This window comes from Flavobacterium sp. N3904, from assembly GCF_025947305.1.
Lineage (GTDB): Bacteria > Bacteroidota > Bacteroidia > Flavobacteriales > Flavobacteriaceae > Flavobacterium.
In genome coordinates, this window is sequence record NZ_CP110009.1 from 2,642,405 (window position 1) to 2,757,747 (window position 115,343).

A 115,343-nucleotide genomic window follows, 5' to 3' on the forward strand; every position below is an offset into this window, starting at 1 on the left:
CTGAGTGATATACGTAGTGATGATGCAGAAAAAGGTAGTAATGATGGAGATTACGGTGCAATGTGGGAAATGTTGGATTTTACGATGACTTCTCAAATTGGTTTTGCAAGCGATTTCTGGATTCATGGTTTTTGGGGTGTTTCGCGCACAAATTATGCACTTGACAATCTTCCAAAAGTAAGTTGGTCTCCTTCGGTTCGTGACCGATTAATTGGTGAAGCTTCATTTATGAGAGCCTATTTTTACTGGTATTTAGTTAGAGCTTATGGTGGAGTGCCTCTTTTTACGAGTGCTGTTAAACCCTCTGATTTTGGAAAAGTTAAACGTGCAACACTAAACGAATGTTATACACAAATAGCAGCCGATTTAACAAAAGCAATTGAATTGTTACCTGAAAAAGGTACGATACCTGTTGCCGAAACTGGTAGAGTAAGCAAAGGTGCCGCAAGAGCTTTATTAGCAAGAATATATATGTATCAGATTGGTACCGATATAGAAAGTAAAATAACATGGCAACAAGTTTACGATCAAACAAGTGCTGTAATAAATTCAGGTGAGTTTGCTTTGCTTCCTAACTATGCAAAATTATGGGAAACTGAAAGTAAAAATAACTCAGAGTCGGTTTTTGAAGTTCAGTTTGCAGTCGGTGCAAGCGATACTGCACCAGGATCTATAGGAACTAATTTCTATAATTTTCAAGGAAATAGGAAAGATGATTCAGGATGGGGATTCAATAATCCAACACCTGACTTAGTTGAAGCTTACAATGTTTCTGTTACAAAAGACCCAAGATTATCTTGTGTTGTTTATGGAGAAAGTTTCAATAATGGAGTTTTGTATGGTGCTAAAAAGAAATACGATCGCAATGAACAAGGATCAGATTGGCTAAATCGTAAAGCTGCTCTTCCTGTTAAACCTGCACTAGCTAAAGCTAGTGACCGCAATATAAAAATCATTCGTTATGCTGATGTATTATTGATGCATGCTGAAGCTAGCTGGCATCTAAATAAATTTGATGAAGCAACGGCAAAAGTAAATATGATTCGAAACAGAGCTCGTAACAGTACGTATTGTATGGGATATGCAGAAGGAAAAATGGATTACAGCGCCGCACCAACATCAGTTAATTTGCCGGATATCAATTCAACAGGAGATCAGCTTTTGCAGGATATCTGGAAAGAACGTCGTTTGGAATTGGCAATGGAACAAATTCGTTTTTATGACCTTGTGCGCACAGGAAGGTATTTTGCAGTAATTGACAATGAAAAAAATCTTCGTCGTGCTCCAGGACAAAATTATGGATTAGGTGTTAAAGCATACAAACAGTTTCCTAACATAAAAACAAATGGTTTGGCTAAATCAATTGATGGACCAAATGGTAATAAAGTACCGTTAATGCCAATACCACAAACTGAAACTCAAGCTTGGAATCTTGAACAAAATCCAGGTTATTAATTAACAAATTCTATGAAACCAAGTATGATGTTTTTTATTTAACAACAAAGAGTTAATCTATAAGTTACATCATACTTATTTCATATAACAACTAAATTAAATATATATGAAAAAGAATATAATTAAATGTGTATTAATAGCCTTTTTTTCAGCACTTTTATATAATTGCGAAGACATAACTTATACTGAAGGCTCTGATATAAACTTACCTGTTTCAACAATTACAGAGATATCAAACGAAACTCCATTTGTAGGAACAGAGATTGCTTTGGAAGGAATAAATATGAATTATGTGACAAGTGTTGCTGTTGGTCCTTATACTTTTAAAATCATCAATAAAAGTGACAATAGTATTACTGTTGAAGTGCCTCGTCAGATTGAAAGTGGCCCTATTACTATTGTAAATAAGTACAAAAGAACCTTTGTATCAACTCAATTTATTAAGCCTCAGTTTTATGCTGCTAAAGTTACAGCGTGGCCTGTTAATATTCAAAAAGGAAAACCATTTTTGTTGACAGGCGAAAATTTAGATCTGATAAAGGAAGTTAAATTGAATGGAATAGTAGTTTCAGCTTTTGGAGCTACAACTTCAAGTAAAGCCTCTTATGTATCAGCAGGAGTTGAAATGGAAATTGGCGAATTTGCTACCATTGAAATAACACCAAAAACTGGAGATAAACAAACTTCTCCAGGTATTCTTGTTGTTAAGCCTACAAATACGTATTTGTCTAAACAAACATTGATGCTTTTTGATTTTGATGCTCCATTTAATCCTGAAAAAGGAGATGCTACAAGTCCATTTACATACGCAACAATTGATGGAGAATATGGAAAAGCCTTAGAGGTTAAAGCCGCATCAGGTAATGGATGGAATGGAATTTATTTGAAAGTAGAAAACAATAATGGAGGTCAGGGTTATGATTTGTCAGCATACAACAAACCGCACATCACATTTTTAGTTAATACTGCTGGCGGCGAGGGTTATGTACAGCCAATTATTACTGCCGGCGGAGGTACAAATGACCGTCACTTTACAGGTGCTTTTGGATATGGTGATGATTATAAAATCAAAACTGCCAATTGGGAATGGCGTTCTTATGATCTCGAAAAAATGGGATTCCCTGTTGTTAAAGGAAAAATTGATAAAATAGGTATTCAATTCCGTGGAGGTAATGTAAATGGAACACCTTTTTACATCGCTGTTGATCAAGTAATGATTACAGATGGTCCTTTGACTCCAACAATTGGATGGGAGTGCGAAACTGCTGCTGGCACTGCATGGAATATTGTTTCTAATGGTTCTGCAGGTTTACAGGGATACAACCAAGGTGCTAAATATGCTAGTCTAACTGGAATATCTCAAGGCTGGGATAGCAAATTAGGTCAAGCCTCGTGGAATGTAAAAGCTCTTGATCCAGTTGCATATGCGAATGGTATTTGGATTAACTTTTTATTGAATACGGGTAATAAAGAAGGATATTTCCAATTCGATTTTGGTCAAGGATGGATGCATTTTACAAAATCTCAAGGATATGGAGATGATTATAAATTTGTGCCAACTGCAAATAAATGGGTATGGAGATCAATAAAACTTGCTCCAGGAGAAGGTGATCTAACAAAATTTGATCCAACAAAAGATTTTACCATGGGTATTCAGCTTTATGGCGGAAATATTGCTAAAGGAACTGCGATAGAAGTAAATGTTGATTCATTTATATTTACGACAGCACCATTAGACCCAAATTTAAAACCTGAGTAGCAGTAAATTTGGTTAGTTAGTATGCAGTGACATTGTTAGTTTCACACTGCATTATTTGCTTTGGTTTTTTAATAAGCCCTTCGGGTTAAACTCTGAAGGGCTTTAATTATCACTTATGAAAAAAAATATTTTTCTTACTTTCTGTTCCTTCTTATCAATAGCATCATTTTCTCAAAAGCCAAAAAATTATTCTGGAAAACCCTATGTAGATTCAATATATACAGTAGGGGCACAGATAATTCCAGGTAGAGTTGAACTTGCTTACTACGATATAGGTGGCGAAGGAATTGCTTATCACGATGTAACTCCTGAAAATGAGGGTTCAAAATTAAACCATGAAAAACATGACTATGGAAGTCATTGGCGTCCGGGTGTAGAAGCCTACACTGCTTTTTTTAGAGAAAATGAAGGAGTAGATATATCATATACAAAAGATTGGGCTGATTTTAATCACCCTAATAAAGTCGATCCTAAGGTAAACCAGCTATATATAGGATGGCAAGAAGACGGTGAATGGACAAATTATACTGTAAAAGTAATAAAGCCCGGAAAATATAGGATTATCACTGTTTATGGGAATAAAGATAATAAATCAGAATTATGGTTAAACGGGAACAAGGCAGCTGTTCTAAAACTTCCGGAAGAGACTGGCAGTTTTCACAACTGGACTCAAGCCACAATAGGTGAAATAATTTTCCCAGTTGCAGGCATTAACCTCCTTACTTTAAAATACAACAAGGGTGCTAACCTTGGTTATCTCGATTTTTTATTGGTCGAGGAACTGTAATTACAATTCAATAAAGAATTTTCACTCTTTTTAAAGATTACATAAAATGAAAAGCAATATTACCACTATTATATTATTTCTGTTTTTTTCTGCGAATTCTTTTTGTGCTGCAAAAACTTTTAAAACTTTTGCTCCTAAGAATGGTATGACTATTACTAATAATACCCCTACACTTGCTTGGGAAAAAATAAAATGCGATCGTTTTGAAATAAGAATAGATAATCGTATAATGGCTGAATTGCCTTCAACATCAAATGCTTATGTGACATTTCCACTTTCGTTTGGTAAACATAGTTGGGCTGTTATTGCCCACATAGGAACAACAAAAATTATTTCTGCAACAAGTACCTTTTTAGTTCAAGATGCACCATTAGCTGAATTGCCAAAATTTGCTCAGCTGTTACGTAATGGCTGGAAAGTAAAATCATCTGTGGAAATTAATATGGATGGTTCTGGAATATCAAAAGTTGGCGTAAATACTAATGGATGGGCAGAAACATCACTTCCTGCTACGGTCCTTACCGCTCTTGTGCGTAATGGTATTTATCCAAATCCTTATATAGGGATGAATAATATGAAAATTCCGGATAGCAATGATGAATACAATAAAGACTATAATTTGCAAAAATTCAGTCACTTAAAAAATAGAAATCCATGGAAAGATCATTACTGGTTTCGTAATCAGTTTGTGGTTGACAAAAATAATACAGGAAAAATAGTCTGGCTTAATTTTAGCGAAATTAATTACAAAGCTCAGGTTTGGCTCAATGGTAAAATAATTGCAGATACAACCGAGATTAAAGGAATGGAACGCAATTTTAGAATAGACATAACAAAAAATATACTGAAAAATGGTGTAAATTGTTTAGCTGTTGCCATATTTCCAGCTGACAATCCAGGAAAACCAGCTATTGAACCATTACTTGCTTTATCCGATCCAGGTCAAAACATGGGAGACGGTAAACTAAGTACTAGTTACACTAAATGGGACACTATGGGTTGGGACTGGCAACCAGCAGTACGCGATCGTGATATGGGGATAACTGAGGATGTTTTTATATCTTTTACTGATGAAATAGAACTTCAAAATCTTTATGTAACCTCTGAAATTGACTTGCCTAAAACAACCGATGCAAAATTAACAGTTTCTTTAGATATAAAAAATTACACTTCTGTTGCACAAACAGGTATTGCACATATTAAAATTTCAAACGGAAATGATACTATTACTTTTGACAAAAACTATCAAATTCAACCCAATGAACTAAAATCATTTGAATGGAATAATAAAAACACTCCTGAACTTGCGCTGAAAAACGCAAAATTATGGTGGCCTGCCGGTTATGGTTCTCCTGACTTATACAATATTGAGATAACAACTAAAACGAAAAATGGTCATGAATCTCTCATCAACGATGTTTTCGGAATTCGAAAGGTAGAAACATATATTGGTAAAAAAGAACGCGTATATAAAATTAACGGAAAAGAAATTTATCTCAAAGGAGGGAACTGGGTCATGGATATGATGTTAAATTGGACATCATCTCGCTATGAAAATGAAATTCTTCTAACTAAAAATGCCAACCTTAATATTTTACGTGTCTGGGGACCTACTGGTGTTCCTCCAAAAGCTTTGTATCGTGCTGCCGATAAATATGGAATACTGATGTGGCAGGATTATTTGAATGATTTTTGGGGAACTTATAAAAACACACCTGGTTACCAGCCTGAAAAAAGCCTTTTTGAAAAAGCGTCAATTAATATTACTCAAAAATTAAGAAATCATCCCTCGCTAATTATTTGGTGTGGGGGTAATGAGGGGGTAAATCCAAGAGAAGATTTATTGGTCAATTCGGTTATTAAGAAATATGATAACCGCGACACACGCCATTATCTAAAACAATCGGATGGTGACGGATTACATGGTGGCGGACCCTATCATACTTTAGAACCAAAAGATTATTTTACTCACCCCAAATTGCAGGGATTCAGCAGTGAAATTGGACCCAGTGGTATTCCTGAATTGCAAAGTATGCAAAAATTTATGCCAGAAATGGGTAAAAATTGGATGTCAGGGCGATTTCCTTTGGATGGTTTTTGGGCGTATCATGATGCTAATGATTGGCCGGGTGAAGATTCCCGCAAGTTTACATCTTATGATACAATGCTGCGTAATTACTACGGAGCGCCGGATACTTTAAACGTTCATAATGGGATTAAAGAATATATTTCAAAAGCTCAATTAGTTAATTATGATGTTTATCGTTCTTCAATAGAATCTATCAATCGTCAGCTTTGGAATAATGCAAGCGGAATCTTATTATGGAAATCAAACTCAAGCTGGCCAAGCATAACTTGGCAAGTGTACGATTGGTATATGCAAGCACATGCGGGATATTATGGTGCAAAAAAAGCGTCTGAATTAGTCCACGTGCAATTTAATAGGGATAATAACTCGGTTTCGTTCCTTAACCTTACAACTGCAAATTTGGATAATAACACTGTTTCAGCAACGCTTTATGATAGTAATGCAAACGTGGTATGGAATAAAAATCAAAAGTTAAATAGGATGGAGGCGAATACTACCATTCCAACAGATATTATTGTGCCTGTTTCTGATAAGACACAATTTTTGAAACTCGAAGTTAAAAATGAAATTGGGACTATTATTTCAGAAAATTTATATTGGGTAAATTCCTCTAATAATTTCAACGACCTAAATCGTCTACCAGCAACTAACCTACAAGTTGAAGCTCATATTTCAGAAGGAGCAGAGGGAAATAAGTACATTGTAAATGTAAAGAATACTGGCAAAGCCATAGCTTTTATGTTTAGTGCGCACATTTCAGGAAAAGAATCGCATCAGGAGCTATTACCTTCTCTTTGGAGTGACAATTATTTCAGTTTATTGCCTGGAGAAAGCAAAACAATTAATGCCGCAATTAAAAAAGAAGATATCACTGAAACGGCTGTTTTCGAATATTCTCTATTTGGAAAAGCAGAACCTATTTTTTTGCCCCTATCAAAATAAAAAATAAACTCATGTCATTTTTTAAAACAAATATATTTTTATTGTTAATGATACCTGTAGTGGCATTCAGTTCGAATGGTATTAGTCTGAATGGCAGTAATTGGCATATACAGCAAGCACAGTTTGTTTATGATACTGGCGAGCGGATATCTCTTCCTGCCTATGATGATACGAATTGGTTAAAAGCAAAAGTTCCGGGCACTGTACTAGAGCCCTACATTAATGCAGGCATTTTCCCAGACCCCTTTTTTGCTGACAACATGAATGCTATTCCTGATTCTTTTTTTTCAGGTAACGACTTTTGGTATCGAAAAAATATTAGTGGATTTACATATAAAAAGAACAAACGATATTTTATTGAATTTAAAGGAATAAACTGGAAGTCAGATGTTTATTTCAACGGAAAATTATTAGGAAGAATAGAGGGCGCTTTTCAACGGGCTAATTTTGAAATTACTGCACTTATAAATGCCGAAGGAAAGAATGCTTTGGCTGTACTTGTACATCATATTGAAAATTGGCAATCAGGAAAAGGAAAAGTAACCCATAAATATTTGGGAGCTCCAACTACAAATGGTGATATTTCAGGTCTGGACAGCCCAGCTTTTCTTGCGGCTTCAGGGTGGAATTGGCTGCCGATTGTGCGTGGACGCAATACAGGTATTTGGAATGATGTAATATTAAATGAATACGAAAATGTGAGCATACACGATTCTTGGATAAGTACCGTACTGTCTTTACCAGACACCACAAAAGCGGCTTTAACGGTGAGAACATCGCTAAAAAACCATACTGACCAAGTTGTAACTGGCGCACTTAAAGTCCAATTTGAAGGGGTTAGTTTGGTTTATCCAATAACACTAAGCCCTAGAGAATTAAAACCTGTTGAAATACTACCCTCTAAATTTAAAGAATTAAATATTCGCAATCCAAAGCTTTGGTGGCCCAACGGCTACGGTGCTCAAAATCTTTATAACGCAAAAATTAGCTTTATTCAAAACAATACTCTCTCAGACCTACAGGAGTTTAATTTCGGAATCAGAAAAATAACTTCCGAAGTAAAAAATAATATTTTGTTTTTGTATTGTAATGGTTTGCGAATTTTGATCAGAGGAGGAAACTGGGGATTACCCGAAGCAATGCTGCGTTGTGACTCCGTTGGTTACAATTTAAGAGTCCGACTTCACAAAGAAGCAAATTTTAATATGATTCGAAATTGGGTGGGACAAACGGGGCATGAAGATTTTTATAAAGCCTGCGACAAATATGGAATTCTGATCTGGGACGATTTCTGGCTTGCCAATCCAGTTGATGGCCCTACTCCGAAAGATACGACTATGTTTATGAACAATGTTCGTGATAAAATTAAATGGGTGCGAAAACATCCATCTGTAGCGCTTTATTGTGGTAGAAACGAAGGACTTCCGCCAGCCGATTTAGACGCAGCAATGAAAGAAGCCACCAAAGCATTTGATGGAACACGTTTATATATCTCTGAATCAGCCGATGGTCTAGTTACTGGTTTAGGACCCTACGATGTGCGTCCTGTAAATTGGTATTTCGAAAATCGTGGCGTAACTCTTCATAGTGAATTGGGAATTATTGCCTTTCCGGAAGTCGAAAGTATGAGGCGAATGCTGCCTGAAGACAAACTATGGCCTATCAATGATATGTGGGCTATACATGATTATCAGTGGGGACGTTCCGAAAAATTTACAAAAATAATAGAGACTCGCTTTGGAGAGCCAGCAAATGTGGATGATTATTCGCGTAGGGCCCAGCTGCTTAATTATGAATCGGCAAGTGCTATGTTTGAATGTTTGCAAAGCAATCAGGGAAGTGGTGTGTTGCTTTGGATGAGTCAAGCTGCCTGGCCTTCTATGATTTGCCAGTTGTATGATCATTATTTTGAATACACAGCTTCTTATTTTGCAGTAAAGAAAGCTTGTCGTCCAATTCATATTCTATACGAGCCTCGAAACAATGAAATTCGTTTAGCAAACAATACCGCAAAAACAGTAAAAGCAGTAAGAGTAAAAGCAATTTTATGTGATATAAATGGAATCAAAATATCGGAGCAAGAAACGACAATTGATATTAAATTAGGTACAGCAATAACTTGCTTTAAGTTGAAACCCTACGAGAACAAGGAAGTTCATTTTTTAAAATTAGAAGCAAAAATAAACAACAATGAAATCGTAGATAATTTTTACTGGCTCGAAAACAACAATGGCAGTTGTCAGGATTTGAATACAATGCCTATGGCTGAAGTAAGTATAAAACATGAAATTGTAAATAAAGGAGAAACTGTATTGGTAAAAGTAAATATTGAGAACAACACACCTTATGTATCGTTATTAAATAAACTTAAAATTAAAAATAACAAAGGTGAGAGTGTGTTGCCCGTTTTTTATAGTGACAATTACTTTTCATTGCTTCCTGGAGAAAAAAAGACAATTAATTTGAGCTTTGAAAACAATAATGATGAACAAACCTATTTACTGGTTGAAGGTTGGAACAATAAACCGATTAGACAAAAATTGTATTAATATTAAATATTTTGAAAAATGAATAAAATCATTATTGCAACTATAGCTGGTATTATTTTAGGAGTTGGTTTTACATACTTTTACCTTGATATCACAAAGGAATTCAAAGCAAAAGATCCTTTACAGTCTAAGATTGTATTTTCTACAGATAACAAGCAAACACCTGGATACTATTTTCCAACACATGATAACCTTTTAGTCATGGACAGATCAAATGCTGAAGATTCGGAAGCATTTATTGTTCAAATTTCTCCAAATAAATTTACCAATCGGCAGATACATGACGATGCGGAACAACTTTTTTATATTCTTTCCGGCAATGGAAAGTTAACCATTGAACGGTTGGGAAAAAAGGAAGTTTTCGATTTATTGCCTACCAATTTTGTACATATTCCCCGTAATTGTTACCACCAAACTTTTAGTCAAGGCAATGATACTTTGAAGTATTTAGCGATTGATTGTTTTCCAGAAGGTTATAATCCGAATGAACCAAGCTGGGACGATCATGCAAGAGCAGTTTGTAAAATTAATAATTGGGACTATAATGAAGCACGAAAAAAGAAAATCTAAAAGATAAATCAACATGAAAGATAATTTTGTACATCAATTTTTTAAGACTATTGAATCGTTAATTCCTGATTATTCCAAAAATCCACTTGATGCATTTGCAAATGGTAATGTAGCCATTTGTGTTATTGACGAAGAGGGTTGTCTTCAAGGTAAAATATGGGGTGATGATAAATTAACGGGTCGGAATTTTTATAAAAATGCTTGGATCAAGGCGAGTCAGGTTTGGATTACAGGTATGAAAACTGGCGAATACGAGGTAAAACTGTATAATCAGGAATTTGACGAAGATTTTTTTGGAATAAGCAAACCCGATCTTATCGGTTGGGAAGGTGGTCAACCTATTACGCTAAAAAACGGATCAAAACTATTTATCGGTTTTAGTGGTTTTAGAGGTGAAAATGATTTAGATATTGTAGCAAAAGCCATTACAATAGTAGAAAATAATTAATTAGAAAATAGAGATATGAACAATAAAAGAAATACAATAAAAACAATCATTATAGTGACCCTATTAGTAATGGGTACAATACCTGCAATAGCTCAAACTAAAGTACAAAATGCCTCTTGGCCAATTATTACTCGGAATGGCGACAAGCTTTATGAAGGTACCAAGGTATTCCGGTTTTTGGGACTTGCTGCTCCTAATATACAACAAAATGAATCCCAAATACGTATTGACCGTACAAACAGATTTCCAGACGAATATGAGATTCGTGATTTACTCGACGGTATTCACCGGTTAGGAGGCCGTGCCACCCGAACATTTTCACTTTCCATATACTCTCCACTCGATAATGGAATGCCAGTTTACATCGAGGGACATCGTAAGTACAATGAAGAAGCTTTTCGTTGCTTAGACCGAGTTATTGCTTTAAGCCATGAATATGATGTGAGGTTGATTATACCCTTTATTGCATCTCAAACCTTTGCCGGTATTCGCGGTGTAGATGAGTTTTCCACAATTGCAGGAAAACCAAAAGGTGCATTCTGGACAGACCAAGAACAGAAAGCAGATTTTAAGCACTTTTTAGATTTTATATTGAACCGTAAAAATACTGTTAACGGAATTCTCTACAAAAATGACCCTGCTATTTTAGCTTGGCAATTGGGTAACGAATTCGGCAGTTATCCTGGAGACAGAGGTTTGAAATACGACGAATGGACACCAAAAATCCTTGATTGGAGTCTTGAAATGGCAGAATACATTAAAAAAGTGGATCCGAATCACCTAATAATGGAGGCTGGAGGTGCCGACCGTGAAAAATTAATTGCCGACCCTAATATTGATATAATTAGTGATCATTTGTATGAGTATTGGAATCGTATGGGAGGAAATCCTTGGCAGTTGGCGCCAATTGCAAAAGAATCCTATTTAAAGACTAAAGGTCGTAAACCACTAATGATTGACGAATTTGGATTGGGTACAACAGAAAATATCCGTGAACTTATGGAAACCATTCGCGAAACCGAAATTGTAGGCGGATTAATGTGGAGCATACGCAGTCATCGCCGAGATGGAGGCTGGTATTACCATAATGAAGGCGGAACACCAGTAAATTCATTTCATGTTCCAGGTTTTTCAGCAGGATTTGTATACGATGAAGTACGATTACTAGATTTACTTCGCAAAGAATCTTATTTGATAAGAGAAATTCCTTTGGCATCTATAGAAAAACCAACACCAGCACCAGTATTATTCAACCAAAAGCATGGTTTTACTTGGCGAGGCAGCACAGGTGCATCTTATTATGTTCTTGAACGTGGGCAGACAGCTACAGGTCCATGGAAAGTAATTGCTACTGGATTAGAAGATTCTGTATTAGCCGATGTTGTAAAATTTGAACCTTCGCCCGAAGCTTCTGAACCGTTGGTTTTGTATGTTGACGAAAATGCCGAAAAAGGTAAAACTTACTTTTATCGAATTAAAGGAGTTAATATCGCAGGTGAATCAAGTTATTCTTCAATTTTAAAAAATGTAAAATAAAATGTATAAAGCAAATTCTGAAAGATACAATGAAATGCAATACCGCAGAAGCGGGCTAAGTGGCCTAAAACTATCTGCTCTTTCCCTTGGTTTATGGCATAATTTTGGAGATGTTGATACCTTTGTCAACTATCAAAAAATTATTCATAAAGCATTTGATTTGGGAATAACACATTTTGATTTAGCAAATAATTATGGTCCCCCAGCGGGTTCAGCCGAAACAAATTTTGGTAGAATTTTGCAGACGGACTTAAAATCATACCGCGATGAATTGATTGTATCAACCAAAGCTGGATACGATATGTGGCCTGGTCCTTATGGCGATTTTGGTTCACGCAAATACATGCTGGCAAGTTTAGACCAAAGCTTGAAACGAATGCAGGTTGATTACGTAGATATTTATTATTCGCATCGTCCTGACCCAGAAACGCCACTTGAAGAAACCATGGGAGCATTGGATTATGCCGTCCGTAGTGGCAAAGCATTGTATGCAGGAATTTCGAATTATCCGGCTGAGACAGCTTCTCGTGCTGCAGATATTCTAGCTAAAATGGGGACACCCTGTTTGATACATCAGCCAAAATATTCCATGTTCGAACGTTGGACAGAAAACGGATTGCTAGAAGTACTTGAAGAAAAAGGAATGGGTTGTATTGCCTTTTCGCCTTTAGCTCAAGGTATGCTCACCAATAAATATTTGAATGGAATTCCAAAAGATTCAAGAGCTGGAAAAGTTACAGGCGCTCTACAATCAGAACAAATCAATGCTGAAATTCTGCAAAAAATTAATGCTCTAAATGAAATTGCAAAAGAACGTAATCAATCATTAGCTCAAATGGCTATTGTTTGGTTGCTGAAAGACGTCAGAATTACATCAGTCCTTATTGGTGCAAGCAGTGTAGAACAATTAGTTGACAATGTTAATTCTTTGAAAAATATGGCTTTTGAAGAAAGTGAAATTGGGAGGATAGAAAAAATTTTAAAATAATTAAGCAATATTGAAATTTTTTTACTAAAAAGTCTATCCGATACCACCTTCGAAGGTTTAAAAATAGTTGATTCAAATAAGCTAAAATTACAGTCAAAGATTAAAAGTAGGAATGAAAAACTGGATTTATTGTGTGAATCAGACATTTTACTTTTAACCTTTTAGTATAGCAGGAATGATTATTCAGAGAGGCACTGTTTCACAAGTCATAAGTTCCTTATCACTGCAAAATAGGATTGGAAAAGGAGAGTTTTTTATGGTTTTAAAGAATAAATGTCTTAATGAAGTTTTAAAATTCATAATAAACTAAAGATTGAAATGTATGACGAATAAAGTATTTGTAAAAAAATATGTTTTTTTTCAATGCTTTATACCGCATAAGGCTCAAGCGGTGTTTCTATAAAATAATACCACCAAGACCAATAAATTGAATAATAATAAATAACTAATCAACATGATAAAACAATCGCATTATATAAAAACATTATTATTTAGCTTCTTGATGCTGTTATCATTTTACGTGAGTGCGCAGCCGTTGGTAAATTCAAACGCCACTCCAGAGGCTAAGAAATTAAAAGCTTTTCTGGACGATAATTATGGTAAAAAAATTATCTCAGGTCAGGCTTTTGAAAGTGTCGGCGAAAATTGGTTAACACGTATCAGCGACGCCAGCCACGGTAAGCAACCCGCCATTTTATCGCTTGATTTTATGAACTCCATGCCTTGGCGCGTAGCAAACGGTGCAAAACCAGACGAAACTACAGAATTAGGAATTGACTGGGTAAAAAACAAAGGAGGTATCTTGGAAATGCATTGGCATTGGGACGCTCCCAAAAACAGCAATTTCAGCACTTGGCAAGCCTTTTATACAAAAAACACTACTTTCGACTTAGAGTATGCCTTAAACAATCCAACTAGCGAAGATTATCAGCTTTTGATTCGCGACATCGATATTGTAGCAGGGAAACTATTGCGTCTGCAAAGCGAGGGTATTGCCGTGATTTGGCGGCCATTGCATGAAGCCGAAGGAAAGTGGTTTTGGTGGGGAGCAAAAACTGGAACAGCATGCACCCAGCTTTACCGTCTTCTATACGATCGTTTAGTAAAACATCACGGAATTAATAATCTAATTTGGGTGTGGAACAGCTATGGGACGACCAAAGAAAACTGGTATCCAGGTGACGATGTAGTGGATATCATTGCGTGGGATTATCCAGATTACAACCAAAGCTCGGGATCATGGAGTCAATATCAGCAGCTTTTCGGATCAAAAGGAAAACTTTTTGCTTTGGCAGAAGATGGAAAACTAATTGATCCAGATATTTTAGCACAACAACCCTGGTTGTATTTTGCTACTTGGGCTTATATGATTAATGACCCAAGTCAGCAAAATGGTAAAAATACAGCTGAATGGATTTATAGAGTGTATAACGACCCACGGGTAATTACCCTTGATGATCTGCAATCAGGTCCTAAGGCATACATTGATGCACCGGCTATTGTCTTCGATAACGATGGTAACGGAAAAGAAGTAGTTGCATTCAGTGCTTCGCGCAGCAATAGTCCTGATAGTCAGATAATTTCGTATTCATGGACTGAAAATGGAGTAGAAAAAGCGACAGGCGTAGAAGCACAAATTGAGTTGGGACTGGGAACACACGAAATATTGCTGACTGTTACTACCAATACTTTACAAATCAAAACGGCTCGATTTACAGTGAATGTCAAACGCAAGAGTTTAAGTTTAAATAAACCATTTACCGTATCATCAACTGAAGCTAATCTGGGAAATACAGCAGCCAATGCGGTTGATGGAAATCTAGCTACCCGCTGGTCTAGCCAATATGCCGACCCACAATGGTATCAAATTGATTTAGGGCAGATTTACAATATAGAACAGGTCGTCCTTGTTTGGGAGGCTGCTTCGGCTAAAAGTTACACTATTGAAGTGTCAGATGATGGATTAAATTGGAGAATGCTTGCAACAAAATCGAATATGCCTGCAGGTGAAAGGACTGATCAACTAAGTGGACTGAGTGGCAGCGGTAAGTACATACGATTTAACGGTATTGAAAGAACTACTACTTGGGGGTATTCTATTTTTGAGTTTGAAGTGTATGGAGCTGCACCTGATGCTTTAAATACAGTTGATTTAAGTAAGCTAAAATTATCATCAACCATAGTTAATAGAAATGAAAGTTTGGAGTTATTCTGCGCATCAGAATTCTTACCATTAACTTACGATGTTTTTAATTCAGCAGGTATGCTTATACAGCGGGGTACTATTTCTGAAGTCAAAAGCTATATTTTATTTCATAATAAGATTGCAAAAGGAGTTTACTTTATAACATTACACAATGAAAATTTTAAAGAGGTCTTAAAATTCATTACAAATTAAAAATTGAAAATGAATACAATATTCTGTTGTTTAAGCTAAAACCAATCCAACCTTATTGAATGATTAAAACAAAAATAATGAAACATAAAATATTTATTACGGCATCTTTAATTTTTACACTATTTCTGAATGCTCAAATACAACATTCGATATTGCTAAATAAGGAAGTAAATCAATATCTAAAAGCCGAATGGAACATCGGCTTAAATGCAACTTTTGAGGATCCATTTAATATGAATGAAATTACCCTTGATATGTTGCTCACCACGCCCTCTGGTAAAAAAATAGTTTTGCCATGTTATTTTGAATCTGGTAGCAGTGGGAAGGAATCACTTTGGAAAGCACGTTTTACACCACGAGAAAGAGGAGCCTACAGTTATCAATTCGAACTCAAGAAAGATTTAAAAATTGTTTTTACAACAACTCCTCTGGTTTTTAGTGCAAAACCATCCAAAGCTCTTGGATTTCTGAGTACAAATAATTTATGGTCTTTTCAATACGATACTGGTCAAATATTTAGAGGCATTGGTATGAATATTTGTTGGGAATCGCGTGATTTGGATGATTCCCGTTACTTCAAGCAATTACACGAGGATAAGCGCTTTAATTATGAATATATGATTAAGAAATTAGCAGCCAATGGAGGTAATTTCTTTAGAACTTGGATGATTTACTGGAATTTGCCTGTCGATTGGAAAAAAGTGCAAAATAACAGCCGCTATCAAAATAGCGAGTCCCATTTTAATGAAAGTGGCTTAAAAAGAATGGATGAGTTGGTAGAGCTCTGCGATTCGTTGGGAATACATTTTATGTTAGCACTAGAAAGCCATGTAGGTTTAATGGGTTCGGGCTGGGAAACAAGTAATTATAACATCAAAAACGGAGGATTTGCCAAAACGCCTTCTGAATTCTTTTCTTTGCCTGCTGCAAGAGCACAATACAAAAACAAATTGAGGATAATGGTCGCTCGATACGGTTACAGCCCATCGATTGCATGTTGGGAATTTTTTAATGAGGTTGATAATGCCATGTATAATGGTGGGTCTGATGAACAGATATCTCCAGAAATCGTTACAGATTGGCACAACGAAATGAGTACTTTTCTTAAAACGATAGATCCTTATAATCATATTATAACTACCAGTATTTCTCATCGAGATATTCCAGGCTTGAATGATTTAAAAAATATTGATGTCAATCAACGGCATATTTATAAAAATGCCACGGGTATTCCTTCAACTTTAATTACGTATACCAAAAACCATAACAAGCCTTATATTATTGGGGAATCAGGTTATGAATGGGACTGGAGTAAAAATTTTAATGAATTTGCCCCAGAGATGGATAATGATTTCCGTCGTTCTTTATGGCTTGGATTATTTAGTCCAACACCAGTTTTACCGATGAGCTGGTGGTGGGAATTTTTTGAGAACCGTGGCATGATCTCCTATTTTGAAATTGTAAAAAAAGTGAATGATCAAATGATTTCAGATGGAAATGGGAAATTCGAAACTGTTGAGGTTAAACCATTACAGAAGGGTATGGAAATTTACGCTGTTCGTTGTGGAGAAACAACTTATGTGTATGTTTATAATTCCTCTTCTGCAGCAATTCCTATTCAATTTCAGAATATTGACACCAATAAAGTAAAGGGTAAGCTGCAACTTCTTGATACTGGTTTAAAAGTTTATCGTACGGAACAATATAGTTTGTCTCCCGAAAAAGTTTTTAGCTTAGACAAAATAAATATTGCTCCAAAACAAGAATTAATACTAAAAATCAAATGATTACAAATAAAAACTTTTTTCTGTTTTTTATGATTTTAGGGTCTTTGTATGCTTTTTCTCAAAAGCAACAATTGATGATTTCCAATTTTGAAAATAAGCCTTCAACTGTGAACTGGTGGCGGGATAATGAAAATGTAAAATTTATTTATGATGAAACGAAATCAAATCAATATTCTGTAAAATCAAAAGTGTCGTTACACGTTCGTTGGAACTTAGTCCCTCAAGACAGGCCATTTGCTTGGTTTACAGATTTAAAAGCCGATACATTAGCGGTGGAGGGTATGGAAAAAACCTGGATGAATTTTAAAGAGAAAACCTGGATGTCCTTTTGGTGTAAAGCTGGCGAAGGTGATACTTTAATGTTGCACTTTCTAGTATTAAACAAAGGGCATAAATCCAAATGGGGTGCAACAAAGATGATTCCGCTTACATCTAAAAAGTGGCAGTTTGTAAAAGTAAAATTTAGTGACCTGGAATATGAAAACTGGGGTGTTATAAAAGGAGATTTTAATTTAAAAGAAGACATAGCAAAATGTTTTGAAGTTGGACTTAGATTGAGTTCTTCTTCTCCTAAAGGTTTTGTTGAGGCTTGGTTTGATGATATTCAATTAACCAATTATGAGCCATTTAGATAGTAGTATTGTTTATAAATTATTCCCAAAACATCTAATGAAACATGAGGAAATTACGAATAGGAATAGTAGGAACTGGATATGTAACTGATTGTCATTATAAAGCCTTTAAGCAAAACAGAAATGCAGTTATTTCAGGGATGTGCCATACTTATAATCTTAGTCATCCCAAATATCGCGAGAAACAAGAGTCGTTAAAGAAAAAATGTAAGGGATTTGATATCAAAGCTTACAATGATTTTAACGAGCTGGTTTCAGACCCAAGTATTGATGCTATAATTATAAGCAGTACCAATTCACTTCATTTTGAACATATTGTAGCTGCCATCAATAATGGTAAACATGTGCTAGCTGATATGCCTGTTGTTACAGATATTAAACAACTTGCAGCTATTGAAAAGCTAAGTGAGGAGAAAGGGATTTCTATTTTTCCTGCACACAATTTTGTTTATAATGAAGCGATGAAAAAAGTGAAAGCGCTAATCGAGGATGGGAGAATTGGCCAGATAATACATGCTTCATTTCTTTCTTCACATTCAATTTCTAATAATCATCTTTTAGGATGGAACCCAAATAGTGAATTAAGCAAAGGGGAAGCAATGTTTGACAGTGGACATCATTTAATTTATCAATGTCTGTATCTATTAGGTAAACCAGTTAAAATATCAAGCTTTAAATCAAAGACTATCTTAAAAAGTATGGATTGCGAAGATACAATGCAACTGAGTATGCAGTTTGTTAATGGGGCAATGGCAGTACTGATGCAATCGTGGTCAAAAGATCATTCAAAGATGATAAATGGTATTCGAATTTTAGGCACATATGGAAGCATCGTTTTAACGGATGCTCTGTATTTTAACGATAAAAAAATAATGAAAATGAATGATTATATGGAATCTTTTGTGCGGCTATCAAAAGCTTTTTCAGATAATATTTTGAAAAAAGTGCCGCCACTTTCTGATTTAAATGCTGTTCACGAAATTTTAGAAATCACGTCAAACTTATACAAAACTGCCGAAATTGAATCACTAAGAATAATATAAATTTTATAAGTATTAAAATATTTAGACTTTTTAAAACACTACTGCTAACACTGTGATCTTTTACCCTATTCCTCAGATGCAGCAAAACGGATGAAACAGTTGGTAATTCAGATAAAACTGCACCTGCTTTAGTTGTAAGCACCCCAGCCAATAACAAGACTAATGTAAATTTTTATACGAGAATTCTTATGTTTTTTTCTGAAAACATAGTTTTGAAATCCAATGCAGTAATGACACTTAACAATCAGCCTGTAGAAGTATCGGCTAACCAAAAAAAACTTCAAATTACAGCCGCATTATAGTATGCAGCAGATTATATTCTTCAAATTCCTGCAAATGCAATAAGCGATGCGGCTTGCAATTTTAGCAAAAGTATAAATATAACTTTCAAAACTGCCTTTGCTGTAGTTCCTGAAGGAAAAATTTTTGAAGCCGAAAACGCTCAATTAACTGATGGAGCAGCTGTTGAAACAAGTATTACTAATTTTTCAGGAACTGGATACGTAAATACAAATGCGGGTAATATTAATTTTAGTATCCCGATTGAAGAAGATGGTTACTATGATGTTGATTTACGATTTGCATCTGTATACAGTAAAAAAAAAACAGCATTTTTGTTGATAATCAAAAATACGCTTCCATACTATTTCCATCTCAGTCCAATTGGGGTAATATTAAAGCTGGTAAATTTTATTCAAAAAAAGGGTTGCACTCCATTTCTATAATTAAAGATTGGGGTTATGTACAGCTTGATTAAATGAAGACATTTGATCAAAAAAAAAAATATTTGTAGCAACGCAAGAATCATAAATTCAAAGAAGAAATAACGCATCAACCAATGGAACGGTATTTATGATCGTTATATTATTCCAATTATTACATCTGACCATATTCCTTTAAATTGGCGTTACGATTTCAATGCAGAAAAAAGCCCTTATTTGCCCGAACGCATTGGTGTCAATGCTACATTGGACGCGGGAGCAATGAAATGTAGTGGTTGTAAGTGTTGAAGGTAATGATAGGAAATCGTATTTTGCAATTGCAGAATGCGAAACAGGTATCGATAATTTTCGTTTTTGGGACGAGCCCGTAACTTTACCTGAAACCGATGATCCTGATATTAATATCTATGACATACGTCTAACAGCACATGAAGATAGTTGGATTGATGGAATATTCTGCAGTGAACGCAAAGACCCTGTTGCACCAGCAGGCGATTTATCTTCTGCTGTAGCATCAGCTGGAATAGAGCGTGTGAAGATGATAACGAGTTGACTGTGGAATGGAGGGTGGCTGCTTTTTCGGCCGACAACCGACAGGAACAGCCGAACGGAACAAAGCGAACGACCGGAGAGAGACCTATTGATTGCCCGTGTTGTTAAACCATACTATATGATTAATATGCCTTTTTACATAAGGTAAAATAACCTAAAAAAATGAAAAAAGCACCTAGGGTAAAGTGCTTTAAAAAATATTGATTTTGATTTCCTTAGCTGATATTTAATTGTTCATTTATTTTACCAGTTGAATGAAAGTAGATTATTTTAAGAGTTTATTGGTCTATCAAAGAACAATTTATTGACAATCTGAACTAGAATTAGTGCCACTGTTTTTACTAAAATTCTATTTTTTAAATCTTCAGATGTTTTAGCATAAATATGTCTGATCATCAATCAGCAAGCAACATAATCAGCCATAGTTGTTTTTTATCTTTAAGACAATAGCTTTTTTAAAAAATAAAAATGCTAAATTTCAGTATCTTGACTAATATCTAATCCGGAATTTTACTTCAAATTAATTTCACCCTAACGAGTTTATATTAATGATTGTTTATAGATTAGTTTGTTTTTGTACCCATGCCTTACCCATTTCCCATACCTTGTCCGTTCCTTTGGTTTTGTTGGAAATGGTTTTGAAACCATTTTGGGGCTTCAATTTGATTATCATAAATGTATGATGCTATTTTTTTTAAATTATTGATTTTGTAATTTAGTTTAGGCATTGGTTTGAATCTATTTACTGCTCCAAACATTAATGCATTTTCTGCTTTAGGATCATTCGTGTAAGCAACAATTGCATTTACAAAGTCCTTTTTGGTATTGTATTGCATCAAGTATCTTTTTTTGCAGCAATCATTGGCGGAGCAATAATTTCAGCATGAGATTTAGATGTTACGCTATGGCATGCATAACAATTCTGTTTCATCAACTTTAAACCTTCTGGGTTATTATTGATTTGTGTAGCACTTGAGAAATCAGTTTCGAGTTTAGTTTAATTTTGTTTGTTGCAGCTTGAAAAGACAAATAGAATTACTGCCGTTTTCATTAATAATGTTTTCATTTGAACTTATTTTATAATTAATAAAGTATATTTTTTAACCCGCATGGGCGAAATTTGTATTTGAATTTTAATGCTATTTATAGGTCTATTAATGATGAAATCATTGATAAACTGAACTGGAGTAATGCAATTATTTTGCCTAAAACTCTAGTGATACTAATAAATCTTATTTGTACCCCAGTACTATTTTTAAAATTAGTACACACAAAAATACAAATAATTATGAACATTTGTTCATAATTATTTGTATTTTTGTGCCACAATAAACTTTTATTAATTATAACAGCAACTGAATAATGCCACGACCGAAGCTAAATAGAACCATTGTAAATCCACCAATAATGGAAGGTTTTAGGCCTTTTGGAATCGCTATGACGGATTTAGAACCTGTTATTTTGTTGTACGAAGAATACGAGTCAATACGACTTTCAGATTACGAGGGATTAACGCAAGAAAAATCCGCCGAACAAATGAACGTTTCAAGACCAACATTTACCCGAATATATGAAAAAGCAAGGAGAGCAATTGCCAAAGCTTTTGTTGAAGGTAAAGCGATTTTTATTGAAGGGGGAAATTACCACACAGACGAATACTGGTACAAGTGCGAAAATTGCTTAAAATTGAACATTAATAAAGAGGAAACTGATTTCTGCAGTTACTGTCAATCTAGTCTTTTACGAAAATTAAATAAAAAAATTGAACCTAATGGAAACAAATGACAGCATCGGATATTGTATCTGTCTGCATTGCAATACACAGATTCCCCACACAGAAGGACAACCATGTCGAGAAAATGATTGTCCGCAATGCAGAAAAAAAATGATTCGGGAAGGAAGTTATCATCATCAACTGTATTTATCAAAAAAAGGAGAAGATAATCAATACCCTCCCATATTCAAATCATGTAATAAAAACGAGTAAAAAACAACCATTATGATAAAATTAGCAGTACCAACAAGCGGAAATGTTGTCGATAATCATTTTGGACATTGTGATGCGTACACTGTATTTACAGTAAACGCAAATAAAAAGATTGAACAAACTGAAATGTTGCCCTCGCCGAAGGGCTGCGGCTGCAAAAGTAATATTGGAGCTATATTAGAAGAAAAAGGCATTAGTGTAATGCTTGCAGGAAATATGGGAGTTGGGGCATTAAATGTGCTGAAAAATCACGGTATCGAAGTTTATCGTGGCTGTTCAGGCGATGTACTTCAACTTGTCGAAAGCTTTTTGGAAGGTAAAATAACTGATTCGGGGGAGGGCTGTCACCATCACAAAGAACATGAAGGAAAACATGTTTGCAATCAAATATAATATTGATAAAAAAAGGAATCATAAATCGCATGACAGCCGTTAGCACGAAATAATGCAAATGTCTGAAAATGTCATGGAGACACAGTATCTAATCAAAAGAAATCAAAAAAATGTGCGTTCTTTAAAAATTAAAAGTGTTACTATTGTTTGTACTTTCATTAGAAACCGAAGCACTCAAAACAATTCATTTCAGTTACAAGGCTTTGGTTTAGCGTTTTGACTCATAAATATCCAGATTTTCAATAAATAAAATATAGAAGCAGGCAGATTAGATTAATTTTAAAGTTTTAATTACAATACAAATGACAAATAATATACTTATTGAAAATCAATATAAAAGAACACGTTTATTTGAAAAAGAAAACATAAGTTATTTGGTTAGGGTTTTAAAGAGATTTAATACCGTACCAAAGATCAACAACATAAACATTATTACTTCAAATAATGAACAAAACCTGTTTAAAATTGTTCCCAACAAATCAATTATAATCGGTTCATCGTTTTTAGACAAACCCGTTTTAGCTTTAATTTATTTACGATATGGAATTGAATGGCAGCTTTGGTACAAAGCTTTAGGGAAAGATAAATCAGACACCCTTTTATGCGATATAGCAGCTCTAAAAGTCACTAAAATATTTTATGAAATATTGCCAAAAGAGGATAAGGAAAAATTAAAAGAACTCAATCATTTTTTAATTGACATGATTAAAAATGAGGAACCTTTGGATATTGAATCTTTAATAAAACACGGAGAACTAGAATCTATACATGGAGTAAATAATTCCAAAAAAGTATTTGAAAAATCTTGGGAACCCATTCTTGAAAATCTAGCTAAACCAACTGAATATTTATTAATGTCAGGCGGGGATCTTAGATTGAATATTGACGAAATTGAATTGTTAAACAAATATGGCTGCCGGCCATTTCCAAGACCAGATGCGTTTACTTTTGCCTCATCAACTGCAACAAGCATCTCTAATTTTGCTTTTGATAAAACAGATAAAGTTAGACGTATTTTAATTCAAAATAGCTTAAAAAAGGGTTTCAAAAATACAACAATGGCATTTTCAGAATTGTTAAAAAACAACCTCAGAAAAACCCTTAAAATAAGTGATGAATGCCAAATAATTTTTTCACCATCGGGGACTGATTCTGCTCTTCAAATAGCGGCCATTACTCAAATTATTACCGATAAAGAAATTACGCATGTTTTAGTGGCTTCTGATGAAACGGGAAGCGGCGTACCTGCAGCATTAAAAGGGTGCCATTTTGAAAACACCACAGCTTTAAATCATCCTGTTACAAAAGGAGATAAAATTGAAGGATTTAGAGATATTAATTTGATTAAAATTCCTTTAAGAGACGAAAACGGCGAATTAAAATCCTCATTCCAATTGGATTCGGAGGTTTTTATGGCAATTTCAAAAACTAATGAATTAGGAAGGCACATTGTATTGCATGTAATGGATCAGTCAAAATTAGGGTATCAATCACCAAGCGAAGAGATAATTAAAAGCTTGAATACCCTTGACAATTTATCCATGCAGATTATTGTAGATGCGTCACAGCTTAGATTAGACCCAAAAGACATACAAAATTATTTAAATAAAGGATATATCATTACAATAACCGGAAGCAAATACTTTACAGGACCTCCTTATTCAGGAGCATTAATCCTGCCTAAAAAAGTTAGTAAAGCTATTAATTCTGTAAGAATTACTATACCAAAAGGATTGGCCAATTATTACAATCATAGCGATTGGCCAGCATCATGGTTTTGTTCCAAAGATTTGTCGGATGGATTTAATTATGGATGCAATATGCGCTGGAATGCTGCTATAGTTGAAATGGATCGATATTATAAAACACCTATTTTGTACAGAAATATGGGAATTGAGATGTTCTGTAATTTTGTTGAAGACTCTATTAAAGATGTCGCTTTTTTAGAACCTCTTTTTGGAGATAAAACAAAAACTAACACTTATGAAAGCAACGAATTTGGATTAAGAAACATCTGTACCATTTTTCCTTTTTTTATTCTTAAAGATGAAAAAGCATTATCTATTGATCAAGTAAAAAAAGTCTACATATTGCTTAATTCAGACATATCCAACAAATTTGAGGATTCACCTGTAGAAATCATTAGGCTTGCTTCTCAAAAATGCCATATTGGGCAACCTGTTAATGTAAAATATGGCAATAATTTTCAAAGTGCAGTTTTGAGAATAAGTTTGGGGGCAAGAGTAATTTCTGAAAGTTGGGTTAATAGGGATATTAGTCTCTTCTTTAGGAACATAGAAACACAAATGAATCAGATTACAATAATTATAAAAAAGATAGAGTTAATCCTAAACAACCCTGAATTGTTGGATTAAATAGTTAGGAAGGAAAGCCCGAATAAGGCAAATCAGAATAAAAAAAATATAAAGCACCTCTACTGTAGTGCTTTATAAACTATATTAAATTTAAATTCCTTAACGGTTATTTTAGTTCTTCAGAAATTATTTCATAATTTATTATTAGAACTTCGGGTTGCAGTATAATCTTAAAATTAATCGAATTGGAGATAGGCAGGCTTTTTCGCTCATTTCCATTACTCTAATTTCTTTGTCTTTTAATTCTTTCTCAATGATGGTCAGAATAGGGAATAGTTTGATTTCAGTGATGCGGTATTTACCTTCCATACGGTCTAAGGTTCCAATGGCATTACATTCAAATTTATTGAAGTTTAATTTAGAATTTTCGGCTACGGCAAGAAGTTTAGTCAGGAAACAACTGTTTAGTGTTTCTATTTTAAGGAAGAAGACAGAGTAGTTTTCATAGAAATGTAGCATAAAAACGGCAAAGAGAATGAAGATCGAGAACGGAGTTTCTCAACAAGCGAAAAACGAGATAATATAAGATACTAAAACCGATAGCAAACAATGGCAATTATTAGCTGTTATAAACCGTTTTCTTGCTGGTATTTTTTATCTTTGTTATATAATTTATTTACTATCTATCGCGAAACAAATCAAATTGCTCTAAAGTTTTAAAAAGAACTGTCATGGTACGAAAGTTTCTAAATTCGTCATTACAGCAGCGTGAATTTCGTTATCGGGGCAAAGAAATATTTCGTATTGAAGGCCTAAGTGATGCTGTTTTTGCTTTTTCTGTCTCGCTTTTGGTCGCTTCGCTAGAAGTTCCACAGACTTTTTATGAGCTAAAAGAAATCACCAAAGGAGCGATTCCCTTTTTCTTAACCGTGGCCCTTGTTTTTCTTTTTTGGTATCGCCAATATATATTTTTTCGAAGATATGGACTTAATGATTTAATTACTATTATATTAAATTTGGCCTATTTGGCAATAGTCATATTCTATCTGTATCCATTAAAATTTCTATTTTCTCTTCTTATTTCATCATGGTTTGGTGTAGATTTATTTGCAAAAGCAAAACATGAAGGCCTTGTAATACTTTCTAATAATGATTTTCCGCAATTAATAATTTTATTCAGTTTAGGCTATTTCATGATTTGGCTTATCATTTTTTTACTGCATCAACACGTACTACAATTAGCTAATCAATTTGGCTTTTCTAAGTTTGAATTACTATTTACACAAAAAGAAGTTAAAGGTGCTTTGTTGAACAGCTTTATTGGATTGTTTGCATTGGCATTTGCCCCTGGGCATTGACTTTGGATTTTCTTAGATAGAAAAGGACTGTTATTCTTGCTTTCATTTTGGTAACCTTTAAATTGATAATTAATGTACTTTAATCGTCAATATAAGTCAAGATGTTCATTACGTGAACAGCTTGTTTTACTGGGGTTGAGCCAAAATTCGGTGCACTTTTTTCCCTCGGTGTCCCTGTGCACCGACTGTGCACCTATTTTTTGAGAAACAATGAATAATTTGGTTATTCGGTGAAAAGCAAAAACCCTTTAAACGTTGAGTTTAAAGGGTTTTGATTCATTTTGAGATTCACTCAGCGGAGAAAGAGGGATTCGAACCCCCGGACCTGTTACAGTCAACAGTTTTCAAGACTGCCGCATTCGACCGCTCTGCCATTTCTCCAGTATGTTGCTATCATTGCTGATTGCGAGTGCAAATATAAGAACCTTTTTTGGTTATGCAAATGTATTTTTAGAAAATTTACATCTAATTTTTAAAGGATTTTTTAATTGTTTCATTTGCTTTGTTTTAGCGAAAAAATAGTTATGAAAAAAATTGAAATGCTTAGTAAATAGATGCTGGTGCGCAGTGAATAATGATTTTTTTCATGCTTTTTAGATTAGCTGCATTCACTAATAAAAAAATCCTCCAAAATTATATTTTCAAGGATTCTGCAATTCACTTTTAACTATTTTCGTTTCACTTTAAAAAAACTAATACTTCACATAATCCTTAATTTCCAAGCCGTATCCTATCATACCAACGCGTTTGGTTTGTTCAGTGTTCGATAACAATCGAATTTTGGAGATGTCAATATCGTGTAAAATTTGAGCTCCTATACCAAAATCTTTATTGTCCATCTTGATTTGCGGTGCTTTAAATTCACCTTTGGCCTGCAAAACTTTCAATTCAGATATGCGGTTGAGTAGGTCTATCGATGCCACTTCTTGATTGATGAACAAAACAGCGCCTTTTCCTTCCTGATTAATCAATTGGAACATGTCGTCCAGTTTTTTGTTGGCATCATTGGTCAACGTTCCTAAAATATCATTGTTTACCGAAGTAGAATTGATGCGCGTCAATATTGGTTCTCCTATATTCCAGGTTCCTTTGGTCAGGGCAATATGTATTTGCTTGTTCGTCGTTTGTTGATAGGCTCTTAATCTAAAAGAACCAAAACGGGTTTCGATATCAAAATCTTCTTTTTTAACAATCAGACTATCGTGTTGCATTCTATAAGCCACCAATGCTTCGATAGAAACTAATTTTAGATCGAATTTCTTAGCAACTTTAGCCAATTGGGGTAGTCGGGCCATAGTACCGTCTTCATTCATGATTTCGACAATTACACCAGCCGATTTAAAACCTGCCAATCGTGCAAAATCAATTGCAGCTTCCGTATGACCTGTTCTTCTCAAAACACCACCTTGTTTGGCGATTAATGGAAATATGTGTCCTGGACGTGCCAAATCATGCGGTTTTGTATTCGAATCTACCAATGAAAGTATTGTTTTGGCTCTGTCAGCAGCAGAGATTCCTGTAGTTACTCCATTGCCTCTTAAATCTACCGAAACTGTAAAAGCAGTCTCCATGGGATCGGTGTTATTGCTTACCATTACGTGTAGTCCGAGTTCTTTGCAACGACTTTCGGTAAGTGGAGCACAGATTAGACCACGGCCGTGTGTTGCCATAAAGTTGATCATTTCCGGTGTTACTTTCTCGGCAGCAGCCAAAAAGTCACCTTCATTTTCACGATCTTCGTCATCAACAACAATGATTATTTTGCCTTGGCGAATGTCTTCAATAGCTTCTTCTATAGTGTTGAGTTGTATTTTTGAGGTTGACATCTTATTCTTTATTTTGAGATGGAATTATTTTTTGAAACAGTTTTTGAAATGCTTTTTGGATTGGTGCCAGTATCACATCTATATTAATTAAGCCAATATCATTGGTAGCACGATAGGTCAAGAGAATCGCCAGTGGCGTTAGAATCATCGATGACATCCATGACCCAAAGAATGGGGGTAATCCATCTTCCTGAGAAATTCTTTTCCCAAAAGTATTGATAAAATGGAAGGATATAAAAATTAAGACAGCAAATACTATCGGCAGTCCAAGTCCTCCTTTTCGGATAATGGCACCCAATGGAGCTCCTATAAAAAACATTAGGAAACAGGCATACACAATAACAAATTTATCATACAATGCCAGTACGTGTCCGTTGATGTTCTTTTTTTTATTGTCCAATTCGGTTCTGGTGACATCAATAGCATAATAAATACTTTCGGTATTGCTATTGGCAATTTTTAATATGTCTGATTTTTCTTTGTTTGTGTACAATGACAATAAATCTTTAACGAAAGGTTTTTTCTTTGGTGACGGTTTAGCATTATTATTGACTAATGCTCCAAGTCTTGCACCACTATTTTCTGAGAATGAGATAATGTCTGCATTTCTGTTTTTATTCAAAGAGTCCAATGTGTAATTCAAATCGCTTACATTAAGCATTGTATTGGTATTGGATATACTTTTTTCATCGGTGTCAATTTTGTTCAAACCGGATAAATCAATATTAATTCGGTATTTCTTAAACGAACTTTTGGCAAAAGGCAGTTTGTCGCGGTCTTCATATTTTTTTGGAATAATATCTTGGTAATAATTTCCGTTGTTCAAAACCAATTGCAAAATACTTGATTTATCACTACTGATGAGTTCTCCATCTTTGGCCCTAATTACTGTTTTGCTGCCATCTCCATTTTGGGCTTTTTGATGAATGGTAATTCCGGTAAGATGGTTTCCATTTTCTCCCGATTTTTTATTGACTTTGATATTGTACAGCCCCACATCACTAAATTGGCCTTCGGTAATGGCAAGTGCAGGTTTTGCCTGAGCAATATTTTTTCTGAAATTGACAAACTTGAATTCGGCATACGGAATGACGTTGTTGGCAAAGAAAAAAGCAACAATACTCAATAAAGTAATGGCAATAGTCAGGCTTCGCATCGCTCTTTGTAACGAAATACCTGAAGATTTCATAGCTGCAAATTCATAATGCTCGGATAAGTTTCCAAAAGACATTATCGAAGCCAATAATATGGAAAGCGGCAAAACCAATGGCACAATTCGAGGCATCGAAAAAGCCAAAAATTTAAGAACCATAACAAAATCAAGATCTTTACCGGCCAATTCTGCTATAAACAACCAAACGGTTTGTAATATGAATATAAAAAATAGAATCACAAATACCGTAGCAAATGTGCCCAAAAATGTTTTTAATAAGTATCTGTCTAGAATTTTCACCTAAATAATTAGTCTAATGTATTGATGTAGTATTTTGGATATTTACTTGCGGTAAAGGTAAATTGATTTTTTGGCAATGACTGGTTTGTTTTAAAAGAATTCACTGTCAAAGTTGTTTTGGTCCCTTTTTTATCCATTTCAATTACATTGTAGATGTTATTGGTTTTGGAATCAATTCCTACCAAAATCTCTTTTCTTTTGTCTTTTGCATTCGTCGGAACCAGTTTTACGTATTGTATCTTTTTACCATTTACATTTTGAACAATATCCATAGTAAACTTGTAACCCGTATTAAAAAAAGTCAGCATTTTTGAAGGAGTGATAGCCGTATCGTCCTTCTCATCCACTTTTGAAACAGTGATTTCTTCATCTTCAGGAACAATAGTATAGTTTTTTTTGCCGTCAAAAATCTTGGTAATTCCCATAAAATTCAACACATATTGATTTCCTTTCATCACCACAGTACCTTTACTGTCCTGATTGATGTTTTCTTTGGTATTGTTCAAAGAATATTTAAAATCGATGGTTATGTTGTCGTAGCTTTTTACTTTGGCCGTTACTTTGTCCAGTAAATCTTTTGCCTTTTTATCTTGCGCCTGAGTCGAAACCCCAATAAAAAAAGCCATCAAAAGTCCCAATACTGTTTTCATTCCTATCCTGTGTTGTACTCTCATTTTTCTGTGTTTTGTTGTATGCTTATTAATGTAATTATTTGGGCGTGCCCCCATTGAGAAAAGTGGCTTAATGATAGATCCGCTTACAAAGCCCCTTTTTTCAATGGGGTCGGGCTATCCGCGCTACTTCGGTAGCTAGCTATTATCCCTCACGCGTATTGGTGTGATTCCTATTTGGTGCAAATGTAAAGCGCAAACAAAATAAAAACCTCTAAAAAAAAGCTAAATTTCTGTAATTACGCTAAAGACTCTATATTCTAACTTCTATATTCTGAAATCTGAAATCTAAAATCTAAAATCTAAAATCTGAAATCTAAATCTAACTTTCATTATTAAAAAACTGATCCAGTCCTGTCATATCCTGTATGTTTACACTTCTGGCTTTACTTCCTTCAAAAGGACCCACAATTCCGGCAGCTTCTAGTTGGTCTATCAATCGTCCGGCTCTGTTGTAACCCAGTTTTAATTTTCGTTGCAATAACGACGCCGATCCCTGTTGCGCATTGACGATGACTTCGGCAGCTTCCCTAAACAAAGTATCTCTTTCAGAAATGTCCATTTCCAAATTAATTCCGCCATCTTCTCCAATAAATTCTGGAAGCAAATAAGCGGTGGCATAGGCTTTTTGCGAACCGATAAACTCAGTAATTTTTTCAACCTCTGGTGTATCGATGAAGGCACATTGTACACGAACGACATCATTTCCATTAGTATATAACATATCCCCGCGTCCTATCAATTGATCGGCACCTTGAGTATCCAAGATGGTTCTGGAATCAATTTTGGATGTTACCCTAAAAGCTATTCTCGCTGGAAAATTGGCTTTAATCAAACCTGTAATAACATTTACCGACGGCCTCTGTGTCGCAATGATCAAGTGAATACCAATAGCACGCGCCAATTGTGCCAAACGCGCAATCGGAACTTCGACCTCTTTACCGGCGGTCATAATCAAATCGGCAAACTCATCGACAACCAATACAATATATGGCAAAAAGCGGTGTCCGTTCTCCGGGTTTAATTTTCTTGCTTTGAATTTATCATTGTATTCCTTGATGTTTCTTACCATCGCGTCTTTCAATAACGAATAGCGATTGTCCATTTCTACACAAAGCGAATTCAATGTTGCGACAACTTTTGCATTATCAGTGATAATGGCATCTTCGGTATCAGGTAATTTGGCTAAATAATGTCTTTCTATTTTATTGAAAAGCGTGAGCTCTACTTTTTTAGGATCGACCAAGACAAATTTTACTTCGGCCGGGTGTTTTTTGTATAAAAGCGAAGTCAATACGGCATTCAATCCTACCGATTTTCCTTGTCCTGTAGCACCCGCCATCAATAAGTGGGGCATTTTGGCCAAATCGACCACAAAGGTTTCATTCGAAATGGTTTTTCCTAGTGCAATAGGCAATTCCATTTCTGCTTCCTGAAATTTGGCCGAACCAATAACACTTTTCATAGAAACCATCGTTGGATTCTTGTTCGGAACTTCGATACCAATAGTTCCTTTTCCGGGAATAGGAGCGATGATACGAATTCCCAATGCTGAAAGTGACAAGGCGATATCATCCTCCAAGCTTTTAATTTTCGAAATTCGAATTCCCGCTTCTGGGACAATTTCGTATAAAGTTACCGACGGTCCAACAGTCGCTTTGATTTGTGCTATTTCTATCTTGTAATTGCGAAGGGTATCTACAATTTTATTTTTGTTTTCTTCCAGTTCTTCCTGATTGATCGTAATACCGCCAGTCGAATATTCTTTTAATAAATCGATGGTTGGGTATTTATAATTGGATAAATCCAAAGTAGGGTCAAACAAACCAAAATCTGACACCAAGCGCGAAGCCAGGTTGTCTTCGATTATGTCTTCTTCAATAGCTTTTTCGATTACAAATGCTTCTTCTTTTATTGGTGCTGCCGTTGGCAAAATATCCATAGGAAGCGGTTTGAGTGTTGGTTCCAAATTAATTTCGGAGGCGTTTGAAATGGTTGGTTTTAAAGCCTCTTTGTTAATTTCGAATTGAGATCCTGAAGTTTTTAAATGAATATCATCCATTTCATTTTCCGGTTCCTCTACTGCAAATTCTTCCAGATTGTAAACGCTGTCGCTTGAAGAAGGCAAAGTGTTTGTTGCCAAATCTTCCTTGATTTCTTTTTTTGTGGTCTCAAAAAACGATTGTACCTTTTCGGGAGACAGTTGCATTTTGAAAATTAAATAAATGATTAACCCGAAAACGAGAACCAAAAGCGTTCCGGTTTTACCAATGTAATCCTGAGAGAATAAATTGAGTTCATATCCGATGGTTCCTCCCAATTCTGGTAATGAAGTGGCAAAAAAACCAAATAATACCGATACTATAATAATGACAAATAGATCCCAAAACCAAATGCCTTTTAGTTTTTTAATAGAAAGATCCAAAACTAAGTACATTCCTGTCAGGAAAAACAAACGTACAAATAAGAAAGAGGCTATTCCAAAACCTTGGTATACAATTAAATCGGCAAGATAGGCGCCAAATTTGCCCAGCCAGTTTTGAACTTCTTCTTTGCGGTCCGACAATTCAGAAACAGCACTCTGATCGATTTGTCCATAAATAAAAAAGGAAACAAATGCAACCAACAATGCTATTGAGAACAATACAAGAAGAAAACCCAGAACAATTTTGTGTTGTTTGGTGAATTTCCATGATCTTATGCCCTTAGACTCCGATTCGTTTTTTTTTTCTAAAGGTGCTGCTTTTGTAGATTTTGCCATTCTTGAATTTAGTTGAGCCTATATAAACTTTGGGATATAAATAATAAGACCAATTGCAATTGCTGTTAATGCTGCAAAAAATACGGCACCAGCTGCAATATCTTTAATAAAACCAATTCTTTCATGATAATTGGGGTGAATAAAATCGGCTATTTTTTCTACAGCTGTATTCAATCCTTCAATACTCATGATTAAACCAATGGCCATGGTTTGAAAAAGCCATTCGGTGGTTGTAATGTGAAAATAAAACCCGGCAATAGTCATAATGATTCCAATTGAAAATTGAACCATGATGCTGTGCTCGGTGGTAATTAATTTTACAGCACCGAGAAAAGCAAATTTCATGCTTTTCAATCGGCCTGTAAATAAAGTGTTGTCTTTTTGAAATTCCATATGGGTTATTAAAGTGCGGCTAAAGCAGCTTCATAATTTGGTTCGTTTGCAATTTCACCTACTTGTTCTGTATGGGTTACTATACCATTTTCATCAACTACAATGATAACACGAGAGTGTAATCCAGCTAGTGGCCCGTCAACAATGTTTAAACCGTTGGTTTTTCCGAAAGTTCCTTCCTGAAAATCAGATAAGTTTACTACATTTTCAAGACCTTCGGCGCCACAAAAACGTTTTTGGGCAAAAGGTAAATCTCTTGAAATACATAAAACTGTTGTGTTTGCCAAATTGCTTGCGCTTTCGTTGAATTTTCTAACTGAGGTTGCGCAAGTTCCTGTATCGATACTTGGAAAAATGTTTAAAACTAATTTTTTACCGGCAAAAGTGCTTAAATCAGCTACTGATAAATCGTTTTGAATTAATTTGAAGTCAGCTAGTTTTGACCCTACTTTTGGCAATTCGCCTGAAGTGTGTATTGGATTTCCTCCTAATGTTATTGATGCCATGATGTTTGTTTTTTTAATGAGGTTCAAAAGTAAGGATTAATATTTGAATCTAAAAGTATTTTTGCGGGTTGTGTGGCTTGAGTTTTGTGTTGTTGAGAATTGCTATGTTGTTTTGAAACGAAAGAGATTCCGCAATATTGTGGTAAAACTTTGGGGTAAGCTTAATTCTTCAATTTTGGATTTTTGTCATTTATTCCTTGACGTTCTTGTTTACCGCGAGAGGGATAGAAATAAGCTACCAAAGTAGCATGGATAGCCCGACAGCATTAGGGAAAGGGGGCGAATATTGCCAAAGAATGTTAGCCCCCTTTCCCTAATGGTGACTCGCCCATACGATCTTTTGCGAACGGACGGAGTAAACGCCTGTTTTTGTGGTATAAAAAAAACGCAGTCCATTTACGGAATGCGTTTGTGTAAGCTTGAGTGGTGATTTTATTTGTCGATCGATCCCAGTACTCTTTTCATAAAAGTATTTAGGGCCTCTTTTTTGTCGGTTCCTTCTTTTATCAATTTATGAACTTCGAGTGCACCATACATGTTCGAAATCAATTCGCCTATTACGTCCAGTTCTTCATCTTTCAATGATGCAATTTCGGTCATGGCTTCCAGTACTTCGATCGTTTCGATGATGTAATCCTGATCGTTTTCTTCAATGAATTGAGTCAGGTGTTTTATTACGGGTAATTTCATTTTTTTGTTAAAGTTTAAGGTTTAAAGTTTTTCGTAGCATTGTGCAGAAGATAAAGCTAATTTTTAAGACAAGCATTAAACTTTTTAGTCCTGTTGCTCAACTTTAAACTTTAAACTATTTCTTGAACCAATTCAATCAAAACTTCTTGTTTGTTCGTTTGGGTTTCGTTTACCAATTTTCCGTTTACGAAAGTGGCAAAAGTGGGCAAGTTGTTTACGTTGGCCAATTTTCTGGATTCTGGAGAATTTTCGGCATCTACCAAAACAAATGTCAAAGCTTCATTTTCTGAAGCCAATTTTTTGAATTTTGGTTTCATTATTCTGCAATTTCCACACCATGAGGCTGAAAATTGAACCACCACTTTTTCGTTTTGTGCAATTAATGCACCTAACGTATCTTCGTTTAATTCGATTAACATATCTTTTTTTTTAGTTTCTAAGTTTCTAAGATTCTAAGTTTAAAATCTCAGAATCTTAGTTGCTTAGTGTCTTTTTTGAATTAGTTTAGACTTAAATATTCAGCAGTACTTTTTCTGTCAGCGCTCATTGCATCTTTACCAGCTTCCCAGTTTGCAGGACAAACTTCTCCTTTTTCCTGAATGTGCGTATATGCATCAACCATACGCAAATATTCGTTTACGTTACGTCCTAGTGGCATATCGTTTACACTTTCGTGAAAGATTTTTCCAGTTTCGTCAATCAAGTAAGTCGCTCTAAAAGTTACGTTTGAACCTTCTATGATAACTGAATCTGTTTCTTCACTGTATTCTGTAGAATCGATATCAAGAATTCCTAAAATGTTCGATAAGTTTCTGTTAGTGTCTGCAAGGATTGGGTAAGTAACGCCTTCGATTCCACCATTGTTTTTTGGAGTATTTAACCAAGCAAAATGCACTTCGTTTGTATCACAAGAAGCACCAATTACGATCGTATTTCTTTTTTCGAATTCCGGTAAAGCGGCTTGAAAAGCGTGTAATTCAGTTGGACATACAAAAGTGAAATCTTTTGGGTACCAAAACAAAAGTACTTTTTTGTTGTTTTTTGTTGCTTCTTCGAAAATGTTGATTTTTAAATTATCGCCCATTTCTGAGATAGCGTCTACTGCAATACTTGGGAATTTTTTACCTACTAATGACATATTTTATAAATTTTAGTTGTTTGATTTTTTACTGCTGCAAATATAAGGCATATAAAAAGGCTATTAGAATAAATTTTTATTATTAATATTTATTTTAAAATAGTTTTTTACTATTAAAAAAGATTAAACTCCTGTTATTGAAACCGGTAAGCTTCCTTTTCCTTTTTTGTCTTCCAATAATTGTTCGGCTGCACTTTCCTGAAACTCTGGAAAATCCTGGTACATTTCTACAATTCCGATTGTAAATTCGAGATTTGGAATCACTTGTAACGCATACGGATTTCCAAAAACATACAAAATACATTTTTTGGTTTGAAATAATTGTCCTAAAAACTCCAAAACAGAATCTTCCAATTCAAATTTATTGTGTGGTTTGGCTTTGGGTATAAATAAAGAAATGAGAACGGTATCAAAAGGTGCCAGATCTTCTTTTAGTGTTGTGTTTAGTAAATCATTGGCATCTTCAATAGCATATTCCGGTGATGGCAAGAACGAAGCCAAAGTATTAAAAAACGGATTGTCGATGGTTTTGTAAACACTCAGCTTCGCCAGACGTTCTCTGTTTTTGGCATCAAAAACGATTATAGAACTGTTGTTGTCTTTGATATCCGTAATACAATAATCGGCTATTTTCCGATTTAACTCAGCAGTGATTTTAAAGTCAAAAGCGCGAGTAATGGTCGGTTCAGTTTCAAAAAGTCCTGCTTTCTGTTTGCATTTCATAATGCGGTTCAAACTGGATTCGATACGTTCTGGTGTTGCATTTTTAAGGATTTCTTGAATGCCTTCGGCTACGTTTTCGGCAAAACAAAGTACATCGTTTCCGGCATTGAAAGCTTCCCATTCCAGTTGACCCTTAACCTCATATAATTTGGAAACACTATGCATATTCAAAGCATCCGAAATAACCAATCCGTTGTAACCTAATTTCTCTCGTAACAATTTTTCTATAATATTTTTGGATAGCGTGGCGGAGGTTTCTTTCCCATCATTCAACTCGGGGACTGCCAAATGTCCAATCATAATAGAATCGACATGGTTTTCGATTCCTTTTATAAACGGAACCAGTTCGTTTTCAAGTAATTCTTCAAGGCTTTCCTGTAGAACGGGTAATCCCAAATGCGAATCGACACTGGTATTGCCATGTCCCGGAAAGTGCTTTAAACAGCCCAAAATTCCCACATCGGACATTCCACGAAGGTATTCCAACGCATATTGAGCTACTTTGTCTTTATTGGAACCGAAAGAGCGGTACCCAATCACGGGATTGTTGGGGTTATTATTGATATCGGCCAAAGGCGCCAAATTATAATGAATTCCTGCCGATTTTAGGTCCAATGCAATTTGTTTTCCCACTTCGTAAACCAAATCTATTTTTCTTTCGGGCAAAGCTCCGAGTGTAATAGCGTATGGATATTGCGGTGTTTTTTCGACGCGCATCGCTAAGCCCCATTCGGCATCAATGCTCATTAATAGGGGAGTGGTGGCACATTTTTGATAACGCACGATTAGATCTTTCAATCGCTGAAAGCTATCATCATTGAATTCCACCTTTTTCTTCGATTCATAGTTGGTAGCCGCACTGGCTCTACTATGAAAAAAAGTCAATCCGCCAATGTTGTGTTCTTTGATTAATCTTTCTGTTTCCAGGATATTCTCCTCGGTATCATTGATAAAAACTGCCGGGAAAAAGAATTGCCCTATTTTTTGTTCTAGTGTCATTTTGAAATGAATATGATTTTAATTTTGAACATATCAGTCATTTAAGTTGAAGTCGCTATTGTTATTAAACTTAAGGATTTTTAAATAGTCTTTATTTTAACGGACTTATATTTTATAAAACGCTAGTGTTTATTTCTCCTCCACTTTCTTACCAAATTCCGCTGGATACTTTAAGAATTGCGATAAAATCAATCCAGGAAGTGTAGCACAAAATACCCAAATAAAGAAATTGCCATAGCCTAAATATTGCTGTATAAAACCACTCGCCATACCAGGAAGCATCATACCCAAAGCCATAAACCCTGTTGCAATGGAATAGTGCGAAGTTTTTGATTCCCCTTCCGCAACGTAAATTAAGTACATCATAAAGGCTGCAAAACCAAAACCGTATCCAAACTGCTCTGCAATAACTGTTGCATAAATATAATAAACCGATGTTGGATGAAAATGTGACAATAGGATAAATCCAATTATTGGTAAATGCATGGCCAAAAACATCGGTAACATCCATTTGCGCAATCCTCCTTTTGAAATGGCTATTCCGCCCAGAATTCCGCCGACAACAAGTGCTGCGACTCCAAATGTTCCGTAAATAATTCCCACATCTTCAGTGGTTAACCCCATACCACCTTTGGCCTTTTCGTCAATCAAAAAGGGAGTCAGCATTTTTAATAATTGTGATTCCCCCAATCGGAACAGCAAAATGAAAGCCAATACAAGACCGATTTGTTTCTTTTGGAAAAATGTAGCAAACACTTCACCGAAGCTTACTTTGTGTGTTGTTTCGGTTTCTGTGCTTTCCTCAACTTTTGGAGTGGTGAAAAAGTTGTAAATGGTCAAAAAAGCCATAATTAATGCCACTACAATCATCGTGTACGACCAGGCTTTGGTTTTGTCCCCAAATTTTTGTTCCAAAAAGCCTCCCAGAATCACAATCAACCCATTGGCGGTAAGCATCGAAAGGCGGTAAAACGTACTTCGAATTCCAAGAAAGAAAGACTGTTGTTCTTTTTCTAACGCTAGCATATAAAAACCATCACTCGCCACATCATTGGACGCCGAGGCAAATGCCGCTACCCAAAAAAGCGCTAAACTCAACATAAAAAAATGATTCATCGGAATCGTTAATCCCACAATCAAAAACGCAATAGCAATAGCCAATTGCATGGCTAGAAACCATTTTCTTTTGGTGGCATACAAATCAATAAACGGACTCCAAAGCGGTTTGATTACCCAAGGCAAATACAATAAACTGGTATAAACCCCGATGTCTTCGTTGGCAATACCCAGATTTTTATACATAATCACCGAAACCGAAATAATAATGGCATACGGAAAACCCGAAGCAAAATTTAAAAACGGAATCCAATACCACGGTTTGTTGTCTTTCATTGTATGAGAAGGTTTAAAAGTTTAAATTGTTTAAGGGTTTAAAGTTTAAAGTTATTTTTAGTTAAAGGTTGATTATAAGTGAAACAATTAAACTTGAAACCTTAAACTTGAAACTTTACTTTGTTTGTGTTTCTACCTGCAAATCGATTATGGTTTCGGGACTTTCATTGGCATAATAATCTACGAAGGTGAAGGCAAAAGCCGTTTTGCCGATCATTTTATAATCGGGTACTTCGATGTTGAATCCTTCATTTTCTTCAGTAACAGCAATTTTATCCAGTATTTGGCTGGCATCATTGGTATTTATTTTAGAAACATCTTTGGCACCATATACCACTATATATCTAACTTTTGCCAATTGTTTTGGTTTCTGAAACGAAATGTAATAACTGGTGGTGTCTTTGGTTATCGAATTGATCAGTAAACTTTCAGTAATTTCCTTTTTAAAATTTGGAACAGGCAAAGGCAATGCTGGATATTTGTATTCATAATCCTTTAGTACCTTAACTACATCCTGGTTTTTGTTCATGAAACATTTGGCACTAAAAAAACCATTTCCCTGTACGTTTTCAAAACTACGGGTGAGGTCGATTTGATTTGTGATTTCAAATTTATTATTCCAATGTTTGTCTGAATCGGCTTTGATTTTATAACTGCTGTTTCCTATGTATAGTGCCGTATTGTTTGGTACATTTTCTGACCACCATTTGATTAATTTGGCATACGAAGCTGTTTTATGGTCAATACTCCAGTACAATTGTGGTACGATGTAATCGATCCAGTTGTTTTGCATCCAGTCAACCGGGTCGGCGTATAAATCATCATAATTGGTTTGACCTGAAGATGTATCTGAGCCTTTTGGGTCAACCGATTTGTTGCGCCAAACCCCAAACGGACTGATGCCAAATTGTACCCAAGGTTTTAGTTTTTTGATTCCAGCAGAAATATTTTTGACAAAAGTAGTGACATTGGAACGTCTCCAATCGCCCAGCGAAAGCCCGTTACCGGATTTTTGATAGGAAGCAGCGTCATTGAATTCGATGCCTTTAATTTTGTACGGATAAAAATAATCATCAAAGTGTATGGCGTCAATATCGTATTTGATTACCACCTCTTCGACCAAAGAACTCAGGTGTTGCTGTACTTCGGGCAGGGCAGGGTTGTAGTAGTATTTTCCACCGTATTCAATCATCCATTCAGGATGTTTGTAGTAATCGTGGTTGGGACTCAATGTTTCGGTTTTTAAGTCGAAAGTGGCGCGATAGGGATTGAGCCAGGCGTGAAATTCGAAACCACGTGCATGGGCTTCGGTAATCATCCATTCGAGTACGTCATAATTGGGGTTGGGTGCTTTACCTTCCTTTCCTGTCAGGTAGCGGGACCAAGGTGCCAATATGGTTGGATAAAAAGCATCGCCTACAGACCGTATTTGCACAATAACGGCATTGAAATTGAGCTTTTGGTAGGTGTCCAGAATCTCGATAAAATCTGTTTTTTGCTTCTCTACCGAGTCTGTACTGTTTTTGGGCCAGTCGATGTTGACCACCGTGGCAATCCAAACGGCCCTGAACTCATTTTTGGGATGCATCTCTCTTTTTTGAGCCTGTCCAATGACAGCAAAAAACAGGAGGTATATAGTTGGGAATAGCAGGGACTTCTTTAGAATCATTTTTACTCTTTTTATGCAGCATTCAAAAGTAGTTTTTTTAGCCAAGTTTTTTAAATTAATTGGCAATAAAATTTGGTCTAGCGTTTTTGTTTTGCATTATTGGTAAAATAATTATTTATGCGCCTGATCCAGCTATCCGCTATAGCCCTCGATTGTAACTCTTTTTTTACTAGCCACTACAGGAGCTTCCTTTAGTCGCTCTGTAGTTGCTGTAAAAAATAGCGTTCCAATTATCTGAGCTATAGCTGCTATCTGGGGCGGGGATTCAGTGCATTTATGAAGCTTTTTAGTTATGATTGGAAAATATTCAATTCTAATAATATTCACATAAAAAGTCAGGAGACTTTTATCGCATTTACGATTTTAAGAACATTTAAAGAAACGCAAAAGTCGGGAGATTTTTATCACATTTACGATTTTTAAGCACTTTTAAAAAAACGCAAAGTCATGAGACTTCGCTGAGCGGGGAGCTGGGGGGTAAAAAATAGCGTACCAATTCTCGCGGCTGCCGCTTTTATCTGGGCCGGGGACTCGCTGCATTGATGGTTTTTAAGGGCCTTAATAGAAGTTCGAAGTCGGAAGACTTCGGAGTAACGACACTTTGGGGAGCTATGTTAAACTCTTGCATAATCGCCTTTCCAGTTTTTAATTTCTTTTTTGATTTCAGTTCCTGAAAGTTTATTAAAAAGTGTTTTTTCGATGAGCTCCTCCAATTCATCATCTGAAGCAAAACGCAATGCAAACAATTGTTCATCCTTTAACCGATATTCAAAATCCTCCAGTCTTTTTCCCGTAAGAGAAAAATAACGGTATCGGAGTTCCAGACGCACAATTCTGTTCTGTAAAGTAAGCGCATAATGTTGACGGAGCATAAAAGCCAGAAAAAACAAAACAATAAAAACAGCACTGATAAAACTCCAAATCAATTGGTTATCGGATGTGAAAATAAAATACACACTAAAAGCAAGCAATATCATTATAATTGGATAATAAATAAAATGATGCGGTGTGTAATATCGAATGTGATTTTTAAAGGATTGTCTTTTCATGCTTCAGTTATTTTATAACATGCTAACCGATTTATTTTACACATGTGCACTCATCAGATTATCAAAAATCCCGAATACTTTGAGTAGCCAGACAATCACAAAGATTACAACAACTATGTTAAAAATATTTTTAATTTTAGAATCCATCGGGATGTAAGTGTTAACAAGCCAAAGAAGGACACCTACAACAATTAATACGAGTAATACAGTAACTAATGGCATATCATGAGGTTTTAGAGTTATATCCAAATGTATTTCATTTTTTATTGAATTACTTTATATAATTATTTAAAACTGTTACATAATTCAAGCCTATGCTTTTATTTTTCCCCCCTGGCGCTCGCATGCTACAAGTGCCAGTGGTAGTCATGAGAATTCGCGGAGTGGGTGTGAGGTATTATTGACGAACTCTTCGTGGAACGGGGTATTTATCAATCTTCGATTTTTAAACCTGAATATTTATATAACATCATACCAGACCATAAGTATTGTTTCTGATATAGACTAATTTGTGTGTTTATTTGAACTGCTTATTGAACAAGTATTGTTATTGTAGAGGAATTGGTCAGAGGCATTATTGCCTAATATGCTATCCGATTATACAACGTAAAACATGTTCCAGCTGAAGGCCAGAATAGCTACAGAATTCCTCTATTGAAATTAACTGATGAGGTTCTTTATTCAAGTTGTCTTTAATTTTATTTAAATACAACCTTGCCTGTCTGTATGTTTTACCGGTAATACGTTGTACATCTTTTGGATAAATACATACCCTGATGTTTCCTGCTATCACATTACTCGTTTTAATACATTATCCATACTTAGGGTACGGCTTTGGGTACCTTCATTGTATGCATCAAAAATACTAAAAATATTTTGTTTCTGATTGACTAAAAGCGGCTATTATAGGCTTTTTAGTACCGTTTTTGACACTGTGCTTTTGAAATGTGCTTGAAATGTTGAAATATTTGCTGAGATCATTCCCGATTTAGTTGCAACGAATATTCAGGATGAAAGAGTAGATCAATCATTTTTTAATTTAAATTTTAAACAATTATGGCAAAACAGAAAGGCATAATTAAATTGAAAGGTACTATCGGAGATATTACTTTTTATAAATCAAAGGATGGGTATATTGCCCGTGAAAAAGGTGGCATTGATGCCAAACGAATTGCCAGCGATCCTGCGTTTCAGCGTACCCGCGAGAACGGGTCGGAATTTGGCAGAGCGGGCAAGGCTGGAAAAACCTTGCGTTTGGCATTGCGTACCTTACTGCTTAATTCCTCAGACAGCAGAATGGTCAGCAGACTTACTCAGCTGATGGTAAAAGTGATTCAGGCCGATGCAACGAATGACCGTGGACTTCGAAACGTTATCGATGGCGAAGCCGAATTGCTTAATGGCTTTGATTTTAATATCACTGGAAAATTGGGGACGACGCTATTTGCTCCTTTTGTGGGAGGAATTGATCGTGTTAGCGGTGAAATCACCGTTGATTTGGAATCGTTTATACCTGCCGATATGATTGCTGCACCAAGTGGTACCACTCATTTTAAAATCATATCGGCTGGTGCTGAAATTGATTTTGAAGCAGAAACATTTGTTACCGCCACGTCTGAAACGGCTATTTTGCCTTGGGATAATACCCCTACAGCGGTCATCACCCATTTAAATGCTGTGACTGCCAATAGCACAAAACCTTTGTTTTTGGCACTGGGACTGGAGTTTTATCAGGCTGTGAACGGTAAAATGTATACGCTGAAAAATGGTGCCTACAATCCATTGTCATTGGTTCAGGTCAGTGGACTGTAGCTGTATATAGTATTTCTAGACTTATTTCCCTGATGGAACTATCTGAAAACTCAAATGTGAGGACAGAATCATTTGTTATACCATTGAATTGCCTTGCCTCAATAATGAGAAAGGGGTTTCCTGTATTCCAGAGGGGGAGTATTTATTGAGACAGCGTTACAGTCGGAAATAGCAACGGCATATGGAGGTATTTGATGAGAAAACAGAAGTTCTATATTGCTTTCTCCTGCCAATAATGCTCCATAAGAATTAATGGCTGTATTGCTCCTATAAAACATAACCTTTTCTAACTGGTTTAGGTCTGCAGTCCAGACGAGCTTTTGCTAAAGTTAAAAATTTGGTTTATCAAGCTTTGGACTGTTCAGAAAAGGTTTCATTAATTGTTTAATCTAATCCTTCGACTCCGCTCAGGACGACAAGGCTAAAAACCAAATAAATAAATTATGAATATAGTAAAAAGGGCGAAAGCCCCAACTCCAAAATTTTTCAAAGTGCTTCGAAATATTGGACTCGCTTTGGCAGCAGTTGGCGGAACTATCGCCGCTGCACCAATAGCTTTACCACTAGTAGTTAGTTCTATCGGAGGTTATCTTGCAGTTGCCGGGGGCATATTGTCGGCGGTTAGTCAGATTACTACCCATAACGAAGGGGGTCTTCAAGAAGTTGAGGATGACTAGCGGTAATCCAACATTAATTGGTACTGCAGGCGGTACTTTTTTGAGTGTAGTCCCGAATTTGCATTCGGAGGATGTTTTAAAAACTGTTTTATTGGCTGCGATTGGAGCGATAGTCAGTTTTATATTGTCCCTTACTCTTAAATTTATCGTCAAGAAGCACAAGAAGAAGTAGTTATTGGTGTTAATTGTTTAACGCTTAACTAAATGAAGCCCAAACCGTAAAGGATTGGGCTTTTTTATTGTTGGATTGTTTGTTTCATGATCCCAGCCGCTTCGCTAGGGGGTAATCTCAACGGCCAACGCTCAAATCCTTACCGTGATTTTCTGGAGTAAAACTGTAAGGAGGGAAGATGAAGATGAAGAAGAACGTGATTTTTGTTATAGAAACTAATTTGTCAATTGTATTACATTACTAATATATTAGTTAAAATATTAATCAATTAGTTTTGCTACTAATTAATTAGTAGTTATATTTGTCAAAATATTTTTGACTATGATAAAATTAGCTAAACGAGAAGAACAGATTATGCAAGTCTTTTGGGATTTGAACAAAGCCTTTATTAGAGATATCATTCCATTGCTGCCAGACCCGAAACCGCATTACAACAGTGTGGCAACAATAGTGAAGATACTGGAAGAAAAAGGGTTCTTGAATCATGAAACAACAGGGAATATGCATTGCTTTTTTCCGGTTATCAGCAGGGAAGAGTATCAGCAGTTTGCGCTGAAGGATGTCGTAAGTCAGTATTTTGATAACTCGTATCCCCGAATGCTTGCTTTTTTTGCCAAAGAGCAAAAGCTTACCGAAAAGGATCTGGATGAAATTGTAAACATCATTAAAAAAGATAAAGTATGATACCATATATTTTGTACACAGCGCTAATTCTTTCTGCTTGCCTTTTGTTTTATAAAATGCTTTTACAGAAAGAAACGTTCTTCCACTTGAACAGATTTGTCTTGCTTGGTTGTATGATTTTGGCTTTTATTTTGCCATTGCTTCCTATTCCGCAGCAATTATCTTTACGAAAAGTTGCAATAGAAAAGCACGTTCCTTTGGCGAAAACGGCTGTTGACAAAAGTAAGGCTATCGTGCTAAAAGCACCGCCAGTGCAGGAAGTGATTGTTGATCAGGCGAAACAGACTTTTGATGTGGACTTGCTACTGCAATGGCTGGTTTATTTGTATTGGTTTGGTGTACTGCTATTTGGTGTTAATTTTTTAATGCAGGCTTGCGTGTTGCTGTACAGAGCGTATTCTTTATCGGCAATTCAGGACGGGAAATTCCGCATTGTCGAAATCACTGGTGACAAAGCTCCTTGTTCATTTGCCAACAGTATTTTTATCAATCCCGAAAAGTACGAGTGGGAAACATACAATCAGATTTTGCTGCATGAAAAAATTCATATTGAGCAAAAACATACTGTTGATTTATTGCTTGCCGAAGCCGTTATTATTTTTCAGTGGTTTAATCCTTTTGCATGGCAATGGCGAAAAGCATTGGAGAGTAATCTTGAATTTTTGACTGACAACGAAATGCTGCAACAAGACACTGTCGAAAAAGAGAGTTATCAGTTTAGCCTGCTCAAAGTGGCGGCGCCCCATTTTCCGTTGAGTCTTACAACTAATTATAATCAATCATTAATCAAAAAACGAATCATTATGATGAATTCAAAAAAATCAAGCGTACACACCACATGGAAATATTTTTTCCTGTTGCCTTTATTGATCTTGTTTGTCTGCCTTTTTAATCAGCCGGTAGCACAAGGTCAAAACCTAAATTTGAATGAAACTCCTAAAACGCAGTCAAACATTCAAAACGGAATGGATACCGAAGGCAGCTGGTTTGCTGTTATCAAAGGCACTACAGTAAATATTCAGTTTAGGAATGATGATGGTGATAATTTGTCAACTACTTTTCCGTTGAGTGAATTGACAGGACTGACAAAGGACATGAAAGGCGAGTTTACGTTGACGCGCGAAGCGGGAACCATGAATTTTGAAGGAAAATTTGACGGGAACAATGGAATGGGAACTTATACATTTACTGCCAATAAAAATTTCAGCACAGCAATGGCACAAGAAGGAGTTGCAGTTGCAGCTGAAAGTGACCTTATGGCTTTCTTTATGGTAAATGTGAAAATTTCGTATGTAAAAATGTTGAAGAAAAACGGATACAAGACTATTGACAAAGATCAATTGATTCCGTTGGCTGCATTAGGTGCTGATGAGGCATATGTTACTTCTATCAAAGAAGCTGGAATTCCTGATTTTGATTTGGAAGATTTGATTCCTTTTAAATCAATGGGTATCGATAAAGCTTTTATTGACGAAATACGCCAAGCTGGTTATAAAAATATCACTGCCGATAATATTATTGCCTTAAAATCTCAAGGTATTAACGGTAAATTTATTACTGATTTTCATAATTCAACCAACGGTAATGGCGATGATGAAAATGGGGATAATATCATTGCATTTAAATCTTTAAATATCGATGCCGCATTTATTGATTCTTTTAAAGCTATAGGGTATACTGATCTTTCGAACGATGATCTTATGGCCTTGAAATCTTTAAATATTACACCAAATTATATTAGTGAGTTTGAAAAGATTGGCTATAAAAATATCAAACCTGATGATTTGTTTGCTTTGAAATCGCTAAATGTTACGCCAAAATACATTACTGATTTTGAAAAAGCAGGTTTCAGCAACATCAAAATAGATGATTTAGTTGCCATGAAATCACAAAATATAACTCATGACTTAATCAAAGAATATAAAAATCTTGGATTTACTGACTTGAATGTTGATGATGTTATTGGAGCTAACTCTATGGGAGTTTCTCCAGCCTTTATTAAATCGATGAAAGAAAAGGGACATAATTTTAAAACCCTAGAAAAGTATATGGAATTGAAAGCTGTTGTTGGTACTAATTAAGCCGATTTACCACTATTTTCATAACTGAACAGGACTGTTAATACAGTTTTAGTGCAGAATATTAAGTTGTAAGACTAGATTAAGTAAGCCCAAACCGCAAGGAATGGGCTTTTTTTTGATGTTGGATAATTGTGTTCTTGAAAAATTGGAATTGACATTCTTTATTTAGCATCTTTCCTGTGAATTTGTTTTTGAAACTACTTGCTAATAATAGATTTTTCGGTTTTATATACTTATTTCTTAAAACATCAAGATAACTTTTATTTGTTCTCGCCTCTTAGGAGCTGCCTTTGACTTTGCATGCAACAACAGACCATTTTGATTTTGAATGTATTTTGAAGTGCTGAATGATGTTTTTTCTGAGTAATGAAAAAACAAAAAAGCCTGTAAATCTTAGGATTTACAGGCTTTTGATTTCATTTAAAATGAATTTGTGGAATCGCCGGGAATCGAACCCGGGTCCAAACAAGCAACTAAAGAGCTTTCTACACGCTTATTTCCTGAATAGATTTTCGACGGGGAGTTAGGTCAGAAACAACCACTCTTTGCTTATCTTCTTTAGTTTCGAAATCCACCCGAAGCTCATGGAAATCTAGGTTTAAATTTACGATTCACCTTAATCGACCGCTATAAACCAAAGCTTTCGAGGTGAATCCTGCTTTCCTACCTGGTAGGACGAGGCTAATCTTACTATAATTCAGATTATGCAGCAAGAGCGTAGTTTCCTTCGCCGTGTAAAATGTTTGAGACCTTTTATTTACGAGAATTGTCCCAGTTCTCGACGTGCTTACTTTTCAATTCGACTTGCTGTCAAAACCAGTCGACCCCATTTTTATTTTAGATTTATACTATTGGATTTTATAATTCAATAGTATAAAAATACAATGTTTTGCAAAGGTACATTAATTTAGATGGTTTTCCAATGGTAATAACAATGGCACTATCAAAAATTTACTCATCTTCGATTTTAAAAGGATAGTCCCCAAACAAAACCGATAGTTTTCGAACGGCATAAGTGCTTCTCGTAAATTTATTGGACAACGCAATTATAGTCACATTTTCATCTTTGAGCGGAATATAGGAAGATGTAAAACCATGCCACCAACCGTTATGAAAATAGAAATTTTTACCATTGTCCCAGTTAATCATTCGAATACCCAATCCGTAATTTTTGGTTCCTTTTCGTTCGTTACTATAACCCGTGTAAACTTGGGCTAATAATTCTGGTTCTAAAAAAGATGGAGAATTTCGGGCTCTATCAAATTTTAATAAATCTCGGGGAGTAGAATAGATGTTTTTGTCACCATACACTTTGTCCAGATAATCAATACCAATTTCTACTCTATTGGCTTTGTAGGATGGAGCAACATTGTGTTTGTCTTTGTCAAAATCTAAAACAAAAGTATTTGTCATTCCCAATGGTTTAAAAATGATTTGAGACATTGCCTCTCTGTAAGACAGTTTAGTTACTTTTTCTATAATCAATGCCAACATCGCATAATTGGTATTGCAATAAGCAAAACGGGTTCCTGTTCTTTGTTCTAAACCTATATTTTTGGTTCCCATAATGGTTAAAATGTCTTGATTCGTCAGCGTATTGTGCCTGTCCCAGACATTTTTATCCCGATCTGTAAAATAAGCATAGCTGCGCATACCGCTTCTATGAGAAAGCAGCATTCTTATGGTAACATCCGGATATGGAAATTCAGGTAAAAAATCAGTTACTTTCTGATCCAAGTCGATTCTTTTTGCATTAACTAATTTTAAAACTGCTGTAGCCGTTAGTACTTTGCTTACAGAAGCAATATGGATAGGAGTGGTGCTCGTTATTGGAGTCTTATCTCTAAGGTTTGCATAACCTTCATATTTTTCATAAATAATTTGACCGTTTTGCGCCACAAGAAACCCGCCGTTCATACTATTATTAGGCCAGTTTTTTCTATAAAAAGAATCAATTTTTTTTCTCTTCTCTTCTATATAGGACGCAGTTAGTTTTGGAGTCTCATTTTGTAAAGGTTTCATTTTAGGCAATGAACTTTTTGGAAGATCAGCATCTTTTATTTCTGGTTTGGTATTTTTCTTTGTTTCGTTTTTACATGAACCAACGATCAGCATTAGAACGAGTAAATGTAGTATATTTGCCTTTTTTATAAAATTCATTTTCGAGGTACTTGAAGGGCAAATATATAGAATACAATGGTTTTGTTTTTCTTTTTTTTAAATATTAACAACTCTTTTATATTGTAAAATAAAAAGTATTTTTTTTAATACTTCTTTAATCATCACTATCTTAAGTTTTTTCAAAATCAAATTTTTTATAAAATCATTGAAATTTGTTTTATATTGTTATATTTGTAACAAATAAGTCAAATTAAGTTATAATATTGCAATTAAAATTTAAAAAATGAAATTCGGTATACTAAAAGAACGAAAAAATCCACCAGATAGAAGAGTTGTTTTTTCCCCAAACGAATTGGCGAAAATTAAACAGTTGTATCATGGAGCAACAATCAAAGTAGAAAGTTCAGATATACGCGTTTTTACCGATGCTCAATATCAAAGTATGGGTATTGATGTGGTTACAGATATCAGTGATTGTGATGTACTTTTTGGAGTAAAAGAAGTTCCGGTTGAAGATTTGATTCCAAATAAATCCTATTTTATTTTTTCGCATACTATAAAAAAACAACCTTACAACAGAAAGTTGTTGCAAGCTATTCTTGAAAAAAATATTGAATTGTATGATCATGAAACCATAGTTGACGTTCATAATCGTCGATTGATAGGTTTTGGAAGATACGCCGGAATTGTAGGAGCGTATAATGCTTTTCGCGCTTTCGGAATAAAATTCGAGTTGTTTAAAATGCCAAAAGCGGAAACCCTTTCTGGAAAAGAAGCGTTGATTACCCATTTAAAAAGATTGATTTTGCCACCTTTGAAAATTGTAGTGACGGGAACAGGAAAAGTGGGCAATGGGGTAAAAGAGATTCTTGATGCCATGAAAATAAAAGAAGTATCTGTCGAAAATTATTTGACAAAAAACTTCACTCAAGCTGTTTATACACAGATTGACGTTTTAGAATACAATAAAAGAAAGGACGGGCAAGTTTTAGATTTTACCGATTTTCATAATAATCCAACCGAATATGTTTCTGATTTTGAGCGTTTCACCAAGGTTTCGGATATTTATATCACGGGACATTTTTATGCTAATGACGCTCCTATTATTTTAACACGCGAAATGCTTCAGGCCAATGATTGCAAGATAAAAGTAGTAGCTGACGTATCTTGTGATGTAAATGGACCCATTGCCTGTACTTTGCGTTCTTCGACAATTGTAGAACCTTTGTATGGTTATTTGCCAAGCGAAAACAAAGAAGTCGATGTTTTTCATCCCGCTGCCATTGTGGTTATGGCCGTAGATAATTTACCTTGCGAATTGCCAAAAGATGCCAGTGAAGGTTTTGGCGAAATGTTTTCGGAGCACGTTATTCCTGCCTTTTTTAACGGAGATAAAGATGGTATTCTAAAAAGAGCCAAAATGACTGAAAACGGTAAACTTACCGAACGTTTTAGCTATTTACAGGATTATGTAGATGGGAAATAAGTATGAATTATGAGTTATGAATTAGTGGGAGTTGTGAATTTTAAAATTCTACAACTCATAATTCATAATTGTTTTAAACCATATTTTCCGGTTTTACCCAATCATCAAATTCTTCGGGAGTTACATACCCCAATCGTACGGCTTCTTCTTTGAGTGTCGTTCCGTTTTTGTGGGCGGTTTGGGCAATTTCTGCCGATTTATAATACCCAATTTTGGTGTTTAAAGCGGTAACCAACATCAAAGAATTATTGACCAATTCTTGAATACGTTTGTAATTGGGTTCAATGCCCTGTGCACAATGTATGTCGAAGGAATGACAGGCATCTCCAAGCAATTCTGCTGATTGGAGGAAGTTGGCCGCCATCATTGGTTTAAAGACGTTCAGTTCATATTGACCCTGTAAACCCCCAACTGTAATGGCCATATCATTTCCTATTACTTGTGCACAGACCATAGTGAGTGCTTCGCATTGGGTCGGGTTTACTTTTCCTGGCATAATTGATGAACCAGGCTCGTTTTCGGGAATAAGAATTTCACCAATTCCGGAGCGTGGTCCCGAAGCCAGCATTCGGATGTCATTGGCTATTTTATTCAAAGAAACGGCCAATTGTTTGAGTGCACCATGCGTTTCTACAATAGCGTCATGAGCAGCAAGTGCTTCAAACTTATTTAGTGCTGTGACAAAAGGATGTCCCGTAAAAAGGGAAATATATTCGGCTACTTTTGTATCATATCCTTTTGGAGCATTCAATCCTGTCCCAACGGCAGTTCCGCCCAAAGCAATTTGGGATAAATGTGCTAATGTATTTTTGACAGCTTTCAAACCATAATTCAATTGCGCCACGTAACCAGATATTTCTTGGCCTAGAGTTAGCGGAGTGGCATCCATTAAATGAGTACGGCCAATTTTGACTACCGATTGAAATTTTTCTGCCTTTTTTTGAAGTGTATTTCTTAATTTTTCGACATTTGGAATGGTATTTTCTACAACTGCTTTATATGCTGCAATATGCATTGCCGTTGGAAAAGTATCATTGGACGATTGGGATTTATTGACATCATCATTAGCCTTGATATAAGGTTCGTCTTTTTCAATAGTTAGCCCTTTTAAAACTTGAGCCCGATTCGCAATTACTTCATTGACATTCATATTGCTTTGTGTACCAGAACCTGTTTGCCAGACTACAAGAGGAAATTCCTCAGAAAGTTGTCCTGCAAGAATTTCATCACACACCAATGCAATGTAATCCCTTTTCTCAACCGATAAAATACCCAATTCACAATTGGTATAGGCTGCTGCTTTTTTGAGATAGGCAAAACCTTCAATTATGGTTTTTGGCATAGAAGCTGCAGACCCGATTTTGAAATTGTTTCGAGAACGTTCGGTTTGGGCTCCCCAATATCTATCGGATGGAACTTGTACTTCGCCCATTGTATCTTTTTCAATTCTAAACTCCATTTTGTGATCTTTTTATATGTTAAAAAACACTGTATTGATAATCTCCAATAAATTTAAGCTTTTTTACTTTGAAGCTTTCTATTTGGTGCAAAAAAAAAAGGTATTGATTGCTCAATACCTTTTACTATTTGAATACTATTATTGTTCAAATGTAGCATTCTTAGAATCTCAGATGCCTAAAAATTATATTTTGATAAAGTCTCCAGCATTAACAATTACGAATTTCTTTGAATCAAAATATTTGACAAAAGCGGCATTTATTTTTTGTACATCCAATGCTTTAACTTTAGTTTCATATTCTTCATAGTCCTTAAAAGTTTTTCCTTGATCTAAGTTTTCTCTCAATTCACGCACCAAAAACTCATCCGTTCCAAGCATGGTTTGTCTATTTTGTAGCCAAGATTTTAATGAACTGTCAAATTCTTCTTTGGTAAAACCTTTGGCAATTGCTTTTTGTATTTCTTCATTAAGCGCAGTTGCCAATTTATCTTTCATGGTTGGATTATAAATTGCATATATACCCCAACTACTGTTAGGGTCAAGCACATTTGGCTGTAAATAAGAGCCGGCACCATAGCTTAATCCTTCGGTTTCACGAAGACGCTGCGGAATTCTGGAGGACATGAAAGAGCCTCCTCCCAATAATTCATTTGCCATATCTACGGCTGGATAATCTGCGCTTGATTCTGAAATATTCAAATTTATTTTACCCAATAAAAAGGCATTTGTTTTATCATTAATTTGAATTGTTTTAGTTTCTGATTTTACATCAAAATATTCAGTCGGAATTCTTTTATAGGCCGTTTTCGGAATCCAATTATCAAATGTGCTGCTTAAGAAACTTTTTATAACAGGCTTGTCAAGTCCGCCTACAAAGGTTGCAATGCTGTTTGAACCTCCATAAAAAGAAGTGTAAAATTGCTTAACATCCTCAATCGTTGTTTGATTTAATGTTGTTAAGCTCTCATCAATTGTTTCCGTATAAAACGGATGTGTTTTAGGGTACAAATCGGTTAATTTTGTCAAATCCATGCTCGCAACAGCCTGTGGTTCATTTCTGTTGGCTTCCAAACTGTTTTTGGTTTCCAGTTTAAGCTTTTCAAATTCATTAGTATCAAATGATGGATTTTTTAGAATATCCTGAACTAAGTTTAAAGCATTGCTTAAATTGGCTTTATCGGTACTAATTCTAATATACACGCCATCTACTGTTGCAGCTACACTCAAATTGATTTTATATTGATCCAGTTGGTCGTTGATGTCCTTTTTGCTTCTGGTTTTTGTACCTAATTTTAACATACCTGCTGTTAAACTGGCTATCATTGCTTTTTGGCTCAATGTTTTTTCATCCCCCATTCTCAAAAGGATTCTTCCTTCGATTTTATTTCCTTTAGAAGGTTTTTCCAATAATGCATATTTCAATCCCGAAGGCAATTTTCCTTCTTCCGTAGATTTTATGATATTTGCAACTGAGGTTTCAAAGGTATTGGTATTGGCTTCCATCACTTTTCCTTTATAACCTGCAACTACTGCTGCAATATCTTTTGTGTCACTCACTTTTGTTCTTTGACTGTCAGCTTCTGGAATAAAACGTCCCCAGGTTCTATTGCTTTGCAAATAGTATTTTTTGGCAGCGTTTTGAATATCGGCGAGGGTCAAAGCTTCTATATTGTCTCTGTCTATAAAAAACAAGCGCCAGTCACCAGATCCAATATATTCTGTCATGGCAACACTTAAATTAATGGTTTTGTTATACGTATTTTCAAATTGTTTGAGCAATTCGTTTTTGGCACGTTTCAAATCATCCTCCGTAAATGTCATCTGTGGAACTGTATTCATGGTTTCCAAGAAGGCTTTCTGGACAGGTAAAATGTCTTTATCCTTGGCAATTTCACATGCAAAATAGCTGAATGCAGGGTCTTTCAAAGTTATGGTATATCCATACACATTTGTAGACAATTTGCTCTCAACTAATGTTTTATATAATATTCCTGAAGGATTGTTTGTCAATATTGAAACCAACGCATTGTTGGCGGCATATTCTTTATCCGAATAACTGGGTGTGTGGTATGCCATCGCTACATATTGAATGTCACCATTTCTTTTCAATTCTACAAATCGTTCTCCGTCCTGAGCAGGTTCAACAGTATAGGTTTGTTCAATTGGGTTTTTTGATTTTGGAATTGAAGCAAAGTATTGTTTGATCCAACCAAGTGTTTTTTTCTCATCAAATTTTCCTCCAATGATAAGAGTAGCATTATTGGGTTGGTAATACTTTTGATAAAATACTTTTAAACGGCTGGCAGGAACACGCTCAATATCTTCCTTACTGCCGATAGTCGATTTTCCATAATTATGCCATAGATAGGCAGTAGAAAGAATTCGCTCGTTTAAAATTCCAGAAGGATCATTTTCTCCCATTTCAAATTCATTTCGAACGACAGTAAATTCGGTATCTAAATCTGATTGAAGGATGGCCGAAGTAATCATTCTATCCGATTCCATATCTAGAGCCCATTTTAGATTTTCATCTGTGGCAGGCAAAATTTCGTAATAATTGGTGCGGTCATAATAAGTGGTTCCATTGGCTTGAGCCCCTTTATCGGCAATTGTTTTTTTGATATCGGTAAACTTGGAAGAACGTTTAAAAAGCATATGTTCCAGTAAATGCGCCATACCAGATTCTCCATAACCTTCATGACGGGAGCCAACACCATAAACGATATTTACAATAACATTGGATTGTGCTGCGTCTGGAATTAATAAAATTTTCATTCCATTGGGTAAGCTGTATTCTTTTATTCCTTCGACCGAAGTGACAAAAGTAGCATCTTGTGCGAAGGAATTTGTCGACAGAAAGGTTATAAATGACAGGGCAAGAATTATTTTTTTCATTTTTTATTGGTTTGCTGTAAGTTAATATTGTAAAAATATGTATTTTTTTGAAAGAATAATCATTTGTTTTGATAATTTTAAGAACTGTTTTTGTCTACTAGCACTATTTATTTTATTATTTTGTTAAATTTATAAAATGTTTCTCACGATAAAGGTTGATTTTTTTTGAAGTATTTGAAAATCAGTATTTAATATTTTATTATGGAAGGTAAAAAGTTGGCAATCGAATTGGCCAAAAATTATTTGAGGGGAGAAGATATTTCAAATACAATTAACATTGATGAATTGTATGAAAATCTTACTCAATATGAGCAATATGGCTATGCAGCTGAAGTTTTGATGAAAAAAATTGCAGACAATGAAGCAGAGGGAACTGAAATAAAATTGTCTAAATATCAAGATTTAGCTGATAACGTCTACAAAGATTCGACTTTGTCTTCGTACTTTAAATTTGATAAAGCCATCAACATACTTAAATCTTTTTGTGATTTAGAACACACCAAGAATTCTAGGACACTTGGTATTGCAGGTGAAATCTATAAAAACAAATGGAAGTTTGATCATCAGTTTCACAATTTATTGCAGTCTCGAGCTTATTACAAAAAAGGCTATTTGATTTGGAAAAACAAAATGCATAAATCCATCCAAACCGAAACCGATTGTGTCAATACTGCCGTAAATTATGCTCATCTCAATGAACTAATTGTAATTGAAAACTTAGAACGTCTCTCAGAAACTTCTGAAATTACCAGCGAAACCCTAGAGCGATTTGAAACGGCTCAAGCTACAAGGAGAGAAATTGTAGAAGCTTATTTAATCGATGCTGAACAAGTCATTTTTTATGATGGAATTGATGCCAAAGAAAAATTATACGCAGCTTTAGCAGAAGCTTTCTTCGGCTTGCGAATGTATAAAAAAGCCCTTCATTTCATTAAACTTTATACCGAAGATAAAGCAGAGAATTGGAAAATAAAATCCTTTAGTAAACAAATTTATAATTTGGCCGATTACCAAAAAAAAGAAAAAAATCAAATATCTACAAACAAAGATCCTTTTCATAAGAGCGAAATCTTAGATGAAGCTCAAAATGAATGTTTGAGAGCTTTAAATATTCAATTTGACCAAAAAGAGGGTGCAAATTCCGTAAAGCAAAAAGCACAAAACAAATTTGGATTGGGACTTTCTGGAGGGGGTTTTAGAGCGGCTTTATTTCATATAGGAGTTTTGGCAGCATTGGCCGAAAAAGGAAAATTAAAAGATATTGAAGTCATTTCGTGTGTTTCTGGAGGGTCAATCATAGGCACATTTTATTATCTAAAAATCAAACAATTATTCGAAAGTAAGTCGGATAAGGATATTATTCAAGAAGATTACATTAAAATAATAAAAGAAATTGAAACAGAGTTTTTGGAAGCCGTTCAAAAAAACATTCGGATGCGTTTGTTGACCAATTTTTCCAAGAATATAAAAATGTGGATGGGAGATTCCTATTCCCGTTCCAATCGATTGGGGGAATTGTACGAAGAGTTTTTCTATAAACCACTCATTGCAAAAGATTTAAAATTATGCAAACAGGATACTATTTGCATGAATGATTTATTTATTACTCCTTTTGGTACCGAAAATTTTAAATTAAGCAATGACAACTGGGAAAGGAAAAATAAAATTCCGCAGTTAATTCTAAATGCAACCGCAGTAAATACGGGACATAACTGGCAATTTACAGCTTCGTGGATGGGAGAACCACCAACTTATATTTCGGATGATTTTGATGTAAAACCCCGCTTAAGAAGGATGTACTATGAAAACGCTCCAGAGGAATATAAAAAATTCAGATTGGGATATGCCGTTGCCGCTTCTTCTTGCGTTCCCGTTTTGTTTCAGCCTTTGGTACTTAAAAATTTGTATAAAAATATTGATTTAGAATTGATTGATGGCGGTGTGCACGACAATCAGGGGATTGCTTCTATTTTGGAGCAAGAATGCAATGAAATTATTGTAAGTGATGGAAGTGCCCAAATGCCCGATGACGCAAAAAATACAGGAAGTTCGGTTTCTTTGTTTTTTCGAGTTGATTCTATTTTGCAAGAGCGATTACGGGAAATTCAATTGTTGGATTTAAAATCGCGTAAATACACTTCAATTCTCAATAAACTTACAATTGTACATTTGAAAAATGGATTGGCACAACTTCCTGTAAGTTGGTTAAATTGTACAGATGTAAATCGAAGCATTCTATACGATAAGGAGGTTGAAGATGAAAATTCACTTTTGAAGTATGGTATTATGAAGAAAATCCAAAAAGGACTTAGTGAAGTAAGAACCGATTTGGATTCTTTCAATGATCTTGAGGCTTATGCATTAATGTATAGTGGTTACCAACAAATGATGCATGAAAACACTTCGCTAAATTTAAAAAGAGAAAACTGGAATTTTTTAAAAGTAGCTGAAAGTTGTACGCTTCCAGAAAAAGAAAAAAAACTTGTTAATCAATTGAAAGTAAGTAGTTTTGTTCCTTTTAAGATTGTTCGAATGTCGAAACCTTTTAGTTATTCTGTTTTGGGTATAGGTGTTTTGGTCCTAATTTATATTTTGTATGTATTGATTATCCATTGGAATAATACTGCTCCTTTGTATCAATTTGATGTTTCTTATAGTTTTATTGGACTAACATTGATTGTTTTTTTAGTTGGATTTTTGTCTAAATTTTTGGCCAAAGTGATCAATATCGAAAGTGTGATTAAGAGAAAAGCGGCTCTGTTGCTGTTATTAACTGTTGGCTGCGTGTTTTTTAAAATTTATATTCAAATTTTCAACCCATTTTATAATAAGTTAGGGAAAATAAAATAATTTACCATTCAAATTTCGAATTTGATTGGCTTTGCTTTTTCTTAATTATCGAGTCTCTTAAAAGTATTTATTTAGACTTATTTTGTTTTGTATAATTTTCTGTATTCAAGTAATTTATGATGATTTAATCCGCAAAATTGCTTAAATTTGAGTGTAAAATATTCTTTATTTTATAAAGGCTAAATTTAATTTTTTTGGTTTAAAGTAGTTCTACATTTAAATTAGTATAGTATGGCATTTATAGATTATTACAAGGTATTAGAAATTGATAAAAGCGCAACGGAAGCCGATATAAAAAAGGCATACCGAAAATTAGCGCGCAAGTACCATCCTGATTTAAATCCAAACGATAAAGAAGCTGAAAGAAAATTTAAGGAACTCAATGAAGCCAATGAAGTTTTGAGCCATCCTGAGAATCGTAAAAAATATGATCAGTATGGAGAAAATTGGCAACATGGCGAGGAATATGAAAAAGCACGACAACAGCAACAGCAATATCAAAACAGTGGCGGTCAGCAAGGCGGTTTTGGAGGCTTTTCTGGAGGAGGAGATTATTCAGATTTTTTCGAGTCCATGTTTGGAGGAGGTGCTTCAAGAGGAAGAGGTCGAACAGCCGCTTTTAAAGGACAGGATTTTAATGCCGAATTGCACTTGGACTTAAAAGATGTTTATACTACTCACAAACGTACGCTTACAATCAATGGAAAAAACATACGTTTGACCATTCCTGCCGGCGTTGAAAATGGTCAAGTTATAAAGATTTCTGGTCAAGGTGGTGAAGGAGCAAATGGTGGTTCTAAAGGGGATTTGTACCTTACTTTTACAATAGAAAATCATACTAATTTTAAATTGGACAAAAACAATTTATACACAACCGTTGATTTAAATTTATATACAGCCATTTTGGGAGGAGAAATTACCGCCAACACTTTTGACGGGAAAGTAAAATTAACCGTAAAACCGGGAACTCAAAATGGAACCAAAGTCAAACTAAAAGGAAAAGGCTTTCCTATTTATAAAAAAGAAGGCGAATTTGGAGATTTATACATTTCCTATCAAATTGTAATCCCCACAAATCTTACTGAAAAAGAAAAAGGACTATTCATTGAACTTGCTAAGCTTAGAACGATATGAGAACCGATAACTTAATACTTTTAAAAGCAGTTAGCTCTCATTATCAAATAGAGCTTTCTTTCTTTACTCATCTTAATGATTTAGGATTAATTGAAATTGAAATTATGGAAGAATCTCCTTATATTCACGAAAATCAAATGCATAATTTGGAAAGAATGATTCGAATACACCACGAATTGGAAGTGAATCCGGAAGGAATTGATGTTGTTTTTAATCTTTTACAGAAAATTGAACATTTGAAAAAAGATTTGATTGCAACTCAAAACAGACTTCGATTATATGAAAGTTAGATTCCTCATAAGATTTATTTTGGAACTAATATTACAAAGAAACTTAATGGAATATTTGTAAAGTGCGAGTGTCATTAGTAGTAGAAATTAATTTATAAACTGCATGGATAGTATTTATAGAATTATAGAATTATTCAAAGCTTTTCTTCTAGAAATTGGCGAATTGTCCTATTTTGCAGGCCGTTTTTTTAAAGAAGTTTTCAAACCTCCTTTAGAATTTAAAGAATTTCTCAGACAGTGTTATAATATGGGAAACCGATCTTTACTGCTAGTAGGGGTCACGGGTTTTATTATAGGATTGGTTTTTACTTTGCAGTCTAGACCCACTTTGCAGCAATTTGGTGCTGTTTCCTGGATTCCTGCCATGGTGAGTGTCTCTATCATTAGAGAAATTGGGCCTATTATTACAGCGTTAATTTGTGCGGGTCGAATAGGTTCTGGAATTGGAGCCGAATTGGGTTCAATGCGTGTTACAGAACAAATCGACGCGATGGAAGTTTCTGGTACAAACCCTTTTAAATATTTGGTTGTTACTCGAATATTAGCCACCACTTTAATGCTTCCCGTTTTAGTTTTTTTTGGTGATGCAGTAGCCCTTTTGGGTTCGTTTTTGGTCGAAAATCTAAAAGGAGATGTATCCCTTTTGCTGTATTTAACACAGGTTTTTAATCATCTTGAATTTTTTGATGTTATACCTTCAACCATAAAAACATTCTTTTTTGGTTTTGCCATAGGCTTGGTCGGATGTTTTAAAGGATATTATTGTAACAAAGGAACTGCAGGAGTAGGGCTTGCCGCAAACTCAGCAGTAGTGTTTTCATCGATGTTGCTTTTTATAATAGATTTTATAGCTGTTTTTGTTTCTAATATTTTTTATGATGTCTGATACTTTCCAACCAAATTCGACTGCAACAAATCCAATTATTATAATTAAAGATTTGAAAAAAAGCTATGGTGAAAATCATGTTTTGAATGGGTTTAATATGGAGTTGAATGAAGGAGAGAATTTGGTCATTATGGGCAAATCGGGTTCAGGTAAATCGGTAATGATAAAATGCTTGATTGGATTGGATCAGCCCGATAGCGGGAGTATAGAAGTAATGGGAAAAAATATTCTCGCCCTTTCCAGAGAAGCACTAGACGAACTTCGAACCGAAGTGGGTTTTCTATTTCAAGGTAGTGCTCTCTATGATTCGATGTCAGTACGCGAAAATCTGGAATTTCCTTTGCGAAGACACACCAAAAAATTTGGATATATAAAAGATACCACCCCATTAGTTATGGAGGCGTTAGAAAGTGTTGGCCTTGCCAATACTATAGATTTAATGCCCAATGAGCTTTCGGGCGGAATGAAACGAAGAATTGCTTTGGCAAGAACTTTAATTTTATTACCAAAAATTATCTTGTATGACGAACCCACAACAGGATTGGATCCTATTACATCCAAAGAAATTCTATTGTTGATGAAGTCTATTCAAAAAAAATACAACACTTCGTCTATAATTATAACACACGATGTGGATTGTGCTAGAATGATATCCAATCGAATGATTTTATTAATTGATGGAATAAATTATGCTGAAGGAACTTTTGAAAGTTTATCAATTTCTAAAGATCCAAAAGTACAAGCTTTCTTTAAATAAGTTTAAAGGTTTAAAGTTTAAGGTTTAAGAGTTTAAAAGTTACTGAGAGTCAAGAATTTGGATCAAAGAAAAATAGTGTTGATAATATTAAAAAAAATAGCTTTATAAGTTCGTAAATACGACTAAATTAATTTAGCATTTGGAAGCAATTATTAACTTTTAGATACTTAGGAACTTAGTATCTTAGAAACTAATATAAAAAAAATGGAAAAAACAGCTTCAGAAAAAATCAAATTGGCTCTTTTTGTAATCATAGGGGGGATACTCTTCGTATTGGTGGTTTATTTTATTGGCAACAAGCAAAAAATGTTTGGAAAAACCGATCATATAACAGCTGTTTTTAATAATGTTAATGGTCTGCAATTGGGAAATAACGTTCGGTATTCGGGTATAAATGTTGGTACCGTTCGAGGCATCGAAATGATTAATGATTCTACCATAAATGTAGATTTGATTATCGATAAATCTATTTTTCCGCATATCAAAAAAAATGCTGTTGCAACTATTGGTTCTGATGGATTGGTAGGAAGCATGGTCATCAATATCATTCCAGGCAAAGGAAATCAACCGCAAATCCAGCCTGGAGATGTCATTCAATCGTTAGGACGTATTCGAACTGATGAACTGTTGAGTACTTTGAGTGTGACCAATAAAAATGCTGCTTTACTTACAGCCGATTTACTTAAAATAACCAAAGAAATAACGAAAGGAAAAGGAACTGTAGGTACTTTGGTCAACGACACTCTTATGGCTTCAGATTTGAAACAAACGATGCAATATCTCAAAATGACAACCCAAGGAACGGCTACAACTGTTGATAATTTGAATAAAATTGTCGTATCGTTAAATGATAAAAATAGTGTAATTGGAGTCCTTAAAGATACGGCTGTAGCCAATAAATTAAAAAAAATAATTGTTAATTTAGACAATTCAAGTAATGAAATTAACAAAGTAGTAACCAATTTAAACGGAACTATTTTGAATATGAAAAATGGAAAAGGAGCTATAAATTATTTGTCGAATGACCCAAAACTGGTAAAGAAAATAGATTCTACAATGACGAATATAAATCAGGCCAGTATAAAATTAAACGAAGATTTAGAAGCTCTAAAAAGTAATTTTTTGTTTCGAGGATACTTCAAACAACAAGAAAAAGAGAAAAAGAAAGCGCTAAAAAATTAATTAAAAAATCAACGATTCCAACTTTGGCCAAAAACCACATAATAGCCCCAACTGTCCGGGCCTTTTGCAATATCAATACCGGTTCTTAATCCGAAAGCTCTGGCCAGATAATATCGAAAACCGGTTCCGTAATTATAAACTGTTGTTCCAGAATTAAAATTTTGAGTTTTGCTAATTGCTTTTCCAATTCCTCCAAAACCTACAATACTCCAGCGAAAGCTTAGATCAAAACGTTGTTCAGTTTCAAGCACCAGTGTCGTTTCTCCTTGATAACGTGCCGTAGGGATTCCTTGCATATCAATATCCGGCAAAAGATAAAAAGGAGTTTCTCCAAAAGCTTGTTGCGCATCAAAGTGTAAACCACTTATCCAATTTGACTTTATTGGGATAAACCAATTGATGTATCCATGCAATCGCTCGTATTTATAATCGCTTCCAGTCCAATTGTCATCAACGCTAAAAAGTAAATTTACTTTATAACCTTTATCTGGCGTAAAGATGGTGTTTCTAGTGTCATAGTCTAAGAACATTCCCAAAGACCCAACTTTGCTATTTAAATCTTTTGCAGTAATGTAATCCGGTAAATCTTCTTTGAAATCTGGCTTAAGGATATTTTTTGAATATAAATACTGCATGCCCAAATATACATTCTCTTTATTTATTTTTTTTGAAACAGAAAGAAAAATTGGTACTGCTTTAATATTAAATTCCAATTTTTCTTCACCAACAACTTCAAATTGATGGTAATAATCGATATTAATGTTATTGTATCCAGTAGCAATTTTATATTTTAGGCCAAGACTTGGAAAACTACCCATTCTAAATAAATCGGTTCCCCAACTTTTGTTTGCGGTATACATTGCAAAACCACCCGTGATGTCTGGAGGAATGTAGCCTTTATAGCCTTCGGGTCTTTTTTTGGGTGTAATAAAGACAGGGGCAATTGCACCTCCAAAACCACCCAAAGCAGGTTGTGTTATGAGTATAGGAATTGGGACAAATCCGTGGGCTTTTATGATGTAATTGCTTAAATCAAGTTTGCCGTCTAAGGTGTCCTTCAGCATTTCCCATTTGCTTTCTTTTGTAACTTGGGCTGAGCAGATAAATGATGACAACAAAAAAGAAAAAATGAGGTAAAATTTAAAATAGACAGATTTGAGTGTTGAGGTATATCCCATTCTGAAAACAAATTTGTGGTTGGAAACAGTCATCTCAAATTTAAAGATAATTTTCCTGCTTTCAAATTGTAATGTTCAATTTTATAAAAAATATGTTTATTTAATCTTTAATTCGAAAATCGAATTATTCAAAGGTAAATTTTATCCAAGTAATCTTATTACTATAAACTTCAGTTAATTTTTTTTGAAGCAACCTTTAAAATACAAATATACCAGATTTAAAGTGGCATGAATTTTGTAAAACGTTTAATTATTAATCATTTAAAAAAAGAATATGAAAAAAATTGCTTTAGTCCTATTAGTTATTATAGGTATAACTGCTTGTAGCTCTGATGACGGTTACAATTATCATTATGAGACGCTTCCTGTTGCAACTTATCAGGTGCCAGACACATTTGAATTAGGTAAAACCTATGAAATTAAAATGAAATACCTTAGACCTTCAACTTGTTATAAATATACAGGTATTTATTTTGACAAAGATTTCAGTACGAGAACAATTGCTATTGACAATTTGATTGTAGAAGATCCAACTTGTAAAACTTTAGTTTCAGACTCGATTGCTGTTTCTTTTAATTTTTTGGTAGTCAATAAAGAACCGTATACTTTTAAATTTTATAAAGGTGAAGATGCAGACGGTAAAAATATTTTTGATGAAGTAGTAATACCAGTGAAGTAGTTTAAAATTTATTCATGATCTCAAAGGTGCTATGACTAAAAGTTTTCTCTATTTGAGTCTCTGCATCTTTGAGTTTTCTTTTTTTTGTATTATAAATTTAAATGCTTTTTAAAGCTTCAATTAATAAATCAACTTCTTCTTTGGTGTTGAAATGACTAAATGAAATACGAAGGCTAGGTTTTTTCAAATCACTTTCGGATAGCATTTCTGCCAAAACATGTGAGGGTCTGATACTTCCCGATTGACAGGCGCTTCCTCTAGCAATTGCAATTCCCTTCATATCCAAATTGAATAAAAGCATGGATGTTTTACTTTCGTCAAAAGGCAAAATAACATTGAGTAAATTGTAAAAAGTATTTTCTCCGTTAATTTTAAAACCAGGAAAATCAAGGCTTAATCGTTCAACTAAATAGCTTTTTACTACCGAAATGTGATTTCTGTCTGCTTCCAAATTGTTAATAGAAAGTTCCAGGGCTTTTGCCATTCCCGCAATTTGATGTACAGCTTCGGTTCCCGGACGTTGTCCTTTTTCTTGTTCTCCTCCAAAAAACAAGGGTTGCAATCCGGAATTTTTTCGAACAAAAGCAAAGCCAACACCCTTTGGCCCATGAAATTTATGTGCACTCGCTACGATAAAATCAATAGGTAATTTTTGCAAATCAATAGCAGTCTTTCCAATAGATTGCACGGTATCTGAATGGAATAAGGTATTATGCTCTTGACAAATTTGACTCACTTTTTCCAAATCCAAAATGGTTCCGGTTTCGTTATTGACATGCATTAAGGAAACCAAAGTCTTTTTTTCATCGGATAATAATTCAACCAAATGAGTCAAATCTATTTCTCCATTTGGTTTTACTTTCACAAAATCAACTTGAATTCCATATTCATACTGCAAAGCTTGAGCAGTATACAATACGGCATGATGCTCTATTTTGCTGGTAATAATTCGTTCTACTTTCAAATCTTTTACTGCAGATTGTAGAATCCAATTGTTGGCTTCGGTTCCACAAGAAGTAAAAATAATTTCTTGTGCAGTAGCATTTATTTGTTTGGCAATTGATTTTCTAGAAAGTTCCAGTATGTTTTTGGCAGAGCGTCCTAAACTATGGGTAGAGGATGGATTGCCATAATCCTCGGTCATGACTTTGGTCATTTCCAAAATTACTTCGGGATGGATTGGAGTTGTAGAAGCGTTATCGAAATATACTTTTTTCATGGTTTTAAATAGAATTTGAATCCTCAACTACTTTGAGTTTTTTATTTTTATTGGATAAAATAACTTTCTCATTAAAAATAAGAATCGACATTAAAATTAAGGAATAAGCAATCATTTGCACTACTGTTACTTCTTCTTTAAAATGAAAAATAGCCAAGCAAAAATTGATAATAGGGTTGATGTACATCAAAATTCCCACCGTAGAAGAGTTGATTCCTTTTAAGGCATACAAATTTAGGAATAAAGGTATAATTGTAAAAAAGAATACGATACAAAACAGGCAAATATAAAATAATGGTTCTGATGGAATTACACCACTATATTTTGGGTAAAAAGGCAAAATAATTAAGGCTATAAATAACAATTGTATGTTCAAAACTAGGAATTTATCAATTTCGCTATTCTTGCGTTGGCTTACCAAATACAAAGCATACGTTGAGGCAATAACTAGACTAAAAAAAATATCATGAAAATGATTCAGTGATAATAAAACACAGCTAAAAGCACTAATAGTAACTGCCACCCACTGCCATTTGCTTAATTTTTCGTGTAATAAAAAATAGGCAAAAACGGTGGTCAGGATTGGGCAAATCAAGTAGGCCAGCGAACCCGCTTTTACACTAACATGATTGACCACAAAGATAAAAATAAACCAATTGGAGGCCAAAATCAAACTACCAACCAAGGTTAAAACGGTGATGCTTTTTCTTCGTTGTTTTGGCATTGTTTTAAAATCTGTCCAGTTTTTTCGGATGGCATTTTGTCTAAACAATAGATTAATAAAAGTCATGGCAACCACACTAAAAAATACCCGATAGAATAAAATATCCAAAGAAGGATAATTGGAAATAGGTTTCAAAGCCAGACTAAAAAAGCCCCAGATAAAAAAAGCCAAAAAGGCAGCAATATAATAGTTGTATTTTTTCATTCAGAAAAAGTAAATTACGGCAAAGATAAGGAATTCTGCCTCCATTGAATTTTTAGAATACAATCATTTTTTATTAAATTGAAGCGAGGCGTTTTAAGTAGCTAATAGGAATTGAGACCCAATTTGATGTTAAAAAATGTGTTTTTGTTCCTTAAACTTTAAGAAACAAATTAAAAATTCTATTTTTGTTTAAAATAATAAATAATGAAACAATTTCTAGGAATAGTAGTTTGTGCATTGGCTTTAAACAGTTGTGATGATGGTAATTTAATTGTAGAAAATATTGATTTTACTGATGTACCTACACAAAGTTGCACGACTAATGATTTACTTTATAAACTGAATGATCAAGAATCATTGATTCTCAATATTCCATCAACTACTTTTAGCAACAACCCAACTGATGTTGGTGATCCTATAAGTTTAGATATTAATTCTACCAACCAGGTAGTATACACTTTTTATAACGGAAAAGTCGTTACTGCCAATATATGTGACGTAATAAAACCGCCCACGCCATCTGTAAACAGCCAATGGAATGCGACCTCCGGTAAAATTCAAATTACGGTCACACAGCAATCAACATCCGATGCAACAAACAATAGTACGACCATTACAGGATATAATAATAATATAGTTTTCAAGAACATCACTTTTGATAAAGGAGACGGTACGACTCAGTTTTATGAAACATTTTCATATGGTGATTATTTGGTTAAGGCGGTTCCTTTGCCATTTGCATTTAATGGAATACTGAGTAAGTGTGACAACAGCAACGAAGTCTATGATTTTAGCCCAAGTGAATCCTTTACTTTAATTATTGATCCTCTACTTATTGCCAATGAAGTTACACTCCCAAACAAACCAAGAATTGGAGTAATAGGAGCGACAGTAAATAAACTAGCCTATCGTTTGTTTACAAATGGTGTGGTAACCAAAAGCTATTTTTGTAACGCTACCGTTCCAGTTTTACCCTCAGTAAGTCAAGAATGGTTAGGAAAAGTAGGAGGAACGATTGAGGTAACAACAACAACATTAACCGCAAATAGTTTTACACACACTATTGTTCTTAAAAATGTGACACTCCTAAAAGGAAATAGTAGTTTTCTACTGGGAGACAATTATAAATATGGGGAGCTTATAACCATAAAATAATTAAATATATTGAAAGAAAAAACGTCAATGGCTATTATTGCACATTGACGTTTTTTTTATGGTTCTAAGTGAGTTTACTTATTCTGTTTGAAATAAACCTCCGTAGCACCAGCTCCATATTTTTGATAATTGGCATCCTGGAAAACGATGTTATCATAACGTCCCAATAAAAAGTCCAATTCCGATTTCAATACGCCTTCTCCCACACCGTGAATAAAAACAATCTTCGGAATTCTATTGCGAATTGCAAATTCAATATGGCGTTTGGCCGTTTCCGACTGTAAAGTCAAAATATCATAATTGGACATTCCACGTTTATTGGGTACCAGTTTTTCAATATGCAAATCAAACTCTGGAGCTACAAATTCATTCTTGTCTTTTTTCTCTTTGACAAAACTTCTTGGTTTTGGAATTTCCTTTTCTTTGTTGATTTCGTTAATGTTAATGCCTTTAATTCCATCCATCAAGTTGCCTGAATCACCAATTTTAATGAGTTCATTGGCAGCAAAATTCATCACAAAACCATCTACAGTTTCAATAGTCACCACTTTGTCTTTTACAGACAAAACCACACCATCCACTGCTTCGTCCAATACTGAAACTTTATCTCCTTTGTTAAACATCGTCTTCTTCGTTATCTTGATTTTTACTTGGAGTCCTGCTACTCAGCTGCATCATTCCCATCATAAAAACGACTATGGCAATCACCATTACATAAACGTTTTTTTCGGCACTTACCTGCTCATACAAAGCAATCCCAATGGCAAAAGCCATTATCAGAATTATAAATTTTTTCATCATTTTGTTTTCAATCTTCAAAAATACTAAACTTTTTGACTTATTGAGACGAATCAGTTTGCAGTTTTCAGTATTCGGGCAAAAACAAAAGAAAATACAAATATAAAATGGGCTGTCTAAAATCTAAAACCTTCAAGAAGGGATATCACATAAAAACATCCAATTAACATTTTAGCAATCTAGCTCTATATTATTTTTTAATTTTTGATTACTATGAAATCTGATGAAATAATCCTTCAGTTTTTCAATGCAAGTGTGCTTTTTTTGTGAGATTTATTAATTATTTTTAGCTTTTTAGATGTATTTCATCGATAATATTTGGTCTTCATCTTACTTTTATTTTAAATTTGATTAGTTATAAGTATTTGAAGATAAGCGATTTCTAAAAAATAGAGATTATTTTAGAGTCAAAAACCACTATAAAATTATAAAGTTTAACATAAAATAAAATCGATATGTATTTATTATTAGAAATTGGAATCGTTGCAGGAATTTTACTTTTACATCAACTTTTTTCTTCTGCCATAAGTAAAAGACTTTCAAAGATACAAAACCACAAATAAATTGGTGCTGAATTGAAATTATCAGTTTCAATTTCTCGTCAACTTTTTCCAGAGTACACTTTTAAATTTTTTAATTCACAAAACAGAATCCACAAAGTAACGATTTGTTATTTTGTGGATTTTATTTTTTTAAAATTTCTTCAGATTAATGCAGAATAAATCAAAAATGCGATTGCATTTATGAAGCCTTGTCCTGATACCTTTTTGTCTCCTTTTTAGAAGGCAAAAGATACATGCGAATAGCAGGAATAGCTCCTAATTATTCTACTTTATTTATTCCAATCAATCTTTCTCGAGAAGTACATTACGGCTGCAAGTATTCCAAACAAACCGATACTTCCTACCAATAATGCGTAGTTTTCCAATTGAATAATGACATAGATAAAAGCATACAGTCCTGTTAGCGATGCGGCGATAAACAGGGGGAATTTGTTGCCCTTTAAGATCGAAACGGAGTAGAGCGAGATTAAAGCGATGACAGCTATGGCAGCGATTAAGTAAGCTTTCATAAAACTGCTGTGTTCAGTTATCGAAATAAGCAATGTGTAAAATAGAATAAGAGCCAGTCCAATCATCGAATACTGGAAAATATGTATTCTGATTTTGCTGATGGATTGGATTAGGAAAAAAATCAAAAACGTCAGGCCGATTACCAGAAAACCATATTTGGCTGCTCTTTCGTTTTGTTGGTATTGGTTTACCGGAATTACAAAATCGACTCCAAAAGCATAAACGCCCAAATCGGGTAAATTTTCAAAGAATTGTTGCGAAAAAGCTCTGTTGATGTGAAGAATTTTCCAGTTGGCCACAAAACCATTATTGTCGATTTTTTTGGTTTTGTCGTCGGGAAGAAAGTTACCGGTAAAACTCGGCGAACTCCAATTAGACTGCATACTCATTAGAGTAGTTTTGCCAATTGGAACCATTTTTATCTGCTTGCTTCCGTTGTAGGTAATGTCAAAATTAAAGTTGGTTTTGTCTGTTTTTAAAATAGTTTTCAAATCGATATAACCGGTTTCCAAGGCTTGGGTAGTATCGTTTGAGTTTGTGCTGTAAACGGGTTCGAAAGTAAATTTATTACTACCAAGATTAATTTTTACTTCGTCTTTGATGCTTTTTAGGTTGGTGGTTTTTATCAAAATAGAGGCTTTATTCCACTGAATATTTTCGGTCGGAATGTTTTTGCTGCTAAAATCGGGCTGAATATAATTACCGGCAAAATTCATTTTGGAACTGTATACCACCGATTCATAATTGTTTCGATTGAGCACTTTGGTCATAACATTCGATTTGGCTTTCAAATCTTCAGGAAAGAAATAGGCATATTTGGTAATGGCTTTTCGTTGTTTTACTGTTTCATTTGTTTTTTGGTTGATCGACAGTGTTTCATCAAAAGTAGTGTAAGGCACTTTCAATATCGGGCCGTAAAAAAAGACGCTTTCGCCCCATTTATCGTTGATTTCGGAGATGACTTCTTCCTGACGATTGGAGCGTTCAAATATCAAACTTTTGACAAATTCCAGCGGAATAAGCAAAATCAGGGTTAATATTCCAACCATTATCATTTTGGCAGTATTGGATTGAAAAAAAGGAGTTGGAGTTGGGTTTTGGTTTTCTGGTGTTTCCATGTTTTTTTGTTTTAGGATTATTAATTTAAAAGCTGAATTATAGTAGTTTATAAATATTTAAAAAACTGTAGTATAGAAATGCAATGGGAATATTGCTCAACAGAATTATAATTTTAATACCGATGTTTTTTCGCTGTTGGGGCAAAATATAAAAATGATGCAGCAAATGACCAAGCATGATTGCATTGAGAGGCAAAGCCATGATGATAAAAATACAGTTAATAATAAACACGAAAGAAGTGTCCTGTAGTGTCAGAAAAAGAATAAAAAAGAATGTGCCAATGGTAAAACAACCAACAGCAAGTTCTGTAGAAGTTTTGCCTTCAAAAGGTTCTTCTTGGGTTAGGGTAGTTTGCATGATTTAAATTTTAAAAGTTTGTTTAATTGTTGAAATTGGAATCAGAAGCATTTTTGAAAAATCAAGACAATGAAAACGATAAGCTATTTTTCCTTTGCGAAATTCCAAGAAGAAATATTTGATATTAGTAAGATAGAAGAGCGTTCCAGCAAGAACGACTAGGTATAAATACAAACTTTTTTTTTCCATTTCCCAATAGGTAATATTGCATTCCTATTTCTTCTCGAACGCTTACACCAGTGTTTGTGAGTACGTGTATAATATCGTGATCTTCTAGTTTGGGTTGAATGTCAAAATTATTTTTTAGTAGAAATTGTCCCAAATGATAGCCTAATGTTTCTTCAGGATAATCGAGTAATCCTTGTTTGTCAATCTCCCAAGCTTTTTTGTTTTTAAAGAATCGCTGATATGGCTTTTTGCTCCATTCGTACATTTTTTCAATTAGTTTGTCTTTCATTGTTTTTTTTTTGTTACTATTCTTTCTTTTGTATTTACTGTTTTTGTGTATTTAAAAGTACTTTGAAATTCAAAGTTTAAAAACAAAAAAATACCTTATCGTTTCTGTATTAATTTTTCGAGTGCATTAATGTGATCTTCGAATGCTTTACGGCCATCTTTGGTTGCTTTGTAGCTTGTGTTCGGTTTTTTGCCAATGAACTGTTTTTCGATAGCAATGTAATTTTCGATTTCTAGAGCTTTGGTATGGCTGGCGAGATTACCATCAGTAACACCCAGCAATTCTTTTAAAGTACTAAAATCGGCCGATTCATTGACCATCAAAACCGACATGATACCAAGTCGTATGCGGTGGTCAAAAGCTTTATTTATATTTTGAATAATGTTTTTCAAATCTTAGTAAGTATCTATAATTGTTGTAACTGTTTTGGCATTTTCTAGATTGGCAGGAGCAACAACGCTTTCTTCCAACGGAATAGTATTCCCATATCTTTCGTCTAATATTGCTTGAACTTTCGGGTCTTTTAAATTGAAATCTTTTAATTTTTGAAGCGGGCATAATTCGATTCCAGCTCCATTTTTATATATTTTCCAGATTAATTCGGAGCAATACATTTTATCATGAGACCATTCAAAATACAAATCATAGTCTTTATTTTTTAACTGATTCCCATAATTCTTCATTTTTCGAATCGTTAATGAATCTAAAAGTGAAGGCGCATTTTTAATTCTTGTTACCACAAAACGACCGTCTTTTCCGCGATTGATCCAGACTTCGAGCGGAGTATTTTTTACGGGTTGTACTGCTTCAAATACATATTTTTTACCCTTTTCAATAAATACAATTCCGCAATGAGAAAATTTGGAGTTGGTTGCTATTCGAATGGCTTCACATTGTTTGGATTGTGAAGTTTGAAAAATCATATCGCCTTCTTGTATTTTATCTAATAGAGTAACAGTTCGAGCACCAAAAAGTATATTTCCAAACATTGAATTAGCAATGAATAAAGCACATCCAAAACTCATTAGAAAGGTAACTATGGCAAAAATGTATTTTGTTTTTTTCATCTTTTCATGTTAGATATTTTTTTCATCTGCATTTTAAAATCTAATTCCTGTCGTATTTAAAATACATCATGCTTCCGTAAATGATATGGCAAATTCCAAAACCTAATGCCCAAAACTCCAATGCGTATCCCGACAATTCAGTAGAAATAAGACCTAAGATTATAATTGTGATTCCGAGATAGCGAACGTCTCTAAAAGTGTATTTACTTGCGTTTACACAAGACAATCCATAAAAAATCAGTGTAACCGGTGCTATTAAACCATAGCTTCCGTTTCGTAATAATAACAAGCCAAAAATTCCTCCGGTAACCAAGGGAATCAAGAAATTGGTCAGCAATCTTTTGGTCGTAGCATTCCATACAGTTTCTCCCTCTTTTTTTGCTTTTTTAAAGGTTAGTAATGAAGCGGTAGTTATAGACAAAAACAATACAACAAAAGCTGTCAATAAAATAAGTTTGAAAGTTGTGCTTTCTAAAGTTATAATGTAGTTGTTGTTATTTTGGATTAATTTATGGGCTATGTAAGCGCCTATCAAAGCATATGCGCCAGCCATTATTCCAGCCAAACCACTCAATGATATAAACTGAGATGATTTGTTCATCATGTTCTTGATGTCACTAATGTCTTGTAAATATTTATCTTCCATATATAAAGTACTTTGAATTGCAAAGTAAGTAATAAAATTTTACAAATCCAATACTTTTTAATTATTTTTATTGAATGAAATTGACCGATGAATACATTTGGCGCCAATCACAAAAACATCAAATGATGCTATTGCATTTGATCAGTGTTTTTATACGTGAAATTCCAGATTTAGAAATGCATTTTAAATGGGGAATGCCTTATCTGTATTATAAAAAAAGGATGTTTTGCTATTTGATTTCTAATTCAAAAAAAGACTTTGTTGATGCTGGTTTTGCCAGAGGATTTCAATTAAAAAGAAATCAAGAAAGTCTTGTTGATGAAAAGAGAAATACTGTAAAGTCACTTCGTTATTTTAATTTGGAAGAGATTGACAATGCTATTTTGCAAGATGTGATTCTGGAAGCCAAAACGTTGTATAAATAAAAAAATCTCCCGAAGGAGATTTTATAGTATAATTTGAAAAGATTAAACTCGAAATATAGCACCAAAAGAAATAATAGTTTCTCCGTAAAAAAAATGGTGTTGAGCATGATCATTTGTATATGTTGTTCTTACATCAGTCATGTTAATATAACCCCCTTTTAACTCAGTTGTCATGTAAAAATGTTTGAAGAATGTAAAATTCAAACCAGCATCTGCAGAAAAACCATAGCCTGAAATGTGAAACTCATCATGTCTTTGGTTTTGTAAAACTGTAGCATCTGTTCTCGGAACCAAAAATCCCATTCCAACTCCTTCTGTAAAATTTAGTTGAAAAATATCGGTATTTGTAATTCCAAAAAATGAGGAAATATCAGTATAATAAGCTGCTTCGGTAAAGACATAATTTAATCCATTTGTATGTTCAAATTTTAAAAATTTACCGTCAGTTAAATCTACTGGTTCGTTATTGTAGGTTCCGTTAAATTGAGAGCCAGGGTGAGTCGAAGGCAAATTAATAGTTCCATTAATCATTGCTGTTTGATTTTGAGTCATCACATATTTCATATGATCAATCCCAATAGAAACATTAAACTTATCTTTGATAAAATACCCAATTTTCCAATTGGTTTGTGAAGAAGTTAAGCTTCCTGGTTTAATGTAATCGATATTCCAGCCTTTTGGTAAATCATGAGCTTGTGCATTTTCTACTGTAAAATTGTATCCTTCTCCTTCAAAATGAATGTCTGAAGTAGTGTAATAACTTCTGTTTCCGCCCCATTGTGCAAAGAACTTTCCTTTGTTGTGTGCTGTATATCTTTCAGTAGAGGGTACATCTTCTTGCGCAAAAGCATTAATCGATAAAAAAAGAACTAAAAAAGCAGCGTATAAAAAATTTGTTTTCAATGTATCTTATTTAAATTTAAAATTGATTTATGGTTTTTCTGATGGCAACCAATTTTGTCATTAATGGCTCAAAGTAGTCTAAGTGCAACATATTGGCACCGTCGCTTTTGGCATGTGCTGGATCAAAATGAGTTTCGATAAAGATACCATCAACACCAACAGCTATTCCTGCTTTGGCAACCGTTTCAATCATATCGGGTCTTCCTCCAGTTACGCCAGCAGTTTGGTTGGGTTGTTGTAAAGAATGAGTAACATCTAGAACCGTTGTAGCGTATTGCTGCATCGTTGGGATACCACGGTAATCAACAATCATGTCTTGGTAGCCAAACATAGTGCCACGATCCGTTACCATTACGTTTTGATTATTACAATCCAAAACTTTTTGAACAGCGTGTTTCATACTTTCCGGGCTCATGAATTGTCCTTTTTTCAAGTTGACTACTTTTCCGGTATTGGCAGCAGCCACAACCAAATCCGTTTGACGAACAAGAAATGCAGGAATTTGTAACACATCTACGTATTCTGCAGCCATTGCAGCATCTTCATTAGTGTGGATATCCGTAACGGTTGGTACACCAAAAGTTTTAGAAACTTTTTCTAGTATTTTAAGTGCTTTTTCGTCTCCAATTCCTGAAAAACTGTCTATTCGGGAACGATTTGCTTTCTTAAAAGAACCTTTGAAAACAAAAGGAATTTGTAGTTTATCGGTAATACCTACTAGCTTTTCTGCAATTCGCATCGCCATTTCTTCGCCTTCAATGGCGCAAGGGCCAGCAAGCAAAAAAAAGTTACCGCTCTCAGTATGTTTGATTTGTGGAATATGATGTATGTTCATAGTGTGTTTTTTTTGAAAGTGCAAATGTAGTTAGGAAATACGATTTTCGAATTACATTTTGTAAATAATTTTTGGAAGAGTAAAGAGTCTAATTACGAGCTATACCTGCTATCTTTTGCAATCTTTTCCTTCAGGGTGAGGTTTTCAAAGATTTCAATTACATTTTCTTCAAGCTAAGACCAACAGGAACCATCAATAGCCCTCTTTCGTAAATGTTCAGATACAAAAGAACAGGTTTTTTTAAACCTTCCCATTGCAATTCGTAAACATCTAAAAACCCGGCACCAACGTCACTGTTTTTTGTCGGGAAAGGGCAACAGTTTTCCAATTTGGTGTAGGTTATCTTTTCTCCTTTGGGCCCAGCAAGGGCTTTCAGGAAATATTTTTGGTTGATGGTGTCGTTTTTGGTACCTCTATAATAGATATTGATGGGGTAGTCCTTGTCATAACCGTATCTTTTGTCTTTACTATACTCAGTGATTACAAAGGTGTTATTTTTGCCTAATACAGGAACTGGAGCATTATTGTCAATATTTTTTAGGGATGATTTAATACTCCCACAAGAAACCATTAAAAGGAGTAAAGCAATAAATACCAATATTTTTTTCATTAGATTAGTTTATAAATTTAAAATGATGTTTTTTGTACCACAAATATAAAAAGAACTTTGCGCTATTGTCAACTTCAGGCTATATTCCTTGTAAATTTTTATCAAAAAGGATCAATTTCTCTGATTTTGACTAAAACCTTTTATATTTGTAATTGAAACAATAAATATAATAAATATGGATGTAATTTCGCATACTTGGCCTTGGTATGTTTCTGGATTCTTAATCGGAATGATTATGCTTTCCCTGATTTATTTTGGAAAGAATTTTGGCATGTCAACCAATCTCCAATCCTTATGTTCGATGACCGGCTTGGGAAAACGTTTTGAATATTTTGATTTTGACTGGAGGGCCAATCGTTGGAATTTTCTCGTGGTGCTGGGAGCTATGGCTGGAGGTTTTGTAGCGGTTCATTTTATGAGTGATCCTTCAAATGTTTCCATTAATCCCAAAACGATTACACAACTTGCACAACTGGGGATTGATGCTCCTGATGGCAAATTAATGCCTAATGCACTTTTTGGAGAACAAATTTGGCAGTCACCCAGAAGTATTTTGATTTTATTAATTGGTGGAATCTTTATAGGTTTTGGAACGCGCTATGCAGGTGGCTGCACATCAGGGCACGCCATTTCTGGATTGAGTAATTTGCAATTGCCTTCGCTTAAAGCCGTTATTGGGTTCTTTATTGGTGGATTGATAATGGCTCATTTTATATTACCCTTAATTTTCTAGACTATGACTGTATTAAAATATTTTCTCGTTGGTTTTCTTTTTGGAATCGTTCTCACCAAGTCGGAAGCCGTTTCTTGGTATCGTATTTATGAAATGTTTCAATTTCAATCCTTTCATATGTATGGCATTATTGGAGTTGCCGTTGCGACTGGAATAACTGGGATTCAGATTATAAAAAGAAAAAATATAAAGGACATCAATGGGTTGCCTATCGAAATTCTCGAAAAAGAAAAAGGTTCTCTAAGGTATTTGATAGGAGGAGTTTCGTTTGGTTTGGGTTGGGCGCTGGTAGGCTCTTGTCCCGGACCTATTTTTATATTGATTGGCGCTGGGTTTATGCCAGTAATTATAGTGCTAATTGGAGCACTTATCGGAACTATTATTTATGGTGCTTTAAAAAGTAAATTGCCTCATTGATTACCCAAAGTTTTGTAATAAAAAAAGCATTTTCTAAATCGGAAAATGCTTTTTTTTATTTTTATTTTTTGTCTTATTAGCGATAAGCCCTAAAGATCATTCCTATCGTTGCTATTAAGTTTTAAAATTCCAGCCACGATTAAATATTGCGCCACACAATATGTTGCCATGATGAAAAACGAAGCCTGAGTTATAGGTGCATAAAACTTGTTGAAAGCCAAAATACTATCGGAACTTACAAATACTATCGCCCCAATCAAAATGTAATTATTTGCCGGAATTGACCATTTTAGACTGCCTTTGAAAGCAAAGAAAAGCATTGTAGTTATTACAATTGCATATACCAAAACCGGAATCTTTAGTGGGCCAAGTTTTGGAAATAAAGTGTTAATCATGAAAATAAAATAAGATAGTATAGCAACAAATCCGACCCAAAATAGAACTTTGTTGCTGTAGGTTCTTGTGCTTTGTTGTTTGCTGAAAAGAACAATATAAACCAAGTGAGATATGAGGAAAGCTATTAATCCGAATATAAAATAGAGTTCGCCTTTGTCTGTAAACAAAAGTATAATGTCTCCGATCCATGAAAAAGTCAAGGCAATCAAAAGGATTTTTTTGGTCGAAAAATCTTCAGAGACAGCAACTGCTGCCAGTAAAATTGGGAGTAAAACCGGTTTCATAAACACGTCAAAACCTTCCAGATTGAAAAAGAGAAGGCCTAGATAAATAATAGTAAAACCCATATAGGTTTTGAGAAGTGAATTTGTTTTCATAGATTTTTTAAGAAGTTGCTAGAACGGGTTTTTCTTTATCAAAATTGGTGTTTACAAAATAAATCGTAACTATTAACGATAGAGCCAAATACCCTATTATAATGTAACTGGCAAAAGGGAAAAGGCGATTCATCCCGAACCAGTCTCCCAAATAAGCAACAATTCCTATTCCGAAAAAGAACCTAAGTCCTTCCCAAAACAATGAAATCTTTCGGGTATCCATCAACTCGGTGTAGCTATAAACGGTAAGAAATACAAACGCACCATAAATAAACACATTTGGCAAGCCGATTTCGGCTATGGAATTATACAGATAAGTAATCAACAACAATGTAATTACGGCTTGAAATAATGCCCAAAACATCAATTTATTGGAATGCTGAGTGCCATACTTTTCGAACCCATAAACATCTGTAATTTTGTTTACAGGATATTTTTCTTCAAAATTTTCGGGACGCCAACCAGTGGGTTTGAACCAAATAGTAAGTTTGTCTTTCCACTTTTCGGCCCGCCAAGCATCGGTAATCAGTAACCAAAGGTGCTGAAAATTGATACGTATGGGATTCCAAGTTTGAGCTGGTCTCGTAATACCAAAAACAGGAGGAACGCTATCTAATTCTTCTTGAAAAGTTCCGAAAATTTTGTCCCAAATAATAAAAATTTGCGAATGATTTTTGTCCATATAAATGGGATTGATAGCATGATGGACACGGTGGTGTGATGGAGTTACCAATATTTGTTCCAGAAACCCCATTTTTTTGATATGCTTTGTATGATACCAAAATTGTAAAAACAAATGAATAGGAAGTATAATGGCAATTACTTTTGGCGGTACGCCCAAAAGAGCTGCTGGAATTAATAAAAAAGTAAAAAGATTGACAAAACTAGAAACGGTTTGGCGCAAAGCACAAGCAAGATTAAATTCTTCGCTGCTATGGTGTATAGCGTGCTTATTCCATAAAAAATTGATTTGGTGTGACAACCGATGGCTCCAATAACCATAAAAATCAATAACTATAAATCCTATAATATAGGCTAAAATTGTTGGTTCCAAGTGGAAAATAGCAAACTTGTTTTCGAACCAATCATAAGTGATTAGTGTAATGCTTATTCCCAGAACATCTTTTACGGAATTAACCATTCCGGAGCTTACACTCGAAACAGAATCCATAGTAGGTGACGTGTCTTCTCCTTTATAATGCCCATATATCTTTTCGATTATAATTAGTATTAAAAAAATGGGCATAACAAAAACTAAAATTTTACCATATTCCTCCATAAAAGCTATTTTTTTTTCAAATATAAAATAATTGTTGATATTGTATGTTTTTTTGATATTTTTTTGTGTATTATTTTTAGTTTTTAACAATTGAACTTTTTTCGGTAAGAAGCAATAAAAAAGCCCATTTGAGACTGGTATTGTCTCAAATAGGCTTCATCAAAAACTCGTTTTTGGAAACGGTATTGTAGCTTAGATTATTTCTGCGGTTAAACCAGCATCTAATAATCTGGTGCATTGTATTTTTAACTTATCATATTCGCCTGTTTTTACAGTGCATTTTCCATTGTAATGTACGATTAAAGAACATTGTTCTGCCTGAATAGAGGTGTGTCCACAAACTCTGATTAAGGTGTCTATAACATGATCAAAAGTATTTACATCGTCATTGTATACTATAATTTCGTTATTGATAGAAGTTATTTCTTCTACACTAACTCTTTCTCTTATTTTTTCTTTTGTACTCATGTTTTTAGGTTTTTGTACTTATTGGATTAATAAAGAAAACAGATACTAATTTACGTATTTTAATGATACCCAGTTGTTTCTTTGAAATTTTTTAACATATGTTAGTCCTTTACCGGTGCAAGATGCATCAATATAAGGGATGTCTTCTTCATAAAAACCACTAAATAATATTGTTCCTTTTGGATTTAAGCAATCGACATAACTTTGCATATCATTCAATAAAATGTTTCTATTGATGTTGGCAATGATTAAATCGTATTTTTTGTCTTTTAACAAAGCAGCATCTCCTTCATAAACAGTGATGTGTTTGCAGTTATTGCGTTCGGCATTTTCTATAGAATTCAGGTAACACCAATTGTCAATATCAATAGCATCAATGGGTTGAGCGCCTTTCATTTCGGCAAGTATTGCAAGAATTGCTGTTCCGCAACCCATATCCAATGTTTTCAATCCAGTAACATTCATTTCTAATAAATGTTGAATCATCATGTGTGTCGTTTCGTGATGTCCTGTCCCAAAACTCATTTTTGGCTCAATCACAATGTCATATTCAGCATCTGTTTTTGGATGAAATGGTGCGCGTACATGACAATTTCCTTCTACATCAATGGGTTCAAAGTTCTTTTCCCATTCTTCGTTCCAGTTTACTTGTTCAATTTCTTCAAAAGTATAATCGATTTTGAATTCTTCTGATTGTAATATCTGAATGCCTTCCAATATAGTTTCATCCCAAAGGTCTTTTTGAACAAAGGCAGAAATACCTGTTTCGGTCTCAGTAAAGCTTTCGAAGGCTTTTTCGCCCAATTCTGCAATTAGTATTTCTGATCCAAGTTCTTTTGGTTCGATGGTAAAATGATATCCGATGTATATATTTGACATGTTTAATTTTTTTGCAAAGGTAACAATAGGATGCAATGCTTTTTTGAATTTTAAAAATAATTTAATATTTATTAACTTGAGTTTAATTCTCAATTCTTTTTTTATCAACTCTGCGCAAGTAATTTTTATTTAAAAAAGATTCTCTTTGTTATGTCACGGTTTTTCTGGTCAAAGCGAGTAATAACCAATTGAAAATGAATAGTTAGTGTTTTTTTTGATTGTTGAAAGTGTTGTTTTCTGATTTTAGAACTCATATTTTGGTTATAGTTATACCTTTTTTACGCATATAAAAAATGATTTTTATCATGTTTTTAAAAATATAACTTGCTGAATTATAGATAATTAATTGCTAAAACCTGCTGTTTTTGTTTTATATTATTTTATATTTGTACAGTTGTATTATTCCAATTTAATGCAGCACTATTTTAATATTCAAATTAATAAATCTACCATGAAAAAAGTTTTTATTTATACCGTCGCAACACTATTTTCTGTTTTTTTGGGGCAAGCGCAGGATATAAAACAAGCAAAAATTGCTATTGATGCCGAACAATATGAAAAAGCAAAAAATATTTTAGAAACCATTTCAACCGCTAAGCCTTCTGATGGCTATGCCAAATTTCTTTTGGGAAATGTTTGTCTGCTACAAGGAGATTATTCAGCGGCCAAAAAGCATTTTGACGAAGGAATTAAATGCTCAACCAAAGGAAATTTTACCTACATTGGATTGGGATACATTGCATTAGATAAAGGAGATAAAGCTGAAGCGGAAAAGGATTTTGCATTGGCCACTCAAAATAGCGGTAAAAAAGATTTGGAAGAAACCGTATATATTGGCAAAGCCTATACTTATTCAGATCACCCAGATTATAAAAAAGCAATTGAGATTTTAAGTAATTCCAGATTGGTTGATCCTGCGAATACAACAGTGTTGTTGGCTTTGGGTGATGCTTATAAATTCAATAAAAAGCAAAACAATGCTTATGAATGTTATCGTGAAGCCTTCCGATTAGACAATACATTGCTAAGAGCAAAAATGGGATTGGGAACTTTAATTAAAAATGCACACAATTTTCCTGTGGCCAAAACTTCATTTGATGAAGTAATTGCTCTAAATCCTAATTATGGTCCAGTTTATCGTGAATTGGCTGAAACCGAATATTTATGGGCTATGAATGATGCAGGAAAATATGATATGCATATTTCAAAGGGGTTGGGATATTATGAGAAATACATGAGTTTAACTGATTATTCGTTGGAATCCCGTATGCGCCACGCCGATTTTCTAATTTTAGCAAAAGACTACAAAGCACTTGAAGCGGAGGCGAACGAAATGAGTAAATTGGATAAAGTAAATCCAAGAATTTATCGTTATTTAGGGTATTCGGCATATTATAACAACAATTTTGACACCGCTATATCTTCGCTAACTACTTTTGTTTCAAATCCGTCCAATAGAGTTATTGCCAGAGATTATTACTATATAGGTGCCGCAAAATTAAGCAAAGCATTGAATGCAACTCCTATTGATAATTTAGAAGTAGATAATGCTATTTTGGATTTTAAAAAAGCATTTGAAATGAGTCCTGCAATTGCAAGTGAACTTCCTGAATTTGCAAAAAAATTGTATGATAAGAAATTATACATTCAAGCGGCTACTATTTATGAAATCGCAATTGCAAACCCAGAAACAAAATCATTTTTGATGGATAATTTCTATTTTGCCTCTTCAGTATATTGGGCTTGTAATGGTATTGAAAATTTAAGTCCACAACAAATCGAGCAATTGAAAAAAGCGGATGTGGCCTTAGATACTGTTATTGCAGCCTCTCCATCAACTCAGGATGCTTACCTTTTTAAAGCTAGAATTCAAGTATTGCTCAAAAACGATATATTAGTAACCAAAAATTATGAAGATTTCATTGCAACAGCCAATAAGAAAGATGCAGCCGAATTATCTACAAAAGGTATGAAAGCCAAGTTAATGGAAGCCTACAATAATTTGGGTGTTATTTATTCAAATACTGATAAAGTAAAGGCAAAAGACAGTTTTACAAAAACACTAGGTATTGATCCCGCCAATCAATACGCGATTGATCAATTGAAGTCATTAAAATAAACTGGATTTATAATTTGATTGTCGAAAAAACCAACGGTATTCCTGTCGTTGGTTTTTTTGTGGAAATTGATGTTTGATTTTTGAAAAAAAACATAGTAATCAAAAAACAGTATAATTGTTCTCAATTATTCATTCTTGCTCAAAAAAAATAAATTATTAAACAAAAAAAAAGCGATACAAAATGTTTTGTATCGCTTTTTGAGTATTTGAAAATAACTTTTAGATAGAAGTTACTATGGCAATAAAATCTTTTGCATTAAGAGCAGCTCCACCAATAAGACCTCCGTCAACATCTGGTTTAGAGAAAATTTCTTTGGCATTATCAGGTTTTACACTTCCACCATAAAGAATTGAAACATCTTCTGCAATATCACTACCGTAAGCTTTACGAACAGTTTCTCTGATAAAAGCATGCATTTCTTGTGCTTGATCTGGAGAAGCAGTTTCTCCTGTACCAATAGCCCAAACTGGCTCATAAGCCAAAACGATTTTTTCCCAATCTTTGGCTTCAATGTGGAATAAACCATCTTTCAATTGGTTTTCAACAATATTGAAATGATTTCCTGATTGACGGTCTTTTAATTCTTCGCCGAAACAGAAAATAACAGTCATGTCATGTTTCAAAGCAGTATTTACTTTACTTGCAATTATAGCATCTGTTTCATGAAAAATAGCTCTACGCTCTGAGTGGCCCAGAATTACATTTTTCACACCAATGCTTGTTAGCATTTCAGCAGATATCTCACCTGTAAAGGCTCCGCTTTCGGCTTGGTGAACGTTTTGCGCAGCAACACCTATGTTTGAGTGGGTTAAATTATCTACGGCTGATACAAGGTTTACAAACGTAGGGGCAACAATTACTTCAGCAGAAGTTTCTGCTGGGATTTGAGATAATAATTCGTTTAATAATTCTTTTGTTTGTGCAGCATTTTTATGCATTTTCCAGTTTCCTGCAACAATCTTCTTTCTCATTTTTGTAGTATTTATATTTGTATAATAGATTTCTTTAATATTTTATTTTTCAATTACTATTGCAATTGTTTCAAAGTTGCATTAATTTGATCAAAGTCGGTTTCTATGGCACGATAAAGAACTATTTTTCCGGTTTTGTCTATAATGATGTATCTCGGAATCCAATCTAAGTCAATTGCTTTACCAAACGCACCTTTCATACCATCGTTTGCCATGTATTGTAAACCATTTAATTGGTGTTTATCGATGCCTTCTTTCCATTTATCAGCGGTTTTGTCCATAGAGATAAAAACATAAGATACTGTTGGGTTATTGGCTTGAAGTTCTTTTATTTTAGGCATTGCTTTTACACAATCTCCGCACCATGAAGCCCAAACTTCAATTACGGTTGTTTTGCCTTTTTGGGCTTTTAAAATATCTTTGAAGGAAACCTGACTTCCGTCAGTTGCTAATAAAGTTTCGGAAAGTGCTTTTTTAGAAAATTCCGTTTTTTGTGCCTGTGTACATGAGAATGTTACAAAAGCAATAATTAAAAGAGCAATTTTTTTCATTTAAATTTAATTTTCACAAAGTTAACTAAAGAATTGTAAATAAGGTAAACAGATTTTGGAATTTTGATGAGAAAATCTTCAAATTTTCATACAATATCGTTATAGTTGATATTTTTTTGTGATTTAAATTTTAATTCCACAGTTACAACTAAAAAAAAACCTTGTAGAAAAATGTTATTCCTACAAGGTTGATATTTTTGGTGTAAAATTGAAAATTAAAAAATTAAATCTTCTGTGTCATTATAGTGAACTTTTTGTTTTACCGTCCCTTTTTCAAGAATGACAAAACTTGGGTTGGCTCTTTCGATTGTTTTTAATGGAATAGCATCACAGAAATAGAAATCAAAAGTGATGCCGTATTGCTTTTTGATTTTGGTAATTTCGTCGGGAGCCGAAGCCGTCATTCCAATCACTTTGTACCCTTTTAGAACTGCCGTTTTATTAATTTGTTCCATTTTGGCAAGACCATCTGCATTTGCCAATGCCAAATCATAGGAAACAATCATCAATAATTTGGGCTCTTGAAGTAGTTCTTCCTTATAGTCGGATCCATCTTTTTCCATAACAAAATCATGAATAGGAGGGATGTAACCTTCGGTAATTACTTTGTCTTTTCTGTCTACAAAAGTGGCGCCTGCTGGAATATTGGCCAAATCTTTCTCGGTAAATTCTTTGTCAACTCCATTCACTTTGTAAATGAAAATCATTTCAACTACCGATTTTGGAGCATCTTCCGGAATTTCCATTCCTTTTTGGATATTATTTCCCACTTTGAAAGCGCGGAAATCCTTCAGCGGCAAGTGATTGATTACCCAATAACCCATAAATGCACAAAGAAAAACAGTCAGTACAGCCAAGATGTTTTGAATTTTATTGCTGAATAAAGGTTTTACCAATTTCATATTGATAAAAAGGATTACTATAAAAAACAATAAAACAACGTCTTTAGTAAAGGATTGCCAAGGGGTAAGGTGCAAGGCATCTCCAAAGCATCCACAGTCTTTTACGACGTCAAAATAAGCGGAATAGAATGTTAGGAATGTAAATTTGATGATTAATAAAAGCAGCAGCCAAATCGTTAATTTTGATTTGAAACCTATCAGCAGCATTACGCCCAAAACCACTTCTAGAATCACTATAAATAAAGCGATGGCCAACGAATAAGGAACAAAAAAAGGCATGTTAAAAACAGGCTCACTAAAATATTCTGCCAGTTTATAAGAGAAACCAACAGGGTCATTCAGTTTTATAAATCCTGAGATTATAAAGAGAACTCCAACGAATATTCGGGAGAATTGAGTAATAATGTTTTTCATTTTTTATGTTTTTGATAAAGATAAATAGAGTCGTTATTATTTTTGTTAATGAGTTGTTATTTCTTAAAACCCATTAGAATCAAGGCAAAAATAGAATAATTAATCATGTCCTGATAATTGGCATCTATTCCTTCTGACACAATTGTTTTTCCTTTGTTGTCTTCTATTTGTTTTACCCGAAGTAATTTTTGCAAAATCAAATCAGTTAGTGAGCTTACACGCATTTCGCGCCAAGCTTCTCCATAATCATGGTTTTTGTTTTCCATTAGTTCTTTGGTCAACGCTACTTTGGCATCGTATAATTGAGTTGCTTTTTCGGTATCCAAATCGGGTTGATCGACTACTCCCAATTCCAATTGAATCAATGCCATAATCGAATAATTGATAATACCAATGAATTCTCCGGTTTCGTCTTCATCGACTTTTCGGATTTCATTTTCCTGTAAACTTCTAATTCTTTGGGCTTTTATAAAAATTTGATCGGTTAGAGAAGGAAGTCTCAAAATGCGCCAGGCACTACCATAATCTTTCATTTTGTTGATAAACAGTGAGCGACAAATGGCAATCACGTTATCATATTCTTGTGAAGTATTCTTCATTATTGATGTATATTTGTCTAAAATTGCATCAAAAATAAGAATAATTTTTTTGAATGCAGTATTTAAGTTTTCTAAAACCAAATTGGAATGACAATAAATTGCAAAGAACAACTCATAGACTTATCTACACCAAAAGTAATGGGAATTTTGAATGTAACTCCCAATTCTTTTTTTGATGGTGGGAAGTATAAAAATGAAAACGAACTTCTGGAACGAGTGGAGAAAATGCTCAGAGAGGGAGCCGCTTTTATTGATGTTGGAGCATATTCGAGTAAGCCCAATGCCGAATTTGTTTCGGAGGAAGAGGAGATCTCGAGAATTATTCCTGTTGTTAATTTGCTGCAAAAACATTTTCCTGAAATTATACTTTCAATAGATACTTTTAGGGCTGGAGTGGCTAAAATATGTATCGAAAATGGAGCAGCGATTATCAATGATATTTCGGCCGGGAAACTCGATGATAAAATGTTGGAAACTATTGCTAAATATAATGTTCCGTATATCATGATGCACATGAAAGGAACGCCACAAACGATGCAAACGCTTACGCAATATGAAGATATAATCAAGGAAATGTTGTTCTATTTTTCGGAGCGGATTGCTGCTGCAAGATCGCTTGGAATAAATGATATAATTGTGGATCCTGGTTTTGGTTTTGCCAAAACACTGGCCCAAAATTATGATGTGATGCAAAAATTAGAATTGTTTCAAATGCTGGATTTGCCATTATTGGTTGGGATTTCCAGAAAATCGATGATTTACAAAATATTGGATTCGAATGCAGAAATGGCGCTGAACGGTACCACAGTTCTGAATACGATTGCGTTGATCAAAGGGGCTAAAATCCTTAGGGTCCACGATGTAAAAGAAGCGGTCGAATGCATTACTTTGTTTAATAAACTAAATTAAAAGGATGAAATATTTATTTGGAATTGTACTCTTATTTTGTGTTTCTTGTGGGAATAAAGAAGATGTTTTATTGCCAAAATCAGATCGATCGATTGTAAAAGACGTAGTTGATCTTTCGCCAATTTATATTTTTTTCAGAGTGAACGGCAAAGATACTCTGGCCGAAGTAAACAGAAAAAACAGCATTATTACAACCAATTGGATTTTGAATATTGATAAGCGACTGCCTTTGCGTTTGGTCATTCCTGAAGTGATGAAATTACAGCAACGCAAACGCGAGGAAAAAGAACATAGAAATGAATTGGCACTTAATTATTATTCTTATGCCGATACTATTGGCAAAAACTTGGCTTTTATTCCTTTCACGCAAGTGTATTATAAAATGGAGAAGCCGTTTATTTTGGATAGTTTTATATGTTTTAAAAAGAATGGTTTGGTCAAAATTAATGACAGTATTTATTCTGTCAATGAATTATCAAATTTGAATAATTTATTTATTGAAAGAGAATGTGAAATTATATTTTCGTTTGATAAAAATTTATCTTTTGGAGAATATATTCAAGACAAGATTTTGATTGAAAAATTGGTTATAAAAAAGAAAGGAATCTGGATCAATCACAATAAAGAGTTTGTTTATTAATTCGTTTTTTTTTATGATAATGGCTTATTTTTTTGATTTGAAAGGTGTTTTTGTTTGATAAAGATTATAAGTGCTAGTTCGTAAATTATTGAAAAAAACAGTGTCAAAGATAATTTCTTAATTTACCACCTCGCCAAGGGTACCGACACAGCTACCGCAACCTCCGCCAGGGCTATTTGTGATGAGTTGTCCCCTTATTTCTCCTTCCGGAAAAGTATCGCTGCATAGATTTATATAAAAAGAATTGTACATAAGTAGGCTTTCTTGAAATGAATTTAAAGCAGGACTGGTAAAAGTTATTGGGGAGGTTAAATTTGTAAACGTATATAGAGCATCACCATTAATGTCTTTGGCACCAACATGTACGTGTCCTGAGGTAGGGGTTAAGCCAGAATATGTTACAGTTAATGTAAAAATTCTGGTGGTTTTATCATAACTCAATTTCGCTGTACCTTTTGCATCTGATATGGTCGGAGGTACTTCATTTGCTCCTTTTAAAGTAGCATTAAAAGATACAACCGGAGAGTTAGGGGAATCATCACTATTGGAACAAGAAACGGAGCTAATAAATAGGAGTGAAACTGATAAATAAATAATAATCTTAAGCATAATAATATATTTTTAAATTAATAAATGGTTTTAAAAAAATATAATTATTAAATTTAATTTTAAAAAAAATTAAACATATCAAAGGTACTCTTTTGTTTTTAATTGATTAATTTTTGTTGGGTAAAAAATTGATTATAGGCATGTTGTGAAGTATTGAATTTGCATTTTAATCTAGGGATTTTCGGCAATGTATTTATTGATGATGATATGGTTCATTTCTCAAAATAGTAAAGCCACGATACAATTGTTCGATAAAAAATAACCGCACCATTTGATGCGAAAATGTCATTAACGAAAGCGAAATCTTTCCATTTGCCTTAGCGTAGACGGTATCCGAAAAGCCGTAAGGACCACCAATTACAAATACCAATGTTTTTACTCCCGAGTTCATCTTCTTTTGTAATTCGTCTGAAAAGGCAACGCTGGAAAAGGTTTTTCCGTTTTCGTCCAATAAAATGAGCTGATCTGTTGGAGTAATTTTGGCCAAAATAAGCTCGCCTTCTTTCTCTTTTTGCTGACTTTCGGATAAGTTTTTCACGTTTTTGATATCTGGAATAATCTCCAGATCAAACTTGATATAAAACGACAACCGTTTGGTGTAATCATCAATTAAGGTTTGTAATGCTTTATTGTCTGTTTTGCCGATGGCGATAAGTTTGATATTCATCTTTAGTGTTTCAAATGGCCAAAGTTACAAAAGGACTTCTTTAGTTTTTATAAAGTATTAATAGAAAAAAAATTAAAATACTTTTGTGTATAACAATCCAATATAATTTGATTTTTGTGTAAAATCTCTAATATAATTGATATTGAACTGATGTTTTCGGTTTGATAAAAAGGTCAAATCAATGGCAGTGAAAGTGTCAAGGGATTCTTTAAAATAAGCTAATGTTTTTTGACCATTTATAGAAATCTCAATTAATGTTTTTGGGGATAAATAATAATCGAGTTCCAAGGACAATACAAATAGGTCTGTAGAATGGTAATAATTCAGATAATCAATAGAATAGTCAATTTCGGCTTTTTCATTGATTTTTGTGCTAAAATTTAAATCTATTTCGGATATGTATTCATTGGGATCATCGAAAAAAGCAGTAAAATAATAATTAACAGTAAACTGATCCAATATAAGTATCTTGAAGTCGGGATTGAATTGATATAATGCACCGAAAGTGTAAGGATTGATTTCGGTATTGGATTCGCTGAAAGTGTTGCTTTTTACTTTGGTTATATTTAATGAGGTTTGACCTTGTATTTCAAAATGACTATCGAAAGCATATCGCACTAAAAAAGAGGGTACCGCAAATTGGGTATTTTTCTCTTCTCCAGTTTTAAACCAGGTTACATTTGTACCCAATTGTAATGCCAGCCCTTGATGGTTTATGTTTGTCAGGTCTGATAAATCATCAAGATAGAGCTGAGTTTCTTTATTGTTTTGCGAGAAAGATTTAACAGTTATGAAAATTAATAGTAAAGTTATAATAATGCCTTGCTGCTGCATAATTGCGAATAGTAGTATTTGTTAATTTAAATGCACAATTTAGTCTTTTTTATAAACAGAAAATAAAAATTTATATAAAAATAACGGTTATATGGTTTAATTGCTGTTTTTTTTTCTATTGCATTACGGTAAAGATGATTGTAATGTTTCTTGAGATTCATGGTGTTTTTTGTTATTTGACAGTTGAATTAATCGATTAATTATGTTTGAATACAAAGGTATGTCAAATTAGATTTCTAGACATTTACTAATGATGTTAGAACCGCAAGATGATTACTTCACTATTTATATATTTTCATTGAGTTCAGTGAATTTCATTTGACGGAAGTTACCGAAGTAGCCCGACCGCATTTTGTAAAGAGGCGGAATAGGCATTTGCTATATTTGGCCTCTTTACATAATGGGGACTTGCCTAACCAATTCTTAAAATGTCAGTTTGTCATATTAATTTATGCCAATTGTAAAGAAAACTGACAATTTACTCGGTTTTTTATATTGGCATAAAGATTGCCTTAGAGTCTTCGAGCCGTTAAAATAAGTATACAATAAAATTAAATATATTAAAAATGGGTAAAATAATCGGAATTGATTTAGGTACAACAAACTCTTGTGTTTCTGTAATGGAAGGTAATGAAGCAGTAGTAATCCCTAATGCTGAAGGAAAAAGAACAACACCATCTATCATCGCTTTTGTTGAAGGTGGAGAAATTAAAGTAGGTGATCCTGCTAAAAGACAAGCGGTAACTAATCCAACTAAGACTATTGCTTCTATCAAACGTTTTATGGGTCATTCCTTTGCAGAAATCACTGAAGAAGCAAAGAGAGTACCATATTCTGTAGTTAAAGGTGACAATAATACACCACGTGTAGATATCGATGGTCGTTTGTACACTGCTCAAGAATTGTCAGCTATGACACTTCAAAAAATGAAAAAAACAGCTGAAGACTATTTAGGTCAAACTGTTACTGAAGCAGTTATCACTGTTCCTGCTTACTTTAATGATGCACAACGTCAAGCTACAAAAGAAGCTGGAGAAATTGCTGGTCTTAAAGTAATGCGTATTATCAACGAACCAACTGCTGCAGCTTTGGCTTACGGTTTGGATAAAAAAGGTAAAGATCAAAAAATTGCTGTTTACGATTTAGGTGGAGGTACATTTGATATCTCAGTTCTTGAATTAGGGGACGGAGTTTTCGAAGTATTGTCTACAGATGGAGATACTCACTTAGGAGGTGATGATTTTGACCACGAAATTATTGACTGGTTAGCTGACGAATTTAAAGCTGAAGAAGGTATCGATTTGCGTTTGGACCCAATGTCATTGCAACGTATCAAAGAAGCTGCTGAAAAAGCAAAAATTGAGTTGTCTTCTTCTGCAGAGACTGAAATCAACTTGCCATACGTGACTGCTACGGCTTCTGGACCAAAACACTTAGTTAAAAAATTAACTAGAGCTCAATTTGAAAAATTAACTGATTCATTAGTAAAACGTTCAATGGCACCAGTTGCTAAAGCGTTGAAAAATGCAAATTTAACAGTAAATGATATAGACGAAGTTATCTTGGTAGGAGGTTCTACTCGTATCCCAAGAATCGTTGAAGAAGTTGAAAAATTCTTTGGTAAAAAAGCATCTAAAGGAGTTAATCCTGATGAAGTTGTTGCAATTGGAGCAGCTATCCAAGGTGGAGTTCTTTCTGGAGATGTAAAAGATGTATTGTTACTTGACGTTACACCTTTGTCTTTAGGAATTGAAACTATGGGTGGAGTTATGACTACATTAATTGAAGCTAACACAACTATACCAACTAAAAAATCTCAAGTTTTCTCTACAGCTGCAGATTCTCAACCAACTGTTGAATTACACGTTCTTCAAGGTGCAAGAGCAATGGCTGCTGATAACAAAACTATCGGTCGTTTCAACTTAGACGGTATTCCACCAGCACCAAGAGGAGTTCCTCAAATTGAAGTAACTTTTGATATTGATGCTAATGGTATCATCAAAGTTTCTGCAACAGATAAAGGAACTGGTAAATCTCATGATATTCGTATCGAAGCTTCTTCTGGATTGACAGCTGAAGAAATCGAAAGAATGAAAAAAGATGCCGAAGCAAATGCTGATGCTGACAAAATTGCAAGAGAAAGAGCTGAAAAATTGAACGAAGCAGACGGAATGATTTTCCAAACTGAGTCTCAATTGAAAGAACTTGGTGCTAAATTATCTGATGATAACAAAGTAGCGATCGAGTATGCATTGACTGAATTGAGAATGGCTCACCAATCTCAAGACATTCCTGCAATTCAAACAGCCCTTGACAACATCAATGCAGCTTGGAAAACAGCTACAGAAGCTATGTACGCTCAAGGAGAACAAGGTCAACAAGCTGCTTCTGAGCCACAAGCTCAAGCACAAGGTGACAATGTTGAAGATGTTGAATTTGAAGAAGTAAAATAAGTATTAAGAAATTAGTACAAAGTATTAAGATTAAAACCGAGTTAGCAATAGCTCGGTTTTTTTTATGCTATAAAGTCAAACAATTATTTATTTTTTGTAATATTACTATACAAATTATTTTATGAGAAAGATTAAATACAAGAAAGGAAAGCGATTGCAGCCGTTTAGTCTCGAATATACAGGTTTACACAGAAACAAAGAGATTGAAATGCAATTGTTTGTTTATGATGACTGTACCGTAAGCGAATATGAGAATGGTACTATTGCCAACTTGGAAAAGCATATTGATTATACTAAAACAAACTGGTTGAATATTCACGGATTGAGCGATATTGATTTGCTTAAAGAGGTTGCAGACTATTTTAAAATCGATAATTTTATGCTTGCTGATATTCTAAATACCACCAGAAGAACCAAACTCGAGGAGGAACACGACGTTTTGTTTTTTAATATAAAATCAATGTTGCCTTCTGAAACTACAGATGATATAAGGGTTGAACAGATTAGTTTTTTGTTAAAGAAAGGAATCTTAATTTCTTTTCAAGAAAAAAGAAGTGATTTTTTTACCCACATTCGCGAGCGCATTCGAACCAATTCTGGAATTGTTCGAGCCAAAAAAGCTGATTATTTATTGTATATTCTGTTGGATGCAATTATTGGAAATTTTTATATAACCATTGAAAACGAGGAAGATAAAATTGAAGATTTAATAAATCTAACTAAAAGTAGTGCCGATCCTATTATTTTAGAAAAAATAGAAAAGCATAGGGATAATTTCAATTTCCTGAAACGTTCCATTATCCCGCTTAGGGACTCATTGTATGATATAAAAAGTATAAAAGAAGACGATGTGTTTAACGAAATCGATTCGGATAATTTTAGTTTTTTCAGTCGTTTGCATCAAAAATGTTTGGAACTTTTGGAACAAATAGAATCGGATATGGGATCTTTGGAAAGCGCATCTAATTTCTTTTTTGCAGCACAAACGCACAAGATGAATGAGATAATGAAAACACTGACCATTATCTCTGTTATATTTATACCGCTTACTTTTATTGTGGGAGTTTACGGGATGAATTTTGATATTATGCCTGAATTGAGATATCATAATGGTTATTATATGGTGATGGGGTTTATGTTTTTGGTGGTAATTGGGATGGTTTTTTATTTTAAAAAGCGAAACTGGTTCTGATTTATTATTATATACAGCAGTTTATTATTTAAAACTGATTTTGGTCATATTTAAAGGGAAATTAAATACATAATTTTGTACAAAACATGTTGGTGATTATATTTTAAAATTTTAAGTATGAATAAAGCTATATATATTGCAACTATAGAAGAAAATTGCGGTAAAACGATAATTACTTTAGGGTTGATGAGAACACTTTTGGGAAGAACAGCCAAAGTTGGTTATTTCAGGCCAATAATAGAAGATTATGAGGAAGGAAAAAAAGATACTCACATCGAAATGGTTATTTCTCATTTTGATTTAGATATCGATTATGACGATGCTTATGCTATTACCAAAAGTAAGTTAATCAAGAAAAAAAATAAAGGAAAACTGGGTGAGGTTGTCGATCTCATTATTGAAAAATACAAAAAATTAGAAGAGCGTTTTGACTTTGTTCTGGTTGAAGGTACTAGTTTTTCGGGCGAAGGCACGGTAATCGAGCTGGATATGAACGTACTTATCGCAAAAAATCTTGGGATACCAACGATAATTGTAGGTTCTGGAGAAGGAAAAACGTTGGATGAATTGGTCGATAATCTAAATTTGGCCTATAATTCATTTAAAGTGAAGGAGGTAGAAGTATTGGCAGTAATAGCCAATAAAGTGCAACCGGAAAATTTGGATTTGGTAACTTCAAGTCTTCAAAAAAGTTTGCCAAAATCAATAGTAATAAATTCAATTCCATTAATTTCTAGCTTGCATAATCCTACAATTCAAGAAATTGTTGAAGTTTTGGATGCCAAAATTTTATTTGGACATGAATATTTAAATAATCAAAGCGGGAGTTACAGTATTGGAGCAATGCAGTTGTGTAACTATTTGTTGCATCTAAAAGAAAATGGACTTATCATTACGCCTGGCGATAGAGCCGATATAATTCTTGGAGCATTACAAGCCAACGAATCTGCAAATTATCCATCGGTTTCGGGTATAGTTTTGACAGGTAATATCATACCGGAAGAAAGTATTTTAAAGCTGATAGAAGGTCTTTCTACCGTTGTGCCAATCATTACTGTTGAAGGCGGAACCTATCATATTGCCAATAAGATTGGAAATATTAAATCTAAAATTTATGCTGGTAATTTGCAGAAAATTGAGACTTCCATTAATACTTTCGACAAATATGTAGATTTGGATGCATTAACCAATAAATTCAATGCTTTTGAAGCAGAAGGCATGACTCCAAAAATGTTTCAGTACAACTTGGTTAAAAGAGCCAAAGAGCATAGAAAACATATTGTTTTGCCGGAAGGAAATGATGAAAGAATTATTATAGCTGCAGCGCGTCTACAAGCGATGGATGTGGTTGATATTTCGATTATTGGGAATAAAAAACAAATTGAAAATAAAGTTGCCGAGTTAGGTTTGGATTTTGACTTTTCGAAAGTGCCTATTATTAATCCAAAAGAATCTGAAAATTATGATGATTATGTAAATACGTATTATGAATTGCGTAAGGCTAAAAATGTAACACTCGGAATGGCCAAAGATTTACTGGAAGACGTTTCGTATTTTGGTACTATGATGGTCTATAAAGGACATGCTGACGGAATGGTTTCTGGAGCGGCGCACACTACACAGCACACTATTTTGCCTGCATTGCAGTTCATTAAAACCAAACCAAATTCTTCGGTAGTATCCTCTATATTTTTTATGTGTTTGGAAGACCGTGTTTCTATTTTTGGTGATTGTGCGATCAACCCAAATCCAACTGCAGAGCAATTGGCCGAAATCGCAATTTCATCAGCCGATTCCAGTATTGCTTTTGGAATAGAGCCCAAAATTGCGATGCTTTCCTATTCATCGGGTTCATCTGGAAAAGGAGATGAAGTAGATAAAGTGAGAGCAGCTACCGAAATAGTAAAACATAAACGTCCGGATCTTAAAATTGAAGGACCAATACAATATGATGCAGCCGTAGATTTAGAAGTTGGACAAAGCAAAATGCCAAATTCTGAAGTAGCGGGTCATGCAAGTGTTTTGATTTTTCCTGATTTAAATACAGGAAATAACACTTACAAAGCAGTGCAAAGAGAAACAGGAGCATTAGCCATCGGACCAATGTTACAAGGTTTGAATAAACCAGTAAACGATTTAAGTCGAGGTTGCACAGTAGATGATATTATTAACACCGTCGTGATTACGGCAATTCAAGCACAAGGACTATAATATGAAAATAGTAATAATAAATTCCGGGAGTTCCTCTATTAAATATCAAATGATTGATATGCCTTCCAATGAAGTAATTTGCAGCGGAATGATTGATAGAATTGGTTTGGAAACTTCAAACTTGAGTTATGTTACCAATTTAGTAAAAATTGAAGAATCATTGCCTATTGCCAATCATAAAATAGGATTGCAGAAAATTGCTCAATTATTGATGGATGAGCAAGTAGGTGTTATAAAAAGCACTAAGGAAGTTGAAGCTGTTGGACATCGTGTGGTTCATGGTGGAAGTACTTTCTCTAATACTGTTGTTATAAATGATGATGTAAAAAATGAAATTAAACATCTTTTCGAATTAGCGCCATTGCATAATCCGGCAAATTTTGAAGGTATAATTGTTGCCGAAGAAATTTTTGCCAATGCAAAACAGGTTGCTGTTTTTGATACTGCTTTTCATCAAACAATTCCCGTAGTTGCTCATAAATATGCAATTCCAAATTATCTTTTGACAGAAAATAAAGTTCGTGTTTACGGTTTTCATGGAACCAGTCATAAATATGTTTCGGAAAATGCTATTCAATTTTTGCAAGCCAATTCGGTAAATAAAACTTCAAATATTATTACAATACATCTAGGAAATGGTTGTAGTATGACCGCTATAAAAGACGGGAAAAGCATCGATACCACACTCGGATTTGGTCCAATGAATGGTTTGATTATGGGAACTCGTTCTGGAGATATCGATCAATCAGTCATTTTTTATCTGGTAAAAACTTTAGGATATACTGTAGATGAAGTAAATACTTTATTGCAAAAACAAAGCGGAATGCTTGGTCTTACAGGATATAGTGATTTAAGAGACATAGAAGCAAATGCCGAAAAAGGCAATGTAGATTGTCAATTGGCATTGGCAATGAATGCTTATCGAATTAAGAAATTTATAGGTTCGTATTCTGCAGCTTTAAATGGTTTGGATGCTATCGTTTTTACGGCAGGAATTGGAGAAAATTCATCCTACATCAGAAAATTGGTGTGTACCGATATGGAATATTTCGGATTGGAATTGGATCATTCCAAAAATGAAGTTCGTTCCAAAGAAATGAGAGAAATAAATACACCTGAATCAAAAACAAAAATTTTGGTTATCCCTACCAATGAAGAGATTGAAATAGCAAATCAGGTCTATGAATTGTTATTGAGTTAAAATTTAATTTTATTTTTTAAAAAGCTTCTGTATTCAGAGGCTTTTTTTTATGCAGTAAATTCAATAAATGTGTTTATATTTGAGGGTTAATCGTTTTATTTTGGATTCGAATTTTTAAAAAAAAAGTTCGAAATATAAATATAATTCCCTGTTTCTTTTTAAAAGTAATTTGCAGCTCCATATGAAAAATAATGTCTTTAGTTTAATTCTATTTTGTTTTATTTCATTCAATTCGTTAGGGCAAGGATTGTTGCCGTTTGTTGAAAATTACAGCAAATCCAATTATCAGGGAGATAATCAAATTTGGAGTCTGGCTCAAGGAAAAGATAACGCGATGTATTTTGCCAATAACCATTATTTATTGCGCTATGATGGCGTTAAATGGGAAAAAAACATGTTGCCCAATAAAACTATCATCCGTTCAATTATGGTTGAAGGCGATCGTATTTATTCAGGTTCTTATAAAGAATTTGGTTATTGGTATCGAAAGGATGGAGTAATGAAATACGTTTCTATATCAAATTCAGAGAGCGTTTTTAATGGTAAAGAAAATGAAGAAATTTGGAAAATTTTTAAATTTAATTCCAAAATTTATTTTCAATCTTTCAATGAAATTTTTGTTTATGATGGTACAAAAATCAAGAAACTGAAACTTCCATATCTTATATCCTATTGTTTTGTAATTGACAACCAGCTTTTGATAGCAACGGTCGAAAAAGGGGTTTATAAAATGGTTGGTTCACGTTTTATTCCCATAAAGGGGTGGAGTGTTTTAGAAAAAAAAGTAATCCATTCTATCGAAAAATTTGAAGATAAAACTTTTGTTTTCACTCAAAAAAACGGTGTTTTTATAGCACAAAAAGGAGTCCTCAAGCCTTGGAATTCTCCATTGAATGAAACCTTAAAAACAGCCATAATAAACGATGCACAGTTTATAAAAAACAATAAGCTTGTTATTGGAACCGCAAGTAAAGGCGCTTATGTATATAATCTAAAGGATAATACTTTTATAGATATTAATCGCAATAACGTTCTAGAGAATAATTCGGTATTGACAATTAACCAAGACAGGGAGAATAATTTGTGGTTAGGGCTTGATAATGGAATCGCGTTTGTTGAGGTAAATTCGAACATTACAATTTTCTATGATAATTCGGGGACTCTAGGTTCTGTTTATTCAGTTGCTGCTGCTGATAATGGTTATATAATGGCTTCTAACCATGGTGTTTTTAAATACGCAAACAATACTTTTTCATTGATTCCCAACACCCAAGGGCAAGCATGGAATATCAGTAAAATAAACAACAGTTATCTTATTGGACACAACGAAGGAAATTTACTGTATAAGAATGGTGTTTTTTCTAAGTTAAATAATATAAATGGCGGTTGGAATTTAACAAAAAGCAATGCAAATAACAGCTATTTGCAAGCAACATATAGCGGAATAGTGTTGTATACAGATCCTAACGATTTATCGATTTATAAGGTTATAGATGGGCTTTTAAAACCAATAAAACAAGTCGCCCAGAATACTAAAAATGAAATTTGGGCTGCAGATAATTATAGAGGATTGTATCGAATTATACTCAACGAAAAAAATGAAACCCAAAAAGTATATAACATCACTAATCTCAATAAAATTTCAAATGATTTTGGTGTAAAAATTTTTGAATTTCGAAATGATATCCTTTTCTTGATTGACAACACTTGGTATACTTATAATTCAATAACTGAAAAATTAGAAAAAAATGCATTGTTTAATGCCAATTTCAAGAACATTTCAGACATCGTTTCTATAGATGAAAACCATTTTTTGGTATACCAAAACGGGCTTTTATATCATATTTACGCCAATAAAAATAATTTTGTATGGAATGCCATTCAGGAGAAATATTATAAAGGCAAAATTATAAATGATAATTTGAGAATTTTTAAATCTGGAGACCACTATTTATTGAACCTGGACGATGGATTTATTTCACTCCAACTAAAGTTTGAAAACAAACACAAGAATATTTTGAAAGTGGAGGCTTTTAACAATGACGTTTTAGTTCAAAACCATTCCAAAATAAAATACAATTCCGAAATTAGAATTAACATTATTTCAGGAATTTATGGAATATCAAAGCCCAATTTGTTTTACAAACTTGATGATCTTAAGGATTTGATTCCTGTTGAAAATGGAACTGTGGTTTTGAATAATTTGAAAAGTGGATCCCATGAAATTAGTTTTTATTATCATGATGGGTTGCATTATAAACAGGCTGTTAGTTTTGAATTTAGCGTCAATAAGCCCTGGTATTTTTCTTTTTGGATGATTGCATTATATCTTGTTGTTATTGTTTTTTTCTTCTTTTTATATTACAAATGGAACAAAATGCGATATCTTCAAAAGTTGGCTTTACAAGAGGAAGAGCTGAAACACCAAAAAGAGATTTTAGAAATGGAACTCAAAGCCGAAAATGAATTGAACAGCCAGGAATATGAAAAACATATTTTGGAATTAAATTTGCAAACCAAGGCTTCTGAGGTGGCCGGCAAATCGCTTTCAATAGCAAAACAAAGCGAAATGATTGAGAATATTCAAAGGATTTTGGATTCTGAAACCGATTTTAATAAGCTTAAAAGCGAGATTAGAAAAGCCATAAAAATTAATGCAGTCAACAAGCATGAATGGGAAACTTTTGAAACCAATCTGAATCAAATCAATAATGAATTTATAAACAGTCTCTCCAAAAAATATCCTGCCTTAACGTCAAAGGATATTAAGCTTTGTATTTACTTAAAAATGAATCTTTCTTCGAAAGAAATTGCGCCTATGATGAATATTTCATTCAGAGGAGTCGAATTGCATCGATATAGACTGAGAAAAAAGTTGAACCTTTTGCAAGAAGAAAGCCTTTCTAAATTTTTATTAAATTTATAATATTCCTTCTTTTTATTTCGAATTATGTTATTTTATCTTAAATTATTACATAATTCCAATACATCATTACTACATCATACTGTAGTTTTGACTTTCTTTTTTACACTAATTTTTTGTTCAATTCATTGATATATCTTACTCTATTATTATGATGATGTAGTTATGTAGTAGCTCAATATTGCGTACTACAACGTTGTAATTGGCTAATTTAGCTTCATTGAATTTAACAAATCATTAATATATGAGAAATTTTGTATTTAGCTTTTTAGCACTAATTCTTCTTCCAGCCTATATGTCTGGACAAGAAATAAAAGGAAAAGTAATCGATAGTAAAGGAATTGGAATTCCAGGAGCTATAGTTGTGGCTACGGTTTCCAATATTTCTGCAGAAACCGATTTTGACGGACAATTTAGTATCAAAGCCAAAGTAGGTGAGGTATTAAACATTAGTATGTTGGGTTTTGATGCTGTTTCATTGGCAGCAACTTCAGAACCAATGAATGTCATTTTAAAAGATTCAAAAGAAAATGAATTAAAAGAGATTGTCGTTATTGGTTATGGTACCCGTAAAAAAGCGGATATTACAGGAGCGATTTCAAATGTATCTGGAGCTACTATTACAAAAGCAAAAGTGGCCAATGTGACGCAATCCATTCAAGGAAATGCTGCTGGGGCTCAAGTTATCGGAACTGATGTACCAGGAAGTTCACCTTCACTTATAATTAGAGGTATCGGAACATTTGGTGCTGACAGAACGCCATTGTATGTTGTAGATGGTATTCCTACCAAAAATATTTCTAATTTAAATCCCAACGACATTGCTACACTTGAGGTCATAAAAGATGCTTCTGCTTCTGGAATTTATGGTAACCAGGCTGCAAATGGTGTTGTAATTATTAGTACAAAAAGAGGTAAGGGAGATAAAACTACAATTACGTATGATGGATTTTATGGTGTAAAGACTACTTTGAAGAAAGTAAAAATGGCCGCTGCAAATCATTATGCTTATTATTCTGATGTGGCATTGCAGAACCCCACATTTTCTACAGATCAGTTGTATAACACCAATTGGTATGATGAAATTACACGAACTGGAAATTATTCATCCAATAATGTTTCGCTGTCAGGAAGTACCGAAAAAATTAATTATTTATTGAGTATTAATAATTATACCGAACAGGGAATTCTAAATGGATTGGACTATCAAAGATTTACGATTAGAAACAACAATGATTTTAAAGTTTCGGATAAGTTAAAAATAACCCAAACGTTGAGTATTGCCAATACCAATTCAGATCCAAAACCATTGTCGGCTTTTACGGCAGCCTACAAGCAATCTCCTATAGTTCCGGTGAAATATCCAAACGGACAATGGGGATGGCCAATTGTTGGGGCTGATGGTCAGGCTTCTACTACGGGATCTTTTTTCAATAATGTTGGAAATCCTGTTGCTCAGTTGGAATATTACACCGAGAAACAAAACAGTATGCTATTGCAGGGAAGTTTGGGTCTAGATTATCAAATTCTTGATTTTCTAAAATTCAATTCAAGTGTTGGTGTTGAGTATAATAATTTTAGATCATTTATTTATACTCCTTCCAGAAATCTGTGGCTGCTCGCTGATCCTTCAAGAACAGAAGCCGCTTATCCTTCTAGTTTGCCTATAAATGAATTGGCCAATACAACAAGTAATTACTTCAACTGGAATTTTGATAATTTCTTTACCTTTTCAAAGAAATTTGCCGACATACATGATGTAGAGGTAATGGTGGGTATGTCTGCCCAAGAGTGGGGAAGCATAGGAAAAATGACTACCAATGGTAGAAACGTTCCTGAAAATTCAAACTATTGGAGTTTAAAATTATCTTCTTCTCCTAGCTTTAATGTAGGTAGTACCGAAATGAGTAACCAGAAAGACTTAATAGGTTATTTTGGAAGGTTACAATATAAATTAATGGACAGATACCTTTTTACGGGTACACTTCGTAGAGATGGTTCTTCGCAATTTCAAACAGGCTATCAATGGGGAACTTTCCCAGCATTTAGTGTTGGTTGGATTATTTCTGAGGAAGAATTCTTGAAAGACAGCAAAACTATCAGTTTTTTAAAACTTCGTGGTGGTTGGGGAAAAGTGGGAAATCAAAACGTTCCTATTAACGATCAGACTTTTGTATCGGGTGCAGGTTATAGTTATGATTTTGGCGGATCGCTTTATTCAGGAACAACTATTGGCGCTTTTGTTGATCCTACTTTGGGTTGGGAAATTACTGAAGAAACTTCTGTTGGTTTGGATGTGAAATTTCTGGATAACAGATTGTCAGGTACTTTTGATTGGTATAATAAAATCACTTCTAATGTGATTCTAAATGTTACACCGCCTCTTACCGTAGGTACAGGAAGTACACCTGCTCATGCCGGAGAAATCACAAATAAAGGGTTTGAAATAGCTTTGCGCTGGGAAGATAATATTACTGACAATCTTAAATATTGGGTAGGTGGTAATTATTCGAATAATAAAAATGAAGTTTCTAATATTTACAATCCTTTGGCTATCAAGCAGCAAGGTGGAAATATTGATAATGGGCAATACACTAAATTATTATCAGAAGGTGAGCCTTTGGGAAGCTTTTATTTATATGAAGTTGCAGGGTATGATGCGGCAGGAAATTTTACGTATTATGATGCAAATCACAATATCACTTCAGCGCCGGTAGAAGCGGACAGAAAGTTTTTTGGCTCGTCTTTACCGACTTATTATTACGGAATAAACTTAGGTCTTCAATACAAAAATATCGACTTCTCTGTAGATGGTTATGGCGTTGGAGGAAATGTAGTTTATAATGGTAAAAAAGCACAACGTTTTGGTAACGAAAATATTGAAGCCTCCGTTGCCTCCGATTTTTGGACACCAACCAATACAGGTGCACCTAATCCAACTCCTTTTAATGCGGTGCCAATTTCTTCTAATTATTACTTAGAATCTGGGGATTATTTTAGAATAAATAACATCACGTTGGGCTATACTTTAGACAAATTATTAAATAGTAGCACTTCTGTTCGATTTTATCTAACAGCTACAAATCCTTTTATAACTCAAAAATTCTCGGGTTATACTCCTGAATTAAATAATGATGGAGATCCTATGGGAACACAAGGAATAGAGCTTAATGCTTATCCTGCAATCAGTTCTTACCTTTTTGGTGTTAATTTAAAATTTTAATTGATTATGAAAAAAATATATAGACCATTAGCACTGGCAACATTCCTGATTTTTAGTAATAGTTGTTCAAACGACTTTATAGATGTTGCCCCTACAGAAAATATTGCCGAAGCAGATTTGCTATCAATTTACAATAACAATGAAGGAGCAGAAAGTTTTGTAACGGCTGTTTATAATAAAGAACTGAGTTGGAATATAAGTTCCTTTTCTTGGAACGGATTATCCAGTATTTCGTCTGATGATGCAGACAAAGGCTCGTCTCCAAGTGATACTGGTTCAGATAAAGATAAATGCGATGCTTTAACATTAGATTCAGGTTCTCAATCCGTTCAGGATGTTTTTGAAGGGAATTATCAAGGAATAAGTAGAGCCAATATTGCTCTTTTGTACTTACCAAAATTAGATAAAGCCGACGCAAATCTTAAGGCTAGATTAACAGGTGAGGCCAAATTTCTTAGAGCATTAATGTATTTTAATTTGGTTCGTTGTTTTGGCGGAGTACCGATTGTAGATCATGTTCCTGTTCCATCATCAACAGCCGATACCGATATGACGCTTACAAGCAGATCACGAGAAGATGTATATGCCTTCATAGAAAGTGATTTATTGGCTGCCATTGCTGTATTACCCGAAAAAGGAGGATACGCTGCTTCTAATCTAGGCAGAGCTACCAAAGGTGCTGCTCATGCATTATTAGCAAAAGTATATTTATATCAAAAAAATTGGCAAGGTGTTTTAAGTCAATGTGCATTGGTTACGGGCTATGATTTATTTCCGGATTATGCTTCGCTTTGGAGAGAAGTGGGTGAAGATTGTAATGAATCCATTTTTGAAATTAGAGGAAATGGTGGCAATCCATCAAAAGGAGTAGAGGGTTACATGGTGACTCAAGGCGCACGTGGAAATAGTGGCTGGGGCTGGGGTTTCAATACACCAAGCGTGGTTTTAGCCAATTCCTATGAAGCGGGTGATGTTCGAAAAGATGCAACCATAATTTTTGCAGGGGAAACCATGTGGGACGGTAGAGTTGTATCGCCTCTTGTTGAAAATCCGATGTATAATGAAAAAGCGTATGTGAGCCAAACCAAAGAAACTTTTAATGGCGGAGATTGGGAAACCACAAAAAATATACGTGTCTTGCGTTATGCCGAAGTTTTATTAATGCAAGCCGAAGCAGCAAACGAAATAGGTTCTGGAGATGTTACCGGACCGCTAAACAAAGTGAGAAACAGAGCAGGTTTGCCCAATACTACAGCGGTTGGTCAAGTTCCTTTGAGAAATGCTATCTGGGCAGAAAGAAGACACGAGTTAGCTTTTGAACATGATAGATGGTTTGATTTGGTGCGAACTGGACAAGCAAAAGCAGCAATGGCTCTCGATGGTAAAACTTTTGTGGATGGAAAGAACGAATTGTTTCCAATTCCTCAAAAATTCATCAATCAGGCCAATGGGAAAACGGTGCAGAATCCTGGATATTAAATCCAGTTGTATTGCAACGCCGTTTGATTTAACTTTTTCAAAGTTCAATGCTAGAAAGAGTGGTTTAGTTATAAATTAAACGGCTTTGTTTTCAATTTTATAAAATAAAAAATGATAAAGTATTTAACATTAGTTGTTCTGTTTACTTTTCTGGGATGTGATTCTTCTGGAGCAAGTCCTATTGTAGACCCGCCAATAACTCCACCGGTAACTCCACCAGTTACAAAATTAACAGATGAGGAACTTATGGACGTGGTGCAAAAACAAACCTTTGCCTATTTCTGGAACTATGCACATGTCAATTCGGGAATGGCAAGAGAGCGTTATTTTCCAAATGACCCTTCTTTTGAGGCTAATATTGTTACAACTGGAGGTTCTGGTTTTGGTTTAATGGCTCTGGTTTCGGGAATGTCACGAGGGTATATTACTAGAGAGCAAGGCACGGAAAGATTAAATAAAATTGCTGGTTTTTTGGCTACAGCAGATCGATTTCACGGTGCCTGGTCGCATTGGATTGACGGTAATACTGGCAAAGTAATTCCTTTTGGAACATTTGATAATGGAGGGGATTTGGTCGAAACTTCCTTTTTGGTAGCTGGAATGATAACCGTTCGGGAATACCTGAAAAACGGAACAGCTGCCGAAAAAGAAGTAGCGCAAAAATACGATATCCTTTGGAAAGGAGTCAATTGGCAATGGTACACCAACAACAAAAATGTGTTGTATTGGCATTGGTCTCCCAATTATGAGTGGCAAAAGAACTTTCCTATTGAGGGATACAACGAATGTCTAATAACTTATATCATGGCCGCATCATCGACAACACACCCTATAAACCCAATTGCCTATCACGAAGGCTGGGCTAGGAGTGGTGCTATTGTTTCGGCCAAAACCAAATACAATATTCCGTTGATTCTAAAACACAATGGTGCTGAGGAATTTGGAGGACCATTGTTTTGGTCACATTATTCGTATTTGGGTTTAGATCCAAATCAGTTGTCAGATCAATACGCCAATTACTGGGATGTAAATGTAAATCAAACAAAAATTGATTATTTGTACTGCGTGGCAAATCCTAAAAAGTTCAAAGGGTATGGCAATAATTATTGGGGATTAACAGCCTCTTATTCTCGAAATGATGATGGTTCAATAGGATACGATGCACACATGCCCAGCAATGACAAAGGCATTATTTCGCCTACTGCAGCCATAAGTTCTATAGTATATACTCCAACTGAATCGAAAGCGCTGATGCGCAATTTATATGAGAATTTTAAGAAAGACACTTGGGGCGTGGCAGGATTTTATGATGCCCACAGTCAACATTATAATTGGACAGCACCTCGATATCTTGCGATAGACCAGGGGCCAGAAGTGGTCATGCTTGAAAATTATCGTACCGGTTTGTTGTGGCAATTATTTATGGATGCTCCCGAGGTAAAACAAGGTTTGATTGCTCTGGGTTTTCATTCCGGAAAATATGGGTTCTAATAAAATAGAAAAATTAATATTCTTTAAAACTAAAAAAATATGAAAAATATAAAAATGATAGTGCTAGTTATGGCTGTTGCTTTGCAGCTATTTGTTGGTTGTTCAGACAATTTAGATTCCAATGAACCGCTTCCTTATCCACCCATAGGAACTTATAATACATCGGATGAGGTAAATGCTGATAATCTAATTGCAAAATGGAGTTTTGATAACACTATTGATGATACAAAAGGAGGACTAAAAGGGATTGGGACAAATGTTGCTTATGCCGAAGGTGTAAAAGGACAGGCTTATCAAGGATCAAATACACAAGAACGTTATGCTATTTACAATAATGCAACAGCTGTTGGGGCGTTGAGTAGTTTTAGTTTCAGTTTTTGGATGAATTCGGGACAAACTGTTCCAGATGGAGGATCTCCAGGACAAGGTAAAGGAATTCAAGGGATATTCTCTTTGGTAAATCCTGCTGGTTTTTGGGGTGGATTGAATCTTTTCTTAGAAAATGTGGACAATTCAAAACCCAATACACTTCGTTTAAAAATGGGTATAGAAAATAAAAGAGTGGCTTGGGGTGGACAAGGACCAATATTCAATATTGACGGTTCTTTGGACACTTGGATTCATATTGTTTTGACCTATGATGATGTGACGGCCAAGTATACCGTGTACAAAAATGGAGCAATTGGAACGAATAGTATTTACGGAACTCCATACGGTCCATTTACAAATCAAAACGGATATGCTGTACTTTATGGAGATAATCCAGGAGGACCTGATGGTAGTAATGCCAATCCAAATGCTGCTCCTTTATATGGCGCATTAGTTTTTGCAACACCAAATTTATCGCAATTGGTAATTGGTTCCAATCAATTTAGTACAACACCATCACTTACGACTGCTCATGGTGATGAAGGTTGGGCAACTGATTATGCAGGATTATTGGACGAATTTAGAATTTACAAAACGGCTTTAACTCCAAGTGAAGTAAATGCTTTATATAAATTGGAAAGTTCAAATAGATAAAAAATGAAGAACAAACTAATAATACTATTTATAAGTTTTGCTTTTTTGGGCTACAGCCAAAATAAAGACACCAAAAAAGCTGCGCCATTAAAACCTAAAGCCGAGTTTGTGGCTGAGTTAATGGCAAAAATGACGCTGGACGAAAAAATAGGACAGTTAAACCTTCCTACTTCGGGAGATATAACCACTGGCCAAGCCAACAGCTCTGATGTTGCAAAGAAAATCGAAGAAGGTAAGGTCGGTGGATTATTTAATATAAAATCAGTTCAAAAAATAAAAGAAGTACAGCGAGTTGCTGTCGAAAAAAGCCGACTCCAAATACCATTGCTTTTTGGTATGGATGTCATTCATGGCTACGAGACAACCTTCCCAATTCCACTCGGATTATCGTGTACCTGGGACATGCAATTGATACAGAGAAGTGCCCAAATTGCGGCACAGGAATCCAGTGCCGATGGGATCAACTGGACTTTTTCTCCTATGGTAGATGTGTCAAGAGACCCGCGCTGGGGTAGAGTTTCAGAGGGCTCCGGCGAAGATCCTTATCTGGGAAGCCAAATTGCAAAAGCAATGGTAACCGGTTATCAGGGAAACGACCTTGCCAAAAACAATACCATATTGGCTTGTGTCAAGCATTTTGCTTTATACGGTGCACCAGAAGCTGGAAGGGATTACAATACGGTAGACATGAGCCGAATACGAATGTACAATGACTATTTCCCGCCTTATAAAGCGGCTGTCGATGCTGGAGTTGGTTCGGCAATGGCTTCGTTCAACGAGGTCGAAGGGATTCCTGCTACAGGAAATAAATGGCTGATGACAGATGTTTTGAGAAATCAGTGGGGTTTTAAAGGTTTTGTAGTGACCGACTTTACAGGAATAAATGAAATGGTAGATCACGGAATGGGCGATTTGCAAACTGTTTCGGCTCTGGCATTAAATGCAGGAATCGATATGGATATGGTTGGTGAAGGTTTCCTGACCACTTTGAAAAAATCATACGATGAAAAAAAGGTGACTTTAGAACAAATCGACAAAGCAGTTCAACTTATTTTGGAAGCAAAATATGATTTGGGTTTGTTCCAAGATCCTTATAAATATTGTGACACCAATAGAGCGAAAACCGAAATTTTTACCAAAGCCAACAGAGACGAAGCACGAAAAATAGCGGCTCAGTCTTTAGTGTTGTTAAAAAACGACAAAAATATTCTTCCGTTACAAAAATCAGGAACTATTGCCTTAATTGGTCCTTTGGCAGATGCTAAAGAAAATATGGCGGGAACCTGGAGTGTTGCTACCAAACAGGAAAACTCGATATCTCTTTTGGCGGGACTCAAAGATGCTGTTGGAACAAAAGCAAAAGTGCTTTATGCCAAAGGAAGCAATCTAGATTATGACCCGGCATTCGAAGAAAAAGCGACCATGTTTGGAAAGACTTTGCACAGAGACAACAGAACAAATGCCGAATTAACCGCCGAAGCTTTAAAAATTGCCGGTCAGTCGGATGTAATTATTGCAGCTCTTGGCGAATCGGCCGAAATGAGTGGTGAGTGCAGCAGTAGAACCAATCTCGAAATTCCTCAGGCTCAAAAAGATTTATTAAATGAATTGCTCAAAACCGGGAAACCTGTTGTTTTGGTTTTATTTACAGGGCGTCCTTTGGTGCTTATTGAGGAAAGTAAAACGGTTTCGTCAATTTTGAATGTTTGGTTCCCAGGAAGTGAAGCCGGTTACGCCATTTCGGATGTTTTGTTTGGTGATGAAGTTCCGTCTGGAAAATTGACATCCACTTTTCCAAGAAGTGTTGGTCAAGTGCCTATATATTATGCTCATAAAAATACTGGAAGACCGCTTTCTAATAAAGACGGGAATTTCGAAAAATTCAGATCCAATTACATAGACGAAAGAAATGAACCTTTGTATCCTTTTGGATTCGGTTTGAGTTATACCAATTTTGATTATTCGAACCTTAAAATTTCATCGGATAAAATGAATTTCCACCAAAAAATAACGATTACTGTTGATGTTGCCAATATCGGAAATTATGACGGAAAAGAAACCGTTCAATTGTATATAAGAGATGTTGTGGGATCGGTAACCAGACCAATGAGAGAGCTAAAAGGTTTTCAGAAAGTGCTAATCAAGAAGGGAGAAAAGCAAACTGTCACATTCGAAATAAGTATTGAAGATTTAAAATTTTATAATTCTGACTTGCAATTTGTTGCTGAAACGGGGCAGTTTGAAGTTTTCGTAGGTGGAAACTCAAATGCAGAAAATAAAGTTAGTTTTAATTTAGTAAATTAAGCTTGGTTAGTTAGTTTGGTTTGCCCTTCGTTTTTGGTTAGACGAAGGGCTTTTTTTTAAAGGCCGAAGTGAACTTAACCGCAAAGAAAGCAATGATTATTATACTTTGAACTGATTAGCGCGAAGGTGCGCAAAGCTTTGCACACCTTGCGGTTAATATTAAATAATTAAAAAAAAAATAAGAATGCAAAAACTATATTTAATGCCACTAATTATGCTATTGTTGGGGCAGCAGATCAGTATGGCGCAATCTAAAACAGAATGGTTTGACCCCAATAAACCTGCCTCGACCTATTGTAATCCTATCAATATAGGGTACAATTATACAACAGAAAACCACAATGGAATTGCCGATTCTCGTAGATCCAGTGCCGATCCTTTAATTATTACTTACAAAGGCGATTACTACCTTTTTGCGACCAATCAAGCCGGTTTCTTTTGGAGCAAAGATTTATCGGACTGGAATTTTGTTTACGGCAGTTTTCAACGTAATCCTGGTGATGACGACCAATGTGCTCCCGCAGCCTGGGTGGTAAATGATACTTTGTTTTATGTAGGTTCGACTTGGAAAAAAGATCACCCGGTCTGGAAAACGGCCGACCCAAAATCAGGTCGCTGGACTCGGCATGTCAATACTGCAATGTTGCCTACTTGGGATCCAGCCATTTTTCAGGATGACGACAAAAAAGTATATATGTATTATGGTTCAAGTGGTAAATTGCCGCTTTGTGGCGTTGAGGTAGATTATAAAACGTGGTTGCCAAAAGGGAATCAGGCAGATTACGAAAAGCTATATGCAGCAACCGAAGTTGAAGATATTCAGCGTCCTTACGGCGAAATAAAAGCAGTTGTCGGTTTAGACCCAGCGACTCATGGATGGGAACGTTTCGGGCCAAATAATGATATGGAACCAGCACCTTGGGGTGATTTTATTGAAGGGGCATGGATGACCAAACACAACGGTAAATATTACATGCAATATGGAGCTCCGGCAACTGAATTTAAGGGTTATGCCAATGGTGTACATGTTGGAAACAGCCCTTTGGGACCTTTTATATATCAAAAACACAATCCGATGTCATACAAACCAGGAGGATTTGTAATAGGGGCAGGGCACGGAAATACTTTTGCCGACAACTATGGCAATTACTGGAATACCGGAACCTGTAAGATTTCGGTTAAAGACCGTTTTGAACGCCGTATTGATATGTTTCCTGCTGGATTCGACAAAGACGATATTATGTATTCGATTACGTCTTATGGGGATTTCCCAACTTGGTTGCCAAATGACAAACGGGATCAAACCAAAGGAGCTTTCTCGGGATGGATGTTGCTTTCGTATAAAAAAAATGCAACGGTATCTTCTTCGGAAGAATGTATGGAAGTGGAGACCCATAGAGTGGACACAGGCGGCAAAAAAGTATTTGAAAAAATCTGTTACAATGCCCAAAATTTAACCGATGAAGATATTCAATCGTATTGGTCTGCAAAAACAGATAAAGCGGGGGAATGGTTGCAAATTGATTTAGGAAGAAAAATGAGAATTAATGCCTTACAGATTAATTATGCAGATCATAAAGCCACGCAACACAACAAGGCGATGGATATTTATTATCAATACCAAATTTTCATGTCCGATGATAATCAAAATTGGACTTTGGTGGTTGATAAATCCAAAAGTGATAAAGACACTCCTCACGATTATCTCGAATTGGAAAAACCAATAGAAGCCCGTTATGTAAAAATGGTAAATATCCACAACGCATCAGGACTGTTTGCCGTTTCTGATTTCCGTGTTTTTGGAAATGGATTGTCCGAAAAACCAAAATCTGTTACTGGCTTTAAAGTCAATCGAAATGCTGGAGATGCTAGGAATGCAATGATTTACTGGGATACACAACCTGCTGTTGTCGGTTATACTATTTACTACGGAATAGCTCCTGATAAATTATACAACAGCATAATGGTTTACGAAGGTAATACATATGATTTTAGAGGACTGGACAAGGGAACAGAGTATTATTTTTCGATTGAAGCTTTTAATGAAAATGGAATTGGACCTAAATCCAAAAATATCAGGACGAAATAAATAAGCGTGTGAAGAATGTAATTAATAAAAGTTCTTTTCTAGATTATTAGAATATTATTTATTGTATTTGTCCTTATTTCTTGAAATCGAAAACGATTTCGATTTCACTACAAGGTTGTAGTGTCGTTTTGATTGCAATTTTTTAATTTAAATGCTTATTTTTACTAGATACATTAACACATAACCAAAATGAAACATTTTTTTTCAATTATTCTCGTTTTTGCCCTAAGTGCACTTCATGCGCAAAGTGTAAAATCACCGTCAAATGCCCTTGAGGTCACTTTTAAATTAGTAAACAATGGACAGCCTTCCTATTCTGTGAATTACAAAGGAAAACCGGTAATTCTCCAAAGCAGTTTGGGAATTAAGCTGAAAGATAAGCCTGCCTTAGATTCAAATTTTGAAATTATCTCTACAAAAGCTGATACTTTTAATGAATCCTGGAAACCAGTTCTTGGGGAAAAGGCCAATATTGTAAACAACTACAATGAGCTTACGGTTTCTTTAAAACAAAAAGAAACCAACGTAAAAATGAATATCATTTTTAAAGTTTATAATGAAGGAGTTGCTTTTAGATATGATTTTCCAAAACAAACAGAACTGAATTATTTTATTATTTCTGATGAGGTTTCTCAATTTAATTTGACAGAGGATTATAAAACATTTTGGATTCCTGGGGATTTCGATAGTAATGAATATGTTTATAACGAAACAAAACTTTCAGAAATCGATAACACCAAATTAAACCTTAATAATGGTATTGGAGTAAAATCGATTCCAGGAAAATATGTGGTGCAATCACCATTGATGATGAAGTCTGCCGCAGGAATATATATCAATATTTTTGAAGCTGCAGTAGTCAATTATCCAGTGATGCATCTTAATGTTGATGGTACGAAATTTAAGTTAACATCTCAATTGGTTCCAAATGCAATTGGTGACAAAGCCTATTTGCAAACACCTTGCGTATCTCCTTGGAGAACGATTATGATTAGTAATGACGCCAGAGATATTGTGGGTTCACAATTAATTTTGAATCTGAATGAACCTTGCAAACTGGATGATGTGTCGTATATAAAACCAATGAAATATGTTGGAATTTGGTGGGAAATGCACGTTGGTAAATCGACTTGGGATTATGCAGGTTCACAAAACGCTTCAAATTTTGCAGAGAAGCCTGTAGCTTCAGGAAAGCATGGTGCCACTACCGAAAACACAAAACGATATATTGATTTTGCTGCCAAAAATGGTTTCGACGGTGTTTTGGTCGAAGGATGGAACGTAGGCTGGGAAGATTGGAATGGCAACTGGAAAGAAGAAGTATTTGATTTTACAACGCCTTACCCTGATTTCGATCTTGCCGCAGTTACGGCTTACGCCAAAGAAAAAAACATAAAAATGATTATGCACCACGAAACATCGGGTTCTGTTGCCAATTACGAACGTCATTTGGACCGTGCTTTCGACTTGATGAAAAAATACGACTATCCGGCTGTAAAATCAGGGTATGTAGGTAAAATTATTCCGCGTGGAGAATTTCATGACGGACAAACAATGGTTAACCATTTTAACTTTGTAGTAAGACGTGCTGCCGATTATAAAATCATGGTAAATTCACACGAATCTTCCAGACTTACGGGTTACAGCCGTACCTATCCAAACTACATTGCCGCCGAAGCCGCTCGTGGTAATGAATTTAATGCCTGGAGTACTGGAAATCCGCCAAATCATGAGACCATTTTACCGTTTACAAGACTTCTTGGAGGACCAATGGATTATACTCCTGGAATTTTTGAAATAAAAATGAGCTATTATGATAAAAATAAAACCGAACAGGTTCATACTACGCTAACCAAACAATTGGCATTGTACGTGACCATGTATTCTCCGTTGCAAATGGCTGCTGATTTACCAGAGAATTACGAAAAACGCATGGATGCTTTTCAGTTTATAAAGGATGTAGCGTTAGATTGGGATGATACGAAAATCCTGGAAGCCGAACCTGGAGATTATTTGACAATTGTTCGAAAAGCCAAAGGTAAGGAATCTTGGTTTCTTGGAGCAATTACCGACGAAAATGCCAGAAAATCGGAGATAAAATTAGACTTCTTGACCAAAGGGCAAAAATACAAAGCCATAATATATGAAGATGCCAAAGATGCCGATTGGAAAAACAATCCAATGGCTTACAAAATAAGAACGGTTGAGGTTACAAGCAACTCAAAAATAAATTTGGTTTTGGCACCTGGTGGAGGAACCGCTATTAGTTTTGAACCGATAAAATAATCTTAATTTTCATTTTATTAAATCCTGCATCTTAAAAGTATGCGGGATTTTTTTTTGATTTTAATTTTGATTCTACTTTAGAATGCCGAAATTGCAACACCAATAAACCTCAAATAATTTTATACCAAACAAAATGAAAACAAACCTATTTTTGGCCCTTTTTCTTTTTAATTCTGTTGCGTTTTTTGCACAAACCAAAGACGAACAGGTTTTTAAGGAAATTTACAATTCGGCATTAACCAATTCAAAATGCTATTCTTGGTTGGATCATCTTTCCAATGACATTGGGTCTAGATTATCGGGTTCAGACGGAGCTGCAAGAGCAGTTGAATATACCAAAAAACAAATGGAAACACTTGGTTTTGACAAAGTGTATTTGCAGGAAGTTATGGTGCCAAAATGGGTACGTGGCGAAAAAGAAACAGCTTATATTCAAGACAATAAAACTAAAATCAAAGTACCGATTTGCGCATTGGGCGGTTCGATTTCCACACCAAAAAATGGCATTACAGCCGAAGTGATTGAAGTACATAGTTTTGATGAATTGAAAACATTAGGTGTTGATAAAATAAAAGGGAAAATTGTTTTTTATAACCGACCAATGAACAATGCTGATATTGAAACGTTTGATGCCTATTCTGGAGCAGTAGATCAGCGCTATGGCGGAGCTGCTGCAGCTTCAAAATATGGGGCAGTTGGAACGATTGTTCGTTCGATGAATTTAAGATTGGATGATTTTCCGCACACTGGAGGGCAAAGTTATGGTGATATTCCAAAAGAACAATTCATTCCAACCGCTGCTATCAGTACCAATGCAGCCGAATTATTGAGTAAGACCCTAAAAAGCAATCCAAACGTGAAATTTTATTTTAAACAATCCTGTCAAAAAATGGACGATGTTTTGTCCTATAATGTTGTTGGGGAAATAAAAGGAACCGAACATCCTGAAAATATTATGGTGGTAGGCGGTCATCTTGATTCCTGGGACTTAGCCGATGGTTCGCATGACGATGGAGCGGGAGTGGTACAAAGTATGGAAGTGATGAATATTTTTAATAACATAAAATACAAGCCAAAAAATACCCTTCGTGTGGTGCTGTTTATGAACGAAGAAAACGGAACAAGAGGCGGAAAAAAATACGAAGAATTATCATTGGCCAATAAAGAAAACCATATTTTCGCTTTAGAAAGTGATTCGGGAGGATTTACACCAAGAGGTTTTTCATTAGAATGTAATGACGCCAATTTTGCTAAAATTTCGAGTTGGAAAAACGTATTCGAACCGTATTTGATTCACAGTTTTGTAAAAGGACATAGTGGTTCAGACATAGAAGCATTAACATCTAAAACAATTGTAAAAGCAGGTCTAAAGCCAGACTCGCAACGTTATTTTGATTACCATCATGCCGCAAACGATACATTTGATGCCATAGACAAAAGAGAACTGGAACTTGGTGCAGGAACAATGGCTGCCTTGGTTTACATGATTGACCAAAATGGGATTCAATAATTGGTTTTTTAAACATTTATAAACATAAATAACAAACCTGTAAGCAATTCAAAATCTTACAGGTTTTCTTTTATAAAATAGTTTCATTCAGATTCTTATAAATAATTAGTAATTGAAAGTATGTTTTGTCATAAATTAATGTGAAATTCTAATTTTTTAAAACTTACTTACTTTTAAATACACAAAATAAATCCTACTTTAGCATCTTATTTAAAGAGCAGAAAAATGATTAGCGAAGCACAGTTTCAAAACGAATTGAATGTCTTAATTGCCAATGCCATTAGAGAGGATGTAGGACCTGGAGATTATAGCTCATTGGCCTGTATTCCAGCAAATGCAAATGGAAAAGCAAAGTTATTGGTAAAAGAAGATGGCATAATTGCCGGCGTTACTCTTGCAAAAATGATTTTTGAATATGTAGATCCTACTATGCAAATCGAAACGTTTATAGAAGATGGGACTCCCGTAAAAAAAGGAGATGTAGTTTTTCATGTTTCTGGTAGCTCGCAATCTATTTTAAAGTCTGAAAGAGTTGTATTAAACACAATGCAGCGCATGAGTGCCATTGCAACCAAAACTAACAGTTTTGTGCAGTTATTGGCAGGAACCAACACAAAAATTTTAGACACCCGAAAAACAACTCCGGGATTTCGTGTGGCCGAGAAATGGGCTGTAAAA

Annotated in this window: 98 protein-coding genes, 1 tRNA gene, 1 other RNA gene and 1 pseudogene (2 of these 101 running past the window's edge); 55 read left to right on the forward strand and 46 right to left on the reverse strand. The window is 34.6% G+C overall.

All coding sequences use genetic code 11. The features are described from left to right. The 16 genes and pseudogenes from OLM57_RS11210 to OLM57_RS18685 form a co-directional block, all read left to right on the forward strand. A protein-coding gene (locus OLM57_RS11210) for a RagB/SusD family nutrient uptake outer membrane protein (RefSeq protein WP_264563785.1) crosses the window boundary here: on the forward strand, positions 1-1,455 show its 3' portion. The gene continues 225 nt to the left of window position 1, outside the view; the window shows 1,455 of its 1,680 coding nt (coding positions 226-1,680); its start codon lies off the left edge, out of view; its stop codon occupies positions 1,453-1,455. A 106-nt stretch (positions 1,456-1,561) separates the two neighbouring features. Further along, positions 1,562-3,214 (forward strand): hypothetical protein, encoded by a 1,653-nt coding sequence (locus OLM57_RS11215; RefSeq protein WP_264563786.1) that lies wholly within the window; start codon positions 1,562-1,564, stop codon positions 3,212-3,214. A gap of 115 nt (positions 3,215-3,329) precedes the next feature. Continuing rightward, positions 3,330-4,001 (forward strand): carbohydrate-binding domain-containing protein, encoded by a 672-nt coding sequence (locus OLM57_RS11220; protein ID WP_264563787.1) that lies wholly within the window; start codon positions 3,330-3,332, stop codon positions 3,999-4,001. A gap of 46 nt (positions 4,002-4,047) precedes the next feature. Beyond that, positions 4,048-7,032 carry a glycoside hydrolase family 2 protein gene (locus tag OLM57_RS11225; protein ID WP_264563788.1) on the forward strand — a complete coding sequence of 995 codons (2,985 nt, stop codon included), beginning with the start codon at positions 4,048-4,050 and terminating at the stop codon, positions 7,030-7,032. 11 nt (positions 7,033-7,043) lie between these two features. Continuing rightward, positions 7,044-9,581, forward strand: a complete 2,538-nt coding sequence (locus OLM57_RS11230; protein ID WP_264563789.1) for a glycoside hydrolase family 2 protein — start codon at positions 7,044-7,046, stop codon at positions 9,579-9,581. Between the two features lie 18 nt (positions 9,582-9,599). Next, positions 9,600-10,151 carry a cupin domain-containing protein gene (locus OLM57_RS11235; protein WP_264563790.1) on the forward strand — a complete coding sequence of 184 codons (552 nt, stop codon included), beginning with the start codon at positions 9,600-9,602 and terminating at the stop codon, positions 10,149-10,151. A gap of 13 nt (positions 10,152-10,164) precedes the next feature. Then, positions 10,165-10,599 carry a hypothetical protein gene (locus OLM57_RS11240; protein WP_264563791.1) on the forward strand — a complete coding sequence of 145 codons (435 nt, stop codon included), beginning with the start codon at positions 10,165-10,167 and terminating at the stop codon, positions 10,597-10,599. 15 nt (positions 10,600-10,614) lie between these two features. Beyond that, positions 10,615-12,135, forward strand: a complete 1,521-nt coding sequence (locus OLM57_RS11245; protein WP_264563792.1) for a cellulase family glycosylhydrolase — start codon at positions 10,615-10,617, stop codon at positions 12,133-12,135. A 34-nt stretch (positions 12,136-12,169) separates the two neighbouring features. Beyond that, positions 12,170-13,123: an L-glyceraldehyde 3-phosphate reductase gene (mgrA, locus tag OLM57_RS11250; RefSeq protein WP_319800276.1), complete on the forward strand. Its 954-nt coding sequence runs from the start codon at positions 12,170-12,172 to the stop codon at positions 13,121-13,123. 454 nt (positions 13,124-13,577) lie between these two features. After that, positions 13,578-15,521 carry a glycosyl hydrolase gene (locus OLM57_RS11255; protein WP_264563794.1) on the forward strand — a complete coding sequence of 648 codons (1,944 nt, stop codon included), beginning with the start codon at positions 13,578-13,580 and terminating at the stop codon, positions 15,519-15,521. Positions 15,522-15,598: 77 nt separating this feature from the next. Next, complete coding sequence (locus OLM57_RS11260; RefSeq protein ID WP_264563795.1) at positions 15,599-17,308, forward strand: glycoside hydrolase family 5 protein; 1,710 nt, start codon at positions 15,599-15,601, stop codon at positions 17,306-17,308. Beyond that, on the forward strand, positions 17,305-17,943 hold the full coding sequence (locus OLM57_RS11265) for a hypothetical protein (protein WP_264563796.1): 639 nt from the start codon (positions 17,305-17,307) through the stop codon (positions 17,941-17,943). Before OLM57_RS11260 ends, OLM57_RS11265 begins: the two co-directional genes overlap by 4 nt. Before the next feature lie 41 nt (positions 17,944-17,984). Further along, positions 17,985-18,983: a Gfo/Idh/MocA family protein gene (locus OLM57_RS11270; protein WP_264563797.1), complete on the forward strand. Its 999-nt coding sequence runs from the start codon at positions 17,985-17,987 to the stop codon at positions 18,981-18,983. Between the two features lie 170 nt (positions 18,984-19,153). After that, positions 19,154-19,285, forward strand: a pseudogene (locus tag OLM57_RS18705) (hypothetical protein); the annotation flags it as partial. Between the two features lie 174 nt (positions 19,286-19,459). Continuing rightward, entirely contained in the window at positions 19,460-19,708 is a 249-nt protein-coding gene (locus OLM57_RS18710) for a hypothetical protein (RefSeq protein ID WP_413614347.1), read from the forward strand. 268 nt (positions 19,709-19,976) lie between these two features. Further along, positions 19,977-20,258 carry a hypothetical protein gene (locus OLM57_RS18685; RefSeq protein ID WP_319800247.1) on the forward strand — a complete coding sequence of 94 codons (282 nt, stop codon included), beginning with the start codon at positions 19,977-19,979 and terminating at the stop codon, positions 20,256-20,258. A gap of 586 nt (positions 20,259-20,844) precedes the next feature. On the opposite strand, the gene OLM57_RS11280 is transcribed toward OLM57_RS18685, so the two are convergent. Continuing rightward, complete coding sequence (locus OLM57_RS11280; protein WP_264563798.1) at positions 20,845-21,093, reverse strand: hypothetical protein; 249 nt, start codon at positions 21,091-21,093, stop codon at positions 20,845-20,847. A gap of 526 nt (positions 21,094-21,619) precedes the next feature. On the opposite strand from OLM57_RS11280, the gene OLM57_RS11285 reads away from it, so the two are divergent. The 3 genes from OLM57_RS11285 (at position 21,620) to OLM57_RS11295 (ending at position 25,012) form a co-directional block, all read left to right on the forward strand. Continuing rightward, positions 21,620-22,042 (forward strand): DUF134 domain-containing protein, encoded by a 423-nt coding sequence (locus tag OLM57_RS11285; protein WP_264563799.1) that lies wholly within the window; start codon positions 21,620-21,622, stop codon positions 22,040-22,042. A gap of 214 nt (positions 22,043-22,256) precedes the next feature. Further along, positions 22,257-22,637 (forward strand): NifB/NifX family molybdenum-iron cluster-binding protein, encoded by a 381-nt coding sequence (locus tag OLM57_RS11290; protein ID WP_264563800.1) that lies wholly within the window; start codon positions 22,257-22,259, stop codon positions 22,635-22,637. Between the two features lie 302 nt (positions 22,638-22,939). Further along, entirely contained in the window at positions 22,940-25,012 is a 2,073-nt protein-coding gene (locus OLM57_RS11295) for a hypothetical protein (RefSeq protein WP_264563801.1), read from the forward strand. Positions 25,013-25,156: 144 nt separating this feature from the next. Here the strand turns inward: OLM57_RS11295 and OLM57_RS11300 are convergent, their stop codons facing one another. Continuing rightward, a complete protein-coding gene (locus OLM57_RS11300; RefSeq protein ID WP_264563802.1) occupies positions 25,157-25,471 on the reverse strand; it encodes a hypothetical protein in 315 nt (104 codons plus the stop codon). 212 nt (positions 25,472-25,683) lie between these two features. Between OLM57_RS11300 and OLM57_RS11305 the strand changes: the two genes are divergently transcribed. Next, the gene (locus OLM57_RS11305; protein ID WP_264563803.1) at positions 25,684-26,310 is read left to right on the forward strand and encodes a TMEM175 family protein; all 627 of its coding nucleotides are present in this window, start codon (positions 25,684-25,686) and stop codon (positions 26,308-26,310) included. A 296-nt stretch (positions 26,311-26,606) separates the two neighbouring features. Here the strand turns inward: OLM57_RS11305 and OLM57_RS11310 are convergent. The 15 genes from OLM57_RS11310 to OLM57_RS11380 all read right to left on the reverse strand — a co-directional run bounded on the left by OLM57_RS11310 (position 26,607) and on the right by OLM57_RS11380 (position 41,802). Further along, positions 26,607-26,691: transfer RNA gene (locus OLM57_RS11310), tRNA-Ser, on the reverse strand. 311 nt (positions 26,692-27,002) lie between these two features. Next, complete coding sequence (ribB, locus tag OLM57_RS11315; RefSeq protein ID WP_264563804.1) at positions 27,003-28,136, reverse strand: 3,4-dihydroxy-2-butanone-4-phosphate synthase; 1,134 nt, start codon at positions 28,134-28,136, stop codon at positions 27,003-27,005. 1 nt (position 28,137) lies between these two features. Continuing rightward, a complete protein-coding gene (locus tag OLM57_RS11320) occupies positions 28,138-29,589 on the reverse strand; it encodes an LptF/LptG family permease (protein ID WP_264563805.1) in 1,452 nt (483 codons plus the stop codon). Positions 29,590-29,597: 8 nt separating this feature from the next. Continuing rightward, positions 29,598-30,239 carry a LolA family protein gene (locus tag OLM57_RS11325; RefSeq protein WP_413614349.1) on the reverse strand — a complete coding sequence of 214 codons (642 nt, stop codon included), beginning with the start codon at positions 30,237-30,239 and terminating at the stop codon, positions 29,598-29,600. A 343-nt stretch (positions 30,240-30,582) separates the two neighbouring features. Then, complete coding sequence (locus OLM57_RS11330) at positions 30,583-33,021, reverse strand: DNA translocase FtsK (RefSeq protein WP_264563807.1); 2,439 nt, start codon at positions 33,019-33,021, stop codon at positions 30,583-30,585. 18 nt (positions 33,022-33,039) lie between these two features. Further along, a complete protein-coding gene (locus tag OLM57_RS11335) occupies positions 33,040-33,414 on the reverse strand; it encodes a diacylglycerol kinase family protein (RefSeq protein WP_264563808.1) in 375 nt (124 codons plus the stop codon). Between the two features lie 8 nt (positions 33,415-33,422). Next, entirely contained in the window at positions 33,423-33,920 is a 498-nt protein-coding gene (gene tpx / locus OLM57_RS11340) for a thiol peroxidase (RefSeq protein WP_264563809.1), read from the reverse strand. 432 nt (positions 33,921-34,352) lie between these two features. Then, a complete protein-coding gene (locus OLM57_RS11345; RefSeq protein ID WP_116760933.1) occupies positions 34,353-34,610 on the reverse strand; it encodes a DUF6952 family protein in 258 nt (85 codons plus the stop codon). A gap of 110 nt (positions 34,611-34,720) precedes the next feature. Beyond that, a complete protein-coding gene (locus OLM57_RS11350) occupies positions 34,721-35,029 on the reverse strand; it encodes a thioredoxin family protein (RefSeq protein WP_264563810.1) in 309 nt (102 codons plus the stop codon). An 80-nt stretch (positions 35,030-35,109) separates the two neighbouring features. Continuing rightward, entirely contained in the window at positions 35,110-35,748 is a 639-nt protein-coding gene (locus tag OLM57_RS11355; protein WP_264563811.1) for a peroxiredoxin, read from the reverse strand. 123 nt (positions 35,749-35,871) lie between these two features. Then, complete coding sequence (locus tag OLM57_RS11360) at positions 35,872-37,470, reverse strand: glycoside hydrolase family 3 protein (protein WP_264563812.1); 1,599 nt, start codon at positions 37,468-37,470, stop codon at positions 35,872-35,874. A 129-nt stretch (positions 37,471-37,599) separates the two neighbouring features. Beyond that, positions 37,600-38,862 (reverse strand): MFS transporter, encoded by a 1,263-nt coding sequence (locus OLM57_RS11365; protein WP_264563813.1) that lies wholly within the window; start codon positions 38,860-38,862, stop codon positions 37,600-37,602. A gap of 115 nt (positions 38,863-38,977) precedes the next feature. Continuing rightward, the gene (locus OLM57_RS11370; RefSeq protein WP_264563814.1) at positions 38,978-40,531 is read right to left on the reverse strand and encodes a glycoside hydrolase family 10 protein; all 1,554 of its coding nucleotides are present in this window, start codon (positions 40,529-40,531) and stop codon (positions 38,978-38,980) included. Between the two features lie 614 nt (positions 40,532-41,145). Next, the gene (locus tag OLM57_RS11375; RefSeq protein ID WP_264563815.1) at positions 41,146-41,580 is read right to left on the reverse strand and encodes a DUF6526 family protein; all 435 of its coding nucleotides are present in this window, start codon (positions 41,578-41,580) and stop codon (positions 41,146-41,148) included. A 36-nt stretch (positions 41,581-41,616) separates the two neighbouring features. Beyond that, positions 41,617-41,802, reverse strand: a complete 186-nt coding sequence (locus OLM57_RS11380) for a Thivi_2564 family membrane protein (RefSeq protein ID WP_264563816.1) — start codon at positions 41,800-41,802, stop codon at positions 41,617-41,619. A gap of 834 nt (positions 41,803-42,636) precedes the next feature. Between OLM57_RS11380 and OLM57_RS11390 the strand changes: the two genes are divergently transcribed. The 6 genes from OLM57_RS11390 (at position 42,637) to OLM57_RS11415 (ending at position 47,006) form a co-directional block, all read left to right on the forward strand. Continuing rightward, positions 42,637-43,392, forward strand: coding sequence for a hypothetical protein (locus tag OLM57_RS11390; RefSeq protein ID WP_264563817.1), 756 nt, complete (start codon positions 42,637-42,639; stop codon positions 43,390-43,392). An 88-nt stretch (positions 43,393-43,480) separates the two neighbouring features. Then, complete coding sequence (locus OLM57_RS11395) at positions 43,481-43,564, forward strand: hypothetical protein (protein ID WP_264566904.1); 84 nt, start codon at positions 43,481-43,483, stop codon at positions 43,562-43,564. 271 nt (positions 43,565-43,835) lie between these two features. Continuing rightward, positions 43,836-44,069 carry a hypothetical protein gene (locus tag OLM57_RS11400; RefSeq protein ID WP_264563818.1) on the forward strand — a complete coding sequence of 78 codons (234 nt, stop codon included), beginning with the start codon at positions 43,836-43,838 and terminating at the stop codon, positions 44,067-44,069. After that, positions 44,062-44,241: a hypothetical protein gene (locus OLM57_RS11405; RefSeq protein ID WP_264563819.1), complete on the forward strand. Its 180-nt coding sequence runs from the start codon at positions 44,062-44,064 to the stop codon at positions 44,239-44,241. Before OLM57_RS11400 ends, OLM57_RS11405 begins: the two co-directional genes overlap by 8 nt. A gap of 321 nt (positions 44,242-44,562) precedes the next feature. Then, complete coding sequence (locus OLM57_RS11410; protein ID WP_264563820.1) at positions 44,563-44,925, forward strand: BlaI/MecI/CopY family transcriptional regulator; 363 nt, start codon at positions 44,563-44,565, stop codon at positions 44,923-44,925. Further along, on the forward strand, positions 44,922-47,006 hold the full coding sequence (locus OLM57_RS11415) for a M56 family metallopeptidase (RefSeq protein ID WP_264563821.1): 2,085 nt from the start codon (positions 44,922-44,924) through the stop codon (positions 47,004-47,006). Before OLM57_RS11410 ends, OLM57_RS11415 begins: the two co-directional genes overlap by 4 nt. A 431-nt stretch (positions 47,007-47,437) precedes the next feature. Here OLM57_RS11415 and ssrA read toward each other — a convergent pair. Together ssrA and OLM57_RS11425 are read right to left on the reverse strand one after the other, a co-directional pair. After that, positions 47,438-47,834, reverse strand: a transfer-messenger RNA (tmRNA) gene (ssrA, locus tag OLM57_RS11420). Between the two features lie 123 nt (positions 47,835-47,957). After that, positions 47,958-49,166, reverse strand: a complete 1,209-nt coding sequence (locus OLM57_RS11425) for a serine hydrolase domain-containing protein (RefSeq protein WP_264563822.1) — start codon at positions 49,164-49,166, stop codon at positions 47,958-47,960. 244 nt (positions 49,167-49,410) lie between these two features. Here OLM57_RS11425 and OLM57_RS11430 point away from each other — a divergent pair, with 244 nt between their 5' ends. After that, on the forward strand, positions 49,411-50,613 hold the full coding sequence (locus tag OLM57_RS11430) for an NAD(P)-dependent oxidoreductase (protein WP_264563823.1): 1,203 nt from the start codon (positions 49,411-49,413) through the stop codon (positions 50,611-50,613). Positions 50,614-50,686: 73 nt separating this feature from the next. Here OLM57_RS11430 and fumC read toward each other — a convergent pair whose 3' ends face one another. Together fumC and OLM57_RS11440 are read right to left on the reverse strand one after the other, a co-directional pair. Next, positions 50,687-52,072: a class II fumarate hydratase gene (gene fumC, locus OLM57_RS11435; RefSeq protein ID WP_264563824.1), complete on the reverse strand. Its 1,386-nt coding sequence runs from the start codon at positions 52,070-52,072 to the stop codon at positions 50,687-50,689. Positions 52,073-52,255: 183 nt separating this feature from the next. Further along, entirely contained in the window at positions 52,256-54,967 is a 2,712-nt protein-coding gene (locus tag OLM57_RS11440; protein WP_264563825.1) for a M16 family metallopeptidase, read from the reverse strand. Between the two features lie 201 nt (positions 54,968-55,168). Between OLM57_RS11440 and OLM57_RS11445 the strand changes: the two genes are divergently transcribed. From OLM57_RS11445 to OLM57_RS11470, 6 genes are all read left to right on the forward strand, one after another. Beyond that, a complete protein-coding gene (locus tag OLM57_RS11445) occupies positions 55,169-57,817 on the forward strand; it encodes a patatin-like phospholipase family protein (protein ID WP_264563826.1) in 2,649 nt (882 codons plus the stop codon). Positions 57,818-58,048: 231 nt separating this feature from the next. After that, positions 58,049-58,951, forward strand: coding sequence for a J domain-containing protein (locus OLM57_RS11450; protein ID WP_264563827.1), 903 nt, complete (start codon positions 58,049-58,051; stop codon positions 58,949-58,951). Continuing rightward, entirely contained in the window at positions 58,948-59,241 is a 294-nt protein-coding gene (locus OLM57_RS11455) for a chaperone modulator CbpM (protein WP_264563828.1), read from the forward strand. Before OLM57_RS11450 ends, OLM57_RS11455 begins: the two co-directional genes overlap by 4 nt. Positions 59,242-59,344: 103 nt before the next feature. Then, a complete protein-coding gene (locus OLM57_RS11460; RefSeq protein ID WP_264563829.1) occupies positions 59,345-60,127 on the forward strand; it encodes an MlaE family ABC transporter permease in 783 nt (260 codons plus the stop codon). Continuing rightward, positions 60,120-60,884 (forward strand): ABC transporter ATP-binding protein, encoded by a 765-nt coding sequence (locus OLM57_RS11465; RefSeq protein ID WP_264563830.1) that lies wholly within the window; start codon positions 60,120-60,122, stop codon positions 60,882-60,884. The genes OLM57_RS11460 and OLM57_RS11465 overlap by 8 nt, the downstream gene beginning before the upstream one ends. 204 nt (positions 60,885-61,088) lie before the next feature. Continuing rightward, positions 61,089-62,066 carry an MlaD family protein gene (locus OLM57_RS11470; protein ID WP_264563831.1) on the forward strand — a complete coding sequence of 326 codons (978 nt, stop codon included), beginning with the start codon at positions 61,089-61,091 and terminating at the stop codon, positions 62,064-62,066. Between the two features lie 8 nt (positions 62,067-62,074). Here the strand turns inward: OLM57_RS11470 and OLM57_RS11475 are convergent, their stop codons facing one another. Then, positions 62,075-63,244 (reverse strand): glyceraldehyde-3-phosphate dehydrogenase, encoded by a 1,170-nt coding sequence (locus OLM57_RS11475; protein WP_264563832.1) that lies wholly within the window; start codon positions 63,242-63,244, stop codon positions 62,075-62,077. A 274-nt stretch (positions 63,245-63,518) separates the two neighbouring features. On the opposite strand from OLM57_RS11475, the gene OLM57_RS11480 reads away from it, so the two are divergent. Further along, entirely contained in the window at positions 63,519-63,923 is a 405-nt protein-coding gene (locus OLM57_RS11480; protein WP_264563833.1) for a hypothetical protein, read from the forward strand. 97 nt (positions 63,924-64,020) lie between these two features. On the opposite strand, the gene OLM57_RS11485 is transcribed toward OLM57_RS11480, so the two are convergent. Further along, positions 64,021-65,142, reverse strand: coding sequence for a cysteine desulfurase family protein (locus tag OLM57_RS11485; RefSeq protein ID WP_264563834.1), 1,122 nt, complete (start codon positions 65,140-65,142; stop codon positions 64,021-64,023). 4 nt (positions 65,143-65,146) lie between these two features. Next, on the reverse strand, positions 65,147-66,070 hold the full coding sequence (locus tag OLM57_RS11490; protein ID WP_264563835.1) for an EamA family transporter: 924 nt from the start codon (positions 66,068-66,070) through the stop codon (positions 65,147-65,149). 204 nt (positions 66,071-66,274) lie between these two features. On the opposite strand from OLM57_RS11490, the gene OLM57_RS11495 reads away from it, so the two are divergent. Next, entirely contained in the window at positions 66,275-67,225 is a 951-nt protein-coding gene (locus OLM57_RS11495) for a hypothetical protein (RefSeq protein WP_264563836.1), read from the forward strand. A gap of 74 nt (positions 67,226-67,299) precedes the next feature. On the opposite strand, the gene OLM57_RS11500 is transcribed toward OLM57_RS11495, so the two are convergent. From OLM57_RS11500 to OLM57_RS11535, 8 genes are all read right to left on the reverse strand, one after another. Next, positions 67,300-67,848 carry a Smr/MutS family protein gene (locus OLM57_RS11500; RefSeq protein WP_264563837.1) on the reverse strand — a complete coding sequence of 183 codons (549 nt, stop codon included), beginning with the start codon at positions 67,846-67,848 and terminating at the stop codon, positions 67,300-67,302. Next, positions 67,841-68,023 (reverse strand): hypothetical protein, encoded by a 183-nt coding sequence (locus OLM57_RS11505; RefSeq protein ID WP_264563838.1) that lies wholly within the window; start codon positions 68,021-68,023, stop codon positions 67,841-67,843. Before OLM57_RS11505 ends, OLM57_RS11500 begins: the two co-directional genes overlap by 8 nt. Before the next feature lie 832 nt (positions 68,024-68,855). Next, positions 68,856-70,214, reverse strand: coding sequence for a cell envelope integrity protein CreD (gene creD, locus OLM57_RS11510; RefSeq protein WP_264563839.1), 1,359 nt, complete (start codon positions 70,212-70,214; stop codon positions 68,856-68,858). Positions 70,215-70,251: 37 nt separating this feature from the next. Next, on the reverse strand, positions 70,252-70,572 hold the full coding sequence (locus OLM57_RS11515; protein WP_264563840.1) for a hypothetical protein: 321 nt from the start codon (positions 70,570-70,572) through the stop codon (positions 70,252-70,254). Positions 70,573-70,696: 124 nt separating this feature from the next. Next, on the reverse strand, positions 70,697-71,029 hold the full coding sequence (locus OLM57_RS11520) for a ubiquinone biosynthesis protein COQ4 (protein WP_264563841.1): 333 nt from the start codon (positions 71,027-71,029) through the stop codon (positions 70,697-70,699). A 95-nt stretch (positions 71,030-71,124) separates the two neighbouring features. Beyond that, positions 71,125-71,361: a winged helix-turn-helix domain-containing protein gene (locus OLM57_RS11525; protein WP_413614350.1), complete on the reverse strand. Its 237-nt coding sequence runs from the start codon at positions 71,359-71,361 to the stop codon at positions 71,125-71,127. A 63-nt stretch (positions 71,362-71,424) separates the two neighbouring features. Continuing rightward, positions 71,425-72,096 (reverse strand): YiiX family permuted papain-like enzyme, encoded by a 672-nt coding sequence (locus OLM57_RS11530; RefSeq protein WP_264563843.1) that lies wholly within the window; start codon positions 72,094-72,096, stop codon positions 71,425-71,427. Positions 72,097-72,136: 40 nt separating this feature from the next. Continuing rightward, on the reverse strand, positions 72,137-72,742 hold the full coding sequence (locus tag OLM57_RS11535; RefSeq protein WP_264563844.1) for a hypothetical protein: 606 nt from the start codon (positions 72,740-72,742) through the stop codon (positions 72,137-72,139). A 74-nt stretch (positions 72,743-72,816) separates the two neighbouring features. On the opposite strand from OLM57_RS11535, the gene OLM57_RS11540 reads away from it, so the two are divergent. Beyond that, on the forward strand, positions 72,817-73,167 hold the full coding sequence (locus tag OLM57_RS11540) for a DUF1801 domain-containing protein (protein ID WP_264563845.1): 351 nt from the start codon (positions 72,817-72,819) through the stop codon (positions 73,165-73,167). A 42-nt stretch (positions 73,168-73,209) separates the two neighbouring features. Here the strand turns inward: OLM57_RS11540 and OLM57_RS11545 are convergent, their stop codons facing one another. The 3 genes from OLM57_RS11545 to OLM57_RS11555 form a co-directional block, all read right to left on the reverse strand. Further along, positions 73,210-74,070 carry a hypothetical protein gene (locus OLM57_RS11545; protein ID WP_264563846.1) on the reverse strand — a complete coding sequence of 287 codons (861 nt, stop codon included), beginning with the start codon at positions 74,068-74,070 and terminating at the stop codon, positions 73,210-73,212. 16 nt (positions 74,071-74,086) lie between these two features. Next, positions 74,087-74,905, reverse strand: coding sequence for a 3-deoxy-8-phosphooctulonate synthase (gene kdsA / locus OLM57_RS11550; RefSeq protein ID WP_264563847.1), 819 nt, complete (start codon positions 74,903-74,905; stop codon positions 74,087-74,089). A gap of 157 nt (positions 74,906-75,062) precedes the next feature. Continuing rightward, entirely contained in the window at positions 75,063-75,515 is a 453-nt protein-coding gene (locus OLM57_RS11555) for a 2-dehydro-3-deoxyphosphooctonate aldolase (RefSeq protein ID WP_264563848.1), read from the reverse strand. Positions 75,516-75,690: 175 nt separating this feature from the next. On the opposite strand from OLM57_RS11555, the gene OLM57_RS11560 reads away from it, so the two are divergent. Beyond that, a complete protein-coding gene (locus OLM57_RS11560) occupies positions 75,691-76,248 on the forward strand; it encodes a YeeE/YedE family protein (protein WP_264563849.1) in 558 nt (185 codons plus the stop codon). Positions 76,249-76,251: 3 nt separating this feature from the next. After that, positions 76,252-76,665, forward strand: a complete 414-nt coding sequence (locus OLM57_RS11565) for a DUF6691 family protein (RefSeq protein WP_264563850.1) — start codon at positions 76,252-76,254, stop codon at positions 76,663-76,665. 89 nt (positions 76,666-76,754) lie between these two features. Here OLM57_RS11565 and OLM57_RS11570 read toward each other — a convergent pair whose 3' ends face one another. The 4 genes from OLM57_RS11570 to prmA all read right to left on the reverse strand — a co-directional run bounded on the left by OLM57_RS11570 (position 76,755) and on the right by prmA (position 80,064). After that, positions 76,755-77,438: a lysoplasmalogenase gene (locus OLM57_RS11570; RefSeq protein ID WP_264563851.1), complete on the reverse strand. Its 684-nt coding sequence runs from the start codon at positions 77,436-77,438 to the stop codon at positions 76,755-76,757. A gap of 7 nt (positions 77,439-77,445) precedes the next feature. Beyond that, complete coding sequence (locus OLM57_RS11575) at positions 77,446-78,717, reverse strand: sterol desaturase family protein (RefSeq protein WP_264563852.1); 1,272 nt, start codon at positions 78,715-78,717, stop codon at positions 77,446-77,448. Between the two features lie 192 nt (positions 78,718-78,909). Next, entirely contained in the window at positions 78,910-79,185 is a 276-nt protein-coding gene (locus OLM57_RS11580; protein ID WP_264563853.1) for an ATP-dependent Clp protease adaptor ClpS, read from the reverse strand. A 45-nt stretch (positions 79,186-79,230) separates the two neighbouring features. Further along, positions 79,231-80,064: a 50S ribosomal protein L11 methyltransferase gene (prmA, locus tag OLM57_RS11585; protein WP_264563854.1), complete on the reverse strand. Its 834-nt coding sequence runs from the start codon at positions 80,062-80,064 to the stop codon at positions 79,231-79,233. Between the two features lie 451 nt (positions 80,065-80,515). Here prmA and OLM57_RS11590 point away from each other — a divergent pair, with 451 nt between their 5' ends. Beyond that, positions 80,516-82,183: a tetratricopeptide repeat protein gene (locus OLM57_RS11590; RefSeq protein ID WP_264563855.1), complete on the forward strand. Its 1,668-nt coding sequence runs from the start codon at positions 80,516-80,518 to the stop codon at positions 82,181-82,183. A 219-nt stretch (positions 82,184-82,402) separates the two neighbouring features. Here the strand turns inward: OLM57_RS11590 and tpiA are convergent, their stop codons facing one another. From tpiA to OLM57_RS11610, 4 genes are all read right to left on the reverse strand, one after another. After that, on the reverse strand, positions 82,403-83,155 hold the full coding sequence (tpiA, locus tag OLM57_RS11595; protein ID WP_264563856.1) for a triose-phosphate isomerase: 753 nt from the start codon (positions 83,153-83,155) through the stop codon (positions 82,403-82,405). Between the two features lie 56 nt (positions 83,156-83,211). Then, positions 83,212-83,706, reverse strand: coding sequence for a TlpA family protein disulfide reductase (locus tag OLM57_RS11600; protein ID WP_264563857.1), 495 nt, complete (start codon positions 83,704-83,706; stop codon positions 83,212-83,214). 215 nt (positions 83,707-83,921) lie between these two features. After that, positions 83,922-85,022, reverse strand: a complete 1,101-nt coding sequence (locus OLM57_RS11605) for a BT_3928 family protein (RefSeq protein ID WP_264563858.1) — start codon at positions 85,020-85,022, stop codon at positions 83,922-83,924. Between the two features lie 56 nt (positions 85,023-85,078). Continuing rightward, positions 85,079-85,621: a DUF1599 domain-containing protein gene (locus OLM57_RS11610; RefSeq protein WP_264563859.1), complete on the reverse strand. Its 543-nt coding sequence runs from the start codon at positions 85,619-85,621 to the stop codon at positions 85,079-85,081. Positions 85,622-85,708: 87 nt separating this feature from the next. On the opposite strand from OLM57_RS11610, the gene folP reads away from it, so the two are divergent. Together folP and OLM57_RS11620 are read left to right on the forward strand one after the other, a co-directional pair. Next, positions 85,709-86,530: a dihydropteroate synthase gene (gene folP, locus OLM57_RS11615; protein ID WP_264563860.1), complete on the forward strand. Its 822-nt coding sequence runs from the start codon at positions 85,709-85,711 to the stop codon at positions 86,528-86,530. A gap of 4 nt (positions 86,531-86,534) precedes the next feature. After that, positions 86,535-87,170: a hypothetical protein gene (locus OLM57_RS11620; RefSeq protein WP_264563861.1), complete on the forward strand. Its 636-nt coding sequence runs from the start codon at positions 86,535-86,537 to the stop codon at positions 87,168-87,170. A 117-nt stretch (positions 87,171-87,287) separates the two neighbouring features. On the opposite strand, the gene OLM57_RS11625 is transcribed toward OLM57_RS11620, so the two are convergent. The 3 genes from OLM57_RS11625 to OLM57_RS11635 form a co-directional block, all read right to left on the reverse strand. Continuing rightward, positions 87,288-87,779 (reverse strand): CHRD domain-containing protein, encoded by a 492-nt coding sequence (locus OLM57_RS11625; RefSeq protein WP_264563862.1) that lies wholly within the window; start codon positions 87,777-87,779, stop codon positions 87,288-87,290. 193 nt (positions 87,780-87,972) lie between these two features. Further along, a complete protein-coding gene (gene rlmH / locus OLM57_RS11630; RefSeq protein ID WP_264563863.1) occupies positions 87,973-88,446 on the reverse strand; it encodes a 23S rRNA (pseudouridine(1915)-N(3))-methyltransferase RlmH in 474 nt (157 codons plus the stop codon). Between the two features lie 72 nt (positions 88,447-88,518). Then, complete coding sequence (locus tag OLM57_RS11635) at positions 88,519-89,280, reverse strand: hypothetical protein (protein WP_264563864.1); 762 nt, start codon at positions 89,278-89,280, stop codon at positions 88,519-88,521. Between the two features lie 566 nt (positions 89,281-89,846). On the opposite strand from OLM57_RS11635, the gene dnaK reads away from it, so the two are divergent. The 14 genes from dnaK to nadC form a co-directional block, all read left to right on the forward strand. Then, entirely contained in the window at positions 89,847-91,733 is a 1,887-nt protein-coding gene (dnaK, locus tag OLM57_RS11640; RefSeq protein WP_264563865.1) for a molecular chaperone DnaK, read from the forward strand. A gap of 121 nt (positions 91,734-91,854) precedes the next feature. After that, positions 91,855-92,925, forward strand: a complete 1,071-nt coding sequence (corA, locus tag OLM57_RS11645; RefSeq protein ID WP_264563866.1) for a magnesium/cobalt transporter CorA — start codon at positions 91,855-91,857, stop codon at positions 92,923-92,925. Between the two features lie 117 nt (positions 92,926-93,042). Continuing rightward, positions 93,043-95,136, forward strand: a complete 2,094-nt coding sequence (gene pta, locus OLM57_RS11650; protein WP_264563867.1) for a phosphate acetyltransferase — start codon at positions 93,043-93,045, stop codon at positions 95,134-95,136. A 1-nt stretch (position 95,137) separates the two neighbouring features. Continuing rightward, complete coding sequence (locus OLM57_RS11655; RefSeq protein ID WP_264563868.1) at positions 95,138-96,337, forward strand: acetate/propionate family kinase; 1,200 nt, start codon at positions 95,138-95,140, stop codon at positions 96,335-96,337. Between the two features lie 181 nt (positions 96,338-96,518). Continuing rightward, entirely contained in the window at positions 96,519-99,263 is a 2,745-nt protein-coding gene (locus OLM57_RS11660; RefSeq protein WP_264563869.1) for a histidine kinase, read from the forward strand. Between the two features lie 241 nt (positions 99,264-99,504). After that, entirely contained in the window at positions 99,505-102,483 is a 2,979-nt protein-coding gene (locus OLM57_RS11665) for a SusC/RagA family TonB-linked outer membrane protein (RefSeq protein WP_264563870.1), read from the forward strand. 6 nt (positions 102,484-102,489) lie between these two features. Next, positions 102,490-103,962, forward strand: a complete 1,473-nt coding sequence (locus tag OLM57_RS11670; RefSeq protein ID WP_264563871.1) for a RagB/SusD family nutrient uptake outer membrane protein — start codon at positions 102,490-102,492, stop codon at positions 103,960-103,962. Between the two features lie 111 nt (positions 103,963-104,073). After that, positions 104,074-105,453 (forward strand): glucoamylase family protein, encoded by a 1,380-nt coding sequence (locus tag OLM57_RS11675; RefSeq protein ID WP_264563872.1) that lies wholly within the window; start codon positions 104,074-104,076, stop codon positions 105,451-105,453. 39 nt (positions 105,454-105,492) lie between these two features. Next, the gene (locus OLM57_RS11680; protein WP_264563873.1) at positions 105,493-106,476 is read left to right on the forward strand and encodes a LamG domain-containing protein; all 984 of its coding nucleotides are present in this window, start codon (positions 105,493-105,495) and stop codon (positions 106,474-106,476) included. Positions 106,477-106,479: 3 nt separating this feature from the next. Next, positions 106,480-108,780, forward strand: coding sequence for a beta-glucosidase BglX (gene bglX, locus OLM57_RS11685; RefSeq protein WP_264563874.1), 2,301 nt, complete (start codon positions 106,480-106,482; stop codon positions 108,778-108,780). 184 nt (positions 108,781-108,964) lie between these two features. Further along, positions 108,965-110,869, forward strand: coding sequence for a discoidin domain-containing protein (locus tag OLM57_RS11690; protein ID WP_264563875.1), 1,905 nt, complete (start codon positions 108,965-108,967; stop codon positions 110,867-110,869). 189 nt (positions 110,870-111,058) lie between these two features. Next, a complete protein-coding gene (locus tag OLM57_RS11695) occupies positions 111,059-113,155 on the forward strand; it encodes a glycoside hydrolase family 97 protein (RefSeq protein ID WP_264563876.1) in 2,097 nt (698 codons plus the stop codon). A 133-nt stretch (positions 113,156-113,288) separates the two neighbouring features. Further along, complete coding sequence (locus OLM57_RS11700; protein WP_264563877.1) at positions 113,289-114,665, forward strand: M28 family peptidase; 1,377 nt, start codon at positions 113,289-113,291, stop codon at positions 114,663-114,665. Positions 114,666-114,890: 225 nt separating this feature from the next. Next, a protein-coding gene (gene nadC, locus OLM57_RS11705; protein ID WP_264563878.1) for a carboxylating nicotinate-nucleotide diphosphorylase crosses the window boundary here: on the forward strand, positions 114,891-115,343 show its 5' portion. The gene runs 405 nt beyond the window's last position; the window shows 453 of its 858 coding nt (coding positions 1-453); its start codon is at positions 114,891-114,893; its stop codon lies off the right edge, out of view.

Coding starts and splice junctions, on each gene's coding strand:
- OLM57_RS11215 (WP_264563786.1), top strand. CDS start 1,562: ATGAAAAAGAATATAATTAAATGTGTATTAATAGCCTTTTTTTCAGCA.
- OLM57_RS11220 (WP_264563787.1), top strand. CDS start 3,330: ATGAAAAAAAATATTTTTCTTACTTTCTGTTCCTTCTTATCAATAGCA.
- OLM57_RS11225 (WP_264563788.1), top strand. CDS start 4,048: ATGAAAAGCAATATTACCACTATTATATTATTTCTGTTTTTTTCTGCG.
- OLM57_RS11230 (WP_264563789.1), top strand. CDS start 7,044: ATGTCATTTTTTAAAACAAATATATTTTTATTGTTAATGATACCTGTA.
- OLM57_RS11235 (WP_264563790.1), top strand. CDS start 9,600: ATGAATAAAATCATTATTGCAACTATAGCTGGTATTATTTTAGGAGTT.
- OLM57_RS11240 (WP_264563791.1), top strand. CDS start 10,165: ATGAAAGATAATTTTGTACATCAATTTTTTAAGACTATTGAATCGTTA.
- OLM57_RS11245 (WP_264563792.1), top strand. CDS start 10,615: ATGAACAATAAAAGAAATACAATAAAAACAATCATTATAGTGACCCTA.
- mgrA (WP_319800276.1), top strand. CDS start 12,170: ATGCAATACCGCAGAAGCGGGCTAAGTGGCCTAAAACTATCTGCTCTT.
- OLM57_RS11255 (WP_264563794.1), top strand. CDS start 13,578: ATGATAAAACAATCGCATTATATAAAAACATTATTATTTAGCTTCTTG.
- OLM57_RS11260 (WP_264563795.1), top strand. CDS start 15,599: ATGAAACATAAAATATTTATTACGGCATCTTTAATTTTTACACTATTT.
- OLM57_RS11265 (WP_264563796.1), top strand. CDS start 17,305: ATGATTACAAATAAAAACTTTTTTCTGTTTTTTATGATTTTAGGGTCT.
- OLM57_RS11270 (WP_264563797.1), top strand. CDS start 17,985: ATGAGGAAATTACGAATAGGAATAGTAGGAACTGGATATGTAACTGAT.
- OLM57_RS11280 (WP_264563798.1), bottom strand. CDS start 21,093: ATGCAATACAATACCAAAAAGGACTTTGTAAATGCAATTGTTGCTTAC.
- OLM57_RS11285 (WP_264563799.1), top strand. CDS start 21,620: ATGCCACGACCGAAGCTAAATAGAACCATTGTAAATCCACCAATAATG.
- OLM57_RS11290 (WP_264563800.1), top strand. CDS start 22,257: ATGATAAAATTAGCAGTACCAACAAGCGGAAATGTTGTCGATAATCAT.
- OLM57_RS11295 (WP_264563801.1), top strand. CDS start 22,940: ATGACAAATAATATACTTATTGAAAATCAATATAAAAGAACACGTTTA.
- OLM57_RS11300 (WP_264563802.1), bottom strand. CDS start 25,471: ATGCTACATTTCTATGAAAACTACTCTGTCTTCTTCCTTAAAATAGAA.
- OLM57_RS11305 (WP_264563803.1), top strand. CDS start 25,684: ATGGTACGAAAGTTTCTAAATTCGTCATTACAGCAGCGTGAATTTCGT.
- ribB (WP_264563804.1), bottom strand. CDS start 28,136: ATGTCAACCTCAAAAATACAACTCAACACTATAGAAGAAGCTATTGAA.
- OLM57_RS11325 (WP_413614349.1), bottom strand. CDS start 30,239: ATGAAAACAGTATTGGGACTTTTGATGGCTTTTTTTATTGGGGTTTCG.
- OLM57_RS11330 (WP_264563807.1), bottom strand. CDS start 33,021: ATGGCAAAATCTACAAAAGCAGCACCTTTAGAAAAAAAAAACGAATCG.
- OLM57_RS11335 (WP_264563808.1), bottom strand. CDS start 33,414: ATGGAATTTCAAAAAGACAACACTTTATTTACAGGCCGATTGAAAAGC.
- tpx (WP_264563809.1), bottom strand. CDS start 33,920: ATGGCATCAATAACATTAGGAGGAAATCCAATACACACTTCAGGCGAA.
- OLM57_RS11345 (WP_116760933.1), bottom strand. CDS start 34,610: ATGAAATTACCCGTAATAAAACACCTGACTCAATTCATTGAAGAAAAC.
- OLM57_RS11350 (WP_264563810.1), bottom strand. CDS start 35,029: ATGTTAATCGAATTAAACGAAGATACGTTAGGTGCATTAATTGCACAA.
- OLM57_RS11355 (WP_264563811.1), bottom strand. CDS start 35,748: ATGTCATTAGTAGGTAAAAAATTCCCAAGTATTGCAGTAGACGCTATC.
- OLM57_RS11360 (WP_264563812.1), bottom strand. CDS start 37,470: ATGACACTAGAACAAAAAATAGGGCAATTCTTTTTCCCGGCAGTTTTT.
- OLM57_RS11365 (WP_264563813.1), bottom strand. CDS start 38,862: ATGAAAGACAACAAACCGTGGTATTGGATTCCGTTTTTAAATTTTGCT.
- OLM57_RS11370 (WP_264563814.1), bottom strand. CDS start 40,531: ATGATTCTAAAGAAGTCCCTGCTATTCCCAACTATATACCTCCTGTTT.
- OLM57_RS11375 (WP_264563815.1), bottom strand. CDS start 41,580: ATGAAAAGACAATCCTTTAAAAATCACATTCGATATTACACACCGCAT.
- OLM57_RS11380 (WP_264563816.1), bottom strand. CDS start 41,802: ATGCCATTAGTTACTGTATTACTCGTATTAATTGTTGTAGGTGTCCTT.
- OLM57_RS11390 (WP_264563817.1), top strand. CDS start 42,637: ATGGCAAAACAGAAAGGCATAATTAAATTGAAAGGTACTATCGGAGAT.
- OLM57_RS11400 (WP_264563818.1), top strand. CDS start 43,836: ATGAATATAGTAAAAAGGGCGAAAGCCCCAACTCCAAAATTTTTCAAA.
- OLM57_RS11405 (WP_264563819.1), top strand. CDS start 44,062: ATGACTAGCGGTAATCCAACATTAATTGGTACTGCAGGCGGTACTTTT.
- OLM57_RS11410 (WP_264563820.1), top strand. CDS start 44,563: ATGATAAAATTAGCTAAACGAGAAGAACAGATTATGCAAGTCTTTTGG.
- OLM57_RS11415 (WP_264563821.1), top strand. CDS start 44,922: ATGATACCATATATTTTGTACACAGCGCTAATTCTTTCTGCTTGCCTT.
- OLM57_RS11425 (WP_264563822.1), bottom strand. CDS start 49,166: ATGAATTTTATAAAAAAGGCAAATATACTACATTTACTCGTTCTAATG.
- OLM57_RS11430 (WP_264563823.1), top strand. CDS start 49,411: ATGAAATTCGGTATACTAAAAGAACGAAAAAATCCACCAGATAGAAGA.
- fumC (WP_264563824.1), bottom strand. CDS start 52,072: ATGGAGTTTAGAATTGAAAAAGATACAATGGGCGAAGTACAAGTTCCA.
- OLM57_RS11440 (WP_264563825.1), bottom strand. CDS start 54,967: ATGAAAAAAATAATTCTTGCCCTGTCATTTATAACCTTTCTGTCGACA.
- OLM57_RS11445 (WP_264563826.1), top strand. CDS start 55,169: ATGGAAGGTAAAAAGTTGGCAATCGAATTGGCCAAAAATTATTTGAGG.
- OLM57_RS11450 (WP_264563827.1), top strand. CDS start 58,049: ATGGCATTTATAGATTATTACAAGGTATTAGAAATTGATAAAAGCGCA.
- OLM57_RS11455 (WP_264563828.1), top strand. CDS start 58,948: ATGAGAACCGATAACTTAATACTTTTAAAAGCAGTTAGCTCTCATTAT.
- OLM57_RS11460 (WP_264563829.1), top strand. CDS start 59,345: ATGGATAGTATTTATAGAATTATAGAATTATTCAAAGCTTTTCTTCTA.
- OLM57_RS11465 (WP_264563830.1), top strand. CDS start 60,120: ATGTCTGATACTTTCCAACCAAATTCGACTGCAACAAATCCAATTATT.
- OLM57_RS11470 (WP_264563831.1), top strand. CDS start 61,089: ATGGAAAAAACAGCTTCAGAAAAAATCAAATTGGCTCTTTTTGTAATC.
- OLM57_RS11475 (WP_264563832.1), bottom strand. CDS start 63,244: ATGGGATATACCTCAACACTCAAATCTGTCTATTTTAAATTTTACCTC.
- OLM57_RS11480 (WP_264563833.1), top strand. CDS start 63,519: ATGAAAAAAATTGCTTTAGTCCTATTAGTTATTATAGGTATAACTGCT.
- OLM57_RS11485 (WP_264563834.1), bottom strand. CDS start 65,142: ATGAAAAAAGTATATTTCGATAACGCTTCTACAACTCCAATCCATCCC.
- OLM57_RS11490 (WP_264563835.1), bottom strand. CDS start 66,070: ATGAAAAAATACAACTATTATATTGCTGCCTTTTTGGCTTTTTTTATC.
- OLM57_RS11495 (WP_264563836.1), top strand. CDS start 66,275: ATGAAACAATTTCTAGGAATAGTAGTTTGTGCATTGGCTTTAAACAGT.
- OLM57_RS11500 (WP_264563837.1), bottom strand. CDS start 67,848: ATGTTTAACAAAGGAGATAAAGTTTCAGTATTGGACGAAGCAGTGGAT.
- OLM57_RS11505 (WP_264563838.1), bottom strand. CDS start 68,023: ATGAAAAAATTTATAATTCTGATAATGGCTTTTGCCATTGGGATTGCT.
- creD (WP_264563839.1), bottom strand. CDS start 70,214: ATGGAAACACCAGAAAACCAAAACCCAACTCCAACTCCTTTTTTTCAA.
- OLM57_RS11515 (WP_264563840.1), bottom strand. CDS start 70,572: ATGCAAACTACCCTAACCCAAGAAGAACCTTTTGAAGGCAAAACTTCT.
- OLM57_RS11520 (WP_264563841.1), bottom strand. CDS start 71,029: ATGAAAGACAAACTAATTGAAAAAATGTACGAATGGAGCAAAAAGCCA.
- OLM57_RS11525 (WP_413614350.1), bottom strand. CDS start 71,361: ATGTCGGTTTTGATGGTCAATGAATCGGCCGATTTTAGTACTTTAAAA.
- OLM57_RS11530 (WP_264563843.1), bottom strand. CDS start 72,096: ATGAAAAAAACAAAATACATTTTTGCCATAGTTACCTTTCTAATGAGT.
- OLM57_RS11535 (WP_264563844.1), bottom strand. CDS start 72,742: ATGGAAGATAAATATTTACAAGACATTAGTGACATCAAGAACATGATG.
- OLM57_RS11540 (WP_264563845.1), top strand. CDS start 72,817: ATGAAATTGACCGATGAATACATTTGGCGCCAATCACAAAAACATCAA.
- kdsA (WP_264563847.1), bottom strand. CDS start 74,905: ATGAACATACATCATATTCCACAAATCAAACATACTGAGAGCGGTAAC.
- OLM57_RS11555 (WP_264563848.1), bottom strand. CDS start 75,515: ATGAAAAAAATATTGGTATTTATTGCTTTACTCCTTTTAATGGTTTCT.
- OLM57_RS11560 (WP_264563849.1), top strand. CDS start 75,691: ATGGATGTAATTTCGCATACTTGGCCTTGGTATGTTTCTGGATTCTTA.
- OLM57_RS11565 (WP_264563850.1), top strand. CDS start 76,252: ATGACTGTATTAAAATATTTTCTCGTTGGTTTTCTTTTTGGAATCGTT.
- OLM57_RS11570 (WP_264563851.1), bottom strand. CDS start 77,438: ATGAAAACAAATTCACTTCTCAAAACCTATATGGGTTTTACTATTATT.
- OLM57_RS11575 (WP_264563852.1), bottom strand. CDS start 78,717: ATGGAGGAATATGGTAAAATTTTAGTTTTTGTTATGCCCATTTTTTTA.
- OLM57_RS11580 (WP_264563853.1), bottom strand. CDS start 79,185: ATGAGTACAAAAGAAAAAATAAGAGAAAGAGTTAGTGTAGAAGAAATA.
- prmA (WP_264563854.1), bottom strand. CDS start 80,064: ATGTCAAATATATACATCGGATATCATTTTACCATCGAACCAAAAGAA.
- OLM57_RS11590 (WP_264563855.1), top strand. CDS start 80,516: ATGAAAAAAGTTTTTATTTATACCGTCGCAACACTATTTTCTGTTTTT.
- tpiA (WP_264563856.1), bottom strand. CDS start 83,155: ATGAGAAAGAAGATTGTTGCAGGAAACTGGAAAATGCATAAAAATGCT.
- OLM57_RS11600 (WP_264563857.1), bottom strand. CDS start 83,706: ATGAAAAAAATTGCTCTTTTAATTATTGCTTTTGTAACATTCTCATGT.
- OLM57_RS11605 (WP_264563858.1), bottom strand. CDS start 85,022: ATGAAAAACATTATTACTCAATTCTCCCGAATATTCGTTGGAGTTCTC.
- OLM57_RS11610 (WP_264563859.1), bottom strand. CDS start 85,621: ATGAAGAATACTTCACAAGAATATGATAACGTGATTGCCATTTGTCGC.
- folP (WP_264563860.1), top strand. CDS start 85,709: ATGACAATAAATTGCAAAGAACAACTCATAGACTTATCTACACCAAAA.
- OLM57_RS11620 (WP_264563861.1), top strand. CDS start 86,535: ATGAAATATTTATTTGGAATTGTACTCTTATTTTGTGTTTCTTGTGGG.
- OLM57_RS11625 (WP_264563862.1), bottom strand. CDS start 87,779: ATGCTTAAGATTATTATTTATTTATCAGTTTCACTCCTATTTATTAGC.
- rlmH (WP_264563863.1), bottom strand. CDS start 88,446: ATGAATATCAAACTTATCGCCATCGGCAAAACAGACAATAAAGCATTA.
- OLM57_RS11635 (WP_264563864.1), bottom strand. CDS start 89,280: ATGCAGCAGCAAGGCATTATTATAACTTTACTATTAATTTTCATAACT.
- dnaK (WP_264563865.1), top strand. CDS start 89,847: ATGGGTAAAATAATCGGAATTGATTTAGGTACAACAAACTCTTGTGTT.
- corA (WP_264563866.1), top strand. CDS start 91,855: ATGAGAAAGATTAAATACAAGAAAGGAAAGCGATTGCAGCCGTTTAGT.
- pta (WP_264563867.1), top strand. CDS start 93,043: ATGAATAAAGCTATATATATTGCAACTATAGAAGAAAATTGCGGTAAA.
- OLM57_RS11655 (WP_264563868.1), top strand. CDS start 95,138: ATGAAAATAGTAATAATAAATTCCGGGAGTTCCTCTATTAAATATCAA.
- OLM57_RS11660 (WP_264563869.1), top strand. CDS start 96,519: ATGAAAAATAATGTCTTTAGTTTAATTCTATTTTGTTTTATTTCATTC.
- OLM57_RS11665 (WP_264563870.1), top strand. CDS start 99,505: ATGAGAAATTTTGTATTTAGCTTTTTAGCACTAATTCTTCTTCCAGCC.
- OLM57_RS11670 (WP_264563871.1), top strand. CDS start 102,490: ATGAAAAAAATATATAGACCATTAGCACTGGCAACATTCCTGATTTTT.
- OLM57_RS11675 (WP_264563872.1), top strand. CDS start 104,074: ATGATAAAGTATTTAACATTAGTTGTTCTGTTTACTTTTCTGGGATGT.
- OLM57_RS11680 (WP_264563873.1), top strand. CDS start 105,493: ATGAAAAATATAAAAATGATAGTGCTAGTTATGGCTGTTGCTTTGCAG.
- bglX (WP_264563874.1), top strand. CDS start 106,480: ATGAAGAACAAACTAATAATACTATTTATAAGTTTTGCTTTTTTGGGC.
- OLM57_RS11690 (WP_264563875.1), top strand. CDS start 108,965: ATGCAAAAACTATATTTAATGCCACTAATTATGCTATTGTTGGGGCAG.
- OLM57_RS11695 (WP_264563876.1), top strand. CDS start 111,059: ATGAAACATTTTTTTTCAATTATTCTCGTTTTTGCCCTAAGTGCACTT.
- OLM57_RS11700 (WP_264563877.1), top strand. CDS start 113,289: ATGAAAACAAACCTATTTTTGGCCCTTTTTCTTTTTAATTCTGTTGCG.